Genomic DNA, 114,404 nt, shown 5'->3' with positions numbered 1-114,404 from the left:
GTGGGTCGTGACGATGGTCTGAGGATTGGGCAGTACGCAGTATCATCCACTGGACTCCCCCTGGCGCTCAGATCCATGCACAAATCTGACTGCCTATCGTGCCAATGCTCCGCGTTGGCATGCAGTTCGTGACGCTCTGCGTCACAAATCTTCAGTCTGGCGAGACCGCGCGCATAAACGAAACTCTGGCTTTAGTGGTGCCGGCATCTGGTACAGCCCGAAGCAGGCGTCAGCGCTTTAGCGTGTGACGCAGAGCGTCACGAAAGGCATTCCCACGCGGAGCGTGAGGAACGAGAGGTGTCCGGGAGAACACTCTCGTGAAGATGTGCCTGGCGTGGGAATGAACGTCAATCCGGTTTCGGGCCTGCTCTTACTTCTTCACACCCAGTTTCTTCAATTCCTCATCACGCAACTCGCGACGCAGGATCTTGCCGACGTTGGTGGTTGGCAGCACGTCGCGGAATTCGACGCTGCGCGGTACTTTGTAGCCGGTCAGGTTGGCGCGCATGTGCTCCATGACCTTGTCCTTGGTCAGGGTAACGCCCGGTTTGGCCACCACGAAAACCTTGATGGTCTCGCCCGACTTCTCGTCCGGGACGCCGATCGCCGCGCACTGAAGCACGCCGGGAAGTGTCGCCAGTACGTCTTCCAGTTCGTTGGGGTACACGTTGAAACCGGAGATCAGGATCATGTCTTTCTTGCGATCGACAATCCGGATATAGCCGTCAGGCTGGATGATCGCGATGTCGCCGGTCTTCAGCCAGCCTTCGCTGTCGATCATTTCATCGGTCGCTTCCTGGCGCTGCCAGTAGCCTTTCATGACCTGCGGCCCCTTGATGCACAGCTCGCCGGTTTCACCGAACGCCAGCTCGTTGCCCGCATCGTCGATGACCTTGCACAGGGTCGACGGTACCGGAATACCGATGCTGCCCATCTGCACGTACTGAGAAGGATTGACCGTGGCCACCGGGCTGGTCTCGGTCATGCCGTAGCCTTCGCAGACCTGACAGCCCGTCACCTGCTTCCAGCGCTCGGCAGCGGCCTGCTGCAAGGCCATGCCGCCGGACAAGGTGACCTTCAACGCCGAGAAATCGAGGTTGCGGAAGCCTTCGCTATTGCACAGGGCCACGAACAGCGTGTTAAGGCCGACAAAGCCGCTGAACTTCCATTTCGACAGCTCCTTGACCATGGCCGGCAGGTCACGCGGGTTGCTGATCAGGATGTTGTGATTACCGAGCAGCATCATCGCCATGCAATGAAAGGTGAAGGCATAGATATGGTAAAGCGGCAGCGGCGTGATGATGATTTCACAGCCTTCGCCCAGATTTGACGCCATCAGCGCCCGGCATTGCAGCATGTTGGCGATCAGGTTGCGGTGCGTGAGCATTGCCCCCTTGGCCACGCCGGTAGTGCCGCCGGTGTACTGCAGCACGGCAACATCGGCGCTGCCAGGCGACACCTCGGTCACTGGCTGCCCACGGCCCTTGCCAAGTACATCGTTGAATTTGACGGCCTTGGGCAAGTGATAGGCCGGGACCATTTTCTTCACGTACTTGATGACGCTGTTGATCAGCAAGCGCTTGAACGGTGACAGCATGTCGGCCACTTCGGTGACAATCACCTGCCTGATCTGCGTCTTGGGTACGACCTTCTCGGCCAGGTGGGCCATGTTTGCCAGGCACACCAGCGCCTTGGCACCGGAGTCGTTGAACTGGTGTTCCATTTCCCGCGCGGTGTACAGCGGGTTGGTGTTGACCACGATCAGCCCGGCGCGAATCGCGCCAAAGACGGCAATCGGGTACTGCAATACGTTGGGTAGCTGCACGGCGATACGGTCACCCGGCTGCAGGTCGGTATGTTGCTGAATCCAGGCGGCAAACGCGCCGGACAACTCATATAGTTCGCCGTAGGTGATGGTCTTGCCCAGGTTGCTGAACGCCGGCTTGTCGGCGAAGCGCTGGCAGGACTGCTTCAGGACCGCCTGGACGTTAGGGTACTCGTCGGGGTTGATATCGGCAGGGATACCGGACGGGTACTTGTCCTTCCAGAAGTTATCAATCATTCAGTCGGCTCCGTAGCGATAGCGAATTCTTCACATCGCCTGAAGCGATGATTTTCTTGTGCTTGGAATTATGCAGTAGACGCTTTTTCCGCTTTATGACTGATCAAAAAGCGCGCCGAGAGTAGCAGCTTTGCCAAAGGCCGACTAGAGGCATAAGAAGGCCCGACAGTCACCAGCAAGACCAGAAAACCATATCTGGTCACTTTTAATGCATTTAATAAAACCTCATCACTGCCTCAAAAGCACCGGACCAGAGCGGTCCCTCAGCATAATCGCCTGTTTCCGGAAAAAATCGACCCCGTTTGCAGCGATCTGCAAACGGGGTCAGGTACACAGATGGAGACGATTAAAGGGTCAGGCAATGTCCCGAAGCTCGCGGCGCAGAATCTTGCCCACCGGGGTCATCGGCAATGAATCACGCAGAACGATCTGCCTGGGCACCTTGTAGCCGGTGAAATTCTCTTTGCAGAAGGCCTTGAGCTCTTCGATGCTCAGCCCCGGGTCTCGCGCCACCACGAATAGCTTCACGGCCTCCCCTGAGCGCTCGTCCGGCACGCCGATGCAGGCGCAGTTGGCGACTTTAGGATGAGCCATGACCACGTCTTCGATTTCGTTGGGGTAGACGTTGAAACCGGACACGATGATCAGGTCTTTCTTGCGGTCGACGATACTGACGAATCCGTCAGCGCCAATCACGGCAATGTCACCGGTCTTGAACCAGCCTTCGGCATCCAGGCATTCGGCCGTGGCATCAGGCTGGTTCCAGTAGCCTTTCATGACCTGCGGCCCCTTGATGCACAGCTCGCCACGCTCGCCGAAAGGCAACTCGATGCCATTGTCATCGATGACTTTCATGGCGGTGCCGGGCACGGGAATGCCCACGGTTCCCAGGCGCGCCAGAGTGCCGTAGGGATTGGCACTGGCAACAGGCGATGTTTCGGTCAGGCCGTAACCTTCGACGATCGTGCAGCCGGTGATCTGCGCCCAGCGCTCGGCCGTGGCCTTGACCAGTGCAGTGCCACCGGAGTTGGTGCTTTTCAGCGCCGAGAAATCCAGATTCTTGAATTCCGGATGGTTCATGAGCGCCACGAACAGCGTGTTGAGTCCGATCATGGCAGTGAAACGCCACTTGCCCAGCTCTTTGATGAAGCCGCCGATATCGCGAGGGTTGGTGATCAGGATGTTGTGATTGCCGCTGATCATCATGCACATGCAGTTCGCCGTGAACGCATAGATGTGATAGAGCGGCAGCGGCGCAATCATCACCTCTTTGCCTTCTTCAAACAGCGATCCGCCTTGCGGACCTTGCTGGCGCATGCAGGCATAGACCTGTTGCATGTTGGCGACCAGATTGCCATGGGTGAGCATCGCGCCCTTGGCCAGGCCCGTGGTGCCACCGGTGTACTGCAGAACGGCAACATCCTGCAGACCTCGCGGTACGACCTGCATGCGGCTGTCGCGCCCCAGGCGCAGCGTTCGCTTGAAGCCGACGGCCTGAGGCAGATGGAATTCAGGGACCATCTTCTTGACCTTGTCGACAATGGTATTGACCAGCCAGCCCTTGGCAGCCGATTGCATGTCGCCCATTTTCACTTCGATCAGGTATTCGATGGCCGTGTCCGGCAGCACTTCCTGCACCAGCTTGCCGAACAGATTGAGATAGACCAGCGCCCGGGCGCCGGAGTCCTTGAATTGATGGCGCATCTCGCGCGCGGTGTACAACGGGTTGGTGTTGACCACCGTCAGACCGGCACGCATCGCACCGAATACGGCGATCGGGTACTGCAGGATATTGGGCATCTGTACGGCAATGCGGTCACCCGGCACCAGTTGCGTGTGCTGCTGCAAATACGCGGCGAAGGCGGCGGAGTGACGCTCAAGTTCCGCGTAGGTCAGCGTCACGCCCATGTTGCTGAACGCAGGTCGGTCGGCGAATTTCCTGCAGCAGCGCTCAAACACCTCGACGACCGATTGGTAGGTCTGCAGATCCACCTCGGCGTCGACACCCGCCGGACGCTTGTCATCCCAGAAGTCAGCTTGCATTATTTTTATCCCTTTTCCCTGCATAGGTCTGAGCGGACGTTAGCAGTTAAAGCACCTCAGGCAAATCATCATCCGGGCCTCATCAGCAGCATGAATCTTGTCTCTGTTCAGACTGAAATCTGTCGCCAGCGATACACTGCGCACGGCAATCGGGCTGGTAAGGACACCTGCCCGATAGCGCAGTAGCCGTATTCACACGACGTTTGCTTATTATTTGCCTTGAATGTGATCCGGGGAGCGCCAGCAAGCGTCTGAATGATCTTGTCCGCGCATTGGCGGCGACAGGTCATCAAGTGTTACAAATCAAGGCCAGGTCGGGTTGCACGAACCGGCGCGCTTCAATTCATTTTTATTGTCAGGACAGCCACATGACTCAAGTCACCAACACGCCTTACGAAGCCCTTGAAGTCGGTCAGACCGCCAGCTACAGCAAGACAGTGGAAGAGCGTGATATTCAGCTGTTCGCCGCGATGTCTGGCGACCACAACCCGGTCCACCTGGACGCCGAATACGCCTCCAAGACCATGTTCAAGGAGCGTATTGCCCACGGCATGTTCAGCGGCGCGCTGATCAGTGCGGCGGTTGCGTGCGAGTTGCCTGGCCCCGGCACCATCTATATCGGTCAACAGATGACCTTCCTCAAGCCGGTAAAACTGGGCGATACCCTGACGGTGCGCCTGGAAATCCTGGAAAAACTGCCGAAGTTCCGCGTGCGCATCGCCACCCGCGTTTTCAATCAGAACGATGAGCTGGTTGTAGACGGCGAAGCCGAGATTCTCGCCCCGCGCAAGCAGCAGACCGTCGACCTGACCGTATTGCCCGAGATCACTTTCGGCTGATACCGCGCACGGGCGTGCGCCACGCAGCGCGCACGACCGACCGACTCGCCAGTGGCCTGAACAAAAATTCATGATGCACCCGGAACTGCTTTCCTGCGCTTTCCACTCAGGGAACCAGTAGCACTCCCTATCCGGATCACGAATTGTTCATCCCACAGGCGGGGAAATCAGCCATGAATACGATCAACAGAAACTATTACCCCGTCTCCGGGACTTCTGCGCAGGATGCTCCGGCGCAGACCGATCAACTGCAGCTTCAAGGTCAGGGCATCAAGCCGGGCCACAATAGCAACCTGATCGACTTCGGCCTGACACAGCAGGCCAATGGCCCGCACTCTTCGCTGAATACACTAGGCTCCAGAGTCCAGCCGACTGACACGAGCACGTCTTCAAACATGCTGGGTGGCAACGGTGAGCAGGTACTGAACAAACTTGTGCAAGCGATCCGCAACATCCTCAACAACCTGCTCTCTCTGCTGGAAGGCAATCTACAGAACGGCTCTGGGCCTGCACAGACTCAACGCGAACAGACGCCGACACTCGCTCAATCGCCCTCGTCCTCGTCCTCTTCCTCGTCGCCTTCGACACCTAAGGGCAACGCAGAAAAACCCTTTGTGGTGCAGAACGATCACCCTTCAGAAAAACCTGTATCACTGCAAAAAAATACAGAGCCGACGCCCGCTGCGCCGCCACAAACAGCAGCCCGGACGGCCGAGCGAAGCAGTGTCACTCCAGACAAGACACCCGCCAGGCCCGATGCGGTAAACCCGGCAGTGGTCAATGACCCTGCCCTGCCGAAAACCTCGACGGACACCACCAAGACCGATAACACGGTTAAAGCAGCGAAAACCGTGACCCCGGCAGCGCATGGCCAGGGCGCGGACATGTCCGGCATCGTAGGTTTCGCCAAAGAGGCCAACACCACCGGCGGTAACGGTGGCGAAGTCGTTACGGTCAATACCGTGGCGGACCTCAAGAAGTACATGGAGGACGATAAAGCCCGCACCGTCAAACTGGGGGCCAATCTGTCTGCCGACAGCAAAGTGACTATCAACTTTGGCGCCAACAAGACTCTGCTCGGCACCGACAAGGGCAACAGTCTGCACAACATCTACCTGGCCAGCGGCAAGACCGCCAGCAATGACATCTTCCAGAACCTGAACTTCGACCACGACAGCCGTTATCGCGAAAACGGTGACATGCAGATGTTCATCAGCAGCGGTCAGAAATACTGGATCGACCACAACACCTATTCAGGCACCAAGGATCAGAACGCCAAAGGTCTGGACAAGCTGCTCTATGTCGGCGGGACGGCAGACAACGTCAGTCTGACCAACTCGAAATTCCAGAACAACGAATATGGCGTGATTCTCGGTCAGCCGGACGACTCCGCTCAAGCCAAGGCCGAGTACAAGGGCTACCCGCGCATGACCATCGCCAACAATGTGTTCAGCAACCTTGATGTTCGGGCACCCGGCCTGATGCGGCATGGCGATTTTGACGTTTACAACAACTCGATCGACAACTTCCATCTTGGCTTTACCGCGACAGGGGATGCGACCATCCTTTCGCAGGCCAACTATTTCAACAAAGGCGTCAATGTGTCCGATAAGCCGAGCAACGCCGGCGTGCTGGATGACTATGGCGATGCGCACTTCAAGGACATCGGCAGCAATGTCAGCTTCACCCAGAAGTCAGCGGTGACCGCCTGGACGCCGAGCTATCAGCGCGACATCAAGACCGCCGAAGCCGCCAGAGCCTATGACCTGACCCATGCCGGCGCCAACACCGTGAGCTGATAGCCCACGGCGCTCGATGCAGGGCGTGGCATGCAGACGAAAAAAAGGGCGACCGAAGTCGCCCCAAGTGCCTTGCGTGCTCATTGAATGCAGATAGGCGCGTGTCCGCCTACAGCGCATTCGATGAAGAAGACTAAGGCAGCGTGCATAAAGGCGAGTTGATCCAGATCAGCTGTTGCTGAACCAGACTGATCAGATCAAGGGTATGGCGGCTGGATCAGCGCTTTTTGGGCTTTTTGCCGGACTTTTTCTGCTTGCCCAACGGCATGGCCTGCTCGAAGGCATTGCGCACTTCATTGAGGCGCTTGTCATTCAGATCGTGGATACGCTTGGCGCGCTCGGCGCCCAGGTCGATCAGTTGTGCGTCGTCGCTCATGGCTTGCGGTTCTCGAACACGGGAAATCAGGGCCAATAATGCTCAATCGCAGCAGCCTTGGCCAGTCCCGTGACCCGTACAGACATGGGCGGTGCAGCGATCAGATCTGAATATCCACCCAAAGCCCCTGACGCGGCTCGTCGTCGATGAGCGGCACGACGGGTACGGTATTGTCGGCGTTCAGCGAATCACCCGGAACCACCAGCCCCACGTATTCCTCGGCTTCTCCGCCGCCATGAGCCTGCTGCTGTTGCTGCTGGCGCTGTTGCTCTTCACGCAACAGCAACGCGCTGCGTTCAGTATCTTCATTGCGCAGGTCGATGGAGGTCTCGCTGGAGCTCTGCTGCACCGGCGCGACAGGTGGAATGTCCGGCATGCGTTTGGCCGGATCCAGCTGTGATGTCACTGGCACCACACTTAACGGAAGCATAGGTTGCAGCATGGTTTTATCTCCTCTTACCGGGGTGTCGGCCGTGCACGAGGCAACTTGAACCGGGCTGAAATAGCCAGTGATGGTTTATAAGATCTTTTTTGACTCCTCTCAGTGAAATAAGTGTCATGGAACCAAAAATTCGATAGGTTCCGGCGCTGACCATGAGTTTTTTCACGCTGCCTTTGGCCTTCGGGGCGCGTTCCGTTAACATACTCAGCTTTTTCAAGCGGGAGACAGGCAGCATGGCGCAGCAGTATCAACCGGGGCAACGCTGGATTAGTGACAGCGAAGCCGAGCTGGGTTTGGGCACCGTTCTGGCACAGGACGGCCGCTTATTGACCGTGCTCTATCCGGCCACTGGCGAAACACGTCAGTACGCACTGCGTAACGCGCCGCTGACCCGCGTGCGCTTCTCCCCTGGCGATGTGATCACGCACTTCGAAAACTGGAAAATGACCGTTCGCGAAGTCGACGATGTCGATGGCCTGCTGGTCTACCACGGCCTGAATGCGCAGAACGAAGTGGTCACGCTGCCGGAAACCCAGTTGTCGAACTTCATCCAGTTCCGCCTGGCGACCGATCGTCTGTTTGCCGGCCAGATCGACCAGCTGTCATGGTTTTCGCTGCGCTACAACACGCTCGAGCACACCAGCCGTCAATTGCAGTCCTCGCTCTGGGGCCTGGGTGGCGTGCGCGCACAGCCTATCGCCCACCAGTTGCACATCGCTCGCGAAGTCGCGGACCGCATCGCGCCACGCGTTCTGCTGGCCGACGAAGTGGGCCTGGGTAAAACCATCGAAGCCGGTCTGGTGATCCATCGCCAACTGCTGTCGGGCCGCGCCAACCGCGTACTGATCCTGGTTCCGGAAAATCTGCAGCACCAGTGGCTGGTGGAAATGCGTCGCCGCTTCAACCTGCAGGTTGCGCTGTTCGACGCCGAGCGTTTCATGGAAAGCGATGCCGGCAACCCGTTCGAAGACACCCAGCTCGCGCTGGTTGCCCTGGAATGGCTGGTCGAAGACGAAAAAGCCCAGGACGCCCTGTTTGCGGCGGGCTGGGACTTGATGGTAGTTGACGAAGCGCACCACCTGGTCTGGCACGAAGACAAGGCCAGCCGCGAATATTCGTTGGTCGAACAGCTGGCCGAAGTCATTGCGGGCGTACTGCTGCTGACCGCGACGCCGGAACAACTGGGCCAGGACAGCCACTTTGCCCGTCTGCGCCTGCTGGACCCGAACCGTTTCCACGACCTCAAGGCCTTCCGCGCCGAGAGCGAGAACTATCGCCCGGTGGCTCAGGCCGTTCAGGAGTTGCTCGACAAAGGCAAGCTGTCCGCTGCGGCGCAAGAGACCATTCACGGCTTCCTGGGTGCCGAAGGCGATTCGCTGCTGGCCGCGGTGAATACCGGCGACGAAGAAGCCAAATCGCGTCTGATTCGCGAACTGCTCGACCGTCATGGCACCGGCCGCGTGCTGTTCCGCAACACCCGTGCCGCGGTGCAGGGCTTCCCGGAGCGCAAGCTGCATCAATACCCGCTGCCCTGCCCTGTCGAATACCTCGAATTGCCGGTCGGCGAGCACGCCGATCTTTACCCGGAAGTCAGCTTTCAGTCGCAATCGGAAGTCAGTGAAGAAGAGCGCTGGTGGCGCTTCGACCCCCGCGTCGACTGGCTGATCGATACCCTGAAAATGCTCAAGCGCGTCAAGGTGCTGGTGATCTGTGCCCACGCCGAAACCGCCATGGACCTGGAAGATGCGCTGCGTGTGCGCTCCGGTATCCCTGCAACGGTTTTCCACGAAGGCATGAACATCCTTGAGCGCGACCGTGCGGCGGCCTACTTTGCAGACGAAGAGTTCGGCGCCCAGGTGCTGATCTGTTCGGAAATCGGCAGCGAAGGCCGCAACTTCCAGTTCTCCCACCATCTGGTCCTGTTCGATCTGCCGTCGCACCCGGACTTGCTGGAGCAGCGTATCGGGCGTCTGGACCGGATCGGCCAGAAGCACACCATCGAGCTGCACGTCCCGTTCCTGGAAACCAGTCCGCAGGCCCGCCTGTTCCAGTGGTATCACGAAGCGCTCAATGCGTTCCTCAATACCTGCCCGACCGGCAACGCCCTGCAGCATCAGTTCGGCCCGCGCCTGCTGCCGCTGCTGGAAAGCGGTGACGACGACGAGTGGCAAACCCTGATCGATGAAGCCCGCAGCGAACGCGAGCGCCTGGAAAGCGAACTGCATACCGGTCGCGACCGTTTGCTGGAACTCAATTCCGGCGGCGCTGGCGAAGGCGAAGCGCTGGTCGAAGCGATCCTCGATCAGGACGATCAGTTCAGCCTGCCGATCTACATGGAAACCCTGTTCGACGCGTTTGGCATCGACAGCGAGGACCATTCGGAAAACGCCCTGATCCTCAAGCCGAGTGAAAAGATGCTCGACGCCAGCTTCCCGCTGGGCGACGACGAAGGCGTGACCATCACCTACGACCGCAATCAGGCGCTGTCCCGCGAGGACATGCAGTTCATCACCTGGGAGCACCCGATGGTGCAAGGCGGCATGGATCTGGTGCTGTCCGGTTCGATGGGCAACACCGCCGTGGCGCTGATCAAGAACAAGGCACTCAAGCCGGGCACCGTTCTGCTGGAACTGATCTACGTCAGCGAAGTGGTTGCGCCGCGCTCGCTGCAGTTGGGGCGTTATCTGCCGCCTGCCGCGCTACGCTGCCTGCTCGACCCGAATGGCAACGATCTGGCCAGCCGTGTGTCGTTCAACACGCTCAATGATCAGCTCGAAAGTGTGCCCCGTGCCAGCGCCAACAAGTTCATCCAGGCACAACGTGACCAACTGACCCCGAGGATCAACGCGGGCGAAGAGAAAATCACGCCGAAACACGCAGAGCGCGTTGCCGAAGCGCAGCGCCGTCTGGCAGCCGATACCGAAGAAGAACTGGCCCGCCTGACGGCATTGCAAGCGGTCAACCCGACCGTGCGCGACAGTGAACTGGTGGCTCTGCGCGCGCAACGTGAACAGGGTCTGGCCATGCTTGAAAAAGCGGCCCTGCGTCTGGAAGCGATCCGGGTACTGGTCGCAGGCTGAGGGCCGGTTACACACCCACCTGCCACGCGATATACGCCCCCCTATCATGCCCATGCTCCGCATGGGCATGCCTTTCCGGACGCTCTGCGTCCTCCCAAGCATAGAGTCCAGACGCGCCAGCCATCACTTTGATGCCAAATTGGCACCTCGTGTATTGGCAGGATGTAAACAGCTTCTATACTCAGCCTAGAACGCCAGGCCTTCAGCCTTGGCGCCCTTGCAGTGAGAATAGGGCAAGCTATGGATTGGCTGGGTTTGAACGTATTCGCTGACCCACCAGCGGACGTGCAATTGTTGATCGACTGTAGTCACAACCTGTTTCTGGTCGCGCTTGCTTACGGCGTGGCCTGTGCTGCGTGCTTTGCCACGCTGGACATTGCGGACCGTGTCATCCAGGTCGACGCCCTCAAAAGTCGTCGCCTCTGGAAAGCGCTGGGCGCGCTTTGCCTGGCCGGTGGCGTATGGGCGATGCATTTCATCAGCATGCTGGCCTTACAGGCCCCCCTCAAAATCGCCTATGACCTCTCCATCACGCTGATTTCCCTGCTGATCGTATTGATCACCGCATTGGTGGCCATGCGAGCACTGACCATCCCCGAGCTGACCTTGAAGCGCTGTCTGATCAGCGCGGTGGTGATGGGGATCGGCATCAGTGTCATGCACTACCTGGGCATGTCGGCCATGCGTTCCACTGCCACGCAGTACTACGAGCCGCGGATGTTTGCCCTGTCGATTCTGGTGGCGGTTCTTTCCAGCATTGCGCTCCTTACCCTGTCCCGGCACTTGCGCCAGTACAGCGGCATGTTTCATCAGATGTTCCGTTACGCGGTCAGCCTTTTGCTGGGCGCAGGCCTGCTGACCATGCACCTGATGGGCATGAAGGCGCTGCGGCTGGTAATACCGGAAGGCGTTGCGCTGCACGGCCCCACTACCGAAAACAGCCAACAGCTGGGGCTTACCATCGCGGCCATCGCCCTGCTGATCATCGCCGGCAGCATCAGCGCAGCAATGGCCGACAAGAAACTGCAAGGCAAGGAGCATGACCTGCAACGGGTCAATGTGCTGCTCAGCCAGCTTGATCAGGCACGCGTCTCGCTTCAGCAGGTTGCACATTACGACCCACTGACCAACCTGATCAACCGTCGCGGCTTCAATCAGATCTTCGCCGAGAAGCTGCAGGAGCACACCTTCAACAAAGGCATGCTTGCGGTGATGTTCCTTGACATCGACCACTTCAAGCGCATCAACGACAGCCTGGGCCACGACGCGGGTGACGAGCTGCTCAAGGTGATCGCCGAGCGCATCCGCAGCGCTACACGTGCCCAGGACGTGGTTGCGCGTTTCGGCGGCGACGAATTCTGCATTCTGCTGAGCATTCCGGACTACGAAGAGGCAAGACATCTGGCTCATCGAGTCATGCACAAAATGAAGGAGACCATCGCGCTGGCAGGCAGGCGTATGGTCATGACCACCAGTATCGGCATTGCCGTGTTCCCGCGTGATGGCTCGACCTGCGATGAGCTGCTCAAGCACGCAGACCTCGCGCTCTACCAGTCAAAGGACAAAGGGCGCAACGGCGTCAACTTCTTCAACCCGGCTCTCAAGACCAAAGCCAGTCTGGAACTGCAACTGGAAGAAGAACTGCGCAATGCCTTGCGCGAGGGGAAGGGGCTACAGGTGTATTACCAGCCTATTGTCGACATGCGCACTGGCCACGTTGCCAAGCTCGAGGCGCTGGTACGCTGGAATCACCCGCACCACGGCCTGCTGGTACCCGCACGCTTCATCAGCATTGCCGAGACTAACGGCCTGATTGCCGAGCTGGATAACTGGGTGCTGCGCCGCGCCTGTCACGACCTGCGCACTCTAGGCCAGGAAGGGCTGGAACAGCTGATCATCTCCGTCAACTGTTCAGCGCTGACGCTGGGCCGCAACGAACTGGTCGAAGAGGTTGAACGGGCGCTGGCCGATGCTGACGCGGCACCTGGACAGCTTGAACTGGAGGTGACCGAAAATGCCTTGATGGGCAACATCAGCAACACCATCCAGATGCTCAAGCACATTCGCAGCCTGGGTGTTTCACTGTCGATTGACGACTTCGGCACGGGATACTCGTCGCTCGCCTATCTCAAGCGACTGCCACTGGACACGCTGAAGATCGACCGTTCGTTCATTATCGACATTCCGCAGTCCCCGCAGGACATGGAAATCGTTCAGGCAATCCTCGTCATGGCGCATACGTTGCGCTTGAAAGTGGTGACCGAAGGCGTCGAAACCCAGGATCAACTGGAGTTTCTCAGGCAGTTTGGCAGTGATTACGTACAAGGTTATCTGTTCAGCAGGCCCCAGCCGCTGGAGCGCATCCTGCCTCTTGCCAGACAGATGAACCAGCGCGAGCCCACTACCCGCTGGTCTGCCCTGCCACAACAGCACAGCGAGGAGTCGGGCAGCGAAACACCAGCCATTCCGGATGTGTTTGCCGAACTGCGTGACAATGACGATTTCGCCAGTCCCAGACCTGTCCGTACCTGAGGGGGCGGCGCACGGCTCCATCGTCTAAAGAAACAGTGCAGCCCGCGGAACCGCTACCTCCAAGGTGGGGTTTTACGCTACGCGGGCTGCCGAAAAGTTACCTTCCAACTCACTCCGGAAAACCGCGCGGCACCTGACTGGTGCGCAAATCAATCCTGCGCCCTGTTTTGAATCAAAACCCAAGGTGCCACTACTACAGCCCAGAGCAGCGGATCTGTCTCCACCAGCTCAAGCGCCTTGGTTTCAGACACCTTGCCAACCCGACCCTCAGCCAACCATGCAGACACCCTTGCTGCATCATTTTCGGCCACCGCCTCGGCGACTTCGATCAAATCCAGAGGCAACTCGACCCACAACAGGGCACCCTTGGCAAAGAATGGTTGCAATTCAGTCCAGGTGATTGATGCCGTTTCGCCAAGCAGTTTGGCATAGAGGGTGCTAGGTTCTTGCGTCATGGGTTTCACCAAAAAGAAAATCGGCGCAATGATAACGCCGAGTTTCCCACCGGCAAGCCCAGAAGCAGGCGATTTATCGCAGGGAAGTGCAGATAACCCTATGGATCTGAAGTGATTTCAGACGCTCAAGCGGTTCGATTCTGTAACTTTCTTTCGATTAAGCGACACCCACAGGTTTGTCCTCAGACGCCCGGCTTTCCAAGCCAGCGAACCGCGCTCTAAACTGTTCCGGTACAGTTGGCGGCGTGGGACAACCGGTGATCGAATCGGTCCTGGAGCCTTGGCCATCAGGATTATAAAAACTACAACGCAAGAGTGGAGCATCATGACTAAGGGTACCAATAAGCTTTCAAGGCTGTTTGCCGCACTGGTTATGGCGGGGGTTGCCAGCCATTCGTTCGCAGCTGACACCATCAAGATCGGCATCGCCGGTCCCAAGACCGGCCCTGTCGCCGAATACGGCACCATGCAGTTCAATGGCGCCAAGATGGCCATCGAGCAGATCAACGCCAAAGGCGGCGTAGATGGCAAAAAGCTTGAAGCCGTCGAATACGATGACGCCTGCGATCCGAAACAGGCCGTTGCGGTCGCCAACAAAGTGGTCAACGACGGCGTGAAATACGTGGTCGGTCACCTTTGCTCCAGCTCCGCCCAGCCAGCCTCCGACGTTTACGAAGACGAAGGCATCATCATGGTGACCCCGGCTGCCACCAGCCCGGAAATCACCGCGCGCGGCTACAAACTGGTGTTCCGCACCATCGGTCTGGACAGCGCCCAGGGTCCGGCCGCCGGCAACTACATTGCCGACGTCGCCAAGCCGAAAATCGTTGCAGTCATCCACGACAAGCAGCAGTACGGCGAAGGTATCGCAACAGCCGTCAAGCAGACGCTGGAGAAAAAAGGCGTCAAGGTTGCACTGTTCGAAGGCATCAACGCTGGCGACAAGGACTTCTCGTCGCTGATCGCCAAGCTCAAGCAGGCCAACGTCGACTTCGTCTACTACGGCGGCTACCACCCTGAGCTGGGCCAGATTCTGCGCCAGTCCAAGGAAAAAGGTCTGAACGCCAAGTTCATGGGCCCTGAAGGTGTCGGCAACGAGTCGATCTCGCAAATCGCGGGTGATGCTTCGGAAGGCCTGCTGGTCACCCTGCCAAAATCCTTCGACCAGGACCCGGCCAACCAGGCACTGACCGAAGCCTTCAAGGCCAAGAGCCAGGACCCGAGCGGCCCGTTCGTGTACCCGTCCTACTCCGCCGTGCAGGTCATTGCTGACGGCATCGCTGCCGCCAAGTCCGAAGACACCACCAAGGTGGCCGCTGCCATCCATGCCGGTACCTTCAAGACGCCAATGGGCGAGCTGAGCTACGACGAAAAAGGTGACCTGAAGAACTTCCAGTTCGTGGTCTACGAGTGGCACTTCGGCAAACCCAAGACCGAAGCCGCCAAATAAGCTGCTTGCGTCAACCCTCAAAGCCCACTGCCAGCGCAGTGGGCTTTGTTTTACGAATCCAGGCCCGTACGCACGTTTCGGCGACCCGAACGGCATGCACGAGGCCCCCTGAAAATCTTAAAACCGTCAATAGCGGTTCCTTGATAGCGCAACAGGCTACGCATCGACAGAATGCCACCCCGGCGCAGGTCAGAGAAATGCAGATCAGGTTTTTAGGAGCGCGGTAAATGCCCGAGTTATTCCACTACATGCAGCAGCTGGTCAATGGCCTGACCATTGGCAGTACGTATGCATTGATCGCCATCGGTTACACGATGGTGTACGGCATCATCGGAATGATCAACTTCGCCCATGGCGAGGTGTACATGATCGGTTCCTATGTAGCTTTCATGGCCCTCGCCGGTCTGGCGATGCTGGGGATTCACAGCCTGCCGTTGCTGATGATTGCCGGTTTTGCCGCTGCGATCATCGTGACCAGTGCCTACGGATACAGCATCGAGCGCGTGGCCTACCGTCCGTTGCGCAACAGCAACCGTCTGATTCCACTGATTTCCGCCATCGGCATGTCGATCTTTCTGCAGAACTCGGTCCAGCTTTCCCAGGGCTCGGGCAACTTCGCCATCCCCAACCTGCTGCCCGGCAGCCTCTCGTTCGGGCCCGGTGGCGCAGAGGAAGTGCTGATTTCCTACATGCAGATCGTGGTGTTCGTCGTCACCCTGGTGGCCATGACCGGCCTGACCCTGTTCATCTCCCGCTCGCGAATGGGCCGCGCCTGCCGCGCCTGCGCCGAGGACATGAAGATGGCCAATCTGCTGGGCATCAACACCAACAACATCATCGCCCTGACCTTTGTGGTCGGTGCTGCACTGGCCGCCGTCGCCGCCATGCTGCTGAGCATGCAATACGGCGTGATCAACCCCAACGCCGGTTTCCTCGTCGGCCTGAAAGCCTTCACGGCTGCGGTACTGGGCGGTATCGGTTCGATCCCGGGTGCTGTGCTCGGTGGCCTGGTGCTGGGCGTCGCCGAAGCCTTCGGTGCCGACATTTTTGGTGATCAGTACAAGGACGTCGTGGCTTTCGGCCTGCTGGTCCTGGTGCTGCTGTTCCGACCGACCGGCATTCTGGGTCGTCCGGAGGTTGAGAAAGTATGAGCAAGTCTTTCAAACAGGCGCTGTTCAGCGCCTTACTGGTCTGGGCCGTGGCCTACCCGGTGTTCGGCCTGAAACTGGCCTTTTCCGGCGTCACCCTGCAAGTGCAGAACGCCAGCCCGCTGACCCTGACCATCATTGCCGTGTGTTCGGTCCTGCTGTTTCTGCGCGTATTGTTCGCCGAGCAGATCAGCGGCCTGCGTCGCGGCTCCGACAAACCGCTGATCCCGCAAAAAACCAGCGACTTCCTGACCCAGCCGAAAACCCAGCGCTGGGGCCTCGCGGCGCTCATCGTACTGGCCTTCATCTGGCCATTCTTCGGGTCGCGCGGTGCGGTGGACATTGCCACGCTGATCCTGATCTACGTGATGCTCGGCCTCGGCCTGAACATCGTGGTCGGCCTGGCAGGTCTGCTTGACCTGGGCTATGTGGGTTTCTATGCGGTCGGCGCCTACAGCTATGCCCTGCTGTCGCATTATTACGGGCTCGGCTTCTGGATCTGCCTGCCGATCGCGGGATTGATGGCGGCGCTGTTCGGATTCCTGCTGGGCTTTCCGGTGTTGCGTCTGCGCGGCGACTACCTGGCCATCGTGACGCTGGGGTTCGGCGAGATCATCCGTATCTTCCTGCGCAACCTGACCGATATCACTGGCGGTCCGAACGGCATCAGCAACATCGAAAAGCCGACCCTCTTCGGTCTGACCTTCGAGCGCAAGGCCGCTGAGGGCATGCAGACCTTCCACGAGTTCTTCGGTCTGCCGTACAACTCGATCAACAAGGTCATCTTCCTCTACCTGATCGCCCTGCTGCTGGCACTGGCGGCGTTGTTCGTCATCAATCGCCTGCTGCGCATGCCGATCGGACGGGCCTGGGAAGCCTTGCGCGAAGACGAAATCGCCTGCCGCGCACTGGGTCTGAACCCGACCGTGATCAAGCTCTCGGCCTTCACCCTTGGCGCTGCGTTCGCAGGTTTCGCGGGCAGCTTCTTTGCTGCACGTCAGGGTCTGATCACTCCGGAATCGTTCACCTTCATCGAGTCGGCAATCATCCTCGCCATCGTGGTGCTGGGTGGCATGGGCTCGCAACTGGGCGTGATTCTGGCGGCGATCGTAATGATCCTGTTGCCTGAGCTGATGCGTGAGTTCAGTGACTACCGCATGCTGATGTTCGGCGCGCTGATGGTGCTGATGATGATCTGGCGTCCACAAGGCTTCCTGCCGATGCAGCGCCCCGAAATGAAATTGAAAGCGGAGCTGCCGAAATGAGCCGCCCATTACTGCAAGCCACTGGCTTGAGCATGCGTTTTGGCGGCCTGCTGGCGGTCAATGGCGTTGCCCTGACGGTCAATCAGGGGCAGGTTGTGTCGATGATCGGCCCCAATGGCGCCGGCAAGACGACAGTTTTCAACTGCCTGACCGGTTTCTACCGGCCGAGCGCAGGCACGATTCTGCTGGACGGTGAGCCGATCCAGGGCCTGGCTGGCCACCAGATCGCGCGCAAGGGTGTGGTGCGTACGTTCCAGAACGTGCGCCTGTTCAAGGAAATGACCGCCGTGGAAAACCTGTTGGTTGCCCAGCACCGGCATTTGAACACCAACTTCCTGTCCGGCCTGTTCAAGACGCCCGCGTTCCGCCGCAGCGAACGTGAAGCCATGGACTACGCCGAGCACTGGCTGGAAGCGGTCAACCTCAGGGAATTCGCCAACCGCCCTGCCGGGACGCTGGCCTACGGTCAGCAACGCCGCCTGGAAATCGCCCGCTGCATGATGACGCGTCCGCGCATTCTGATGCTCGACGAACCGGCAGCGGGTCTGAACCCCAGGGAAACCGATGATCTGAAAGCACTGATCGGCGTGTTGCGCAGCGAGCACAACGCGACGGTCCTGTTGATCGAGCACGACATGAAACTGGTGATGAGCATTTCCGACCACATCGTGGTGATCAATCAGGGCACGCCTCTGGCCGATGGCACCCCGGAACAGATTCGTGACAATCCCGATGTGATCAAAGCCTACCTGGGGGAAGCGTAAATGCTGCAGTTCGAAAACGTTTCCACCTTCTACGGCAAGATCCAGGCGCTGCACAGCGTCAACGTGGAAGTACGCCAGGGTGAAATTGTCACCCTGATCGGCGCCAACGGCGCGGGCAAGTCCACCCTGCTGATGACCCTGTGCGGCTCACCGCGCGCCCAAAGCGGCAGTATTCGCTACATGGGCGAGGAACTGGTCGGGCTGGAGTCGTCGATCATCATGCGCAAGAGCATTGCCGTGGTGCCGGAAGGCCGCCGGGTGTTTGCGCGTCTGACCGTTGAAGAGAACCTGGCGATGGGCGGCTTCTTCACGGAAAAAGAGGATTATCAGGAACAGATGGACAAGGTCCTGCACCTCTTTCCCCGCCTCAAGGAACGCTTCAATCAGCGCGGCGGCACCATGTCCGGCGGCGAACAGCAGATGCTGGCCATTGGTCGTGCACTGATGAGCAAGCCCAAGTTGCTGTTGCTGGACGAGCCTTCACTGGGTCTGGCGCCGATCATCATCCAGCAGATTTTCGAGATCGTCGAACAGCTGCGCCGCGATGGGGTGACGGTATTTCTGGTCGAACAGAACGCCAACCAGGCCCTGAAAGTCGCCGACCGCGCCTACGTACTGGAAAACGGCCGCGTGGTCATGCAGGGCACAGGCGAAGAACTGCTGGTCGATCCGAAAGTGCGGGACGCGTATCTGGGCGGCTAAGCTCACATAACGGCCCGAGAGGCCGAAACGGTTTTGCAGGCGCGAATCGGGCGACGTTTCGCTTGTTCGCGAAGGCGTTCGTTTAAACGACGTATTTTCGTCGAACAAAACGGCCCTTTCGCGAACAGGTTCGCTCCTACGGTCAGCGTCAAACCTGAACGATAGTCGAAGCCACTGCTCGCGCGATAAGCATCCCGACCCTTGTGATGCACCTCCAGTCTGAGTAACGTGGCGGCACTTGTCTGGAGACCACATCATGTTCGCTGCCCGTTCCGTCCTCGTATTTGCTCTTCTACCATTGTTTGCCGGGTGTCAATTGCTCGGTAAACAGACCGAGGAACCGAAGGTTTCCACGGCGGGCATGCTCCGTATGCAGGGCGACCTGACCGGGGAAAACGGCCAGTTGCTGTTCAAGCCGTGTAACGAGCAGCGTCGCTACGTGGTCAAGGATCGCGGCAACACCGGCATTCTGCAGGAAGCGGCCTCGCTGGCGGACAGCAAAGGCACGGTGTTTGCCGATCTGCGCGGCAGCTTTGCCGCGAGCAAGGCGGCCAACAGTGACGGTCAGCTGGACCTGCATCAGCTGTACCGCGTCGAACGTCCCGGCCAGGCCTGTGAAGACCTCAATTTCAAACGTCTGACATTGCACGTCAATGGCAACAAGCCCGCCTGGAACGTCAATGTCAGCGGCAAGGGCATGGTTCTGGAGCGCGAGGGCGTTGCGCCACTGGCGCTGCCCTACGTGGAAGAGAAGCTGCCGGACGGCAGTTTCAGCGTCAGCAGCGAGGCCAACAATCAGCGCATCGAGATCTGGGTTGCGCCACAGCGCTGCGTCGACAGCGTCGACGGCTCGGTGCAACACCTCACCGCAGAACTGCGCATAAACGGCCAGGCCCAGCGTGGCTGCGGTTATTACGGCGGTTCACGCGACGACTGATCGCTCAGGCTCGCCGCCAAAGGGGTTCAGCGCTTATAATCGCCGGTTCTTGTAGTGCTGTCGGGCTGAACCTGCGGCCCGAAAACTGGACCCCTTAATGTTACGAATCACCGAACTCAAGCTGCCGATCGATCATCCGGAAGAAGACCTGCGCGTTGCGCTCTTGAAGCACCTGGGTATCGACAGCGGCGAACTGCTGGACTTTACCCTCTTCAAGCGCAGCTACGACGCGCGCAAAAAGTCTTCCGAGCTGTGTTTCATTTACACCATCGACTTCCAGGTCAAGGATGAAGAAGCACTGTTGCGCAAGCTGGCCGATGACCGCCACGTCGGCCCGGCACCTGATGTCAGCTACAAAGTCGTCGGACACGCTCCCGAGGGGCTGACAGAGCGCCCGATCGTCGTGGGTTTCGGACCCTGCGGTATTTTTGCCGGGCTGCTGCTCGCGCAGATGGGCTTCAAGCCGATCATCCTCGAGCGCGGCACCGAAGTTCGCCAGCGCACCAAGGACACCTGGGCGCTGTGGCGCAAAAACGTCCTCAGCCCCGAGTCCAACGTACAGTTCGGCGAGGGCGGTGCCGGGACCTTTTCCGACGGCAAGCTTTACAGCCAGATCAAGGACCCGAAATTCATCGGCCGCAAAGTGCTGCACGAATTCGTGAAAGCCGGCGCCCCGGAAGAAATCCTCTATGTCAGCAAGCCGCATATCGGCACGTTCCGCCTGACGGGCGTGGTCGAGAACATGCGCCATCAGATCGAAGCGCTGGGCGGCGAAGTGCGCTTTCAGCAGCGTGTGACCGACGTGATGATCGAGGACGGCCAATTGCTGGGCGTGCAGCTGGACAGCGGCGAACAGCTCGCGTCCCGGCACGTGATTCTGGCGCTGGGCCACAGTGCCCGCGACACCTTCCGCATGCTGCACGGCCGTGGCGTGTTCATGGAAGCCAAGCCGTTCTCGGTGGGCTTTCGCATCGAACACCCGCAATCGTTGATCGACCGCGCACGACTGGGCAAATACGCCGGTCACCCGAAGCTCGGCGCAGCCGATTACAAGCTGGTGCATCACGCCAGCAACGGCCGCTCGGTCTACAGCTTCTGCATGTGCCCTGGCGGCACGGTCGTGGCAGCCACGTCAGAGCCCGGCCGAGTGGTCACCAACGGTATGAGCCAATACTCACGCAACGAGCGCAATGCCAACTCGGGCATCGTGGTCGGTATCTCGCCGGAACAGGACTATCCTGGCAGCCCGCTGGCCGGTATCGAGTTGCAGGAGCGTCTGGAATCTCACGCCTATCTGCTCGGCGGCAGCAGCTACGAAGCGCCTGCGCAACTGGTTGGCGACTTCATTGCAGGCAGGGCCTCGACGGCTCTGGGCAGCGTTGAACCGTCCTACAAGCCGGGGGTGAAGCTGGTGGACCTTGCCGAGGCCCTGCCCGCCTTTGCCATCGAAGCGATTCGTGAAGCGTTGCCTGCGTTCGACAAGCAGATCAAAGGCTTCTCACTGCACGACGCTGTGCTGACTGGCATCGAAACCCGCACCTCGGCACCGCTGCGCATCACCCGCGGGCCGACTCTGCAAAGCCTGAACACCAAAGGCCTTTACCCGGCCGGTGAAGGCGCTGGCTATGCGGGCGGGATTCTCTCGGCTGGTGTGGACGGCATTCGGGTGGCCGAAGCGCTGGTGCGCGACATGCTGGGGATCGAGGGCTGAGCCCAGGCTGACTATCGTTATACATAAGCCTTGTGGGAGCATTCACGCCTGGCAATAAAAAACCCCGAGCATTGCGGCTCGGGGTTTTGCTGTGCGGTGTTGCAGATCAGTGGGTAACGCGGCTGGTGCCATTGACGCTCATGATGCGCACACGCTCGCCGACCCGGAAAATCTCGTTTTCCTGAACCTGCTGCACGTAGGCACGCATGCTGCCGTCATCCTCACGCACGGTGATTTCGACACCTTGCGTACGGGTCAGGCCTTCCTCGGTCGCCGAACCCAGCAGACCACCGGCCACTGCACCGATGACCGCTGCCACGATACTGCCGCGACCGCCACCGATAGCGCTGCCGCCCACACCACCAACAACGGCACCCGCCGCGCCGCCGATCGGGGTCTTGGTGCCCTCGATCTTGACCGGACGCAAGGATTCGATCGTCCCCATGCGAACTGTCTGTACGGTCCTGGCCTCATCACGGGAATAGGAATCACCGGTCAGATTCGAGGTACAGCCGCCCAGCGTCAGAGCCATGGCAGTGAACGAAGCAACCAGAAGAGCAGACTTGCGCATAAAAGGAATCTCCAGAGGAATCAGTGGCCATTAGACTACCCGACAAAGGTGCTGTCACGGCCCCGAGCCTGCAAATTAAATTGATTCAGGCCTCATACAGCCATAACCCGTATAACGCTCAGACGATTGGCCAAACGAATAATTCAATCAGGGTGCAAGGCGCTCGCGTGTCCATCTGTCGTCTATCAAACGATAGTTCAAACGGTCGTGAAGTCGACTGGAGCGGCCCTGCCAGAACTCGATCCGCTCGGGCAAAAGACGGTAGCCACCCCAGTGCTCGGGGCAGTGTGGCTGGGTGTCTGCGAAGCGTTGTTCCGTCTGTCTGATCAGGCCTTCCAGTTCGTCGCGATCCGCGATCACGCGACTCTGTGGCGAGGCCCATGCACCCAGACGGCTGCCCAGAGGGCGCACCTGGTAATAAGCGTCGGACTCCTGCGCAGAGACTTTCTCCACCCGACCCTCGATACGCACCTGGCGCTCCAGTGTCGGCCAGAAGAAGGTCATCGCGGCAAATGGACGTGCAGCGATCTGCTGGCCCTTGGCGCTTTCGTAGTTAGTGAAAAACGTGAACCCCTGAGTGTCCAGGCCCTTGAGCAGCAAGACGCGGCAATGTGGACGTCCTTGTTCATCAACCGTCGCCAGTGTCATGGCGTTAGCCTCGACAGGCGGCTGCTCGGTGTTCACCGCGTCGGCAAACCATGCATGAAAGAGTGCAAAGGGCTCGTCCGGCGATTGCGCTTCGGTCAACCCGTCGCGGGTGTAATCACGGCGCATGTCGGCCAGGGTCTGAGTCATGGTTTCATTCCTGCGCAGATATCATGAACGTTAGCTAACTCTCGTTACGAGGCTCGGCGCTCGCCGTTATCACACATTCGTTTTTGATTCTGGCCGAAGGCCGTGGGAGCGAACTTGTTCGCGAAGACGGTGATTCAGACGATACGTTTCGCAGACTGTACCGGCCTTTTCGCGAACAAGTTCGCTCCCACGCCCTCCGGGCAGAAGCCTGAAAGCCTTGTTTTTCAGGCTATTCAGGACTTGTGCACAACGCAAAGCGCGGAGCGTGGAGACGAAAGTCGTGAGGTAACCAGGCCTCAGTTACTGGCCTGGCTGTCATCTTTCTTGGCGGGCGCCTTGGCCTTGGTCGCTGCTGGTTTTTTAGCTGCTGCGGTGGTCTTGGCTGGCGCGGCCTTCTTGGCGGTGCTGGCTTTGGCCGGTGCAGCTTTCTTGGCGGTGTCTTTCTTCGCAGCGGCTTTCTTGGCAGGTGCGGCGGCAGGTGGCGGGGCAACCGGCTTGACGTCCTGGGTAGCGACCATCGTCGGCGCCACTGGCGGCAGTGCGTAGCGGCTCATCAGCGCCCGCATGGTGTCCTGCGGCGTCATGAGAATCTCGACCCGGCGGTTGAGCGCACGGCCCTGCAGGCTGTCGTTGGCAGCGCGCGGCATCACGGCACCCATGCCACGCTGGCTCAGACGGTTACGCTCCAGGCCACTGAGACGGAAAATCGCGGCAACCGATTGCGCACGTTCCTGGCTGATCTTCTGGTTGGCTTCGGTAGGACCCGAAGTGTCGGCATGACCGAGAATCAGCACGGCAGTTTTCTGATCGCCTTCGACCACCTTGGCCAGACGGGTGATCGGACCCAGCGTGTTCGGCAGCAGCATGGCCGGACGGTCAGGGTTGAACGAGCTGTCGACTGGCGCGGTGATTGCCAGCAGGTCTTCGCGACGCTCCAGCTGGAACGGGCTGTCCTTGATTGCAGCGCGCAGGCGCGGCTCGTACTCGTCCAGCCAGGCCTGGGTCACTTTCGGATCAGGCATCGCCAGCGCTTTCGGCTCGTCCTTGGAGGAGTCGTTGCCAAACGGCCACCACCACTTGGTGTCGGTCTCCGATTTGGCAACCAGCGCCGGCGCAGCGGGCTTGGCTGCCGGCTTGTCGGCCACGGCATCAGGTTTGGCCTGCGCGTTATCGTTCGAACCGAACGGCCAGTACCACGGCGCGCTGTTTTCAGCACCTGCCGCAGGTGCCGGCGTGGCAGCAGCCTTGGCAACCGGAGCGGGCGCCGGGCTCGATGCCGGGGCCTTGGCAGCGGTGCCTGCGTCAGCGGAGTCGCTGCCGGAACCGAACTGCCACCAATGGCCTCCGGTTGCAGCAGAGTCGGATTGTGGGGTTTGGGCACAGCCGGTCACGGCGATGCACAGGGCGAGAACGAGGCTTTTATTAGACGACATGGGTAACCCGCAACGGTTTTGATCAGACAGAAGGACGTAACTACGCCGGTATAACATGCATAAAGATGCAGTTGGAAAAAGAAACCGTCGTACGGTTCCTGTTACAGCCATTTAACTGACAGTCGGTATGAAACAAGCACTTATAGCCGATACTTACTGCAAACACTCACGCAGAACCCCGACCAGTTTCTGCGCACGTGGGTCCATCAGAATGTAGGGCCCCAAGGTGTTGGTAACGAAGCCAAAGGCAACCTCGTCATCAGGATCGGCGAACCCTACCGAGCCGCCCGCCCCCGGATGGCCAAAGGCTTTAGGCCCCAGGCCGTAGGTCGCGTTGGCAACGCCCGGCTGATCGAGCATGCAGCCCAGCCCCAGACGGGTCGAGGTCAGTAATGTCTTGTCCTGACCGAGGCTGTGTTCCCGGGTCAGCTCATTGAGCATGTCGGCTTCAAGCAGGCTGCCATCGAGCAGACCGTTATAGAAACCGGCGAGACTGCGTGCATTGCCGTGGCCGTTGGCCGCCGGTTGCTGCATGCGGCGCCACTCCGGCTTGTTGGTGCTGGTCATGATCGACGGCGGGTTGGTGAACGCCTTGGCAGTGATCGAAGCCGGCTCGCGCATCGTCGCCTGCAGCACGCGTTGGGCAGCGTCGTCACCAGCATTGCCTTTGCCGCGCGCGATGTGGGCCACGCGATGAAACTGGTCATCCTGCAGCCCGACATGAAAATCCAGCCCCAGCGGGCGGGCGATACGCGCAGCAATGGATTCCCCAGGGCCTCGACCATCGGCGCGGCGCAGCATCTCGCCCACCAGCCAGCCATAGGTGATCGCCGCATAACCATGCCCCTGACCCGGTGTCCACCAGGGTTCTTCGGCTGCCAGGGCGGCGGTCATGGTGTCCCACTGGTAAAGCGCTTCCGCAGGCAATGGCTCACGCAACGCGGGCAGCCCGGCCTGATGGCAGAGCAATTGGCGAAGCGTGATGGAGGCCTTGCCCGCCGCGGCGAATTCGGGCCAAAGCCTGGCCACGGGTTCGTCCAGCTTCAACTTGCCCTCTTCGACCAGTTGCAGAACCGCCACGCTGGTGAAGGTCTTGGTGCAGGAGAACAGGTTGAGAATAGTGTCGGTGTGCCACGCTTCGGCACCGTCCTTGTCGGCAGTGCCTGCCCACAGATCGATGACGGTCTGGCCACCAACCTGAATGCACAAGGCGGCGCCGCGCTCCTGCGGGTCGTCAAAGAGCGCCGCAAAGGCTTCACGTACTGCTTCGAATTGAAGTTCGTAATGACCCTGGATCTGCAACGGCTGACTCCTGACTGACAACATGAGCCTGGCGACAGGCTAAACGGGCCGTATTGTTTCAGCGATCGAGCGCTTTGGGAACAGATGTGAAACGCTCTTCATCTTTGGCTCACGTTATTTCCCGACGGAACGGTGGCAGCGCATTGAGAATCGCCTTGCCATAGCGCTGGGTGACCACGCGGCGGTCCAGCAGCGTGATGGTGCCGCGGTCCTCTTCGGTACGCAGCAAGCGACCACAGGCCTGCACCAGACGCAACGAGGCGTCGGGCACGGCGATCTCCATGAACGGGTTACCGCCACGCGCTTCGATCCACTCGGCCAGCGCAGCCTCGACCGGGTCATCCGGCACTGCGAACGGGATCTTGGCGATGACCACGTGTTCGCAGTAGGCGCCGGGCAAATCCACACCCTCGGCGAAGCTGGCCAGCCCGAACAGTACGCTGGACTCGCCGCTGTCGACGCGTGCCTTGTGCTTGTTGAGGGTCTCCTGTTTGGACAGGTTGCCCTGAATGAACACCTGCTTGCGCCAGTCACGATCCAGGCCGTCGAAGACATCCTGCATCTGCTTGCGCGACGAATACAGCACCAGCGTGCCTCGCGACCCCTCCACCAGACCGGGCAGGTCGCGGATGATCGCGGCGGTATGCGCAACCGAGTCACGCGGGTCGGCCTTGAGGTCCGGTACACGAAGCACACCGGCATCGGCGTGATGGAACGGGCTTGGTACCACGGCGGTCACCGCCCCTTTGGGCAGCCCGGCACGCATGCGATAGCGGTCGAATTTGCCCAGCGCGGTAAGCGTCGCCGAGGTGACCAGCGCGCCGTAGGCGATGTTCCACAAGTTGCGGCGCAGCATTTCCGCCGCCAGGATCGGGCTGGCATTGACCTCGATATCGAACATTGCACCGCTGTCGGCCAGGGTCAGCCAGCGCGCCATTGGCGGGCTGTCTTCCGGGTCTTCGGCGGTGAAGGCGGTCCACAATTCCCAGTTGCCATGCGCGCGGGCCAGCAGGCTGCCGAACAGCGGATACCATTCTTCGGCCTGATGGCTGGCGATGCCGATGTTGACCTCACCGTCCATGCCTTCCTTGAGCAGCTCGGTCAGGCGCGTGAACAGGTCGTCGAGGCGCGCGAAGCCCTTCTTGAGCTCGATGCCCATTTCGCGGATGTGCTCGGGAATCACGCCGCCGACAAAGCGGTGACGTGGACGCTCGCGGCCCTGCATGTCTTCACCGGCGCGGAAATCCGCCAGTTGCTCGCAGGCACCGAACATGAACTGCTGATGGCCCTTGATCTCGCGGGCCAGCTCCGGCACCTGCTCGATCAGCTTGCCCAGATCGCCGGGCAGCGGATGCTGGGCCAGCAGCTTGGCGAGGTTCTTGGCAGTCTGTTCCAGCCAGTCGGCGGTCGATTTCAATCGGGTGTAGTGGGCAAAGTGGCCGATGGCCTTGTCCGGCAGGTGATGACCTTCGTCAAATACATACAAGGTGTCACGCGGGTCCGGCAGCACCGCACCGCCACCCAGTGCCAGGTCGGCCAGCACCATGTCGTGGTTGGTGACGATCACATCGACCTTGCCCATGCCTTCACGCGCCTTATAGAAGGCGCACTGCTGAAAGTTGGGGCAGTGCCGGTTGGTGCACTGGCTGTGATCGGTGGTCAGACGCGCCCAGTCCTGATCGGCGAGTTCCTGCGGCCAGCTGTCGCGATCGCCGTCCCACTTGTTGCCCGCCAGCTTCTGCAACATGCTGGTGAAAAGCTTCTGACTGGCCTCATCGACTTCGATCTTGAAGCCTTCTTCCTCGAACAGCTGCGCGGTCGCGTTGGTCGCGTCACTTTCCTGCAGCAATGCGTCGAGCTTGGACAGGCACATGTAACGCCCGCGCCCCTTGGCCAGGGCGAAGGTAAAATTCAGACCGCTGTTGCGCATCAGGTCCGGCAGGTCCTTGTAGACGATCTGCTCCTGCAGGGCGACGGTCGCGGTGGCGATCACCAGCCGCTTGCCTGCCGCCTTGGCGGTGGGAATCGAGGCGATGGCATAGGCCACGGTCTTGCCGGTACCCGTTCCGGCTTCGACGGCCACTACCGCTGGATCGCCCGAACGACGGCCCTCTTCATCGGTGTCAATGTCCCCCAGCACCTTGGCGACTTCAGCGATCATCAATCGCTGGCCATAGCGTGGCTTGAGGCTCTTGGCTTCGAGGAAACGCGAGTAAGCGCCCTGGATCTGGGTTTTGAGTTCGGTACTGATCATTGGCTTCGGTTCGGGGGCACGGCTAAAAAGGCTGGATAAATTTTCAGTAGTTCTGAGTGGGCGCTATCATAGCGCGCTAAATCCATCCGCGCAGAACGGAGTGTCCGATGACCGCTTTTTCTACTGTCTATACATTGCATCTGCTGGCTGCCCTGGTGTGGGTTGGCGGCATGTTTTTCGCCTGGATGGTGTTGCGCCCAGCAGTCATTGCAGCACTTGAAGGCCCTTCTCGCCTGAAAGTGTGGGTCCAGGTGTTTCCGCGCTTCTTCGCCTGGGTCTGGGCTGCGGTGGTGCTGCTGCCGATAACCGGCATCGGCATGATTCAGCTCAACTTCACCGGCTTTGAAACCGCGCCGCGTTATGTGCAAATCATGATGGGCCTGTACGTCGTCATGGTTGCGCTGTTTTTGCGTATCCAGTCATTGCAACTGCCGGAGCTGCGTCGTGCCGTGGAAGCCGAGCAGTGGGCCGAGGGCGCGGCGGCATTGGGCAATATCCGCCGCCTGGTCGGCATCAACCTGATTATCGGTCTGGCCGTGGTCATGCTCGCCGCTGCTCGTCCGGGCCTTTGAGGCAAAACGGAACATCACGGGGCACTGGCGGTGACACCGCGCACAGCTTGCGGGCATTTTCCTGCCCGATCGGTCATCTTCTGCACATGATATCCAAGGCATTCAACATCTTGAAACAGTTTGGCATGGGCTGTGCAAACGCTTGCGATCAGCAGTACGCGCCCACGAAAAGGAGCTTCAATGCCACAGCCGCCATTCACTCGACCTGCAACGCCCTCAAGATTCCTTATGCCACTGCTGTTCGCCGCCGCCGCGGCGCTGCCCTGTACCAGCGTCCTGGCACAGCCCGCCGCGGCCGAAGACTCGGCGCAAGGCGAAGCACTCAGCCCGCCCGCCTCGCCCAAGGAAGGTAAAGGCGCGTATTTTTCAGACTGGCTCAATCAGGACCTGACGCTGATCGGCAGCAAGGACATCAGCTTCGGCCCCAAGCCCAACGATGACATCTACCTGGAGTACGAATACTTCGGCCGCAAAGGGCCGTTCGAGCTGTACGGCTATGTCGACGTACCGAAGATCCTCGGCATCGGCAATGATAATGACAAAGGTGTCTGGGACCATGGCTCGCCGCTGTTCATGGAACACGAGCCACGCGTCTCGATCGACTACCTTGCCGGACGCAGTCTGGCCATCGGCCCATTCAAAGAATGGTACGTCGCCTTCGACTGGATCTATGACCACGGCAGCAATACGGCGAACCGGGCCAACACCTTGTACAGCGGCCTGGGCACTGACATCGATACCCACTCGCGGGTCAATCTGTCGGCCAACTTCTATGGCCGCTACCAGTGGGAGAACTACGGTGCCAGCAACGAATATTCGTGGGACGGCTATCGTGCCCAGCTCAAATACATCGTACCGATCAGCACCTTCGACAACGGCGCCTCGCTGACCTACATCGGCTTCACCAACTTCGATTTCGGCTCGGACCTCAAGAACGATCCGGCACGCACCGGCAACTCCACGGTCGCCACCAATGTGCTGCTTTACGCCTTCACGCATCTGCGCTTCACCCTGGTTGGCCGCTACTTCCACAATGGCGGCAACTGGCAGGACGGCAGCGAGCTGAACTTCGGCGATGGCAACTTCCGCGCGCGCTCTGATGGCTGGGGCTACTACGCAGGCGTGGGTTACCAATTCTGAACCTTATTATGACGACAGGAGTTTTCATGAAACACACCACTCGCAACACACTGTGCGCCACGCTGGCGCTGCTCAGCCCTGCTGTCTGGGCGGCTACCGCGCCGGTGGCACCGCTCACGCCCAAGGTCATGCTGATCGCCATGTTTGCGCCCGAGGCACAGAACTGGATCGACCGGCTGCATCTGACCAAGGAAATCCAGGTGCCTGGCCTTGCCGCCGAGTACCCGGCCATCCGCTGCAATGACCAGGACGTCTGCCTGCTGGTCACAGGCATGGGCCAGACCAACGCTGCGGCATCGACCCTGGCACTGGCCCTGTCGCCGCAATTCGACCTGCGCAAGACTTACTTCATTGTCGCGGGCATTGCCGGCATCAACCCGCACCGCGGCACACTCGGCACCACTGCCTGGGCGCATTATCTGGTGGAGTTCGGCACGCAGTGGGAAATCGACTCCCGCGATGTGCCCAAGGAATGGCCGACCGGTTATCTGGGCATCAACACCAAGGGCCCGAACGAGAAGCCGCCGCTGGATTACAAGACAGAAGTCTTCGAGCTCAACCCCAAGCTGCAGGCCAAGGCGTTTGCCCTGTCGCACAAGGTGACACTCAGCGAAAGCAAGGAATCCGCGGCCTGGCGCGTCAAATACCCTTATGCGCCTGCCAACCAGCCGCCGCAGGTCACGCAGTGCGACACGCTGGCAGGTAATACCTGGTTTTCCGGGACGCGTCTGAGCGAGCGTGCGGAAGTCTGGACCAAGCTGCTGACCGACGGTAAGGGCGAGTATTGCACCACCCAGCAAGAGGATAACTCCACCTACGAGGCTCTGCTGCGAGCGAGCAAGGCAGGCAAGGTCGATGTCAATCGCTTGGCTGTCGTCCGCGCGGGCTCTGACTTCGATCGTCCGTATCCGGGTTACAGCGAGGTGGACAACTTGCTCAAGTATGCCGATCAGGGTGCCTTCGTCCCGGCGCTGGAAAACCTCTACCGCACAGGCAACCCGCTGGTGCAGGCGATTGTCGGCGACTGGAAGAATTGGGAAAAAGGCGTACCGCAATAATGTGATATGAAGCGGGTCGCGCCTGTCCGGATCATGGCCTTGCACCTGATCCGGACAGGCTCTCGCAGACTACAGACGTTGCAGGATCAACGCGCCTTCCGGTCCCGGAGCACCTGGCAGACCTGGCTCACCCTGTCTGCCAGACTTGCCGCCTTCAGCGCGGTAGACAACACAGCCTTTCGACGCACCGCCCTTCCCTGCCTTGCCGCCTTCGCCACCTTTGCCCGCCGCGCCGCCCGCGACATTCACCTTGATGCGTTCGGCCGGATAGCTCTGTGGCAGTTCAAGACGAACCTGCGCGCCCGCAGCGCCATCATGGCCATTGCCGCCGCTGTCGCCGTTATAACCACGCCCGGCCTGGCCCCAGGTACAGCCCGGGGCTTCGCCCGAGCCGCCATCCAGCCCGGCATAGCCTGGGCTGCCTGCGCCACCGCGGGCGTCAATCGACAGTTCTTCGGCATCCAGGCTCTGCAGGCGCAGGGTCAGGTTGCGCCCTGGCCGTGCCGGCTTCTCGAAAGTACCCGGCGCACCCCGTGCGGTGATCTGGCTGCCGGTGCCGAACTCACCGTGCAGCACGACCATGTTGAACGACTGCACACCAGGGACGATGGCAATTCGCGCTTCGTGCCCCAGTACCAGCTCGCCAATCTTCACATCATCGATACCGGCCGGAATCAGCAGAGTGCCGTAGTCGGACACTTCAAGGCGCTCGACCTGCAGAACGCTGCTGTTGCCAGGCAGACGCATCAGCGAGTGTGGAGCGACGATAATTGCCTGAGCCATGGCCAGAGGGCTGAACAACGCCGCCAGCAGAACGAGCTTACGCATGAGTGTGCCCCCTGACCGAACGGCCGATGGATTGAACATGAAAGATGCCAAACAGGATGATTTTGCCCCGGTCGCTCCACGGATGCCGGCGACCGCGCAGGCTGCCGTTGAACAGAATCAGCTCCAGCAAATGAGTCAACAACAGCACCGCGCCGGCCATGTCGATCATCACGCCAAACGGGCTGGGCGCCTCAATCGCCGCGTTGACCAGCACCACCAGCCAAAAGCCCAGCATCAATATCTTCCCCAGCCCCCAAAACACCTTCATTGCCCGCCCACCCCTTGTCATGATCCGTTACGAAATTGCAGTCTTCGCATGCTTTTCGTCGCCGCACAGTAGACGTGCTGTACGCCGAATATGCCAGCGGTGTATTGAGAAAGATCCGGAATGATCTCGACGCTGGACAATTATTGTGTGCGGCAATGCCGCAATCAAGGTTAGCGGACACCAGAAAGCCCTGTCACAAGGGTGCAGGACTTTTTACAGGACCTCTGGTGTGTATCCTGTCAGGCCTCGCTGGGAGTCTTGGCCTGGACGACTGGACGTACCACTGGCACCGGACGCTTGTACCACCAGACACCCACCAATACCGCAGCAACGCCAAGCCATTGAACCAACGTGAGCTGCTCATCGAAAAAGAAGAACCCGATCAGAATCGCCACCACCGGACGGGCCAGTGCCGAAACAGAGGCCAGTACGACATCGACGTGTCTGAGTGCATACGCCATCAGGCCATGGCCCAGAAGCTGGCTGATCAGCGCGAGCAACGCAATGACCACCCAGCCCTGCACGGTGTCCGGCAGAATCTTCGCACTGGTGAGCAAAGCGATGGGCAGTAACAGCACTGCACAGGTAAAGCTATTCCAGATAATGATCTTGCGAGACGTGAAGCAGTCGCGCAGCGACTTGATCAGGATCAGGTAGATCGCATAGAAAAGCGCGGAGTTCAGGGCCAGCAGGTCGCCAGTCACGCTCTGGCTGGAAAACGCCACGCTGGCACTGCCGTCAAACACCAGCAGACAAGCCCCGCCGATACTCAGGGCCAGCGCCAACACTTGATAGACGCCGATTTTTTCCTTCATGAACAGATAGGACAGCAGCGCCACAAACACCGGGGACAGGTTCATCAGGACCGACGTGTTGGCCATGCTGGTCAGCTTGACCGCCCAGTGATTGGACAGCAGATCCACACACGACACCACGCCCGACAGCACCAGCAGCCAGAGCATCGCCCGCCGGCTGCGCGCCGTACCGACAGCCCCGGTCTCAGTGTTTTTACCTGCTGGCCAGGCGGCCAGCGCAGAGGCCATACCGCCCGCCATGAACATTCGCAGCATCAGGGTAGACGTGGCATCCACTTCACTGAGCTTGACAAACGCAATGGCGGAGGCCACACCGATGGTACTTATGATCAGTGCCAGAACAGGCAAAAACGCCTTATTACCCACCTTCATGACGGTCCCTCGAAGTTATAGGAGTTGAGTCGCGCAATGAATGCCGCCGAACTGCTTTTGATGCTCTGTAAAGGCGATCAAACGAACATGACAGTCAAGCTCAGCCAACTGATCAAGCAGGCGCACGGGTGCGTTTTGATCGATCCAGACATGGTTGCCCAATGAAAATGCATTTGCGCACCATGCCGCCATCATTTCGTCGTCCAGCGGTATCAGCCCGATACCCGCTACCTGTGCTGCCTGGCGAAACGTCAGGTCCTTGTCAGTCAATTGCCAGCCCGATGACACGCGCCGATAAACGCTGACCAGGGAGCGGTCGGCTGCGTCCGCTCTTTTCGCGTCGATCAGCAGAGTGTCACGCAGCAGGCAGGCGTAGTGATCCAGGTGAAACTGTTCGGGATTACGCCATATGTCCTGCACCGCCAGCACAACCTCGCCCTTGAGCAAGCTTGAAGCCAGCAAGAACTCGAGCACCGGGGCCTCGGTGCGAAAGCCGGTGTTGATCAAGGATATGTGTTCGTTTTCCAGATAATCACCGCCCTCGAGCACCTGATCGAGTTCGACAGGAACGTGACCATGGGCAGCGACCACCTGCTTCACCACGTCAACCTCGCGCGCCCTGTCCTGACGCTTCAGCCGCCCGAAAACCGGCTGCCCGCCGACGTTCATGAAGTGGTCCCGCGGAAACAGAAGCCCGTACAGCGGTTGAATACGGTAGCTCTCGTAGGTAGCGTCCGGACTGATCCGGCCCAACTCGTCATCGTAATGCAGCCTTAGCTCGGGCTGGTTGATGATGATCTCGGCCAACTCCTGCCGACTGCAGCGGAGCACTTGCTGGTGAGCAAGCTGCTGGCGCCCGTGTTCGACATTATCGGCAAAGCGCAACGCCCGCCTTGCCAACTGCCGCATATCCTCGATGGCCACATGTGGACCGTCTTCGCTGAACAGCGCATCGGACAGGAAAACGGTCGGGAAACCCGCTGCATTGAAAGAGCTGGCCAGAGCCATGACATCGGCATCTGCCTGCCGAAGCGAATACGGGCGCTGTGATTCCATGAATATCGACATGGAAACAGGCTGCACGACAGAGGGAAGCTGCAGGAGCACTTTCATTCAGGGTTCCAGAAATCAGGTTGCGCGAATCGACGTCTGCAAAATATTCATGCACTGCACAATGGCCTGCTCTATCGCAGCCTGGCTGTCGGCGGCGAAGTGCAGTCTGGCGGGGATATCCTCGTAGCTGAACGCATTTGAATCGCCCTGGGACTGCACGCTGCTATAGGTCAGCAGCGGATGGGAGAGCTCCATCAACGGATCGAAGGTGAACCCGCCGGGGAACGGATTGGGCATCATCAGAAAACCGGTGATTCGGGTGTCTACCGGAGCGATAGCCACTTCCAGCGCGGCGCGGGTCCAGAGCTCATACAGGTCGATCCCCTCGCTGCGCAACGCGACAAACGGAATCTCACCGCCGCCGACTCGACCGCCGATCTCCAGAAATACGAGCTCGCCACGACGTTCGATGATCTCCAGGTGAATGGCCTGGTTGTGCAGGTTGAGGCGCAGGCAGACTTCTTCGGTGAACGCACGCGCTCGCGCGATGAATGCCCGGTCATCGACCGTGACCGAGCCGAGCGGCAGGCCATTGCGAAAGTCCAGGCAGGTGTTCAGGTACTTCGACACCTTGAAGTACGGCATGCTGTCAGCCGCCAGTATCGCGTCGACATGATAGATATCGCCTTCTATGTACTCTTCGACTTCGTAGCCATTGAAATCCGGCAGGTCGGGTATATCTTCCAGGCGCTCGATCTTCACCACGCCGTCCGAGGCTGCGCCAACCTGGGGCTTGAGGATGACCGGAAAGCCGTGCTCATGACAGAAGGCTTCGACGCCGCCACGCGACGCTACATTCCGATACTGAGGATAACGAACCGAAGAACCGGTCAATGCTTCCTTCATGCTCGCCTTGTTACGGCACAGCAGGTTATCGGCGACCTTGGCGCCGGGTATGTTGAATTCGGTACGCACCAGCGCAGCGGCGTCCAGATCGTATTCCGAAAAGGCGATCACGAAATCGACAGGCTGACGACGATGAATGGCCCGCGCTTCCTGAAGTATCAGATCGGCGTCCAGTGCGCTGACTTCGACCACATTGGCGCTGACCTGCGGATCAATCAGCCGCGAGTGCCCTGCCAGTGATATGTAGGAGACATCGACCTGCGAGTGATCGATGTATTTGCGGTAGTCCGAAAGCTCGTCGTCATAGCGGTTGATGATCAGGACATGCTTCATACGATTCCAACCTCTGTGTGTACCCGCCCGACTAGGCTTCTTACAAGCGCCTCGTCGGTACCGCCGAACATGACGTAGCCGATTCTTGAGGTCCAGTCCTGATCCGAGCCAAGAGCGTCGCCGGATCGGTAATAGACCTGATGCGAAAGGTAATACGGACTGTCGAAAATGTCGGAGAGCCCTTGCAGCTCGGTAAATTCGCTCTTGTCGCCTCGGGGGATGAAGGCGATGGCACTGACGCCGTTCGCACGTGGCACGGCCCGACTGTCGATGTCCAGGTACTCACACAGTGTCTCTTTGGCAAGATCAATGCCGCTGGCACGCCTGATCAACTCGACGATATTGTCGCCTGGAAGACGGGCCGCCAGTTCAACCGCTACCGGCTGACCTTGTGGCGTTACACGCAACTCCAGGTGGAACGGCCCGACGTTCAGCTTTATGGCCTCAAGCACCGCCAGCGAATAGTCGGTCAGTACCCTGCGAAATCCTTCTTCATAGCCTTGGCCCACGATGTGACCGACTTCGACAAAGTACGGCTCCGAGCCGAGCAGTTTCTCCGTGATGGACGCAAGGGTGACGCTGCCATCGCTGCGCACGATGCCTTCGACACTGTATTCAGTGCCGGGAATGTACGCTTCGACAATCAGCTGGCCACTGGCAGTAAAGCCGATGTCGTCGGGCAGTGATTGACGAAATGTCTCCACCGCTTCGATCAACTCTTGATGGTTGTAGAGCTTGCGCACACCGATACTGCCCGCCATATCGATCGGCTTGACCACCGCCGGAAAGCTGAAGCCCTCCGGCACAGCTACCGGCGCGTGGGCATCCAGAAGGAAAAAGCCGATCGTGCTCAGCCCCGCCTCAGTCAGCCGGCTGCGGAAATTGAATTTGTTGCGCACTTTCTCTACTGCACTGTCGTGCAGATGCGTTGTGCCTGACGCTGCCCCCAGGCGCGCGGCCATGGGCACGGCGTACTCCACACCGGGAAGAACGGCGCGGACGTCTCCCAACTCATTGATTTTCTTCAGCTGTGCCTCAAAATCACCGGTGTCGATTTTGATGACCTGACGTACCTTGGCCCGCAACTCAGCGTTGAGCTCCTGCTCGCCACCGTCACAGGAAAACACATAGACACCGACGCCCAGCTGCTGCGCCGCATTGATATAGTTAATACCGGATGAAACAGGATCAATGACAACGATGGACATGGCTCAGTCTCCGACTATCCAAAACTTTCAAGTTCACACAAGGGAAGGTTCTTTAACTTGCCGATCACCCCATCCGACCCGACGCCGATGGTGAGCGTGTCGTGCATCAAGTGTTCGCCAATGGCGAAGTCAGGGTGGGTCCATTCGGAAAAAGGAAAGTTGGTCACGTGAACGTCGCATTCAACCGTTTTGCGGAACATCTCTATACACCCTGCGTGATAATCGCTGAGGCCTGCACGATTGACGGCGTAAATGGCAACTTCACGAATACCGTACTTCGCTACCAGTTCCTGCGCACGACTCAATGCCGCGCCCATTCCACTTCCACCACTCACAACATTCAAACGACTCAGGGACTGTTCATAGACCGGCAAGGCAGGGCTTGCAATTGAATATTCCAGCGGTTCGCCCACTGACCACTGCAACAATAACCCCGAGAACAGGCCACCCTCACGCAATTTCACATGGCAGGTCAGGCTGTCGTAATCCTTGCCACCCAAGGTCACCACAGAATAACTGCGCACCGCTGAACCCTCGGGATATTTCAAACTGATGACCGACTTGGCGTTATAGAAAACCTTTTTGACCTCAAGCACGACTTCCATTATTTGCCCGGACAGCATCCGTTTGCTTTTCAGCCTGGCCTTATGAAAGGTGCTGATCGCAACACGGATATCAATATCCGTTTCAGCACGACTGACGCATGGCAGAAAGGCTTCATTCAAGGCAACGACTTTTCCCTGTTCCAGAACGCGCCCCGAAACAAGTGTGCACTTGCACACTCTGCACACCCCTTTGAGACACCCCCTTACCAACGCTTCATGAGGAAGGGCATCGGTAAGGGGTTGCTGACTCTCGGCGGTGTAAGTCTGGTCTCCAATACGCACACTGTAGATTGCCATTACACCGACCTTGAGTAAGGTGTATTAAAGCGTTGCTGCACGCAGGGCCTGGAAGTACTCACCGACCATCGGTATGAATGCCTTGATATGAACGACAGCCTTTTGCAGATCCTTCTCGTCCTTGATAACCGACGCCAGCATGTTGTTCATCATGCCGCTGTGGTCCTCGGCTTCGTCGAAAGCCACGTGAGAAGCCGCTCCGCTGACCGCTGGCTGGCCCATGCTGGCACTGGCCTTCTGGGTGATGAACGAGCTGTATTTGTCGCCGTAGTATTCGAGGAACCAGTCCCAGGTGATCGAGGACAAAGGACCGAACTTGCTGACGCAAAAGTTCAGGTAACCCATGAGTTTCCAGGTTTCCGGGAAGGCGAACTGCGCCTGAACGTCGGAAGGAGAATAGCCGTACGTGATGAGGTCCTGACCGAACATTTCGTCGTGGCCGAACTCATCATACAAATAGTAAGACAATTGTTTGGCGGCGGAAATGTTGTCGACTGCCGCAACCTGTACAGCACGTGCGTCCAGTTCGTTGTTCATGTGAATGCGGATCACGCACTCCAGAATATGACGCTTGTAGTAAGACTCATTGAACCAGTCGCCTTTATGGAACTCGCCCATGACGGTGTCTTTTTTGAATTCTGCTTCCAGGCAGGTATCAACAGTGCTTTCAAGCGTCTTTAGCATCTCAGCGGTGGATATCATCGGTTGCTTCTCTCCATGTTAATCATTAATGGCTTAATGATATTTAATATTCAGCGCCCTGCTGAATCGTGTTATCCGTATCACAACAAAACAAATGACCGACGGCCAGAACCGCGAGCGAAAGCTGATCGATAGGTCATACAACGATTGCGTAAAATAAAAAATGACGTCAAACAAGTGACCTTGCCTATTGCCAGAGGCGGCAGCTAAACAGCCGGTGTTTTTTAACAGCCGTCACTGACACGCACCCGAATGGCCCGGGCAATATCATCGCTTTACGTATTCAAGGCGCACAGAAAGACGGTCCATAATAATGAACGTTGTACGTCTAATAGCCCATGGCCAGAATATTCTGCGTGTCCGCTGGACACACAGCACATACCACGCCTTTATCAAGGCATCGCAGAGAATACAAGTGAGTTACATAGTAGGTGTTTATACGTCGCGTCCATGCAGCCACTCTTGGGATCCAATTTGTGTTGCGGATCCTAATGCGTCTGAAAACAGCTTGCAAGTAACTTTATAATCTAAGTATCTGCCAAATGACTTAATAACCCGGTCGCTGCACCTGAAAGCCCGTGAACGACGCTTTCCAGACCTCGCCGGGCAGGCTAGTCTTGTCAGCTAACCAGAGGACTTTCAATGACCGTCGGCTACTCGAACCGTACGCCCCAACAAGCGCTGGCTGCCCTGCTCGATCGCTATGCGCCGCAGCGCCTGCTGTTGATCGGCGCTCAGGCGTTTCCGGCGTTGCAAGCCTTTCAGGAGGCCCACCCGCAGACAGAGGTCGCGCTGGCCGAACCCGCTGCGCTGCCTGCCCATCTGGCGGCGCAACGTTTCGATCTGGCGCTGGTGGTCGATTGTCTCGAACACATCCCCAAGCGCACCGGCCTGGAATTGTTGGGTGGCATCCGCAACCTCAACGCCAGCCGCATCGCGGTGCTCGCCGACTTGCAGGCCTGCGGTTGGCAGGAGACGGATTTTTTCTCGCTGGCGCTACAGTCCAGCGAGCGCTTCGCCCGCGACGAGCAGGTGCTGAACCTGTTTACGTACGACTTGCGTGAGTACAAACAGGTGCCCGACTGGCTGAACGCGAAGTACTGGGCTAACCCGGAGAATTTTGGAAAGTATTGGTGGTGACCTATGAGTAGTGCCATTTGCCCCTGCGGCAGCGGCGATCTGTTGCTGGCCTGCTGCGGTCGCTATCACGCAGGTCAGCCTGCGCCAGGCGCGGAAAAGCTGATGCGCTCGCGTTATAGCGCTTATGTGCTGGGGCTGACTGATTATCTGGTCCAGACCACTCTGCCGGTGCAGCAAGGCGGGCTGGACCGTGAGGCTATCGCTCAGTGGAGTGCGCAGAGCACTTGGTTGGGGCTGGAGGTAGAAGGCTCGGAGGTGTTCGGCGGCAAGCCGGAGCATGCGTTCGTGACTTTTACCGCTCGCTGGCATGATGGCAATGGTGAGCACAGTCATAAGGAGCGTTCGTCGTTCGTGCAGAATCAGGGGCGCTGGTATTTTATCGATTCAACCGTGCCGTTGAAGGCTGGGCGTAATGATGCGTGTCCGTGTGGCAGTGAGCAGAAGTTCAAGAAGTGCTGCTCGGCTTATGTGGACTGAGTTGCGGCTCTTTGCTTGAACGTCGAGAACTCCGCGGTTGACTATCGTTCCCGCGTGGGAATTCAGTTCGTGACGCTCTGCGTCACACGGCGGTCTGCGTTATCAGGTGGATTGGGCTCGCCTTAAAACTCCAATTGTGCCGAGAACGCGACGGTGCGTGGGTCGCCCAGGTAGCTGCTGTTGAGCCAGTATTCCTTGTTGGTCAGGTTGCTGACGTTGACGCGCAGGGTCAGGTCGTTTTCTGCAAGGCGCAGGCGGTAGCGGGCTCCGGCGTCGAAGGTGGTGAAGGACGGCAGGTCGTTTTCGTTGCTTTGATCGGTGTATTGCTTGCCGGTGTAGAACGCCCCGCCGGTCATGGCCAGGCCTGGTATAGGGTTGATGTCGTATTCGGCATAAACCTTGGCCAGTTGCTTGGCGACGTTGGTCGGGACGTTGCCTTCATCCGCTGCGACGCCGGTTTTCTTGATTTTCGGGTCGAGCAAGGTAAAGCCGCCAACTACGGTCAGTTCCGGGATGACCTTGCCGGTGACGCTGAATTCCAGGCCGTTGTTCTCCTGACGTCCGTCCACAACGTAGATGTTGGAGGCAGTGGTGTAACCGTTGGGCTTCTCGATGTTGAACAGCGCCAGGGTCAGCAGGGTTTCACCCAGCGTCGCCTTGGCACCGATTTCGTATTGCTCACTGATTTCAGGCGCAAACGCCTGGCCGGCATTGGCGGTCCCGCTAGGCGCGACGCCGCCCGATTGCAGGCCTTCTATATACGTGGCGTAGGTGGTCAGCCACGGCAGCGGTTTATAGACCAGCGAGATGTTCGGCGAAGTCTTGCTCTCGTTGTAGGTGGTCTCGGCTTCGGCGGAACCGAACGCCTTGGCGTAGACGAACTCGTTGGCGTAGGTTTTGATCTGCGTGTTGGTCACACCCAGGATCGCCGACCACTGCTCGTTGAAGGTGATGACGTCACCGATCAGGACGTTGTTGCTTTCCGAGCTGTTGGCCAGGCGCTGGTCGCCATGCCCGATGGAGTACGCAGGCTTGCCAACCTGAGGCGTCTGGTCCAGCGGTATCGTGCCCACCGGCGAGGTGTATTGCGGGCCCGGCTGATCGGGCGTGTACGGAATGTGATCCTCGTACTGCTTCTGGCGCGAGGTATTGCCCTGATAGCCCACGGTGACCTTGTGACCGATGAAGCCGGTATCGAACGCCGCATCGAGGAACAGCGAGCCGGTCTTTTCTTCGGTTTCAATCGGAGCGAAGGCATACAGCGGCTGCGAGTAAAGGCCCGCGCTGTAGACCGTCGGCCCGGTGTAGGTGTTCTCCGAGGTGTACTGCTGGGCCGCGAAGGCCGCGCGCAAGGTGAAGGTGTCGTTCAAACGCCACTTGGCGCGCACACCGGCCTTGTCGGACTCGTAATCAGAAAACGACCACTTCTGGCTGTAGAGCTTGTCGTTGTCCAGCGATGCCGCGCTGGGGCGCAGGGACTGGTCACCGAAATACCAGTAACTGGTCAGGCCTCGAATTTCGGTCTTCTTGTGCGAGGCGTCGAACTGTACCAGCAGGTCGTCGGACACGTTCCAGTCCAGTGCCAGGGAAATCATCTCGCGACGACGCTTGTTCAGATCGACGGCCGTTTCACCATCCTGGGTCAGCACGTTAAGGCGATAGGCGAACTTGCCCTCGCTGTCGATAGGCCCGCCGAAGTCACCATGCAGGTAGTAATTCTCACCCCCGGCATTGCCCAGGGTGACGCTGTTGTAGCGTTGATAGGTCGGGCGCTTGAGCACGTAGTTGACCAGCCCGCCCGGCGAGGCTGGACCATACAAGAAGCCGGTCAGACCGGTGATGACTTCCAGTTGCTCCATCTCTTCCATGTAGTTGCTACCGTCGGCACCGTTGGTGAACCGCAGGCCATCATTGGCGATGTTCAGGCTGCCCGCGCTGCTGAAACCACGAATATTGACGGCACTGGCATAACCGGCACTGGTCGGCGAGTACATCTGGGTGAACGGGTTGTGCTTGATGACATCGTCCAGCGAGGTCGCCTGGATGTTTTTTAGCAGTGCCTGAGGCGTGACGCTGATGGAATAAGGCGTGTCCTGCAGCCGCATGCCACCCAGCGCGCCGACGCTGCTGACGTTCTCGCTGCGATAACCTGCTGCCTCCGAACCTTCGAGGGGCGTGCTGTTGGCGTTGATGTTCACGTCCGACAGGTTCAAGGCGTTCTGTTCCATGGCCATCAGCGTGTACGTCCCGGCACTGCTCTGCACCAGTTGCAGGCCGCTGCCACGCAGGGCCTCGCGCAAGGCCGTCGCCGCGTCGAAATTGCCTTTCACCGCCGAGCTGGTTTTGCCAGCGACCAGCGCCGGGTCAAGACTCAATGCCAGACCACCCTGGCTGGATATCTGATTCAGCGTGGTCGCCATCGGGCCTGCGGGTAGATCGTAGGCAACCAGGCTGGCCTGCTGCGCCGCCATCGACAGCGGGCTGGTCATAGGCGTGCACAGGGCGATCGCCACGGCCAACAGACTGGGACGCAGAAGGGTGTCTAACGAACGGGACATCGGGCAACTCCTGATGGAATACTTCTCAATGCCTGTTAGCCGGACGAGCGCTCGAAAGTAACAGGGCTGATTGAAAATAATTCCGTTTCAGGATTCAGCAGACTCGCAGCGTCACTCCGGGATGATCTTCAGGTGCGACGTATCGGGCGCCTCCTGCGACTCGGGTTTTTCGACCTGTCCCATGTCGCTGCCCACCGGGGCCAGGCTCAAACGCGAGAGATCCAGCAGCGGCGCAACAGGCTGAGGCTTGTCGGGCAGCAACTCGACGCCCGCTTCTGCGACCGAGTAATCCGGCGCATCGACGTCCACAAAAGCCGCCATATAGGCGTCGCGCGGTTTGATCTGCAAACGCCCCGGACTGACCGGGGTCTTGCGCAACCAGTTCGGTGCGTCGGGCGGCGGCGCCAGTTCGACCTCTTCCATGGGCAATGGTGTATTCATTTCCAGCACACGCACCAGAGCACCCGCGCGCTCGAGGGTGGCGCGATATTTCTCTGCCGTTGCTGCGTCGAGATTGTTTTTCAGAACCAGTCGGCGTCCCGAGAACAGGAGGTCCAGACGTTCGGCATCTGCATTGAACAGCTTGCCAAGGTTAGCCCTTACCTTCTCGGGTTGTGCTCCGGCGACCAGTTCGGCACTGAAGACAATTTCGTAGAGATTCATGGAAGAAGACACCGATATGCACGTCAGTAAAAGTATGGCGAAGCGTCAGACAGCGCAATAAGCGCGTTGCCGTTGAACGTCGAGTTGGTAGACTCAGGCGTCAAAGGGAGCACATCCATGTTTTTTCAGGCGCACATTACAAGAATCATAAGCCTTGCGTTGATCCTGTCCGGGCTCAGCGGATGCTCGCTCCTGAGTTTTGACCGCACTCAGGAACCGGAAGTGCATTTGCTGAAGGTCCAGGTGGTCAAGGCGAGGCTGACACAGCAGGATTTCAAGCTGTACTTCGAAGTCGATAACCCCAACGAAGACAGCTTGCTGGTACGTGGCCTGAAGTACAAGATCACCCTCAATGACATGGTCCTTGTCGATGACACGTTCAGCGACTGGTTTGTCGTCGACGGTAATAGCCGCAAAACCTTCGTGGTGCCGATTCGCACCAACCTCTGGCGCTACGCACGGTACATCGCTCAACTGCTGAAAAAGCCTGATGAGCTGGTTCATTATCAGTTGGACGGCAAGCTCAAGACCGGCATCGTGTTCAGGCACAACGTGCGCATCGGCACATCAGGCGATGTGCTGCCGGAAGACCTGATCCAGCGCCGATGATCATTCAGCCTATCCGCCCAGCTTGCCCTTGATCAGCTCCAGAAGAAACTTCCAGATGTCCGCGGCCCACAATGCCCGGTTGACGGCACTGATCAGCGCACCGCCGAACGATCCCAGCAGAAACCCAACCCCCGTAGTGTTGCGCGGATCTGCCACGCCAAGGTAATCACTGGCGATGCCGGTGAGGAATACTGCACAGGCCACGCCGGTCACCAGAAAAACCAGCCAGGCACGCCAGTCGAGCAGACCTGCCTTATGCCACCAGCCAGAAATGATCGCACCCACCAGACCGGCTACCAGCCATTCGCCTCGGTCTGCCAAACCATTCAAGATATCCATCGCTTCTGACTCCGTTCAAGAAATACAGCCGTTCACGAACACAGAAAAATCCAGACACTGGGGGGCCTGCCGCGGATTGCTGCGGCGCAGGCACCGTTAGAAAACCTGAAAAATTAAGCATGCTTAAAAACACAAGCAAACGTATGCCACCAACCCGCCGCGCCACCGGGCGAGCATCAGAGGCTTGAGGTCAGTTGTCGATGTAGCGCTGCCAGCCGATCCTTACCGAACCGTCTGGCTGACGGTCAATCTCGATGCCTTCGGTTTCTTCGATTTCCTCCAGCACCACGTTCCAGCTGTCCTCGGGCTCATCATCACGACGGGCGACGATGACCCACTGGGTCTTTTGAACATTCGGCGCGGAGACCAGCCGTTGAATGCGCTTGCCGATCTGTTCGTAGAAAGACCTGCCTGTCGATCCAGTATCATTGCCAGCCATGATAGCCTCCGAGGCATAACTGTATATAAATACAGTATTCCAGCTGTATGAACCTCGCAAGCATTTCGTAGGACGTTTCCTGCCGAGCATCTTTGGCGAAAAAGCCTGCAAGCCTTGTCACGCTAGGCTTACAGCTTGCCAGTCATCCTCACCGCTACGCCGATAATGCGACAGTCGGCACCGCATTCGATCATTTTGTACGCCGGGTTCAGGGGCTTCAGGTAGCGTGTGCCACCGTCCTCGACCAGCTTCTTGAACGTCGCCTCGTTGCTGGCGGGTAGCTTGGCGATCACCAGCTTGCCGGGCTGCACATCAGCCTCCGTGTCCACCAGAATCATCATTCCTTCCGGCACACTGACGCCGGTGGGCGCGGTCATCGAATCGCCCTTGACCTCCAGCCAGAACGCCGTCCCCTTGGAGTCGTAGTCGGAGATTTCATAGCGGTCGGAAAAGCCGTCGGGATAAGGCTGAACCGCCTCTTCCCAGGAGCCCGCCGACACCCAGCTGATCACCGGATAGCGGAAGGACATTTTCGGCTGATCGATCAGCGCAACGTTGGCGTCGAAGGCAGGCGCCTGTTCCGGCCCCTCGCCAATCGCCAGCCATTCGGCACGAAAGCCCGTGGCCCTGGCCAGTGCGTAAAGATTTTCCGGCCGCAGGCTTTTGCTTTCCCCACTGATCCATTGGGTAACGGCAGAGTTGGCCACGCCGCACTGGGCGGCAATCTCACCTTTCTTCAGGCCGCTGGCGGCGATTGCCCTGGCGATACGTTCCTGTCGGGTCATGAAGCGGCTCCGCACACGGTAATAAAGAATACTGAAAAATGCTCAACTTAGACTAAGCATACTTAAAAACTGGCGCTGTGCGAATCCCAATATGCCGATACTGCTTGGCCGTGATTTGCGGGATAATGCGCGCCAGATTTAATTGCGGAGTAAAACCGATGAACCAGCAAGCCCATGTGCATGGCCCCGATTGCAACCATGACCACGATCACCACGACCACCAGCACGGCCATGTACACGGTCCAGACTGCGGTCACGCTCACCAGGAACCGGTGCGCAATACCCTTAAAGATGTCGGTCGTAACGATCCTTGCCCGTGCGGCAGCGACAAGAAATTCAAGAAATGCCACGGCGCGTAAGGCGCGGAGCATTATGGACGACGGCCTGCATTGCAGGCCGTTTTCATTTGTAGGCGGCAGGTGAGCAAGGTAAAACATGGGGTTTCGGTCACCCACATGGAGCGCTCAATGATCGACCTGCATTACTGGACCACGCCCAACGGGCACAAAATCACGCTGTTTCTGGAAGAGGCAGGTCTGCCCTACACGATCTTTCCGGTGAACATCGGCAAAGACGAGCAATTCAAAGCCGAATTCCTGAAAATCGCCCCCAACAACCGCATCCCGGCCATTGTCGATCACCAGCCTGCTGACGGCGGCGCACCGCTGAGCCTGTTCGAGTCGGGCGCCATTCTGCTGTACCTCGCCGAGAAGACCGGGCAATTCATCCCGCAGGATCTACGTGGTCGCCAGGAAGTGTCGCAATGGCTGTTCTGGCAAATGGGCGGGCTCGGTCCGATGGCCGGTCAGAATCATCACTTCAATCGTTTCGCCAAGGAAAAGATCCCCTACGCGATCGAGCGCTACGTCAACGAAACCGCGCGACTGTATGGCGTACTGGACAAGCGTCTGGCCGATCGCCAGTTTGTGGCGGGTGACGAGTACAGCATCGCCGACATGGCGATCTACCCATGGATCGTGCCGCACACCTATCAACAGCAGAATCTGGACGACTTCCCGCACCTCAAGCGCTGGTTCGACAGCATCGCCGGTCGAGAAGCGACCCAACGCGCGTATGCGCTGGTCGAGAAGATCAACCCGTCGAAGCCTTGAGTCCCCTTGGACTCAAATGGCGACTCTTGTGCCTGCGCTGAGCAATGGCACAAGAGCCGTCTGGTCACTTCTGCAAAATCCTGAAATAAACTCGCCCTTCCCGCTTGCGCGCTGGCGGGCTGCTCTCTAACGTAGCGGCTCTTGTACGTTACCCCTCCAGGAGCTTGCCCATGGCCTCGCCAGCCCTTCGTCATTTTCTACCCCGATTCGGCGCTGCCGCCGCTGCGGCGAGCTTCCTGAGCCTTGCCGGCTGCCAATTGGGCGGCGGCGATCCCGAGACCGTGCTGCCTGTTTCCGGGACATTCCCGCTCAAAGGGCTGGCGCAAAATGTTTCGGTGCGCCGCAACACGATGGGCATGCCGCTGATAGAAAGCAGCAGCTACCACGATGCGCTGTTCACGCTCGGCTACGTTCATGCCGGTGATCGAATCGGTCAGATGCTCGGCATGCGTCTGCTAGCACAGGGCCGCTTGTCGGAAATGGCCGGCGCGGATGCGCTGGACGTCGACCGCCTGATGCGCTCGGTCAACCTCAAGCAGAACGCCAGCGACCTGTACAACGCCGCGTCGCCACGCTTGAAACGTTTCTTCGATGTCTATGCACGCGGTGTGAACGCCTACCTGTTCCGTTATCGCGACAAGCTGCCTGCCGAGATCGCCAGTTCGGGCTACAAGCCGGAATACTGGAAGCCGGAAGACTCGGCGCTGATCTTCAGCCTGCTCAATTTCAGCCTGTCGGTAAACCTGCAGGAAGAGCTGTCGGCGCTGGTTCTGGCGCAGAAAGTCAGCGCGGACAAACTCGCCTGGCTGTTGCCGACCTACCCTGACGAAGAATTACCATTTGCCGAAGCCGACAAGCTCAAGGGCCTGAACCTGAACAATCAGGTCACCGGCCTGAGCGATCTGAACAGGATCGCCCTGCAGCTCTCGGACCTGAACATGCTCGGCGTTGCGGCCTCCAGCAACTGGGCCATCGCGCCACAACGCAGTCGCAACGGCAAAAGTCTGCTGGCCAGTGACATGCAGCTGCCTGCCGGGCTCAATTCTGCCTGGAGCTTCGTGCAGATCCGCGCACCGAAATATCAAGTGTCCGGCGTCACCATCGCTGGCATGCCGCTGGTGCTCAGCGGTTTCAACGGCAAGCTGGCGTGGAGCATGAGCAGCGTCAAGGGTGACAACCAGGACCTGTTTCTGGAGAAGATCAAGCGCGAAGGCAACCGCGTCTCCTACATGGCTGACGGCAAATGGCTGCCAGCAGCGGCGCATCAGGAAACCTTTCTGGTCAAGGGCGGCAGCCCGCTGCGTGAAACCGTGTACGAAACCCGCCACGGCGCGCTGCTAAACGCCTCTGCAACCCCGCCCGGCAACGGTTTGAGCCTGGCGCTGCAAGTCCCGAACTTCAAGGACGACAAGAGCCTGGATGCGTTCTTCGATCTGTCCCGTGCGCCCAACGTCGAGAAAGCCTTCGATACCAGCCGCGAGATTCGGGCGATCACCCTGAATATGATCTTTGCCGACGCCTCGAACATTGGCTGGCAGGTCACCGGCCGCTTCCCGAACCGGCGTGAAGGCCAGGGTCTGCTGCCTTCGCCGGGTTGGGATGGCAAGTACGACTGGGACGGTTTCGCCGACTCGATGCTCCACCCCTATGATCAGGACCCGCGCCAGGGCTGGCTCGCCGCAGCCAATCAGCGCACGATCCCGAAAGGCTACGGCATGCAGCTCTCCAACTCGTGGGGCTACCCGGAGCGCGCCGAGCGGATTGCCGAGCTGGCCAACGGTGGCAAGCAGGACCTGCGCAGCACCATCGCCATGCAATACGACCAGACCACGACGTTCGCCGCCAAGCTCAAGACCATGTTCCAGGCGCCGGGCATGAGCAAGCCGCTCAAGCAGGCCATCGATGCCCTGCCCGAAGCCGATCGCAACAAGGCCCGCGAAGCGTTCACGCGCCTGATGGCGTTCGATGGCAAGCTCAGTGCTACCTCGGCCGATGCGGCGCTGTACGAGCTGTTTCTGCAGGAAAGCGCCAAGCAGATTTTCCTTGATGAATTGGGTCCGGAAACCAGCCCTGCCTGGCAGGCACTGGTGGCCAATGCCAGCTCATCCTACTCACCACAGGCCGACCACCTGTTGGGGCGCGATGACAGTCCGTATTGGGATGACGTTAAAACCCCGCAGAAGGAAGACAAACCGGCCATCCTCGCGCGCAGTCTGGCGGCTGCCATCACCAGTGGCGACAGCCTGTTGGGCAGCGATCACAAGGCCTGGCAATGGGGCAAACTGCACCGTGACAACTGGGTCTCGACCAGCCCGCTGGCCAAGCAGTTGGGTGGCGGCGAGTTCAACCGTAGCGCCACACCAGCGGGTGGTGATCACACGACGCTGAACGTGTCCGGCTTCGAGTGGGGCAAGGGCTTCGACGCCCGCATGGCCCCCGGTCTGCGCATGATTGTCGACTTCAGCCTGGTCGAGCCGATGACCGGCCTGATCAGCACCGGCCAATCCGGCAACCCGGCCAGCCCGTATTACGCCAACAGTATCGAGCCGTGGCAGAAAGGCCAGTACCAGTCGATTCCGGTGCAACAACAGAACTACGAAAAGGGCTACGGCAAGCAACGCCTGACGCTGACACCGGGCAAGTAAGCGCCGAAAACCGGACGCAGCGGTTTTTCTTTGTCAGGTAGATTGGGGTTCGGCTTGAGTCATCAATGTCCGGAAGAAACACCATCGTGCATAAAAGCGCTTTTCTGTCGCGATGGCACTGACGACGCAGAGTGCGACGTAAGTGACGGCTGAGTCCTGGCGCTGATCCGGGGGTAGCCTGGCAGGACGCCAGGCTAGCCGCACCGGGCCATGGATGGCCCGTTGCGGCGACCCCCGGATCAGTGGCAGGGCGAAGGAACCCGACGAAGTCGGGCCGGAAACGGAGCCAGGGGGTTTGGTTACTTTGGCCCCATCAAAGTAACTCGCCGAGGGGCGAAAAGGTGACTTGAGCCGAACCTCAATCCACCTGACATCGCAGAACCCCTGTGTGACGCGGAGCGTCACGAACTGCATTCCCACGCGGAGCATGGGAACGATAGTCAGAGGCGAAAAGGTGACCTTGAGTCGAGCCCTGATTCACCTGCTGTCGCGCCTCAAGCTCCGCAGCGCTCACGCAAACTCCCCGAACTTCCAGATCCTTCCCGGCTCATAGCTAACAAGCCCATCCATACGGTTGCCCCATGGATCTTGTCGTTGCTCGCCCCGAAGGTTTGTACTGCCCACCTGGTGATTTCTATATCGATCCATGGCGTCCTGTCGAACGCGCCGTCATCACACATGCGCATGGCGACCATGCCCGTACCGGCAATGAGCATTACCTGTCGGCGGCCAGTGGCGAAGGCATTCTGCGTTCGCGCCTTGGGCAGGACATCAATCTGCAGACCCTGGAATACGGCGAAACCATCACCCATCACGGCGTGAAGCTGAGCCTGCATCCGGCCGGGCATGTGCTGGGGTCGGCGCAGGTGCGACTGGAGTACCAAGGCGAGGTCTGGGTAGCTTCCGGCGACTACAAAGTCGAGCCGGACGGGACTTGTGCGGCCTTCGAGCCGGTGCGCTGCCATACTTTTATCACCGAATCGACCTTCGGTCTGCCGATCTATCGTTGGGCGCCGCAGGCGCAGATCTTCGAAGGCATCAACCAGTGGTGGCGTGCCAATGCAGCCCAGGGCAAGGCCAGCGTGTTGTTCGCCTACTCGTTCGGCAAGGCCCAGCGCATCCTGCACGGCATTGATGCGCAGATCGGGCCGATACTGGTACACGGCGCCGTAGAGCCGCTGAACCGTGTGTATCGTGAAGGCGGCATCTACATCCCGGAAACCCAGTACGCCGGCGATTTCAAAAAGACCGATCCCGCGCTGCGTCAGGCGTTGATTCTGGCACCGCCTTCGGCAGGTGGCAGCAGCTGGATGAAGCGCTTTGGCGAATACAGCGATGCGTTTGCCAGCGGCTGGATGATGCTGCGCGGCACACGACGCCGGCGCGGTGTGGATCGCGGTTTTGTGCTGTCCGATCACGCCGACTGGCCAGGCTTGCTATGGGCTGTTGAACAGACCGGCGCCGAACGCGTCATGGTGACCCACGGCTCGGTCGGCATACTGGTGCGCTACCTGCGAGAACTGGGCCTGGACGCGCAGGGCTTCAGCACCGAATACGGTGATGAAGAGGACAGCAACCCGGCAACCAGCGAACCCGAGGCGGCAGGTACGGGTGAGGCTCAATCATGAAAGCCTTCGCTGAACTCTACGCACAGCTGGACGCGACCACGTCTAGCAACGCCAAACTCGCCGCAATGCGCGACTACTTCGAAAAGGCGGCAGCAGAGGACGCAGCCTGGGCAGTGTACTTTCTGTCAGGCGGACGCCCACGACAGTTGGTGCCTACCCGTGTACTGCGCGAACAGGCAATGACCCTGGCAAGTCTGCCGGAATGGCTGTTCGAAGAGAGCTATCAGGCAGTCGGTGACCTGGCGGAAACCCTGTCGCTGTTGCTGCCCCAGGCCGACCACAGTAATGACGAAGGCCTGGCCACCTGGATGGAAGACAAGCTGTTGCCATTGCGCGGTCTGCCGCCTGAAGAACTCGCCGAGCGGCTGCCGCTGTTCTGGTCGCAGCTGGACCGCAGCAGTCTGATGGTCTGCATCAAGCTGATCACCGGCAGCTTCCGCGTCGGCGTGTCCAAGCTGCTGGTCACCCGTGCGCTGGCGGCGCTGGCAGACATCGACAGCAAACGTGTCGCACAACGACTGGTGGGCTACACCGACCTGTCGCACCGGCCCAGCGCCGAGCGCTATTTGAAGCTGATCGCGCCTGAATCCGAAGATGAGCACGCCCAACGCGGCGGCCAGCCCTACCCGTTTTTTCTCGCCCACTCGCTGCAACAGCCCGCCGATCAGTTCGAGGCGTTGCTCGGTCCGGCGCAGAACTGGCAGGTGGAATGGAAGTGGGACGGTATTCGCGCGCAACTGGTCAAACGTGACGGGCGCTTATGGATCTGGTCGCGCGGCGAGGAGCTGGTAACCGACCGTTTTCCGGAGTTGCACAGCCTGGTGCAGTGCCTGCCGGACGGCACGGTGATCGACGGCGAAATCGTGGTCTGGAAAGCCCCCGATGCGAACCCCGATGCCGATGCGGAGTTTGCCTTGAACAGCGATGCTCCTGTGGCTGCGCCTTCGGTTCAGCCGTTCGCCCTGCTGCAACAGCGCATAGGCCGAAAGACGCTGGGCAAAAAGATTCTTGCCGACGTTCCGGTCGTGGTGCTGGCCTATGACCTGCTGGAGTGGCAAGGCGATGACTGGCGCAGTCGCCCGCAACATGAACGCCGCTCGCAACTGGAAGCTCTGATCGAAACCTGCCAGAGCGAGGTGCTGATGCCCTCCCCGGTGCTCACCGGCAAGGATTGGCTCGACCTGGCCACCCAGCGCGAAGCCTCGCGCAGCCTGGGCGTCGAGGGCATGATGCTCAAGGCTCGCGACTCGCTGTACGGCGTCGGTCGCACCAAGGACATGGGGGTGTGGTGGAAATGGAAAATCGACCCGTTCAGCGTCGACGCCGTGCTGATTTACGCGCAACGCGGTCACGGACGACGCGCCAGTCTGTACAGCGACTACACCTTTGCGGTGTGGGACGGCCCGCCCGAAGCCAGTGAGCGCACGTTGGTGCCATTCGCCAAGGCCTACTCGGGGCTGACCGATGAAGAAATGCGCAAGGTCGACGCCATCGTTCGCAAGACAACGGTGGAGAAATTCGGGCCGGTCAGCAGCGTCACTCCGACGCTGGTGTTCGAGCTGGGCTTTGAAGGTATCGCCCTGTCCAAGCGTCACAAGAGCGGCATCGCGGTGCGTTTCCCGCGGATGCTGCGCTGGCGGCAGGACAAGCCGGTCGCCGAAGCCGACAGTCTGGCGACGCTGCAAGACCTGCTGAACTAGAGCACCAAAAGGGCGCATGGAAAATACCGTGCACCTTTTTGAAACACCAACAGGCAAATCATCCTGATCGTTTGTAGGAAACTTCCTGATTCGTTACCAATCTTCCGCTCTGTCTCACCTGACAAAGCTCCCTGCGTAGTACCGGGCGATGAACACCAACCCTGTAAGCGCGCATGGGCGGCCAATTGCCAGCCGTTTATACGAAATAGCGACAACGCCTTACATTTCAAACGCACGTTCGTTCCTCTGGTTCGGAAATTGCTACCCAATGCCTATCTGGCACTTGCCGGTAGCACGCTTCGCGTATTCCCAACGCCCCATTTAAGGTTTTAAGGACTGAACAATGAAAAAAGCATGGCTGACTCTTTCTGCACTGGCTCTGTGCATCGCCGCCGGTAACACCATGGCCAAGGAATACAAGGAACTGCGCTTTGGCGTCGATCCATCTTACGCACCGTTCGAATCAAAAGCGGCCGATGGCAGCCTGGTCGGCTTCGATATCGATCTGGGCAATGCGATCTGCAAAGAGCTGAAAGTCACGTGCAAATGGGTCGAAAGCGACTTCGACGGCATGATCCCCGGCCTCAAGGCACGCAAATTCGACGGCGTCATTTCCTCGATGACCGTGACCCCTGCTCGCGAAAAAGTCATCGACTTCTCCAACGAACTGTTCTCCGGCCCGACCTCGCTGGTGTTCAAGAAGGGTGCAGGCTTTACCGCCGACCCGGCCAGCCTGAAAGGCAAGACCGTGGGCTATGAGCAAGGCACCATCCAGGAAGCCTACGCCAAGGCCGTACTGGACAAGGCAGGTATTTCCACCAAGGCCTATGCCAATCAGGACCAAGTTTACTCCGACCTGACCTCCGGTCGTCTCGACGCCTCGATCCAGGACATGCTGCAGGCCGAACTGGGCTTCCTGAAATCGCCGGCCGGTGCTGACTACGAAGTCAGCAAGCCTATCGACAGCGAACTGCTGCCAGCCAAAACCGCCATCGGCATTGCCCAGGGCAACAAGGAACTCAAGGCGCTGCTGGATAAAGGCATCAAGGCGATGCACGACGACGGCACCTACGCTGAAATCCAGAAAAAACACTTTGGCGACCTGAACCTCTACAGCGGTAAATAACACCCCGACGCCCATCGATTTCGGCGATCATTCGTCGCCCGATCGGTGGGCGTTTTTGTTGGTAACAAGGCCTATCCATGCTCGATGCACTCATGCAAAACCTGGGACTCTCGGCATTCAGCCTGAAGGGCTTTGGCCCGCTGTTGCTGGAAGGCACCTGGATGACCGTCAAACTGGCTGTGCTGTCGCTTGCTCTGAGCATTCTGCTCGGACTGATCGGGGCCAGCGCCAAACTGTCGAGTTCCGCGCTGCTGCGCGTGCCGGCGCAAATTTACACGACACTGATCCGTGGTGTTCCGGACCTGGTGTTGATGCTGCTGATTTTCTACAGCCTGCAAACCTGGCTCACCATGCTGACCGACGCGATGGAATGGGAATACATCGAGATCAACCCGTTCGGCGCAGGCGTCATCACCCTGGGCTTCATCTATGGTGCGTACTTCACCGAGACCTTTCGCGGCGCGATTCTGTCCGTGCCTCGCGGTCAGGTGGAGGCAGCGACGGCCTATGGACTGAAACGCGGCCAGCGCTTTCGTTACGTCGTGTTCCCGCAGATGATGCGTTACGCGCTGCCGGGGATTGGTAACAACTGGCAGGTGCTGCTCAAGGCGACTGCGCTGGTATCGATCATCGGCCTGGCCGATCTGGTCAAGGCGTCACAGGATGCGGGCAAGAGCACCTATCAGTTGTTCTACTTTCTGGTGCTGGCAGCATTGATTTACCTGCTGATCACCAGTGCCTCGAACTTCGCCCTGCGTTGGGCTGAGCGGTATTACGCCGCAGGCAGCCGGGAGGCACAGCGATGATCGAATTGCTGCAGGAATACTGGAAACCCTTCCTTTATACGGATGGCGTCAACGTGACCGGCCTGGCGATGACCATGTGGCTGCTCAGCGCCTCCATCGTCATCGGCTTTTGCGTGTCGATCCCGCTGTCCATTGCGCGGGTGTCGAGAAACCGCTGGGTGCGCTGGCCGGTGCAGTTCTACACCTACCTGTTTCGCGGTACGCCCCTCTATATACAGCTGCTGATCTGCTACACCGGCATTTACAGCCTTGCCGCGGTGCGTGAACAGCCGATGCTCGATGCATTCTTTCGCGATGCGATGAACTGCACGATCCTGGCTTTCACCCTGAACACCTGCGCCTACACCACCGAGATCTTTGCCGGGGCGATCCGCAGCATGGCCCACGGCGAAGTCGAAGCGGCCAAGGCCTACGGCCTGACCGGCTGGAAGCTTTATGCCTACGTGATCATGCCGTCGGTGCTGCGCCGCTCTCTGCCGTATTACAGCAACGAAGTGATCCTGATGCTGCACTCGACCACCGTGGCCTTTACCGCCACGGTGCCGGACATCCTGAAAGTGGCGCGGGATGCCAACTCTGCCACTTTCATGACCTTCCAGTCCTTCGGTATCGCCGCCGTCATGTACCTGACCGTGACGTTCATTCTGGTCGGGCTGTTCCGCCTTGCCGAACGCCGCTGGCTGGCCTTTCTCGGCCCAGCCCATTAATCAGGACTGAACATGCGCCATCATACCCATGACTTGCTGTCGCCAGTGCCCGGCACTGGTCGGCAAATCCACAGCTTCCATTACGGGCCGCAAAACGGCGCCGGCAAAGTCTATATTCAGGCGTCGCTGCATGCCGACGAGCTACCGGGCATGCTGGTGGCCTGGTACCTGAAGCAGCGTCTGGCCGAACTGGAAAACGCCGGTCGTCTGTTGGGCGAAATCGTTGTGGTGCCCGTCGCCAACCCGATCGGTCTGGAACAGGTGCTGATGGACACCCCGCTGGGCCGCTACGAGCTGGAAAGCGGCCAGAACTTCAATCGCGGGTTCAGCGACCTCTGCACTCAGGTCGGTGATGACATCGAAGCCCGACTGACTAACGACGCAGAGCACAACTGCGCGCTGGTAAGGGACAGCCTGCTGTCGGCGCTGAATGCCGTACCGGCGACCACACAACTGCATTCGTTGCGCCTGACCCTGCAGCGCCTGGCCTGCGATGCCGACATGGTGCTGGACCTGCACTGTGATTTCGAGTCGGTCGAGCACCTGTACACCACGCCCGAAGCCTGGCCGAAAGTCGAACCGTTATCACGCTACCTGGGCGCGCACGCCAGCCTGCTGGCGACTGACTCAGGCGGGCAGTCGTTCGATGAGTGCTTCACGCTGGTCTGGTGGCAATTGCAGCAACGCTTTGGCGAGCGCTTTCCGATTCCCATGGGCAGCTTTTCGGTGACCCTGGAGCTGCGCGGGCAAGGCGATGTAAACCATGCGCTGGCCAGCCGCGACTGCCAGGCGATCATTCATTACCTGATCGATGCCGGCATGATTGACGGCGATCTGCAGCCGCTGCCCGAACTGCTCTACCCCGCTACGCCACTGGCAGCGGTCGAACCGGTGGCTACGCCGGTCGGCGGCCTGCTGGTGTTCTGCGCGATGCCCGGCGAACACGTCGAGGCCGGCCAACTGATTGCCGAGGTCATCGACCCGATCAGCGACACCGTGACCTGCATCCATGCCCTCAACGCAGGCCTGCTGTATGCGCGTTCCCTGCGCCGCATGGCGACTGCCGGCATGGTCATTGCGCACATCGCCGGCACCCATGCCTATCGCAGCGGCTATCTACTTTCTCCTTGAGGACCTGTCATGTACAAACTGACCATCGATGGCCTGCACAAAAGCTATGGCGACAACCACGTGCTCAAAGGCGTATCGCTCAAGGCCAGCAGCGGTGACGTCATCTGTTTGATCGGGGCAAGTGGCTCCGGCAAGAGCACCTTTTTGCGCTGCATCAACTTTCTCGAACAGCCCAGTGACGGGGCGATGAGCCTGGATGGCAAGCAAGTACGCATGGTCAGCGACAAGGACGGTATGCGCGTTGCCGACCCGGATGAGCTGCAGCGTATCCGTACGCGGCTGGCGATGGTGTTTCAGCACTTCAACCTGTGGGCGCACATGACCGTGCTGGAAAACATCACCATGGCGCCGCGCCGGGTCCTGGGCGTGCCCAAGGCCGAAGCCGAAGCTCGCGCGCGCAAATACCTGGAAAAGGTCGGCCTGCCTGAGCGTGTCGCCGATCAGTACCCCGCGTTTCTTTCCGGTGGCCAGCAACAGCGCGTGGCCATCGCCCGTGCGCTGGCGATGGAGCCGGAAATCATGCTCTTCGACGAACCGACATCCGCGCTGGACCCGGAGCTGGTCGGTGAAGTGCTGAAGGTCATTCAGGGCCTGGCTGAAGAAGGCCGGACGATGATTCTGGTCACCCACGAAATGGGTTTCGCGCGCAAGGTGGCGAGCCAGGTTGTGTTCCTGCACCAGGGCCAGATCGAAGAATCCGGCCACCCGGACGAAGTCCTCAACAACCCGAAAAGCGAGCGTTTGCAGCAGTTCTTGAGCGGCAATCTGAAGTAGCACGGATTGCTGCGTACACACGTCTCGATCCCCCTCAAATCTCGTTCCCACGCTCAAGCGTGGAAGACGCTCTACGTCATCAAGAGGACGCAGAGCGTCCAGAACGGCATGCCGACGCGGAGCATCGGCACGATAGTCATGGTGGTATCCCTGGTATCGGCACGATAGGCAATCCAGGAACGATCAGCCACATAACCATTTAAAACTATTACCCTTTCTCTGCTGTCTCTGACTTAACGCCACTCAGAGCACACTCAAACGGATGAGCAGACCCACCGATTTCGCTCGACGATGGTTTCTCGCCCGAGGCTGGAAGCCCTTTGCGTTCCAGAAAGAGGTCTGGGCGGCGGTGAAGAATGGCGAGTCCGGTTTGCTGCATGCCAGCACCGGCTCGGGCAAGACCTACGCCGTATGGTTCGCCGCGCTCAACCGCTTCGCCAAAGCCAATACGCTCACCGCTGACAACAAACCCCGCAAACGCAAACCGCCTGCCGAGCCGCTGAGTGTGCTGTGGATCACGCCCATGCGCGCCCTGGCCGCCGATACCGCCCGCGCCCTTGAGGCGCCACTGACCGAACTGGACATCCCGTGGTCGGTCGGCTTGCGCACCGGCGATACCAGCGGCAGCGAGCGCGCCCGTCAGAGTCGGCGGCTGCCCTCGGCCTTGATCACCACCCCTGAAAGCCTGACGCTGCTGCTGACCCGTGCAGATGCCCAAGTCGCCTTGTCCACGCTGAAGATGGTGGTAGTGGACGAATGGCACGAGCTGATCGGCAACAAGCGCGGCGTGCAGTTGCAACTGGCCCTTGCCCGCCTGAGGCGCTGGAATCCGCAACTGATCGTGTGGGGCATTTCCGCGACGCTGGGCAATCAGCAACACGCGCAGCAGGTACTGATCGGCGACGGCGGCGTGACCGTGCAAGGCAAGATCGTCAAGGACTTGCAGGTCGATACGCTGTTGCCGCCGTCCATCGAACGCTTTCCGTGGGCCGGGCACATGGGCTTGCGCATGTTGCCGCAGGTCGTCGCCGAGGTGGAAAGCAGCGCAAGCTGTCTGGTGTTCACCAACACTCGGGCGCAGTCGGAAATCTGGTATCAGGCGCTACTGGAAGCCCGCCCCGACTGGGCCGGGCTGATTGCCCTGCACCATGGGTCGCTGGCCCGAGAGGTCCGCGACTGGGTCGAGCGCGCGTTGAAAGAAGGCGCACTCAAGGCCGTGGTGTGTACCTCCAGCCTGGACCTGGGCGTGGACTTTCTGCCGGTCGAGCGCGTGTTACAAATCGGCTCGCCCAAAGGTGTCGCGCGCCTGATGCAGCGCGCCGGGCGCTCGGGCCACGCGCCGGGTCGTCCTTCGCGCGTGACACTGGTGCCGACCCACAGCCTGGAGCTGGTCGAAGCCGCTGCTGCCCATGACGCCGTCGAAGCACGGATGATCGAGCCTCGCGAATCCCCACACCAGCCGCTGGACGTGCTGGTCCAGCACTTGGTCAGCATCGCCTTGGGCGGTGGCTTCCTGCCCGATGAACTGCTGGACGAAGTACGCAGCGCCTGGGCTTACCACGACCTCAGCGACGAGCAATGGCAATGGGCGCTGGCGTTTGTTCGCAACGGTGGCCACTCGCTGACCGCCTACCCTGATTACCGCCGCGCCGAACCTGACGAGGACGGCGTCTGGAGGGTCCCCGATGCGCGCCTTGCCAGACGCCACCGCATGAGCGTGGGGACCATCGTCAGCGAGGCCACCGTCAACCTGAAATACTGGAAAAAAGGCGGCGGTGGTGGCTCGCTGGGCAGCGTCGAAGAAGGCTTCATCGCCAGACTCAAACCCGGTGACGGCTTTCTGTTCGGCGGACGCTTGCTGGAGCTGGTTCGAGTGGAAAACATGACAGCCTACGTCAAGCGCGCGACCGGCAAGAAAGCCGCCGTGCCACGCTGGAATGGCGGTCGAATGCCCCTGTCCAGCGAACTGGCGGATGCCGTGGTGGAGAAGTTCGATGCTGCTGCGCGGGGCGAATTCAACAGCCCGGAAATGCGCGCCATCAAACCCCTGCTGGAAGTGCAGCAGCAGTGGTCAGGGCTGCCACGACGCGAAACATTGCTGGCCGAAACACTCAAGTCCCGGGAAGGCTGGCACCTGTTCCTCTACCCGTTCGCCGGCCGCCACGTGCATCTGGGGCTGGGCAGCCTGCTGGCCTGGCGCCTGAGCCGGCATCAGCCGCTGACCTTTTCCATCGCCGTCAACGACTACGGGCTGGAGCTGCTCAGCGCCAGCGAGATTGACTGGGCGCAGACGTTGCAGGCTGACCTGTTCAGCGAAACGGATCTTTTACCCGATATTATTGCCAGCCTGAACGCTGGCGAACTGGCCCTGCGGCGCTTTAGGGAAATCGCGCGTATCTCTGGTCTGGTGTTTTCCGGCTACCCTGGCGCGGCCAAGAGCAATCGTCAGCTGCAGGCATCCAGCGGGCTGTTCTTCGAGGTGTTCAAGCAGTATGACGCTGACAACATGCTGCTGACCCAGGCCGAACAGGAAGTCCTGCGTCAGGAACTGGACCTGCAGCGTCTGGAACTGACGTTGCGCCAGATCAACAGCCGCACGCTGGACCTGCACGCAATAAAGCGCGCGACCCCGCTGGCCTTTCCGTTGCTGGTCGAGCGCTTTCGCGAAAGCCTCAGTTCGGAGAAACTTGCCGACCGCATCGCACGCATGGTCCGCGACCTGGAGAAAGCCGCTGGCCCGGAGCCTGAACAATGAACCCGTATCTGGCTGTCACGCTTGCAGGAGAGGAGCTGTGGCTGCTGGCCGACAAGGCCATCTACTACCCTGCCGAACGATCCTTGTTGATTGCCGATGCGCACTTTGGCAAGGCGGCCGCCTATCGCAAGCTCGGCCAACCGGTGCCGCACGGCACTACACAGGCGAATCTGCGCCGCCTGGACAGCCTTTTGGATGCCTATCCCTGCGATCATCTGATCTTTCTGGGCGATTTCCTGCACGCGCCAGAATCTCACGCTGTCAGCACGCTGGCGACGCTGCAACAATGGCGGGCAGAGCGTTCGACACTACGCATCACACTGATCCGCGGCAACCATGACAAACGAGCCGGCGATCCGCCCGCCTCTCTGGGCATTGATGTGGTCCCTGAGCCCTTGGCACTCGGGCCATTTGCCCTGCAGCACGAGCCCGATCCGCACCCTGACCTGCACGTACTGGCCGGGCACGTTCACCCGGTGTATCGACTACACGGGCGCGGCCGGCAAAGCTTGCGGCTGGCGTGCTTCTACTTGGGCCGGCAAGTCAGTCTGCTGCCAGCCTTCGGCGAGTTCACAGGCGGTTTTCAGATTCGCCCCGCACCGGACAGTACGATCTACGTGACCGGCGGTGATGCCGTGTGGCGAGTGGTATAGCGTCGCCGGTCGCCACATACAAAACTGCCCGCTGCTCACGAGAACAGCAGGCAGTTTTCTGATAATCAGGCCACAGGTGCAGGTGGCGGCTCGTCAGGAACAGTAGGCCCGCCTGGCTCGGTTGGCTGAAACGGAGTATCGGGGCCTGGATCACCCGGGATCCCGCCACCGACCATGTTCAGCTCCGGGCTGAGATCGGAATGAGCCATCAATGACCAGGCGAGCAGCCCGATCTCGTTAAGCGGAGATTGAACCTGTTCAGAGATTTTGAAAGTAGTCTTCATAGGGCACTCCAGATCAAAGGCTTTCGCACGTAATGAATTATGCGAAAGCATGTGAACAGATAGAGTGCGTAATAGAGTATTAATTCAATTCCACTAGTCAGCTGGAGCGCAAATCAGGTACGCGGCAGGGTGACGCCACGCTGCCCCTGGTACTTGCCACCCCGATCCTTATAGGACACTTCACACTCCTCATCGGACTCAAGGAACAGCATCTGCGCCACGCCTTCGTTGGCGTAGATCTTGGCCGGCAGTGTGGTGGTGTTGGAAAACTCCAGCGTTACATGGCCTTCCCACTCAGGCTCGAGCGGCGTGACATTGACGATGATGCCGCAGCGCGCGTAGGTGCTCTTGCCCAGGCAGATGGTCAGAACGTTACGCGGAATGCGGAAATATTCGACGGTGCGCGCCAGTGCAAACGAGTTGGGCGGGATGATGCACACGTCGCTCTTGATATCGACGAAGCTTTTTTCATCGAAGTTTTTCGGATCGACTGTGGCCGAATTGATGTTGGTGAAGACCTTGAATTCGTCGGCGCAACGCACGTCGTAGCCATAACTGGACACCCCGAAAGAGATCACCCGATCAGCGCCTTCGCCACGTACCTGGCGCTCAACGAAGGGCTCGATCATCCCGTGTTCCTGCGCCATGCGGCGAATCCACTTGTCCGATTTGATGCTCATGGCGGTGTCCTGAATAGCGAGGTGAAAAAGATATCCGGCATCTTACCGGGCTGAGGCCGAGGGTTCAAAGGCAACAGATCGCGAGTTCGCGTGACCGGCCGGGCTGTTTCGCTGCGAATGGAAATAATCATCAACAGACCATTGGCACGTTCGGAAAAAAGGGTTAAGGTGGCGTCACTGTGTTGCTTGTGTCACTGAGAATCTCTACACGATGTTGAATTTCGATCCAACCATCTCCATGAATTTTCCAGCTCTTTGCACTCAGTCTCGGCCAGGGCTCTTCCTACGCCGCAGTTAACTTTGTCCAAGGAGATATACTATGTCCAATCGCCAAACTGGTACCGTTAAGTGGTTCAACGATGAAAAAGGCTTCGGCTTCATCACTCCACAATCCGGTGACGACCTGTTCGTGCACTTCAAAGCTATCCAATCCGACGGCTTCAAAAGCCTGAAAGAAGGCCAACAGGTTTCTTTCATCGCTACCCGCGGTCAGAAAGGCATGCAAGCTGAAGAAGTTCAAGTTATCTAACTTGTACTGATTCGCTTAAAAACCCCGCCCTCAAAAGCGGGGTTTTTTATTGCCCGCCTTTTGACCTCTCGCTGGCTGAACACCCGCTGCACGCCTGACCAGAACGAGAGAAGCACAGCACCTCCCCCGCCCGATCATCACCATCCAATCAGTCGTCGCTTACCGAAATCGTCGGCATGGCTGGACTTGCAGCTTCCTGCAACACGATCCGCGCACCGACGTGACGTGCCAGCTCCTGATACACCATCGCAATCTGACTCTCCGGCTCGGCAATCGCCGTAGGCTTGCCGCCATCTGCCTGCTCGCGAATCAGCATCGACAGCGGCAGTGACGCCAGCAGCTCGACATCATACTGCGTCGCCAGCTTCGCGCCGCCACCTTCACCGAACAGATGCTCGGCATGGCCGCAGTTGGAGCAGATGTGCACCGCCATGTTTTCCACCACGCCCAGTACCGGAATGTTGACCTTGCGGAACATCTCGACACCCTTTTTCGCATCCAGCAAAGCCAGATCCTGTGGTGTGGTTACAATCACGGCCCCCGCCACGGGGACTTTCTGCGCGAGCGTCAACTGGATATCACCGGTGCCGGGCGGCATGTCGATGACCAGATAGTCCAGGTCATTCCAGGCAGTCTGCGTGACCAATTGCAGCAAAGCCCCCGATACCATCGGTCCGCGCCAGACCATCGGCGTGTTGTCGTCGGTCAGAAAGGCCATCGACATCACCTCGATACCATGCGCCTCGACCGGCACGAACCACTTCTGGTCCTTGATTTTCGGCCGCGTGCCTTCGGGAATACCGAACATCACCCCTTGGCTCGGCCCATAGATATCGGCATCGAGAATACCGACGCGAGCGCCCTCGCGAGACAGTGCCAAGGCCAGGTTGGCGGCGGTCGTGGACTTGCCGACACCGCCCTTGCCGGACGCGACGGCGACAATGTTTTTCACATTGGCAAGCCCCGGAATCTGGCTCTGGGCCTTGTGCGCGCTGATCACGCTGCTGATGGCAACGGTGGCCGAACTGACGCCGTCCAGATTCTCGATGGCGGTTTTCAGCACGTGCGCCCAGCCGTTCTTGAACAGGTCGGCGGCATAGCCCAATTCGAGTTGCACGCTGACCTGTGCCCCCTGAATATCGATGGACCGGACGCAACCGGCAGTGACCGGATCCTGATTCAGATAGGGGTCGGTGTACTGGCGAAGAATCGTCTCCACCGCTGCGCGATTGACTGCGCTCATGGGCTTACTCCGTAAAAAGACTGACTGGAACAGCCGACTATCGTACCTGTTCTGCCAGCAGCCCACATGATTTCACTAAACCGCGCCCAACCATTCAGGAGCATTCCCACAACCGCACGGGTGAAAAAAATCGTTCAGACCTTTATAGTGGCCGGTCTCCGTTTCACTTCAAGTAGCCGAGCCCCATGTCCGAGCCACGCAAGATTCTCGTTACCAGCGCCCTGCCCTATGCCAATGGTTCCATTCACCTTGGCCACATGCTTGAGTACATCCAGACCGACATGTGGGTGCGTTTTCAGAAGCACCGCGGCAATCAATGCATCTATGTCTGCGCGGACGACGCCCATGGCTCGGCAATCATGCTGCGCGCCGAAAAGGAAGGCATTACGCCAGAGCAACTGATCGCCAACGTCAAGGCCGAACACAGCGCCGACTTTGCCGACTTCCTGGTGGACTTCGATAATTTCCACTCGACGCACTCTGACGAGAACCGCGAACTGTCGAGCATGATCTACAAGCGTCTGCGCGATGCGGGTCATATCGCGACGCGCTCGGTTACCCAGTACTTCGACCCGGAAAAGAAAATGTTCCTGGCCGACCGCTTCATCAAGGGCACCTGCCCGAAATGCGCGGCCGAGGATCAGTACGGCGACAACTGTGAAAAGTGCGGTGCCACCTATGCCCCGACGGATCTGAAAGACCCCAAGTCGGCGATTTCCGGTGCCACGCCGGTGCTCAAGGACTCGAAGCACTTCTTCTTCGACCTTCCCGCATTCGACGCCATGCTCAAGAGCTGGACGCGCAGCGGCACCCTGCAGGACGCCGTTGCCAACAAGATCGCCGAATGGCTGGACAGTGGCCTGCAGCAGTGGGACATCTCCCGCGATGCGCCCTATTTCGGCTTTGAAATTCCCGACGAGCCAGGCAAATACTTCTACGTGTGGCTTGATGCGCCGATCGGCTACATGGCCAGCTTCAAGAACCTGTGTGCGCGTCGTCCAGACCTGGACTTCGATGCGTACTGGGGAAAGGGCGCGACCACCGAGCTCTATCACTTCATCGGCAAGGACATCGTCAACTTCCACGCGCTGTTCTGGCCTGCCATGCTGGAAGGCGCTGACTTGCGCACGCCGACCGGCATCAACGTCCACGGCTACCTGACCGTCAATGGCCAGAAAATGTCGAAATCGCGTGGCACCTTTATCAAGGCGCGCACCTACCTCGACCACCTGCCGCCCGAGTACCTGCGCTATTACTACGCATCCAAGCTGGGCCGTGGCGTCGACGACCTCGATCTGAACCTCGAAGACTTCGTGCAAAAGGTCAACTCCGACCTGATCGGCAAGGTTGTCAACATTGCCAGCCGTTGCGCCGGGTTCATTCACAAGGGCAACGCCGGTGTGATGGTCGAAGCCAATGCCGCGCCCGAGCTGACCGACGCGTTTCTGGCGGCTGCACCCAGCATTGCCGATGCCTACGAAGCCCGCGACTTCGCCCGCGCCATGCGCGAGACCATGGCCCTGGCGGACCGCGCCAATGCCTACATCGCGGAAAAAGCGCCATGGGCGCTGGCCAAACAGGAAGGCAGGCAGGATGAAGTCCAGGCCGTCTGTGCGCTGGGCATCAACCTGTTCCGCCAACTGGTGATTTTCCTCAAGCCGGTCCTGCCCAATCTGGCCGCCGATGCAGAAAAATTCCTCAACGTCGAACCACTGACCTGGGAAGACCACAAGATCTTGCTGACCAATCATCAGCTCAACCCTTTCTCGGCGCTGATGACCCGTATCGACCCGGTCAAGGTCGAGGCCATGGCCACTGCCTCCAAGGAAGACCTGACCGCTACCGACTCGTCGGCGGACACCGCGCCTGCCGGTAATGGCGAACTCGCCAAAGACCCGCTGTCGGCGGAAATCGACTTTGACGCCTTTGCCGCCATCGACCTGCGCGTCGCGCTGATTCTCAAGGCCGAACACGTGGAGGGTGCCGACAAGCTGCTGCGCCTGACTCTGGACATCGGCGACGAGCAGCGCAATGTCTTTTCCGGCATCAAGAGCGCATACCCGAACCCGTCCGAACTCGAAGGCCGTCTGACCATGATGATCGCCAACCTCAAGCCGCGAAAAATGCGTTTCGGCATTTCGCAGGGCATGGTGATGGCAGCAGGCCCCGGCGGTGAGGAGATCTATCTGCTCAGCCCCGACAGCGGTGCCAAGCCAGGCCAGCGCATCAAGTAAAAAAAGCAAGGCCCGGTATCCTGCCATCAGGCAGATACCGGGCCTTTACGCATTCGCAAGCTCCCTGATCTGTCCGATAATGCTGCTCTCCGGATAGACAGAACACCTGTTGGTCACCTGGCAAGACCATGACTGAATTGACTCGCCTGCTTCCCGACGTGGACCTCATCCGCAGTATCGACGCCCTTCTGCCGCAGACTCAGTGCGGCAAGTGCGGCCATCCCGGCTGCAAGCCCTACGCCGAAGGCATCGCTGGCGGCGAAGCCATCAACAAGTGCCCCCCGGGCGGCGAAGAAACGATAGTCCAGCTGGCCGAACTGCTGTCTGTTCCGGCCCTGACACTGGATATGCAACGCGGCACTGCACCTGCACAGGTTGCCTTCATTCGCGAAGCAGAGTGCATCGGGTGTACCAAATGTATTCAGGCCTGCCCCGTGGATGCCATTCTCGGCGCATCCAAGCTGATGCACACCGTGATCATCGATGAATGCACAGGCTGTGATCTGTGCGTTGCGCCGTGCCCGGTGGATTGTATTGAAATGCATCCGCTGCCACTGGCAACGGTCACGCCCATCGTCGGCGGTCTGGCCCCTACACCCGAGCTGCAGGAGGCGCGGCAGCGCAAGCGTAGTCATGCTCGAATGCGTTTCGAGGCACGAAATGCACGCCTGCACCGGGAGCAGCAAAAGCGGCTGGCAGAGCGCCTTGCGCGGTCGCAGCGCGTTGAATCCGCTCGGGACGTGTTGCCTCGATCCGCCGTGGCACTCGCCCGGGACGACAAGCCTGCCGGACCGGATGAGGCCTTGAAAAAAGCCCGAATTGCGCTGGCCATGAGCCGCGCGCAACTCAACAAGTCGCTCAAGGCGTTTGGTCACCCCCCCATTGCGGAGCAGGCCGCCAGGCTTGTGGAATTGCAGCGCGAATACGAAGCTGCCGAGCAGACACTTGCAGCACTTCTGCCACAACCCGCACAGGCTAATTCCGAGGAAAAGCTCCGCCCATGAATGCCGCAAAACGCCAGGAAATCTTTCGCAGGCTGCATGAGGACAATCCGGACCCAAAAACCGAATTGGCCTACACCACGCCTTTTGAACTGCTGATAGCCGTCATCCTTTCCGCCCAGGCCACCGACGTAAGCGTCAACAAGGCGACTGCCAGGCTTTACCCGGTAGCCAATACACCGCAGGCCATCTACGAACTGGGTGTAGAGGGGCTTTCCGAGTACATCAAGACAATCGGCCTCTACAACAGCAAAGCCAAAAACGTGATTGAAACCTGCCGCCTGCTGATGGAGCTGCACAACGGTGAAGTACCGCAAACCCGGGAAGCACTCGAGGCGCTGCCGGGCGTCGGGCGCAAAACCGCTAACGTGGTGCTCAACACCGCTTTCCGCCAGATCGCGATGGCGGTAGACACGCATATCTTCCGCGTCAGCAACCGCACAGGCATCGCGCCAGGCAAAAATGTAGTGGAGGTGGAAAGGCAACTGATGAAATTTGTGCCGAAAAACTACCTGCTCGACGCTCATCACTGGCTGATTCTGCACGGGCGCTACGTTTGCCAGGCCCGTAAACCGCGGTGCGGCAGTTGCCGTATAGAGGATCTGTGCGATTACAAGGCAAAAACATCCGACGATTGAGCCATACAGATCATTGCTGCCTTGCCGATTGAAAAAATCTTTTTTACCCACCTTTGGATTGTCGATATAAGAAGCGCCAGAGAGCACAAGCCCTGGAGTCGACTTCATGAGCACTGACAACGAACAACTGGACGTAGACGACGACCTCGTCTCCGTCGACACGGACGACACAGAACCAGTGACTGTCGAGCCGGCGAAGACCAACCTGAGCAAGCGACGCACCATCGACAACCTGCTTGAAGAGCGGCGTTTGCAGAAGCAGTTGGCTGATTACGACTTCGATTTCTAGACAGCCCTGAAATCGCACTGACTTGCTCGATCAGGGCATTTGAAGCCTCTCCAGAAGAGGCTTCAATACGTGATCAATACGGAAAATGAATGTTCGATAGCCGACCTGCACGACCGGGTATCAGCCACGCCCCCTTTTAAACAGTGCCTTATTCACACCAGCCCGTTACGCTGCGCGAGCTCGATCAGATCGACCAGAGAATGTGCGTTGAGCTTGAGCAACAAACGCGTTTTATAGGTGCTGACGGTCTTGTTGCTCAAAAACATGCCGTCTGCAATTTCCTTGTTGGTCTTGCCTCGGGCCAACTGCTGCAAAACCATCATCTCCCTGCCGGAAAGTCGGTCAACCATGTCCGACTCACTCGCGTTGCCCATACTGGAGCGAACAGTGTGCAACGCCTGGTTGGGAAAGTAGCTGTACCCTGACAGTACCGCCTTGATGGCACTTAGAAGCTCGGTCAGATCCTGCTGCTTGCAGACATAGCCGGCGGCCCCGGCCTGCATGCAGCGCATGGAGAAGTGGCCCGGCGCCTGAGAGGTGAGGATCAGAACCTTGAATGGCAACGTCATGGCTGACAGACGGGCGATTACCTCCAGCCCGTCGAGCTTGGGGATACCGATATCAAGAATGACGATATCCGGGAGGTGCTCACGCGCCAGTTGCAGCGCATCCACACCGTTGTCAGTCTCCGCGATGACCTCATAGCCATGACGCTCCATCAGCATGCGTACAGCAAGGCGAATGACGGGATGATCATCCACGATCAGCACTTTATTCATGGGCAGTCCATTTTTCGCTATTCGAATTTTCAGAGCCAGCACAATAACTTAGTCGTTTACTGCTTTGCATGGCGCTCACCCTTGTGGACTGACAGCCAAAGACCATTCCTACAATTACAGCAGAAACTTCCTACAATACTTGGCAGGAACGTACATTTTTTATTAATTCTCACAGAGCCTTCCTTTTCGGAACCTGGTGAATATTGTTGCTGATCGCCGCAGCACAAGCATCGCAGCATCAGTAGATAAATGCGTACAACAGGCGGCCGCCGAACGCTTACATTCAAAAATGTGACCCTGTTGCACCTGTTAACTGTATTGCCAAAGCATTCCTGCATCAGTGTCACGAACCGACTCGATACATGGCTTATCGCCAGCTACTTAAACCAATTCCCTTTAGCTGAGTCATTTAAAAAACAGGTCGATCCCCGCCCCCGGTAGCGCCCGACTGCTGTCACAGCCCATGGCTATCAGTCTGCCGCCCGGAAAGCGACACCTGCACATAACGCCCCTCTAGCAGGGCGACTGAAAGTCTCTGCATGCGGATGCCCTGCCCTGTACACACAGGTCCAAAGACCGCTGGATACATCCCACACGCTACATACGTAAACAAGGTTTAAAAATTACACATTATTTACAGAATTTCGTACAAATATTTATTTAAGGAAAACCCTCACAGAATGGCAAGAAAAATCCTACAAACAAACACACAACCTCAAAGTGCCACACCTCTACAAACCTATCATTGACATGGCTATATCTAACAAGGCCCATCCTTTCAGTGTCGCAAAATCTTACATACACCATAGCATAACCCTACATCATTCAAGACCATAATTAGCTCTTTCGACAAGTAGCAAATACCATTTTTTATTTCAAAGCCAGACACGTTCTTTCGAATAGGAAATGGACTACACGATTAGCAGACGCAACTTTACAACTCGTAAGACATTATAAAATTCACTCAATCAATTCATGCACCCCACCATTTTCCTCTTGCAAAATTTATTACCAGTCGTTACTTTTTTAACAGCAACTTTTATTAATTACTGCCTTTGAATACGCGCAGCTATATGACTTCCTGCTGCTGCGTACTGCACTTGCGCACTCCCTCAACGGTGCGTTCAAGCAGGCTTCATATAGTGCGCGGCCGGATGAAATAGCGCACTGGGTATCTAGCCGATCCGGCATCGCTGCTCTCTGGAAACGCTCAGGGCTCCTGGCAACTCTTTCGAGTAGGCCCTGTGTATAACCATGTTCAAAAGGGATGTACCATGAACACTAAATACGCTCGTACGCGGTCATCAATGCCCACCGCGTCTGATCTCACTACCGCAGTGGAAGCCTTTATTGCCCGTGGTGGTGTTATTGCAGTCATTCCAGAAGGAGAGACCGCTGAATTAGCCGCCCCGTCATCACCGCGTACAAAACGTGCGGCAGAACAGAGGCTTGAAGTCGCTGGTAAAGTGCAGCAACTGAGGTATCTGGCGGGCAAGGGGGCCGGTTTTACCGCGCTACAGTATTCATTGCGGATGAATAAAAGGGATGTTCGCCGACTGGCCACAGAACATGGCGTGACCATCAACCTCAGCCAGCCCTTGATTGTCCCACGCAGCGAGGCCCTTGATGACGTTACGGACATCGATGACGTCGTTGCAGGTCACGCCATGCACTACTCGGCATTGGGCTATACCGCGTCCGAGATTGCCCGGATACTCGATCTTAGCCTTCGCCAGGTACTCAGCATCGGCAAGGCATACCGGTTTGAATTCCGGTCACGACAGGAGAGCGACTGACCCTGAATAATTACGCAAAAAAACAAACAGCGTGCGATACGTTTCAGCTGGCCGATGGAAAACGCTGTTATTCCCTGCCCTGAACTTCTACAGCTACTGTAGGAAAACACCAAAACAAATACGCACTTTACCAGTGATCACTGTAAGAAGATTTTCAAAGACTAAATACTTGATGCTTCTGGCGAAGGCTGCACGCTGAAATGCATGGTAAAACAGGCATTGCTCTCCAGGTGTACGGCTACCTTGCATAGCACATATACCCTGCCTATCAACCACGATGACTTCACTGCCTCGACGTCTTTTTACATGACGCCTGGAAAGAATGACCCTGTCGATAGTATTTGAAGTGCAGCCCTGAACGGGCTGCACTTGTCTAACAACTTGCTGTATCAGAACAGCTTGCGGCCCTTGTTGGCTGCAATCCGCATGCGCAATGCGTTGAGCTTGATGAAGCCCGCTGCATCGGCCTGATCGTAGGCACCTGCGTCATCTTCGAACGTCGCAATGTTGGCGTCGAACAGCGAATCATCCGACTTGCGGCCGGTGACGATCACATTGCCCTTGTACAACTTCAGACGCACAACGCCATTCACGTGAGCCTGGGACGCGTCGATCATCTGTTGCAGCATCAGACGCTCCGGGCTCCACCAGTAACCTGTGTAAATCAGGCTGGCATATTTGGCCATGAGTTCGTCCTTGAGGTGGGCGACTTCGCGGTCCAGAGTGATCGATTCGATGGCGCGGTGAGCACGCAGCATGATGGTGCCACCCGGCGTCTCGTAGCAGCCACGGGACTTCATGCCCACATAACGGTTTTCAACGATATCCAGACGGCCGATACCGTTTTCGCCACCGATGCGGTTGAGGGTCGCGAGCACAGTGGCCGGAGTCATTTCGACGCCGTCCAGCGCAATGATATCGCCATTGCGATAGGTAAGCTCAAGGTAGGTCGCAACGTTTGGCGCGTCCTCGGGGGACTTGGTCCAGCGCCACATGTCTTCTTCGTGCTCGGTCCAGGTGTCTTCCAGCACGCCGCCTTCATAAGAGATGTGCAGCAGGTTGGCGTCCATGGAGTACGGAGATTTCTTCTTGCCGTGACGCTCGATGGGAATGTTGTGCTTTTCGGCGTAGTCCATCAGCTTCTCGCGCGACAGCAGATCCCATTCGCGCCACGGAGCGATGACCTTGACGCCTGGCTTGAGCGCATAGGCACCCAGCTCGAAACGTACCTGGTCGTTACCTTTGCCGGTTGCACCGTGGGAAATGGCGTCAGCGCCGGTTTCGTTGGCGATCTCGATCAGACGCTTGGCGATCAACGGACGGGCGATGGAGGTACCCAGCAGGTACTCGCCTTCATAGACGGTGTTGGCACGGAACATCGGGAAGACGAAATCGCGCACGAACTCTTCGCGCAGGTCATCGATGTAGATTTCTTTCACGCCCATGGCCTGCGCCTTGGCGCGTGCCGGCTCGACTTCTTCACCCTGACCCAGGTCAGCGGTAAAGGTCACCACTTCGCAGTTGTACGTATCTTGCAGCCACTTGAGGATTACCGAAGTATCCAGACCACCGGAATACGCGAGAACTACCTTGTTTACGTCCGCCATGCCATCACTCCACCGGGTTGTACGGAAAACCGCTGATTCTACCGTTCAAACCGGCAAATTTACAGGGGCGCGACAGCTTGTGACGACAAGGCGACGTCTGACAGATGTTTTTTACAGGCTTTAAGAAGTGTGCGCTGCGCTGGCAGACGCAACCGGCACCGGGCGCTCATCGGGCGCAACACGCTCAAGGTGCACGTTCACACGACGGTTGCGCGCACGGTTGGCTTCATTGGTGTTGGGCGCCAGCGGGTAGCGCTCGCCATGAAAGCGCAGGGTGATTTGCTGCTCGGGTATGCCTTGAGCCTTGAAATAATCCATGACCGCCAGCGCGCGACGGCGGGACAGGTCACGGTTGGTCAGGCGATTGCCGCTGTTATCCGAATGACCGTCCAGCTCGATACGGTTCACGGTCGGGTCGGCCTTCAAATAGGCGACCATATTGTCCAGACGCGCCTTGGCACGCGCATCCAGCTCGATACCGCCGCCAGGGAAACCCACTTCAGCCTGTTTGATCTGATCGAAGTTCATCGGCAGCAGCTTGGCAGTGCATGCCTGGTAATCGCTGAATGCCTTGCTGAACTTGACCGGCAGCAGACGCACTTCCATCTGGCCGCCGTCGCGGGTGTAGTGGCGAATGAGCGGACTGCGCCCGTCCATCAGACCACTGATCAGACGTCCGGCCTGAGCCTGAGAGGTATTGAAGGGAATATCGCCATTGCTGACGCGCACCGATCCCAGGTTGATATCGCCACGTCCCGGCTGCCAGGGCGCCGCAGCGGCCAGCAGCGTCGCAGAGCCATTACCGAGCATGTTGTATGAAGCCTTTAGGCGAAACGTCGCCTGCTCGCCCGCGCGGCGCACGAACTCACCGGCACCGAAGTCGGTGATCGGCTGAGTCAGGCGGCACTCGAACTGATCGCCTTCGACCTTCCACTCAATGCTCTCCAGACGCGTCTGGAAACTGATAGCCATCGCCGGGAGGCTGGCAAACATGCTGAGCAGGGCTAAATATCGCTGGCGCACGGGAGGCTCCACTGGAAATGAACGCGAAACAGAAAATTACCGACTGACAAGGGAGCTATCGGTAACTTCATGCAAAACTTGATAGCGGATGCCTGAGAGAGTCTTTTCCGGTAGCATTCCCAGCGAGTTTGACCCGCCTGGAATCCCCAATGTCTGACCGCCTGACCCTCCTGCGTCCCGACGACTGGCATATTCACCTCCGTGACGGAGCTGTCTTGCCTCATACCGTTGCTGACGTAGCGCGAACTTTTGGCCGCGCAATCATCATGCCCAACCTCGTGCCTCCGGTACGCAACGCGCAGCAAGCCGATGCCTATCGCCAGCGCATTCTGGCTGCACGCCCGGCCAGCAGCCGCTTCGAGCCGTTGATGGTGCTGTACCTCACCGACCAGACCACGCCCGACGACATCCGCACCGCCAAGGCCAGTGGCTTCGTGTACGCGGCCAAGCTGTATCCGGCCGGCGCGACCACCAACTCCGATTCCGGTGTCACCAGCATCGACAAGATCTTCCCTGCCCTCGAAGCCATGGCCGAAGTCGGCATGCTGCTGCTGGTGCACGGGGAAGTGACACGTGGCGAAATCGACGTATTCGATCGCGAGAAGGTCTTCATCGATGAGCACCTGCGTCGTGTAGTCGAGCGCTTCCCGACCCTGAAAGTGGTGTTCGAACACATCACCACCGGTGAAGCGGTGCAGTTCGTCAATGAAGCTTCAGCCAATGTCGCGGCGACCATCACCGCGCATCACCTGCTCTACAACCGTAATCACATGCTGGTCGGCGGGATTCGTCCGCACTTCTATTGCCTGCCGATCCTCAAGCGCAATACGCATCAGACGGCCCTGCTCGACGCGGCCACCAGCGGCAGCGGCAAGTTCTTCCTGGGCACCGACTCTGCGCCGCATGCCCAGCATGCCAAGGAAAACGCGTGCGGTTGCGCCGGGTGCTACACCGCCTACGCAGCCATCGAACTGTATGCAGAAGCTTTCGAGCAGCGTAACGCTCTGGACAAGCTGGAAGGCTTCGCCAGCCTTCACGGTCCGGCGTTCTACGGCTTGCCCGCCAATCAGGACACCATCACGCTGGTGCGTGACGAGTGGACCGCCCCTGCCAGCCTGCCGTTCGGCGAGTTGACTGTTATCCCGCTGCGCGCTGGTGAAACACTGCGCTGGCGTCTGGAGGAACACGCGTGAGTGAAGATAATTTTGACGACGAACACGAAGGCCACGGCGGTGGCGGCGGTTCCCGTCACCCGATGGCGGCGCGCTTTCGCGGCTACCTGCCAGTGGTCGTCGACGTAGAAACCGGCGGATTTAATTCAGCCACCGATGCCTTGCTGGAAATCGCTGCGGTGACTATCGGCATGGATGAAAGAGGCTTCGTGTTCCCGGAACACACCTATTTCTTCCGCGTAGAACCGTTCGAAGGTGCCAACATCGAAGCGGCGGCGCTGGAGTTCACCGGCATCAAGCTCGATCACCCGCTGCGCATGGCAGTTAGCGAAGAAACCGCGATGAACGACATCTTTCGCGGCGTGCGCAAGGCCCTCAAGGCCAATGGCTGCAAACGCGCGGTGCTGGTCGGGCACAACGCCAGCTTCGACCTCGGCTTCGTCAATGCCGCCGTCGCGCGGATGGACATGAAGCGCAACCCGTTTCACCCGTTCTCCAGCTTCGACACCGCCACCCTCGCCGGCCTGGCTTATGGTCAGACGGTGCTGGCAAAGGCCTGTCAGGCTGCCGGCATCGACTTCGACGGGCGCGAGGCACACTCGGCCCGTTACGACACCGAGAAGACGGCAGAGCTGTTCTGCGGCATCGTCAATCGCTGGAAAGAAATGGGCGGTTGGGAAGATTTCGACGACTGAGGACGTTACGTCTGTGAATGGACCGGCCTTGTGCCGGTTTTTTCATGCCTGCAGCGGGACGATTCAGAGGGCATACCCAAGAAGCGTTTCCTGCGAAAGCAACCGCTCATCGCTCGATCTGAATACAACCCAAAACAGTTTTGACAAGCATTCTCATTAACATTAAGCTCCTCGGCACCAAGCAATAAACCAGCGACGGTCCATAGCTTATGTATGTTTGCCTCTGCCAAGGTGTCACCGACGGTCAAATCCGGGATGCAATTCTGGAAGGCTGCTGCAGTTATCGTGAAGTCCGTGAAACACTCGGCGTTGCGAGTAAATGTGGGAAATGCGCCTGCCTGGCAAAGGAAGTGGTGCGTGATACGCTGACCGAGCTGCAAACCAGCCATGCATTGCTGGCCTATCCGGCAAAATTTTCAGCTGCCTGAACCCCCTCTTTTAAAGAACCGGACACCACGTCCGGTTTTTTTATGCCTGTAATTCAAGCGCTTAGCGTCAAGATGCGGAACTCAAACATTCTTATTCCTATTTAATTTCACTTATTATTCAACAACTTAGGTTTGACAGGCGTTTAAGCGCAGCTCACACTCGGCACTTATATACACAAGCCACCGGCAGGACCTCGAACATGAAAGGCGACATTACCGTCATCCAGCATCTCAACAAGATCCTCGGGAACGAGCTGGTCGCTATCAATCAGTATTTCCTGCATGCGCGCATGTACGAAGACTGGGGTCTGAAAAAGCTGGGTGGCCACGAATATAAAGAGTCCATCCATGCGATGAAGTACGCTGACAAGCTGATCAAGCGCACATTGTTTCTGGAAGGGCTGCCCAACCTGCAGGACTTGGGCAAGATTCTCATCGGTGAGCACACCAAGGAAATGCTGGAGTGCGACCTGAAGATCGAGCAAAAAGGTCTGGCCGATCTGAAAGCCGCGATCGCTCACTTTGAGACAGTCGGTGACTTCGGCAGCCGTGAGTTGCTGGAAGACATCCTTGAGCCCAAGGAAGAGCAAATCGACTGGCTGGAGACTCAGTTGGGTCTGATCGTCAAGGTCGGTATCGAGAACTACCTGCAGTCGCAGATGGGTGACTGATTCCCCCATCGCGCCACAATGAAAAAGCCCGCCTCAATCGAGAGCGGGCTTTTTCTTGTGCGTAAAACCTTGCTGGAGCGTAGGAGGCGATAATCGCGACTATCGTGCGACGCTCTGCGCGAGGCTTTACTCGGCCTTGGCGGCGGATGCTTCCTTGACCAACGTCTGCAGCGAACCGTCAGCCATCATCTCGGTGATGATGTCGCTACCACCGACCAGCTCACCGGCAACCCACAGTTGCGGGAAAGTCGGCCAGTTGGCGTACTTTGGCAGGTTGGCGCGGATTTCAGGGTTTTGCAGAATGTCGACGTAGGCAAACTTTTCGCCACACGCCATCAATGCCTGGGAAGCCTTGGCCGAAAAGCCGCATTGCGGAGCGTTCGGAGCGCCTTTCATGTAAAGCAGAATGGTGTTGTTGGCAATCTGCTCTTTGATCGTTTCGATGATATCCATGGAGCACCTCGGCTGAAATATCCGACTCAGTTGTCGGCACGGTGGCGCATTGTAACGAAATCCCGAGCATGACGCTCTGTCTTGAGGCTTAACACGCCACGACCTGCACCGGTACGCCGTTCAACGCCGCGTTGCCGGACAGCGCGTCGAGTTGCCGTTCGTCGGTCAGGTCATTGGCACTGACGCCGGGCAGGCTCTGCGCGATCGCCATTTTTACTCCTGCACGTGAATGCCCCCAACCGTGCGGCAGGCTGACCACCCCCGGCATCATGTCCAGACTGCCCAGCACCTGAACCTCGATCATCCCGACCCGGGAGCTGACCCGGACCTGCTGGCCGTCACTCAGACCACGGCACGCGAGATCGTCAGGATGCATCAACAGTTGATGCCGGGGTTTGCCCTTCACCAGCCGATGGTAGTTGTGCATCCATGAGTTGTTACTGCGCACATGCCTGCGGCCAATCAGCAGCAACTCACCGGCCTGGGGAGCAGGCTCGGCTGCAAAGCGCGCCAGGTCAGCCATGATCACCTCAGGTGCGGCCTGAATGCGCCCATTGGCGGTCTTCAGACGCTGTGCAAGATTAGCCTTCAAAGCCCCCAGATCAAGACCGTGCGGATGACTGTCCAGTGTCTCCAGTGACAGCTTATGGGGTGATGCGTCGCCATAGAGACCTGCACGCAGCCCGCGATCGATCATCTGCGCAGGCGGCAACGTGGGTTTCAGCGCCCGCTCGGCCTTGGCGACAAAGGCGCTGGCCAGCCCGACGAAAATCTCCCAGTCGTGCAGCGCACCTTCGGGCTTGTCGAAAATGGCCCGATTGAAGCGCGTAACGTTACGCACTGCCAGGGTGTTGAAGGTGGTGTCGTAGTGATCATTTTCCAGTGCCGAGGTGGACGGCAGGATCAAGTCGGCGTGGCGAGTGGTCTCGTTGATGTAAAGATCGATGCTGAGCATGAACTCAAGCCCTTCGAGCGCCTGCTCCAGCTGACGGCCGTTCGGCGTCGACAGAACCGGGTTACCGGCAACGGTCACCAACGCGCGAACCTGCCCTTCCCCGTCCACAAGCATTTCCTCGGCGAGCGCCGAAACCGGCAACTCGCCGCCATACTCCGGCAGGCCGGACACCCTGCTTTGCCACAGATTGAAATGACCGCCGGATGTCGAGCTGACGAGGTCGACGGCGGGCTCTGTACACAGCGCGCCACCTACACGGTCCAGGTTGCCAGTCACCAGATTGATCAGTTGTGCCAGCCAATGGCACAGCGTGCCGAAGGTCTGAGTCGACACGCCCATTCGCCCATAGCACACCGCCTTGTCAGCGGCCGCGAAGTCCCGCGCCAGTTGCCGGATCTGCTCGGCAGCAATACCGCAGCGCGGGCTCATGGCCTCTGCAGTGAAGCCGGCAATGGCATGGCGTACCTGCTCCAGACCGTCGACGGGCAAATGGCTCTCGCGGGTCAGCCCCTCCTCGAACAGCGTATTGAGCAGCCCGAACAGCAACGCCGCATCACCGCCCGGGCGTACGAACAGATGCTGGTCAGCGATGGCAGCCGTCTCACTGCGGCGCGGGTCGATGACCACCAGTTTGCCGCCGCGCTGCTGGATTGCTTTCAGACGCTTTTCGACATCCGGTACCGTCATGATGCTGCCATTGGAGGCCAACGGATTACCGCCGAGAATCAGCATGAAGTCGGTGTGATCAATATCCGGAATCGGCAACAGCATGCCGTGGCCATACATCAGGAAACTGGTGAGGTGATGCGGCAACTGATCGACCGACGTCGCCGAAAAACGATTGCGGGTCTTGAGCAGGCCGAGAAAGTAATTGCTGTGCGTCATCAACCCGTAGTTATGCACGCTGGGGTTGCCCTGATAGACCGCCACCGCGTTTTGCCCATGGCGCTGCTGAATGGCGTAAAGCCGCTCCGCCACCAGATCGAACGCCTGCTGCCAGGCAATCGGCTGCCATTGATCACCGCTGCGCAGCATCGGCTGTCGCAAGCGATCAGGGTCGTTCTGGATGTCCTGCAGCGCAACCGCCTTGGGGCAGATATGACCGCGGCTGAACGTGTCCAGCGGGTCGCCCTTGATCGAGGTAATACGCGGCGCAGAATCCGCCTCCACGACGGTCTCGATCACAAGACCGCAAATGGCCTCGCACAGGTGGCAGGCTCGGTAGTGTTCAGTCCGGGTCATCACAGCCTCAGATCTTGTCATGGCAATCCGGTTGATTGCCGAACACTCACTATGCTGCCTTGCCATGCCCCGCGCCACTGATGTTCGGCCCGTGAATCGAGGGGCATCAGGCGCGCGGATGAGTTGGCCGAATCAACCGCCGATAGGCGTCACGACCTTGCGCTGTTGCTGGATTTCAGCCACGGTTTCGACCTGTTCCTGCGCCAGGTGGACGCCGGTCAGATCGCCGATCAAGCGCCAGTGCTCGTCGAGGCCTGAGCTGATGGTGGCCATGCGATCAATCATGCGCCGCCCCGCGGTACGCGTGACTTCGTCCTCGCTTCGCAGCAGTTCGAAAGACATCGAGGTCATCGAGGCTGTCAGATGGGTAAGCGTGCGGGCGGTGAGCCCGAGCAACTCCGTTAATTGATGCTCTTTTGAGTCCATTCCCCCACCCCTTGATTAGTAATGTATCGGCAACGATTTATAACCCACGCCCGAGATTAAAGAAACGGTCCCTGTTTCAAGCCCGTGAGGCGCATCCCATCAGGCGACGGCCGCGCAAACGTGGACTGTTACAGGATTGGTACTAATTGCCAAGCGCTATTTGGGCAGTGTACAAATGCTGCCTTCGGAAAACGTGCAGATGGCTGTCAACCTTCACAGCGTAGCCAGTTTTTGCCCCGTCAACACAGAATAACGGCGCCCCTTCTATACGGGACGCCAGTAGTAACCATGTTTCAGAAAAACGCATGCTATTGGTAAGACGCGACATTTTTTTATACTATCGCGCCTTTCTTATTCGTCGCCCCGTGCGGCTTCCGCCGCAGGTCTCGCCCGTTTTATCGATAAAAACCGGCTTTGATAACCTGCGGTCTGTTGCAGAAAAGGTAGTTAATCATGAACGCCAGGCACTTTCTCTCGATGATGGATTACACCCCGGATGAACTCTTGGGCTTGATCCGTCGTGGCGTAGAGCTTAAAGACCTGCGAAATCGCGGTGTACTTTTTGAACCGCTGAAGAACCGGGTATTGGGGATGATTTTCGAGAAATCCTCGACACGTACCCGTCTTTCTTTTGAAGCAGGGATGATTCAGCTCGGTGGCCAGGCCATCTTTTTGTCGCATCGAGACACCCAGTTGGGCCGCGGCGAGCCGATTGCCGACAGCGCGAAAGTGATGTCGCGCATGCTGGATGCAGTCATGATCCGTACTTATGCGCACAGCAATCTGACCGAATTCGCGGCCAATTCACGCGTGCCGGTCATCAACGGTCTGTCCGATGATCTGCACCCGTGCCAGTTGCTCGCCGACATGCAGACTTTCCTGGAGCATCGCGGCTCGATCCAGGGCAAGACCGTTGCCTGGATAGGCGATGGCAACAACATGTGCAACAGCTATATAGAAGCGGCGATTCAATTCGACTTCCAGTTGCGTGTGGCCTGCCCTGCCGGCTACGAGCCAAACGCCGAGTTCCTGGCATTGGCTGGCGAGCGTGTCACCGTGGTCCGCGATCCGAAAGCCGCAGTTGAGGGCGCCCATCTGGTCAGCACCGACGTGTGGACCTCCATGGGTCAGGAAGAGGAAACCGCTCGGCGCAAGAAATTGTTCGCGCCGTTTCAGGTCACGCGCGCCCTGCTCGACCTGGCAGACAAGGACGTGCTGTTCATGCACTGCCTGCCAGCTCATCGCGGCGAAGAAATCAGTGTCGACCTGCTGGATGATGCACGTTCGGTCGCCTGGGATCAGGCCGAAAATCGCTTGCACGCGCAGAAAGCGCTGCTGGAGTTTCTCGTCGCGCCGTCCTGCCAGCCCGCATGAACCCGTTGCTGCTGAACCTGCGCAACCTCGCTTGCGGCTACCAGAACCAACGCGTGGTGCAGGACTTGAACCTGCACCTCAACGCGGGTGATATCGGCTGCCTGCTGGGCTCGTCGGGCTGCGGCAAAACCACCACACTGCGCGCCATTGCCGGTTTCGAACCGATCCATGCAGGCGAGATCACCCTGGCGGGCGAAGTGATCTCCCGTCCGGGCTGGACCCTGCCGCCGGAGAAACGCCGCATCGGCATGGTGTTTCAGGATTACGCGCTGTTCCCGCACTTAAGCGTCGCCGAAAACATCGCATTCGGCATTCGCAACCAGCCGCGCCTGGATCAGGTGATCGCCGAGCTGCTTGAACTGGTCAACCTCGGCGCGCTGGGCAAGCGCTATCCTCACGAGCTGTCCGGTGGGCAGCAACAGCGAGTGGCGCTGGCCAGAGCACTGGCGCCCGAGCCGCAACTGCTGCTGCTCGACGAGCCCTTCTCCAACCTGGACGGCGAGCTGCGTCGGCGCCTGAGCCATGAGGTGCGCGATATTCTCAAGGCGCGTGGCACCAGCGCGATTCTGGTGACTCATGATCAGGAAGAGGCTTTTGCCGTCAGCGATCACGTAGGCGTATTCAAGGAGGGACGCCTGGAACAGTGGGACACGCCTTACAATCTCTATCACGAGCCGCGCACGCCATTCGTTGCCAGCTTCATCGGTCAAGGCTATTTCATTCGCGGGCAGATGATGGACCCGCAATCGGTGCATACCGAACTCGGCGTATTGCGCGGCAACCGGGCATACCCGGGCGTCAGTGGCGCCGCCGTGGATGTCTTGTTACGCCCTGACGACATCGTCTACGCGCCGCACAGCGACCTGAAAGCACGGGTCATCGGCCGAACCTTTCAGGGCGCCTCGACGCTGTACCGCCTGCAACTGTCGACCGGCAGTCAACTGGAAGCCATTTTCCCCAGCCATGCCGACCACGGCCAGGGTGAGGAAGTCGGTATTCGTGTGGCAGCAGAGCATCTGGTGCTGTTCCCGGCGCCCGGTAGCGTGGCCGTGCATACGCTCAATAGCTGAGGCGCGAATCATTCCCTGCCGATCTGGGCAAACCTGGCCTGGGTATGTTCAGCCAGCACCGCTGGCGAAAGCTCGACCTCAAGCCCCCTCCTCCCGGCACTGACGTAAATGCTGTCAAAGCGCTGCGCAGTTTCGTCGATAAAGGTGCGCAGGCGCTTCTTCTGGCCCAGCGGACTGATGCCCCCCAACAGGTAACCGGTCGAACGTTGCGCCGCCGCAGGGTCGGCCATTTCGGTTTTTTTTGCCCCGGCAGCCTGCGCCAGCGCCTTTAGATCAAGTGTTCCGACGACTGGCACTACGGCGACCAGTAACTCGCCTTTTTCGGTACTGGCGAGCAGCGTCTTGAAAACCTGTGCAGGCTCCAGACCCAGCTTTTCCGCTGCCTCCAGCCCATATGACGGCGCTTTCGGATCATGTTCATAACTGTGAATGCGATGTTCGGCGCGGTTTTTTTTCAGCAAATCCAATGCGGGTGTCATGCAACGCTCCAAAAGGTTCCGAATGCCCGTCACTTTAAGCGAAGTAAAGTGAACATGCCTTGATTCACGCCACCTGCGACACTGATGGCCTTTTGGCAACAGCCTGAATTCCCCGGTATAAAGCGGTCTTGCGGGGTCCTTGCAGGGTGCTGGCGATTTACTGACCGTTCGGTTCCGACCTTTGACAGCGGTGTTTCTTGCCTATATTTTTTCGTTTACGAATATTATCGAAAGCGATTTTTCGGTATAACTCGCAACGGCGATCAGAAATGGGGTTTTTTCTGAGACGCACGAATAACGAGCACCCACGCCTGTCTCAGGGTGCCGAGACAAAAACAAAAAATGAGGTATCCATGTCCATCGCACTAAAACAACCGACGCTCACCGGGCAATGTGTGGCTGAATTTCTTGGCACCGCCCTGATGATTTTTTTCGGCACAGGATGCGTTGCAGCGCTCAAGGTCGCGGGCGCCACTTTCGGCCTTTGGGAAATCAGCATCATCTGGGGCATTGCCGTCAGCATGGGGATCTACCTCAGCGCCGGCATTTCGGGTGCCCATCTGAACCCGGCCGTCAGCATCGCGCTGAGTCTGTTCGCCGGTTTTGAAAAACGTAAATTGCCCTTTTATATCTCCGCGCAAATCGCAGGCGCGTTCTGCGGAGCGGGTTTGGTGTACCTGCTGTACATCAGCCTTTTTTTCGACTTCGAACATGCTCACCACATCATTCGCGGCAGCGAGCAGAGTCTTGAACTGGCATCGGTGTTCTCGACGTACCCGAACCCGGCCATTTCAGTCGGTCAGGCCTTTCTGGTCGAAGTGGTCATCACTACCATTCTGATGGGTGTGATCATGGCCTTGGGCGATGACAGCAATGGTTTGCCGCGCGGCCCGCTGGCACCCTTGCTGATCGGCCTGCTGGTAGCCGTGATCGGTAGTTCGATGGGGCCTCTGACCGGTTTCGCCATGAACCCGGCGCGCGACTTCGGTCCGAAGCTGATGACGTTCTTCGCTGGCTGGGGTGAAATGGCCTTCACCGGCGGTCGCGACATTCCTTATTTCCTGGTTCCGATTTTTGCGCCCATTCTGGGTGCCTGCCTTGGTGCTGCTGGCTACCGCGCGCTGATCGCGCGTCATCTGCCAAGTGCCGCTCCTGTTGAACATGAAAAAGAGGCTCCTGTGGTTCGCGGCAAAGTTCAGGTTTCATCTTGAATGTCACTCAATTTGAATCTCACACAACTGAATCCCACCCAATAATGCAAGGCAATCGAAATGACTGACACACAGAACAAGAACTACATCATTGCTCTTGACCAGGGCACCACCAGCTCGCGCGCCATCATCTTCGATCGCGACGCCAACGTGGTGAGCACTGCCCAAAGCGAATTCGTCCAGCATTACCCGCAGGCAGGCTGGGTCGAACACGACCCTATGGAAATCTTCGCCACCCAGACTGCCTGCATGACCAAGGCACTGGCGCAGGCCGATCTGCACCACAACCAGATTGCCGCCATCGGTATCACCAACCAGCGTGAAACCACGGTCATCTGGGAGCGCGACACCGGCCGCCCTATCTACAACGCAATCGTCTGGCAGTGCCGCCGCAGCACCGAGATCTGCCAGCAGCTCAAGCGTGACGGCCTTGAGGAGTACATCAAGGACACCACGGGTCTGGTGATTGACCCGTACTTCTCCGGCTCCAAGGTCAAGTGGATCCTGGACAACGTCGAAGGCAGCCGCGAGCGCGCCCGTAAAGGCGAGCTGATGTTCGGCACCATCGATACCTGGCTGATCTGGAAATTCACCGGCGGCAAGGTTCACGTCACCGACTACACCAACGCCTCGCGGACCATGCTGTTCAACATCCATACGCTGGAATGGGATCAGCGCATGCTCGACGTGCTGGACATCCCGCGCGAGATGCTCCCTGAGGTCAAAGCTTCCTCCGAAGTTTACGGCCACAGCAAGAGCGGCATCCCGATCGCCGGTATCGCAGGCGACCAGCAGGCAGCGTTGTTCGGCCAGATGTGCGTCGAACCCGGCCAGGCCAAGAACACCTATGGCACTGGCTGCTTCCTGCTGATGAACACCGGCAAGAAAGCCGTGAAATCGGCGCACGGCATGCTCACCACTATCGGCTGTGGCCCGCGTGGTGAAGTGGCCTATGCGCTGGAAGGTGCGGTCTTCAACGGTGGTTCGACCGTGCAATGGCTGCGCGACGAACTCAAGCTCATCAACGACGCGCTGGACACCGAATACTTCGCCGGCAAGGTCAAGGACAGCAACGGTGTATACCTCGTGCCGGCGTTCACGGGTCTGGGCGCACCTTATTGGGACCCCTACGCACGAGGCGCATTGTTCGGTCTGACCCGTGGCGTGAAAGTCGATCACATCATTCGTGCAGCGCTGGAATCCATCGCCTATCAAACCCGCGACGTGCTCGATGCCATGCAGCAGGACTCCGGCGAACGCCTCAAGTCGCTGCGTGTGGACGGTGGTGCAGTGGCCAACAACTTCCTGATGCAGTTCCAGGCAGACATCCTCGGCACCCACGTCGAGCGTCCGCAGATGCGTGAAACCACGGCACTGGGTGCAGCCTTCCTGGCCGGTCTGGCGATTGGTTTCTGGAGCAGCCTGGACGAGTTGCGTAACAAGGCCGTGATCGAGCGTGTGTTCGAGCCATCGTGTGAAGAAGCGCATCGCGAAAAACTTTACGCAGGCTGGCAGAAAGCAGTCGCGCGTACTCGTGACTGGGAACCGCACGAAAACGAAGAGTGACAGTGCTGTTGTAAGGAGGGGAGCAGGATTCCGGCTGACAGGTTGCACTTTCCTGCGGCATGATGGGCGCCATTTGTAGAGGGCGCCCAAGGAAAAACAATGAACCTGCCTCCCCGCCAACAACAGATCCTCGAACTGGTCCGTGACCGTGGTTATGTCAGCATCGAGGAGATGGCGACGCTGTTCGTCGTGACCCCACAAACCATTCGCCGTGATATCAATCAATTGGCGGAAATGAACCTGTTGCGCCGCTACCACGGCGGCGCAGCCTATGACTCCAGCATCGAAAATACCGCCTACGCCATGCGTGCGGACCAGATGCGCGACGAAAAACAACGGATCGCCGAGGCCATCGCCGCGCAGATCCCGGACAACGCCTCGTTGTTCATCAATATCGGTACCACCACCGAATCCATCGCACGTGCTTTGCTCAACCACAACAACCTGAAGATCATCACCAATAACCTGCATGTGGCGTCGATCCTCAGCACCAAGGATGATTTTGAGGTGCTGATAGCTGGCGGAAATGTGCGGCGTGACGGCGGCGTTGTGGGCCAGGGCAGCATCGACTTCATCACCCAGTTCAAAGTGGACTTTGCCTTGGTGGGCATCAGTGGTATCGACGAAGACGGCAGCCTGCTGGATTTCGATTACCAGGAAGTGAGGGTGTCCCAGGCAATCATCGCCAACGCTCGCAAAGTGCTGCTGGCGGCTGATTCCAGCAAGTTCGGACGCAACGCCATGGTCCGCCTGGGGCCGATCACCCTCATCGATTGCCTGGTCACCGATCAGCCACCGGTACCCGCGCTGCAGCAGTTGCTGAATCAGCACAAGATTCGTCTGGAAGTGGTGTGATTGTCAGGCGCGAGCGGTGTTCGCGCGGCGGTCCGCAGTGCTCATGAAGACGGTGCATCGAGCGCCCTATTTTCTGGAGTCTGTACCGGCCTCTTCGCGAGCAAGCTCGCTCCCACAAGACTTGTGTATGTATGGCGCAGCACGCATCTGTGACGCGGAGCGGCACCCAAGGCATTTCCACGCTGGAGCGTGAGGAACGATAGATGTCCTGAAGAACACTATCGTGCCCATGCTCCGCGTGGGTATGCCGTTCTGGACGCTTCGCGTCCTCTCCTGCTTCAGCGATGTGGCGCAAATCTGTGCGTCAGAGCAATTCAGTGCAGGCTGTGCATCCATCCTCCCGGCAAAAAATCCCGCCCTACAATGTTCATATTTGTTCTTTTACTGACTCCATCATCAGTATTTTCAATCGATACGTGCTAGCAAGGGTCATTTTATTGAGCTATGATTTTCGAAAATGAACATTAATGTTCAGATTCGCCTTTCGAGCACTGCTCACGAATTGTCCAGGAGGCCACCAATGCCCCACACCAATGTGCCAACCCCGCCCCTCTCAGAGGTCTACGACATTGCCGTTATTGGCGGTGGCATTAACGGTGTCGGTATCGCAGCGGATGCCTCCGGTCGCGGCCTTTCGGTTTTTCTGTGCGAAAAGGACGACCTGGCCAGCCACACGTCCTCGGCCAGCAGCAAGCTGATTCATGGCGGCCTGCGCTATCTGGAGCACTACGAGTTCCGCCTGGTGCGTGAAGCCTTGGCAGAACGTGAAGTGCTGCTTGCCAAAGCACCGCACATCGTCAAGCCAATGCGCTTTGTGCTGCCTCATCGCCCGCACCTGCGTCCGGCCTGGATGATTCGTGCCGGGATGTTCCTTTATGACAACCTCGGCAAGCGCGAAAAGCTGCCAGCATCGCGAACCATTCATTTCGGTGCGGACAGCCCGCTCAACTCGAGCATCACCCGCGGTTTCGAATATTCCGACTGCTGGGTCGACGACGCGCGCCTGGTCGTGCTCAACGCCATGTCCGCTCGTGAAAACGGTGCGCACATTCATACTCAGACCCGTTGTGTCAGCGCCCGTCGTATCAAGGGCCTGTGGCATCTGCATCTGGAGCGCAGCGACGGCAGCCTGTTTTCGATCCATGCCAAGGCATTGGTCAATGCGGCAGGCCCATGGGTGGCCAAGTTCATACGTGAAGACCTGAAACTCGACTCGGCTTACGGCATCCGCCTGATTCAAGGCAGCCACCTGATCGTGCCGAAACTGTACGAAGGTGAGCACGCGTTCATTCTGCAGAACGAAGACAAGCGCATCGTGTTCACGATTCCGTACCTGGAGCACTTCACCATCGTCGGCACCACCGACCGTGAGTATCAGGGCGATCCGAACAAGGTGGATATCACTGAAGGCGAGATGGATTACGTGCTGAAAGTGGCCAATGACCACTTCAAGAAACAGTTGAGTCGCGCAGACGTGCTCCACACGTTTTCTGGCGTACGCCCGCTGTGCAACGACGAGTCCGATAATCCGTCCGCCATTACCCGTGATTACACACTTTCCTTGTCAGGCGGCGCTGACGAAGCGCCCATTCTGTCGGTGTTTGGCGGCAAGCTGACCACCTACCGCAAACTGGCCGAGTCGGCGATGGCGCAGTTGGCACCGTTCTTCAAACAGATGAAACCGAGCTGGACGGCCAAGGCTGCCCTGCCGGGTGGCGAGGACATGACCACCGCCGAAGCGCTGGCAACAGAAATGACTCGTCGCTGCAGCTGGCTGCCAGACCCTATTGCCAAGCGCTGGTCGATTACCTACGGCAGCCGCAGCTGGCGCTTGCTGGAGGGCGCGCAAAGCCTGGAAGATCTTGGTCAGCATTTGGGTGCAGGCCTGTATACCCGCGAGGTCGATTACCTGTGCGACCAGGAATGGGCCACCAGCATCGAAGATATCCTGTGGCGCCGCACCAAGCTCGGCTTGTTCACGACGCCTGAGGAGCAGACCGCCGTGAGCAGCTACCTGGAAACAGTGGTGCGCAACAAAGCCTCTTTCGAAGCGGCCTGATAATCCGCCCGCAACCTGTTCACCCATTGCGCGGTGAACAGGCTTCTCTCCTTGCTCCCCTCCTCCCGCGTACCCCATTCCATTCGGTTTCCCGAACAGTCTACCCCGCCTTATTCGGTTTCCCGGACGCCTCGGTCCGCGGCACCACAGCCAACTTTAAAAAACCTTTTAAATTCAGTTGCTTGAATTACTAAAACTGCTTGGCACGACTCATGCTCTACATTTTGAACCGAGCGTTTCGACGAGGGCGTGTGTCTGGATGTGGACGCCGTTGAAGCATTCGCCAAGAAGCGGGCCGACTCTGATTACGGCCCCATCAATAAAAAATGAAATCAAGGACTCAACCATGCGCATCGTTCCCCACCTGTTGGGCGCAGCCATCGCTGCCGCTCTGATCAGCACGCCGGTTTTCGCCGCCGAACTCACTGGCACGCTGAAGAAGATCAAGGAATCCGGCACCATCACGCTGGGCCATCGTGACGCCTCTATCCCGTTTTCCTACATCGCTGATGCCTCTGGTGTGCCGATGGGTTACTCCCACGATATCCAGCTGAAAATTGTCGAAGCCATCAAGAAAGACCTGGACATGCCTGACCTCAAGGTCAAGTACAACCTGGTGACTTCGCAGACCCGTATCCCGCTGGTTCAGAACGGCACCGTCGATGTGGAATGTGGCTCGACCACCAACAACGCCGAGCGCCAGCAGCAGGTCGATTTCTCCATCGGCATCTTTGAAGTCGGCACGCGCCTGCTGTCGAAAAAGGATTCCAGCTACAAGGATTTCGACGACCTGAAAGGCAAAAACGTCGTGACCACGGCTGGCACCACTTCCGAGCGCATCCTCAAGGCGATGAACGCTGACAAGCAGATGGGCATGAACGTGATCTCCGCCAAAGACCACGGTGAATCCTTCCAGATGCTCGAGTCCGGCCGTGCAGTCGCCTTCATGATGGACGACGCGCTGCTGGCAGGCGAAATGGCCAAGGCCAAGAAGCCGGACGACTGGGCAGTGACCGGCACTGCACAATCCTACGAGATCTACGGCTGCATGGTTCGCAAGGGCGATGCCCCGTTCAAGAAGGCTGTCGATGACGCCATTGTCGCTACCTACAAGTCGGGCGACATCAACGCTATCTACAGCAAGTGGTTCATGTCCCCTGTTCCTCCGAAAGGTCTGAATCTGAATTTCCCGATGAGCGACAAGCTCAAGGAGCTGATTCAGAACCCGACCGACAAAGCGGCTGACGACAAGAAAGCCTGAGATACCGGTTCAGCCAGTCCGAACTGACGGTATCCCGGGCGGGCACTGCCTGCCCGGGATCGCCTCGTCACTCCTGACTGACGACAGTGCGTGCATTTCGATAGCAATAAAAAGAGGGGGAGACCCTGATGAATTACAACTGGGACTGGGGCGTATTCTTCAAGTCCACCGGCGTCGGCAGCGAGACCTATCTGGACTGGTTCATCTCCGGTCTGGGCTGGACCATCGCCATTGCTGTCATTGCCTGGATCATTGCCCTGATACTGGGTTCGGTGCTGGGCGTCATGCGCACCGTGCCAAACCGTCTGGTGTCGGGCATCGCCACGGTATACGTGGAAATCTTCCGTAACGTGCCACTGCTGGTGCAGCTGTTCATCTGGTACTTCCTGGTGCCCGACCTGCTGCCGGAAAACCTGCAGGAGTGGTACAAGCAAGACCTGAACCCGACCACCTCCGCGTTCCTCAGCGTCGTGGTCTGCCTTGGCCTGTTCACCGCTGCACGGGTCTGCGAACAGGTGCGTACCGGCATTGAAGCACTGCCGAAGGGCCAGGAATCGGCCGCCCGCGCCATGGGATTCAAGCTGCCACAGATCTACTGGAACGTGCTGTTGCCGCAGGCTTACCGGATCATTATTCCGCCGCTCACCTCCGAATTCCTGAACGTGTTCAAGAACTCATCGGTAGCGTCACTGATCGGCCTGATGGAGTTGCTCGCACAGACCAAACAAACCGCCGAGTTCTCCGCCAACCTGTTCGAGGCCTTCACCCTCGCGACGCTCATCTACTTCACGCTGAACATGAGCCTGATGCTGCTGATGCGTGCGATCGAGAAGAAAGTCGCCGTACCGGGACTCATCTCACTGGGGGGCAAATAAATGGACTTCACAGGAATCGTTCCGGCCATTCCCGGCCTGTGGAACGGCATGGTCATGACCCTCAAGCTGATGGCGATGGGTGTCGTCGGCGGCCTGGTGCTTGGCACGCTGCTGGCGCTGATGCGCCTGTCATCGAACAAGCTGCTGGCCAATGTGGCCGGTGCCTACGTGAACTACTTTCGTTCGATCCCGCTGCTACTGGTGATCACCTGGTTCTATCTGGCCGTGCCGTTCGTGCTGCGCTGGATTACCGGTGAAGACACTCCCATCGGCGCGTTCGCCTCCTGCGTCGTGGCCTTCATGATGTTCGAAGCCGCGTACTTCTGCGAAATCGTCCGTGCTGGTGTGCAGTCGATCTCCAAGGGGCAAATGGGCGCTGCTCAGGCGCTGGGCATGAACTACTCGCAGATGATGCGACTGATCATCCTGCCCCAGGCGTTTCGCAAGATGACCCCGTTGCTGCTGCAACAGAGCATCATTCTGTTTCAGGACACCTCTCTGGTGTACACCGTCGGCCTCGTCGATTTTCTTAACGCATCGCGCTCCAGTGGCGACATCATCGGGCGCGCCAACGAGTTCCTGATCATTGCCGGTCTGGTGTATTTCACGATCAGCTTTGCCGCCTCGCTGCTGGTGAAGCGTCTGCAAAAAAGGTTTGCCGTATGATTTCCATCAAAAACGTCAACAAGTGGTATGGGGACTTCCAGGTACTGACCGATTGCAGCACCGAGGTCAGCAAGGGCGAAGTAGTTGTGGTGTGCGGCCCGTCCGGCTCCGGCAAATCGACCCTGATCAAATGCGTGAACGCACTGGAACCGTTTCAGAAAGGCGATATCGTTGTCGACGGCACATCAATCTCCGATTCGAAGACCAACCTGCCCAAGCTGCGCTCGCGGGTCGGCATGGTGTTTCAGCACTTCGAACTGTTCCCGCACCTGAGCATTGTCGAAAACCTGACCATCGCGCAGATCAAGGTGCTGGGCCGCAGCAAGGCCGAAGCCACCGAGAAGGGTCTGAAGCTGCTTGAGCGCGTCGGTCTTTCCGAGCATGCGCACAAGCATCCCGGGCAGCTTTCCGGTGGGCAGCAACAGCGTGTCGCCATCGCGCGCGCGCTGGCGATGGACCCGGTGGTCATGCTGTTCGACGAGCCCACTTCCGCACTCGACCCGGAAATGGTCAATGAAGTGCTCGATGTGATGGTGCAACTGGCCCAGGAAGGCATGACCATGATGTGCGTGACCCACGAGATGGGTTTCGCCCGCAAAGTCGCCAACCGGGTGATTTTCATGGACAAGGGACAGATCGTCGAAGACTGCGCCAAGGAAGAGTTTTTCGGTGACGTCAGCGCACGCTCGGAACGCGCCCAGCAATTCCTCGCCAAGATCCTTCAGCACTAGGCAATAGCTTGACGGCTGTCCGCCTATCAGCGGGCAGCTGTTCGGTCCAGGACGACTGTGATGAAATGCGACCCCACTCTTTATCGCGCCGCGCCGCCATCACTCGCCGTGAAACCCCGCCTGATCCGTCAACTGTTTCTGCCACCGCTGATCCTCATGCTGATGATCGGGCTGGGCTATATCGCCTATCTGGTCAGTGAACATAGCGGCATCAAGAGCCTGCGCGAAACCGGCGAGCGCCAGCTCGAGCTGCACGCACGCACGGTGGAGAGCGAAATCAGCAAATACACCTACCTGCCCAGCGTGCTGGAGCTGGAATCCAGCGTGTCGCAGTTGCTGAACGAACCGGGACCCGAGCTTCAGCAGCAGGTCAACCGCTACCTCGAAGGGCTGAATCGACGCAGCCGCAGCCGTGCCATTTACGTGATGGACACCACCGGACGCGTGCTGGCCACCAGCAACTGGCGTGATCCCGACAGTTATCAGGGTGAAGACCTGTCTTTCCGTGCCTACTTTCAGGACGCCGTGCGCGGCCTGCCCGGGCGCTTTTACGGCATCGGCACCACCACAGGTGAGTCGGGCTATTACCTGGCCCATGGGCTGGAAGACAAAGGCCGCATCATCGGCGTTGCGGTGATCAAGGTACGCCTCGAAGCACTTGAAGAACGCTGGCAGCGAGCACGGCTGGAGGCGTTTGTCAGCGACGAGAATGGCATCATCATCCTCTCCAGCGATCCGGCCCGGCGTCTGAAATCAGTGCGTCCGCTCACGGCTGAGGTCAAGGAGCGTCTGGCTCGCAGCCTGCAATATTACTGGTGGCCGCTCAACGAACTGGTGCCACTGGAACGGGAAACCTTGTCTGAGGGCGTCGAAACACTGGTTTTTCCCGCCAACATCAGTGTCGACCGCGAACACAAAAAGGTCAGTTATCTGGCCCAGAGCCGCCCGCTGAGTGACACCGCCTGGCACCTGACACTGCTTACCCCGCTGGAAGATCTGCGCCGTGAAGCAGCCAATCAGGGCATGCTGGTGGCCGTGGCTTGCGCGCTGGTGACCTTTCTGCTGATCGCCTGGAACGAGCGGCGCAAGGTGATCTCGACCCGGCTTGCTGCCAGGGAAGCGCTGCAGGCTGCCAACAACGAGCTGGAACGCAAGATCGCCGAACGCACCGAACACCTGCGGGCCAGCAACGAACGCCTCAAGGCGCAGATTCGTGAGCGAAGGCAGGCTGAAGACACTTTGCGCAGAGCCCAGGACGAGCTGGTACAGGCCGGAAAGCTGGCAGCCATCGGCCAGATGTCGACCAGCATCGCGCATGAGCTGAACCAGCCCCTGGCCGCACTGCGCACCTTGTCCGGCAACACCGTGCGCTTTCTGGAACGAGGTGCGCTGGACACCGCGAGTACCAACCTGCGTACCATCAATGATCTGGTCGACCGCATGGGCCGCATCACCGCCAGCCTGCGCGCATTCGCCAGACGCGGCGACGATCAGGGCCAGGCGCAACTGAGCAAGGCTGTCGATGCTGCGGCGCAGTTGCTGGGCGTGCGTCTGGAGCAGTCCGGCCTGATAGTGCATCGCGACTTCGTCGACGCCACACTGACCATCGACCAGACCCGCCTGGAACAGATTCTGGTCAACCTGATCGGCAACGCACTGGACGCTATGTTCGACCTGCCGCAACCGGAATTATGGCTCACCGGATCGGTTGTCGACGGCCGATACCGTCTGCGGGTACGTGATAACGGGCACGGCGTCGACGCCGAGGCGCGCAAGCATCTGTTTGAACCTTTCTTCACCACCAAACCGGGCGAACAAGGCCTGGGGCTGGGCCTGACGCTGTCGGCGAGCCTTGCCGCCGCAGCCGGGGGCAGCCTGAGCGCAGAGCATCCGCAGGACGGCGGTACGACGTTTGTCCTGAGCCTGCCGTTCATCCCCGATGCCCGCCACCCGGACAGCCCGACATGAGACGACATCCATGAGCATAAACAGCGACCTGACCGTCCTGATCGTCGAAGACGATCCGCATGTATTGCTCGGCTGCCAGCAGGCCCTCGCGCTGGAAGACATCGCCAGCGAGGGCGTTTCCAATGCTGAAGAGGCCTTGAAGCGCATCGGTGACAACTTCGCCGGTATCGTCATCAGTGACATTCGCTTGCCGGGCATCGACGGGCTGGAGTTGCTGAGCCGTCTCAAAGCACGTGACAGCAGCCTGCCGGTGGTGCTGATCACTGGCCATGGCGACATCACCATGGCCGTCAACGCAATGCGCGATGGCGCCTACGACTTCATGGAGAAACCCTTTTCTCCCGAGCGCTTGGTAGACGTCACCCGGCGCGCACTGGAACAACGCGGGCTGGCCCGTGAAGTGTGGGCGTTGCGCAAGCAGCTGGCCGAGCGCGATTCGCTGGAAGGCCGGATCATCGGCCGCTCCCCGGCCATGCAAAACCTGCGTGCGTTGATTGCCAACGTCGCCGACACCTCGGCCAACGTATTGATAGAAGGCGAAACCGGCACGGGCAAGGAGCTGGTCGCGCGCTGCCTGCACGATTTCAGTCGGCGCAAGGACAGCCAGTTCGTTGCGCTCAACTGTGGCGGGCTGGCGGAAAGCCTTTTCGAGTCGGAAATCTTCGGCCACGAAGCCAACGCTTTTACCGGCGCGGGCAAGCGGCGCATCGGCAAGATCGAACACGCGCACAACGGCACGCTGTTTCTCGATGAAGTGGAAAGCATGCCGGTCAATCTGCAGATCAAGCTGTTGCGCGTCCTGCAGGAGCGAACCCTCGAACGGCTGGGTTCCAACCAGAGCGTCGCCGTGGATTGCCGGGTCATTGCGGCGACCAAGTCCGACTTGAATGCCTTGGGCAAGACCAATCAGTTCCGCAGCGACCTGTATTACCGCCTGAACGTCGTCACGCTCGAACTGCCACCCTTGCGTGAGCGCCGCGAAGACATTCTGCAGTTGTTTGAACACTTCCTGCAGTTGTCGTCGTTACGCTTCGACCGCGAACCGCCCGTGCTGGATCGGCAAACCAGCTCGAACCTGATGAGCCACGACTGGCCGGGCAATGTACGCGAACTGCGCAACGTGGCCGAACGCTTTGCCTTGGGCCTGCCAGCATTCAAGCAGTCAGGCACGGTCAGTGAAAACCAGAGTCTTGGGTTTGCGGAAGCAGTCGAAGCCTTCGAGCGCTCATTGCTCGGCGACGCCTTGCAACGCAGCGGCGGCAACCTCAGCCAGGCCAGCCAGGAACTGGGCATGGCCAAGACCACGCTGTTTGACAAGGTCAAGAAATACGGGCTTTGAGCACTGCGCCCGATCTTGAGGGTGCGGTGTAGCGCTGATCTGTGACGCAGACAACGCTGGAGCGCGAGGAACGATAGGCGTCCGCAAGACCTATCGTGCGAATGCTCCGCGTGCTATCCCGCACAGACAGTACGTTACTTCGATTCACCGACAATCTGGCGGATTGCGCTGACGAATACCTCGACCGGCTGACCGCCCGAGACGGCGTACTGGTCGTTGAAGACCATGGTCGGCACGGAGGTGATACCGCGAGACGTCCAGAGCTGCTCTGCCTCGCGAACCTCAGTGGTGTACTCGTCGCCATCCAGAATCGCCTGAGCACGCAGACGATCCAGGCCGACCTTCTGCGCCACATCTGCCAGAGTCTGGTGACTGGACGGGTCTTTCAGGTCGCTGAAATACGCCTCGAACAGCGCCTGCTTCAACGCATGCTGCTTGCCTTGCTGCTCGGCCCAGTGCAGCAGGCGATGGGCATCGAACGTGTTGTAGATACGCCGCTCGCCGCTGGCAAAGGTGAAGCCGAGTTCAGCACCGCGTTCACGAATGGTCTGGTGAATACCTTCGATCTGTTCCGGCGTGGAGCCATACTTTTCGGCGATGTGTTCTTTGATGTCCTGCCCTTCGGCAGGCATGTTCGGGTTCAGCTCGAAAGGCTGAAAGTGAATGTGCGCTTGCACCTCATCACCCAATGCCTCCAGCGCCTGATCCAGCGCGCGCAGACCAATGACGCACCAGGGGCAGGAAACATCGGAGATGAAGTCGATCTTCAGTGCAGTTTTCATGTCGGCCCTTTTCGGTAAGCAAAGGTCACACGATACACTTCTGCCGATGCCTGACAACCGGGCCGGCTTACAACTGAGCCAGGTTGCGACCGTCTTCATGCTGGGCTTTCAGGTACGGCAGCACTGCACCGAGCAACGGGGCCTTGAAGGCCTCCTGGAAACGGTGCGCCAGCCCCGGAATCAGGCGCAGCTGGCTGCCCTGAATGTGCGCGGCCACATGCACACCGTGCATGACCGGCAACAGCGGGTCAGCCGTGCCGTGAACCACCAGTACCGGCAGACGCAGACGGTTCAGCAGTTCCACGCGGCTGGGCTCGGCCAGAATCGCCATGATCTGGCGTTTCACGCCCTCAGGATTGAACGCCCGGTCATAGGAAACAGCCGCCTGATGCAGCAGCTGCTGGCGATCGTCCTTGACCTGCGGGCTGCCCAGCGCCGCAAGCAGGTCGGCCTGTTGCTCGATCGCCACTTCCCGATTGGGCGCGCCGCGACGCGCCAACAGCTGCATGAGCGCGGTACTGGGCATAGGCAACCCCTGCGCACCGGAACTGGTCATGATCAGCGTCAGGCTTTCGACCCGCGACGGCGCCAGATCAGCCAGATGCTGGGCAATCATGCCGCCCATGCTCGCGCCCAACACGTGAAACTGGCGAATCTGCAATGCATCCATCAGACCCAGCGCATCGTCGGCCATATCAGTCAACGAATACGGTGCCGAGACAGGCAGGCCAAGTTTGTAACGCAGCACTTCGAACGTCAGATTGGCATCCGCTGGCTGTTGCACCCACGAAGACAGACCCACATCGCGATTGTCGTAGCGAATCACCCGATAACCCTGCTGACATAACGCGACCACGACCTCATCCGGCCAGTGAATCAACTGCCCACCCAGCCCCATCACCAACAACAAGGCAGGGTCGGACTCGCTACCAATACTCTGGTAGGCAATCCGCACGTCCTTGAGGTCAGCCGTCTGTACAGGAACATCGGTATCACAACGATCGGCCGCAAAAGACGGCAAGCCGCACAGAAGCGCGGCCAGAAAAATTAAAACCCGCATGAAAAACACCAAAAAACAGAACCCCAGTAGGCCGCGAGTCTGATGATGTTTTTCCAAGCGCGCTGCCACACTTGCGTGACAGTTTGATGAATGGCGCTGAGCGGTCGTTAATCGGGGTTTGCGTTAGGCAGCGACCTGATCCGCCACCATCAGGTTTTCCCCAAAACGGGCGCGCGCTTCTAGCAACGATTCCTGATGCCAGTTCGAATGCGTATCGCACTCGCCCAGGGACAGAACCTTGTAAACCGGCAGACGATCAAACACCGGGGCCAGCAGCTCCGGTTCGGTCACGTTGTCCAGATGCAACCCTGCAACTGGCAGCAGGGCCGCGACACCCAGGTTGGGCCGCAGGTCACCGTGATAGAGGCCGATAAGCTTCTTCAACGGCGAATATTGAAGAATGTGATAGGCACGCTCGAAGGCGTTGCTCCATGCCAGCGGCAGGTCGAGCGCCAGAATCGGTTCGTCGATCTGAATCCACTCGACACCGCGCGCTGCCAGCCGCCCGAAAATCTCGCCATACACCGGCAGCAGATGCTCCAGCAGGTCGAGGCGATCTACCTCGTCACCCTGAACGTCACTTAGCCAGAGCAGTGTCAGAGGACCGATCAACGCGGTTTTGCGGCCTTGCTCGCCTGCTTCACCGACGCTCGCCAGCAGCGGCGCCCAATCGGGCTGAAAACGCTGGTCGCGTTTCAGGTGTGGTACCTGCTGCGGATAACGCGCCATCAACCAAGTGCGCAGTTCGGCACCCGTGGTCGTACTCCCCTGATCCTGTTTCCAGAAAGCCTGCAAAGCGTGCTGCAATTCACGGTCCGCGCCAATGGGAAAATAGTCAGGGTGTTGAGTCAGGGCCACGATGCGTCCTCCATAAAAGATGGGGCTATTGTCGACAGCGGACACAACATGAGACAAACTCATTTTTTTCGTGTTGATCACAAATACTGCTCATGGAGCACTGACCGTGCTTGAAATACGCCACCTCAAAACCCTGCATGCCCTGCGCGAGGCCGACAGCCTTGTGGAGGCAGCCGAGCGCCTGCATTTGACGCAGTCGGCACTGTCCCATCAGTTCAAGGAGCTGGAAGAGCGCATGGGTATGCCGCTGTTTGTGCGCAAGACCAAACCGGTGCGCTTTACCAGCGCAGGTTTGCGCCTGCTGCAACTGGCCGACTCCATGCTGCCGCAACTGCGCAGTGCCGAGCGCGACATCGCCCGACTGGCGGGTGGTACGGCGGGAAGGCTGCACATGGCAATTGAGTGCCACAGCTGTTTTCAGTGGCTGATGCCGACCATCGACCAGTTCCGCGATGCCTGGCCCGAGGTCGAACTCGACTTGTCTTCCGGCTTCTCGTTCGCGCCCTTGCCAGCCCTGGCGCGCGGCGATCTGGACCTGGTGGTGACCTCAGATCCGCTGGAATTGCCCGGCATCACCTATGTGCCACTGTTTACCTATGAAGCGATGCTGGCAGTGGCCAATCAACATGCGCTGGCAACCAGGCCGTATGTCGTTCCGGAAGACTTGCTGGCTGAAACGCTGATCACGTACCCGGTGGAACGCGACCGGCTGGACATCTTCACGCGCTTTCTGGAACCCGCCGACATCGAACCGGCACAGGTACGAACATCGGAACTGACGGTGATGATGATGCAACTGGTCGCCAGCGGGCGCGGGGTCTGCGGTATGCCGCACTGGGCGCTGCATGAATACAGCTCACGCGGCTATGTGAAGGCCAAGCGGCTGGGCGAGAAAGGACTGTTCGCGACGCTCTACGCCGGTATCCGCGCCGACATGCTTGACGCACCGTACATGCGCGATTTCCTGCTGACCGCCAAGGACACCTCGTTTTCGACGCTCGACGGGGTAAGTGTGGTTCGCTGACATAGGGTTTGTTGACAGTGCCGTCCTGCACCGCGATGCAGGACGACTGCGCCGTTCAGCTACGCGCTGCCTGCCGCTTCAGATACAGCGGCAGAATCAGATCGCGGGTCAACGGCGCCAGCTGCAAACCCGCATGACTGTCCGCGTCAACCCACAGCACTTCTTCAATCTCGGCGGCAGGCACTGCCTGAGCGTCGGTCCTGACCTCATACAACTGGCAGTTGACTTCGAAACCGGGCTCGTTGGCGGCGGGTGCCGTGAACTCACCGAGAAATACCGCCTGCGCCGGATCGACGATCAGCCCGAGCTCTTCTTCGAGTTCTCTGGCCAGCGCCTGCGGTGCCGGTTCACCGGGCTCGATCTTGCCGCCCGGCTGCATGAAGGCCTGAGTACCGCGCTTGCGCACCAGCAGAGTCCGGCCGTCCGCGCCGATCAGCAGCGCCGCCGCGATGCGGATGATCTTCATGCGAAGATCTCCGTTTTCAGCAGCCGCGCCTGATCAGCCCGCTCCAGCGCCAGAACGATCAGGCGATGGATCAGTTCGGCATACGACAGACCGCTGGCCTGCCAGAGCTTGGGGTACATGCTGATCGAGGTGAAACCCGGCAGTGTGTTGACTTCGTTGATGATGATGTCGCGCCCTTCGGTGACGAAGAAATCGACCCGCGAGAGCCCTGCACAGCCCAGCACCTTGTACGCTTGCAACGCGACCTCACGCACCTGATCGCTCAGGACGGCGGGCAGCTCGGCGGGGATGGCGATGCGTGCCTGATCGCCATTCAGGTACTTGGTGTCGTAGGCATAGAATTCATCGTTGGCAATCACTTCGCCGCAGACACTGACCTGCACATCGACGTTACCCAGTACGGCGCACTCCACTTCACGGCCGACGATGCCCTGCTCGATCAGCAGCTTGTGATCGAACTCGAAACCCAGCGCCAGTGCCGCCGCGAAACCAGCCTCGTCAGATACCTTGCTCACGCCCACCGATGAACCCTGATTAGCCGGTTTGACGAACATTGGCAGCCCCAATTGGTCGACAGCCTCCGTGAAAGAAAGGCTCTCTCCACGCGACAGGACCCTGAACGGCGCGACGGCAATGCCCGCATCGCGCAGCAGGCGCTTGGTCACGTCCTTGTCCATGCAAACTGCAGAGGACAGCACATCGGCGCCGACAAAGGGCACGGCCAGCATGCGCAGCACACCCTGCAACGCACCGTCTTCACCAAAAGCGCCGTGGATCAGCGGGAATACTACATCGATAGCTGCCAGAGGCTGGCCTGACTCGACGTCAACGAACTGCCCACCGATGCTGCCCGGCAGCAAAGACAATGGCTTGCCTGATGCGCTCAGTTTGATCCGTGCAGGATCAGTGGCATTGAGCAGGTAATCGGCTTCGTCGAAATGCAGCCAGCGGCCCAGCTTGTCGACGCCGATCAGGGTCAGCGCATAGCGTTCACGATCAATCGCATTGATCACGTTGCGTGCCGACTGCAACGAAACCTCATGCTCGCTGGATTGCCCACCGAAAACGATGGCGACTGACTTTTTCAAAGCGGTTACTCCTGTTTTTCAGGCCGCGAAGATAAAAGCAATGTCGGCTGTTAGTCCAGTAGATGATTAGCCGCAGGCCTGAAATTCAGACAAAAAAAACCCGGTCTTGGGCAATCCATGCGAAATGCCCACGACCGGGAGGTCAGACCGCTCATTGAGCGGCTGCGGTTTCTTTCTTGCCAGCCGAGCCAAAGGCGGCGAAACGCTTGTTGAAACCCGCGATCCGGCCTTCGGTGGTGGTTTTGCGCTGCTGCCCGGTGTACATCGGGTGCGAGGCACTGGAAACATCGAGCGCAACATAAGGATAGGTAGTCCCGTCGGTGTGCTGTTGCGTGCGGTCTGTGTCTACAGTGGAGCCGATCAGAAAGTAAGCATCGGCAGCAGTGTCGTGGAACAGCACGGTGCGGTATTGAGGATGGATATCGGGTTTCATCGTGATCTCTCCGGTGAGTTGACTGGAATAGTTATACAGTAACGTAACGGGAGATGAGAATGACTGCTGTTGATTGCCATCATTGGTGAGGTTGATCGAACACGCACACGGCGCCGCTGTCGGCGTGAAGCCACCGGAACGCCTGAGCCGGAGACATTCTGTAATAGCGCGCTTTTGCAATTGCCCTCGATTAGCGGCACCCTGCCGCGCCGCCGAACGTCACTGGTCGCTGGCCTGGAACCTGAGCCTCTGTGGCCTATCTTTACTCATTAGCACTTTCAAGAGTCCACCGTTATGAATAACGGACGCGATCATCGAATCGACTTTTTTCGCGGCCTGGCGCTGATCTTCATCTTCTGGGATCACGTGCCGGACAATCCCCTGGCGCAACTGACCATACGCAACTTCGGCTTCAGCGACGCAGCGGAAATCTTCGTTTTCCTCGCCGGTTACGCATCCATACTGGCCTACGGGCGCATCGCCCGACGTGACGGCATGCTGGTGGCTGGCGTGCGTATCCTGCGCCGGACCTGGGTGCTGTATGTGGTGCATATCTTTCTGCTGACCCTGCTGATGGGCATCGTCTTCGTCGCCAACAACCACGTCGAGACGCGCGACATGGTCCAGCAGATGGGCCTTGAATACTTCGTCGGCAACCCGCAACAGGCATTGGCCGATGAACTGCTGCTGCGCTTCAAGCCGAACCTGACCGACCCGTTGCCGCTGTATATCGTGCTGTTGCTGACCTTGCCGCTGACCTTGCCATTGATGCTGCGCAAACTCGAAGTGGCGGTGGGCCTGTCGATTGCCCTGTACCTGATGGTGCCGTTATTCGGCTGGAACCTGCGCGCCTACGAAGGCGGCGGTGTCTGGTACTTCAACCCGGTCGCCTGGCAGTTGCTGTTCGTGCTCGGCGGTGCATGCGCTTTGCGCAGCGAAACAGCCACAACAGCTGCGCGCCCTCCGTTGCGCCAACAACCCTTGTTCATGGTCGCCGCCGTCTACGTGATGGTCGCAGGCATACTGACCTTCAGCGAAAAATGGCCCGGTCTGCACGCTGCGCTGGTCTCCAGCCTGCACCTTGAAAGCCTTTACCCGATCAGCAAGACCGACCTTGCGCCCGTCCGGCTACTGCACTTCCTTGCGCTGGTCTACGTCGTCGCCCGACTGCTGCCAACCTCAAGCACCTGGCTGAAAAACTGGCCCGCGCGACAGACCTGTCGCATGGGACGCTATTCGCTGGAAGTCTTCTGCCTGGGCGTCCTGCTCGCGCCACTGGCAGACATGGCCAATGCACTGGCAGGCGATACATGGCCTATGCAAGTGACCACGGCGATTGTCGGGTTGGGGTTGATGATGCTGATGGCCAATGGGCTGGAGTTGAATAAACGCCTGGGGAAATCGCCACACCTATTGCCAACTTGAGAACAGCGTCACGTTTGCATGCCCTCTCGGAGATTTCCTACTGGTTTGTCAGGCCAAGTTTTTCAGGAACTGGCCGCTATCCGGTATGAGACCAAAGAAAGGGGAACACTTTGAACATTAATGGAATTCCAAATCCGGCAAACATCCCGCAACAGGTGGGGTTGGTAACCGGTGCTAAACATGTTGATCCGACAGAAGACGTCAGCCTTCAAGAAGCCATTGCATCTGAAGTCAAAACGACAGAAAAAAATGTATTTTACAAATATCAGAAAGAGCCGTGGTTGTTGGAACCGATCAACGAACACATCACAAACAGGCTTGACTACGTAGCTCACAAAAAGAGACTCGACGTGCTGGAGCTTGCGCTGGTAAATGTGACCTATGATAGCTTTCGAAAACAACTGCAAGAAACCCACCCCGACATTGCACGTAAAAACTTCGGCTTCACACTGACCGAAAGTGCATCCATCAAGATAATTGACTACGATAACAGCCTGACTGAAAACGACACATCAGTTCTTACCCACGCCATCAACGGGTTCAGAGAATTCAAAGAACAACTCCAACATCACGCAAAGACCATCATGACCCTGGTAGACCACGACCATGAAACATTTGGCGGCCGATATAAACTGGATATCAGCAATTTTCAGGACGTGATCGACTATGGCAAAATCATGAACACCAGCGTACAAAAAATGCAGGACGAATGGATACAGCAAGTCCAGAGTAATGCTGAGAAACGAGATTTTTCGTATATTTCGTTGGCGGTATGAAACATCAGCCTGGCGAGACAAATGATTCGCCAGGCTGAGTTAGACGTTAACCGCGAGGAGCAACAGTTCGCAGCCAGGGTTAGTATACCCACTTGGAATTCTTATCACTCCCGGTTCGTCGAGCAGTTCATAGCTTTTTAAAACAGGATAGGAACCCAATCTGACAGTGTAGGGAAGCCTGCCACCTACCAGTGAGTTTCTTGGCTTGACCCTGATGATCACCTCAGCCCCAAGGGCCAGATCTTTAAAAACCTTGGCCTCAAGTGTCTGAGCAACCCACTCACCATTTTCGTAATACTCGGTCTTCCACTCGTTAGTGACCGGATCACCGACAGGGGTATATGGACACGATCATTTACCAGATCGAGCGCAATGCGCCGAAGCGTGAAGAGGAGCGCAAACCGTTGGTTGATCTTCACGTCTGATCAAGCCAGCGCCACTGCAGTTCATGTGTGACTGCAGTGGGATTAGTGCATGACGCTAATCCCCACTACGCGCCATCCTCCCTCGAAAACCTCCAGACAATTCCCTCCCACAATCCCATCCAGCGTCTAAGCTTGGGTCAGGTGCTTTGACAGGATGACCGGACAATCGACTATGGGCGCATTTCGGCATTCCGATAGCAAGCAAGAGACGCTATCCGCTGATCGTGAGGATGATCCTCGTACGCCCAAATATCCTCGTCGCAAGCGATACGGATGGCGGGTGTTCTGGGTAGTGGTGGTGTTGGCTGGGGTTGCATTGGGCGCGGCGGTGGCTGTGGAGAGCAGAACCTCCAGGCTTCAGGCGCGGGAATTCAGCCGCTTTGCCGCGAGCCTGGGTTATTCAATGCAGCCTGGGCCGAGTCATGACGTGGTATATCCCGGTGACGGGCCGTTCGACAGACGCCTGGGCTATTCATCCATGGATGAATTCCTGTCGCGCCTGCTCAAACGCGACTACGTGATCACGCGCCAGACCCGGTTTTCCCCGGAACTGCTGCGTTACGTCCGGCATGGTTTTTTCGTGCCTTACGAGGAAAAGACCCAGGCCGGGCTGTCGATTACCGATTGCCGGAACGAGCCGCTGTACGAGTTCAGATACCCACAGCAGTTTTACCCGACCTTTGCTGCCATTCCGCCGATGCTGGTGGACAGCCTGCTGTTCATCGAAAACCGCGACCTGCTCGATCCACAGCAGCCCATGGCCAACCCTGCGGTGGACTGGCCACGATTTGTCAAAGCCGCCTGGTCGCAACTGGCGAAGATGTTTGCCCTCCCCGGCCAGTCGGCTGGGGGCAGCACGCTGGCTACTCAGCTGGAAAAATACCGTCATTCCCCAGACGGGCTGACGCTGTCGGGTTCGGAAAAGCTGCGGCAGATGATTTCCGCCAGCGTTCGCGCCTATCAGCCGGGGACCGAGACACTCGCCGTGCGCCAGCGAGTGGTGCGTGACTACCTGAACAGCGTGCCGCTGTCTGCGGTGCCGGGGCATGGCGAGGTGCATGGTCTGGCTGAAGGACTGAGGGTATGGTTCGGCGCAGACTTCGCCAAAACCAACGAGATACTGGCGTCGAATCCAGGCAATAAACAGGCGCTGGCCGACAAGGCGCTGGCGCTGCGTGAAGTGCTCTCACTGGTGATCGCCCAGCGTCGTCCGTCGCACTATCTTGCCAAGGGCCGCTCTGAACTCGCCGAGTTGACCGACAGCCACATTCGCTTGCTGGCCCAGGCCAACGTCATCGACCGACCGCTGGCCGAGGCCGCGCTGGCAGCCCAGGTCACCTACCGCGACTGGGCGCAGCAACCGACCCTGCAGCCCATCGAAACCAACAAGGGCATCAGTGTCGCGCGCACTCGCCTGTCGAATCTGCTCAATCGCCCGCTTTACGACCTGGACCGTCTTGACCTGTCCGCCACCAGCACCCTGCATGGCGAATTGCAGCGCAGCGTCAGCCAGTACCTGCGTGACCTGGCCAACCCTGAATTTGCGGCAAAGACCGGTTTGATGGGCGAGCGCCTGTTGACCCCGGCCAGCACAACGCAGGTGCGCTACAGCTTCACGCTGTTTGAACGCGGCGTGGATGGCTCGCGGGTCAGGGTCCAGACCGACAGCACCGATCAGCCTTTCGACATCAACGAAGGCAGCAAGCTGGAGCTGGGCTCGACGGCGAAGATGCGCGTGCTGACGACGTATCTGGAGATCATCGCCGAGCTGCATGGGCGCTATGCGGGCTTGAGCCCTGCGCAATTGCGCAAAGTCCCGGTCGAGGAACCGGATCGGCTGACCCGCTGGGCGGTGGATTATCTGCTGATCAACAAGGACCGTGACCTGGCGAAGATGCTTTCGGCCGCACTCGACCGCACCTATTCGGCCAGCCCCGCAGAAGCGTTCTTCACCGGTGGCGGCATGCACCGTTTCAATAATTTCCGGCGCGAAGACAACGCGCGGATTCCGACCCTGCGCGAGTCGCTGCGTGAGTCGATCAACCTGCCGTTCATTCGCCTGATGCGCGATGTCGTGCGCTACAGCACCTATCAGGCGCCCAACAACAGCGCCGAGCTGCTCAAGGATGATGACAACCCGCGCCGTCAGGAATACCTGGCGCAGTTTGCCGACCGCGAAGGCACGGTATTCCTGCTGCGCTTCTGGAAGCGCTACAAGGAAAAGACCACCCAAGAGCGACTCGACACCTTTCTGGACGGCATTCACCCGACGGCTATTCGCCTCGCTGCGGTACACCGTTATCTGCTGCCGGGCGCTGATCAGGGCACCTTCAATGCGTTCATCCGCGCCCACCTCGACGAGCCCAGGGCAAGCGCGAAACTCACCGACAAACGTCTTGCCGATCTGTACCAGAGTTACGGTCCGGGCAGTTATGACCTGCCCGATCAAGGCTACATCGCCCGCGTCCATCCGCTGGAACTTTGGCTGGTGGGCTACCTGCTCAAGCACCCGGAAGCACAGTTCAAGGACGCGGTGGCCGCCAGTCGTTTCGAGCGTCAGGAAGTCTATGGCTGGCTGTTCAAGAGTCGCCACAAAGGCGCTCGCGACAGCCGGGTGCGGACCATGATGGAGGTCGAAGCGTTTCTGGACATCGAGCAACGCTGGCAGCGTGTGGGTTATCCGTTCGACCACCTGGTGCCTTCGCTGGCGACGGCTATCGGCAGTTCGGGAGATCGTCCCGCGGCGCTTGCCGAGCTGATCGGCATCATCCAGAACGATGGGATCCGCCTGCCTGCGGTGCGCATCGACAGTCTGCATTTTGCCGCCGATACGCCTTATGACACCCAACTGAGCATCAACCCGGAGCTGGGCAAGCGTGTGTTGCCATCGGAAGTCGCCGCGGCAATGCGCGAGGCCTTGTCGCAAGTGGTGGACGGCGGCACGGCGAAACGCGTGCAAGGCACATTCAAGATGCAGGACGGCAGTGTGCTGGCGATGGGTGGCAAGACCGGCACCGGGGATAACAGGATCGAAAGCGTCGGTGCGGGCGGGCGCATTCTCAGCTCAAGGGCGATAAACCGCACGGCGACTTTTGTGTTTTATATCGGCGACAACCACTTTGGCGCACTGACGGCGTTCGTGCCGGGACGCGCTGCCGAAGGCTTTCGTTTCACCTCGGCGTTGCCGGTGCAGGTGCTCAAAGGCATGGCGCCGATTCTGACGCCGTACCTGGAAAACCACGGACAAGCGATGTGCAACGCCCCGATTGCCGATGCGCCCAAGGGTGTCTGACCGGCAATGACCGCTCGTCTGCCAGCTCTGTGATTACAATAAGATATATCTTAAGGTATATCTAACTTGTAACCAGAGAGCAAAAACATGCGTGAAGATAAACACCCACCCCACCACCGTCCGCCGCATCTTCGTGAAGCAGGTGAAGATCGCGACGGTTTTGAAAAACGCCCAGGCCGCGAGCGCGGTGGACGTGGCCCTCGGGTTTTCGCCCCTGGCGATCTGAAATTGCTGTTGCTGGCGTTGATCGCCGAACAGCCCGCCCACGGTTATGACCTGATCCGCAAGATCGAAGGCCTGTTCGAGGGGGCGTACTGCCCCAGCCCCGGCGTTATCTACCCCACCCTGACGTTCCTTGAAGAAAGCGAAATGGTGGTCGGCGATGCACAGGCCGGCAAGAAGCTCTACACCGTCACCGATGCGGGTCGCCAATCCCTGGAAGATCAGGCCGTGGCACTGGAAGGTGTGCGCATGCGCATTGATGTCAGCAAGCGCTCACTGCGTGGCCATGATCGTCCGCCGGAAATCCATGAAGCGGTGCATAACCTGCGCCACGCGCTGCAGATGCACCATGGCCGCTGGAGTCCGGAAGAGATTCTGCGCGTCAGCGAACTGCTCAACAGCACAGCCAAGGCTGTCGTCGATGGGCCTCAACCTGCCTCGGAGGAGTCGGCATGAATTCGCCACAGTCAATCCATCGCGTCATGCATGAAATCAAGCGACGCAAGCTGCAGGTGGTGCGGGTCACGGAACTGACCCCCCTGATGCGCCGCATTACCTTGCAGGGCCCGGAGCTGGCGGGTTTCATCAGCCTGGGCACCGACGACCACGTCAAACTGTTCTTCCCGCAAACGGCAGAAGAACAGGCAGCCTTGGAAAACCTCAACCCTGCCGGCGACAAGGACACGCCGCGCCCGCCGATGCGCGATTACACGCCGCGTCGCTACGACGAAAAAGCCGGGGAACTGGATATCGATTTCGTTCTGCACGGCGAAGGCCCGGCGGCCACCTGGGCCGCTCAGGCAGCGCCCGGGCAATTTCTGCACATCGCAGGGCCGAAGGGTTCGATGGTGGTGCCGGACATGTTCGACAGCTACCTGCTGATCGGCGACGAAACAGCCATTCCCGCCATCGCCCGACGCCTCGAATCGCTGCCCGCCAACCGTGCTGCGCTGGTGATGGTCGAAGTGGCCAACCCGCAGGAACAGCAGGTGTTCGACAGCGCTGCGCAGGTCGACGTGATCTGGATCGTACGCGGCGAACAGAATCTGCTGGACGTCACGCGTCGCCTGGAGATGCCCGAGGGCAAGCTGTACGCCTGGGTCGCGACTGAATCCGCGCTGTCACGCAAGCTACGTCGTGTGCTGCTCGACGAGTTCGGCCTGGAAGAAGACTTCGTCAAGGCCGCCGGTTACTGGAAGCTGGACAGCACTGCAGAATGAGCAGGACCGGGCGACTCACCGCGAACGACGAGACGCCCGTTTATCGACTCCCAGCAGCACCAATGCGATCAGCACGAAACCCAGCAGCACGCCCAGCGCGTTGATGAATGCCTTCGGAAAACCGAGCGTGCCGACATCGATGAACGGGTACAGGTAATCACCGAACATGTGGCCACGCAGCAGGACATAGGCGAAGTAGACAAGCGGATAGATCGCCCAGAGCGGTATATGGCTCAGACGCAGCGTGCCCCTGGGCACGTACAACCACCAATAAAGCACGAACGCCAGCGGCATTATGTCGTGCAGCAGTTCATCGGCCACCCACTGCCAGCCTTCCGGGTGCCACAAGTGGCGCAACAGGATGTTGTAGGCGATGCCCACCAGCGCAATGCTCACCGCAATGCCGCCACACACGACTGGATGGCGGAAGAATCGGTGGCCTGCCGACTGCTGTGTCGTCAGGGCGCAACTCAGCGCGACCGCTACAAGCATGTTGGTCAGTACGGTGAAGAAACTTGAAAACCGTACCAGCCCGCCCAGCAGACTGGCGTGATCGGCATAACGGCCAATCAGGATCAGGTAAAGCTGAATCACCAGTCCAGACCAGCCAAGGCAAGCGGCAACAAGGGCGTAATAGCGCTTTCCCTGCGCAGGTGGTGGTTGTTCGCTGAGCATCAATCGGTATCCTTGCGTGCCGGCCTCCATGCCGAGCTATTCTGGCGAGCCTGTTACCAGCCCTTGCTGCGATGCAATTTCACATACAGCGCTTCGACCTTTTCCCGCGCCCAAGGGGTCTTGCGCAGGAAGGTCAGACTGGACTTGATGCTCGGATCGCTTTTGAAGCAGCGAATATCGACGCGCTCGGCAAGGCCGGACCATTCGTAATGTTCGACCAGCGCCCTGAGGATCTGCTCCAGCGTGACGCCGTGCAATGGGTCGGAGTTGGGTGTTGTCATGATGAGCCTTGCAACGGATGAAGAGGAGACGAACCTGAACGGATCTCTGGAGTAAGCAGGTACTTCCCGAAAGTCTGCCATTGTAAGCCCCACGCCTTGATAAAACACCGTCGACCTGCAGCACTGTTGCCGGCCTCGCAATGATCCATGTCAGGTTTTTCGCTTTTAGAAAAATTGTTAGGGCCCTATCATTGCCGGGTTAAGGATTGAAGATTCCCCCTTCTGCAGATGTTTCTTCGGACAAAAGCCTATGCACGAATTCGGGCGGTGATGGTCTACGACTCAATGACCGCGCCGACCAAACGTGCAGCCGCGCTCTGCCCGACGGTTTAATTCCACCGTCGGCGATTCGTCTCAACAAGCAGCTTCAAGGAATGGCGCCAAGGCAGGCGATGCTTAAAACAAGATGTCAATTACTTACTTCTCGCGGAGATTCGCATTATGAGCACTGACGGTGCTTCAAATAGAAATCGCCTGTTACCGACCCTGCTCGGGCTGGTGATCCTGTTGATGGGGCTGGCCTTGCTGGTCGGTGGTGCCCGACTGCTGCAACTGGATGGCTCGCTGTATTACCTGCTGGCCGGTATCGGCTTCGCCGTGACTGGCGTGCTGCTGATCACGGGTCGTGCGGCTGCGCTGGGCCTTTATGCACTGCTGCTGTTCGCGAGCACCGTGTGGTCGTTGTGGGAAGTCGGCCTTGATTGGTGGCAATTGGTGCCACGCCTGGCGCTGTGGTTCGCACTGGGTATCGTGTTGCTGCTGCCATGGTTCCGCAAGCCGCTGCTGCGCAACGGTCCGGCACGCATGGGCACCGGTGCACTGAGCATCGCTGTGGTGCTGGCCGGCCTGACCGCACTGGCCAGCCAGTTCACGAACCCGGGCCGTATCGAAGGCCAGCTGGACCGCGAGACGGCTGGCACGACCAACACCGCACCGGCCATGCCTGACGGCGACTGGCAGTCCTACGGCCGCACCGCCTTCGGTGACCGCTACTCGCCACTGGCGCAGATCACGCCGGAAAACGTCAACAAGCTGGAGCCGGCCTGGACCTATCGCACCGGTGACATTCCGGGGCCGAATGACCCGGGTGAAACCACTGCCGAGAACACCCCGCTCAAGGTCAACGGCATGCTCTACGTGTGCACGCCGCACAGTCAGGTGATCGCGCTTGACCCGGATTCGGGCAAGGAAATCTGGCGCTTCGATCCGAAGCTCAGCACTCAGAACGCTGCCAACTTCAAGGGTTGGGCGCACATGACCTGCCGTGGCGTCACCTATCATGACGACGCTGCCTACGCCGCCAGTGCCCCGGCGCAAAGCCCGACGGTCCCGGCTGCTGACGGCACGGCCACTGCCAGTGCTGCCTGCCCGCGCAGAATCTTCCTGCCGACTGCCGACACTCGTCTGATCGCGCTGAACGCCGACACCGGCAAGATGTGCGAAGACTTCGGCAACAAGGGTTCGGTCGACCTGACCGCCAACATGGGCACCTTCGCTCCGGGCGGCTACTACTCCACGTCGCCACCCGCGGTCACCAAGGACCTGGTGATTATCGGTGGTCACGTTACTGACAACGTCTCCATGGACGAGCCGTCCGGCGTGATACGTGCCTATGACGTGCACACCGGCCGTCTGGTGTGGAACTGGGACAGCGGCAATCCGGAAGAGACTGCGCCGATTGCCGAAGGCAAGATCTACACGCGCAATTCGCCGAACATGTGGTCCATGTTCAGCGTCGATGAAAAGCTCGGCTTGATCTACCTGCCGATGGGTAACCAGACCCCTGACCAGTGGGGCGGCGACCGTACGCCAGAGTCCGAGAAGTACAGCGCGGGCCTGGTTGCACTGGACATCGCGACCGGTCGTGTACGCTGGGACTTCCAGTTCACTCACCATGACCTGTGGGACATGGACGTCGGTGGTCAGCCGACGCTGCTGGACATGAAAACAGCCGATGGCGTCAAGCCTGCAGTGCTGGCATCGACCAAGCAGGGCAGCATCTACGTGCTGGATCGCAGCACCGGCAAACCGATCGTGCCGATCAAGGAAGTACCGGTTCCGCAAGGTGCTGTCGCTGGCGATCACACCTCGCCAACCCAGCCCAAGTCCGACCTGAACTTCATGCCGCCGCCGCTCAAGGAGCGCGACATGTGGGGCGTGACGCCGTTTGACCAGATGATGTGCCGGATCGACTTCAAGTCGCTGCGCTACGATGGTCCGTTCACGCCACCTTCGCTGCAAGGTTCGATCGTTTATCCGGGTAACTTCGGTGTGTTCGACTGGGGCGGTATTGCCGTCGACCCGGTGCGTCAGATCGCCTTCGTCAATCCTAACTACATGGCTTTCCGTTCGAAGCTGGTACCGTCTGCCGAAGTTGAAGGCGGCCCGGGTCGCAAGAGCGAAACCGAAGGCGTACAGCCGAACAAGGGCGCGCCTTATGGTGTGATCCTGGAAGCACTGCTGTCGCCGATGGGCCTGCCTTGCCAGGCGCCAGCATGGGGTTACGTGGCGGCGGTCGACCTGACCACGCAAAAAACCATCTGGATGCACAAGAACGGTACCGTGCGCGACAGCTCGCCGATCCCGCTCCCGCTGACCATGGGTGTTCCAAGCCTGGGTGGTACGTTCACCACCGCCAGCGGCCTGGCGTTCATGAGCGCTACGCTTGACCAGTACCTGCGTGCTTATGACGTGCGTAACGGCAAGCAGTTGTGGGAAGCCCGCCTGCCAGCAGGTGCGCAAACCACCCCGATGACCTACACCGGCAAGGACGGTCAGCAATACGTGCTGGTCGTTGCGGGCGGTCACGGCTCACTGGGCACCAAACAGGGTGACTACGTGATGGCGTTCAAACTGCCGAAGTAAGGCGTTGCTGAGGTCAATGAAAAGCGGCTACCGAGAGGTAGCCGCTTTTTTTTGTCGCCACTGAAGCCGGATCCCGGTTGATCTAGCTACCAGGCAGGGCTGCGGATCTGTGAGCGCTGCCAGACGATTATCGTTCCTTACGCTCCAGCGTGGGAATGCCGTTCTGGACGCTCTGCGTCCTCTCTTGAGGGCTTCTATCAGTGCGAATGACTAGCGCGCTTTGGCGCTGCTTTTGTCACTGGCGCGCAGGATGTCGTTCCAGCGGCGGACCAGGTAGTTGTGCTCGTTCATGACCGAGTTCCACACGGCAATATGGCCCATGCGTTCTTCGTAAGCGCCGCCGTCACGGACTTCCCCGGCGTCGATCAGCGGCAAGCCGTCGCTGCCGAGCAGTTGCTCGCGGGCAGGCAGGCCGGCGTACCAGTAATCCCATTCGGCAGCGCTGAGGTGATCACGGCTGCGTGCCGGATTACCGATGTAATAGCCCTGCCGCGCCATCACTGCGCCGGGCCAGCCCGACAGCCACCAGTTCAGGTACGCATAGGCCGCATCCAGAACCGGCCCCTTAGCGTGGCGTGACAGGGAAAGCCCGCCAAACCAGCCGCGATAGCCCTCTTTGGGCACCGCGACGCGATACTTCACACCGGCACGGTGCAGCCTGACCAGGGTCGGTGACCAGAGGCTCTGAATGTCGATGTCAGGGCTGAGCATCAGTTCGGCGGCTTCTTCGTCGCCTGACCAGAACGCACCAAAATGCCCTTGCTGCTGTTTGCGCACCAGCACATCAGCGAGCCGATCGATCTCTTCGATGCTCATGTTGCCGATGTCCTTGAAGCTCGCCAGCCCTGCCCCCTGCACCGCCAGCGCGGCATCCAGTGCGCCGATGGCCGCGTCGCTCTGCAAGGCGATGCGCCCGCCCCAGACAGGGTCGAGTAACCATCCCCAGCTTTCGTCCGCAGAGCTCAAGCCCTCCGGCAAGCGCTCGGGGCGATAGGCGAAGCTGTCGGCGTTATGGGTCAGCGGCAGCATGCTGATGCGCTCGGTCACCGCGCTGCCTAGGCTGCCATCGTGCTGCACGAACAAACGCTCGCTCGGCACACTGCCGCTGCCTGGCTGGTCGGTAGGCCGCAGCCGGCCCTGCTTGGGCAAGTCGTTGATTTCGTGCCACAGCGCAATGCGCCGCGTGTCGATGGGTTGAATCGCCCGGGCTGGCCAGACGAAATCGACGTTATGAAACCACTGGTCGTAGAGGTCGTAGCTGTCTGGTTGCATGACCGCGATACGTTGCGCGGTTTGCACGTCATGAATCTGGTAGACCAGTTTGATCCCCAGTTCCTGCTCGGCCCGCTCACGCAAAGACTCCAGCAGGGTCACGGAGGTGCCCAGTACGCGCAAGGTGATGGTCATGCTGCGGACTCGTTGAGCGGCGGCGCGAAACTGCTGGAGAAGACTTCGAACGAACGACGCAGCAGATCGGAATCGAGACCGCGCAGGATGAACACCAGCCGCGAGGTGCGATCCTCGCCCGGCCAGGCGGCAAGGTGCACCGGCGCATGCAGGCAATGCTGCACACCATGAATCACGATGGGAGCCTGATTGTCGTTCACATTGAGCAGCCCTTTGACGCGGAGGATTCGTTCGCCGTGGCATCTTAACAGCATCGACAGCCACACCCCGAAGCCGACCCAGTCCAGAGGCCGCTCGAACGTCAGGCAACAGACCTGCGCATCACCATGCCGTGCGGAGGTCGACAGCACCCGATGCAGTTGCCAGCGGGTCACTTCAGCGGCCGGTTCTTCGCTGCGCATACCCTCGCCCAGCAGCAACTGATCGCCGCTGTGGACATCCGCCGTATCCAGCAGTGGCGCAGAAAAATTCAGCACTTGCAGATGCTCGCGCAGGCCATCCAGCACCGACTCGTCGACCAGATCGGTCTTGCTCAACAGCAGCCGGTCCGCCGCCGCGACCTGCGCCAGCCACTCCGGATGCAGACGCTCCTGCAGCGTCGCGTGACAGGCATCCACCAGCGTGACGATCAGACCGATATGAAAACGCCCGCGCAACTGCGGGTCATTGCTCAGCGTGGTGAGAATCGGTGCCGGATCGGCCAGGCCGGTGGTCTCCAGAATGACCCGGCGAAACGCAGGAATTTCACCTCGATTACGCCGCTCCAGAAGGCCGAGCAGCGCGTCTTTCAATTCACCGCGGACGGTGCAGCAGACACAACCGCTGGGCAGCAGCACGGTATCCGGTGCGACCTCTTCAACCAGCAGATGATCGATACCCACGTCGCCGAATTCGTTGATCAGCAGCGCGGTGTCGCCCATGTGTTCATCGGCCAGCAGGCGTTTGAGCAGCGTGGTCTTGCCGCTGCCGAGGAAGCCGGTAATTACGTTCAGGGCAATACTCATGATGACCTCTGCAGATGATCGAGCAGACCTGAATCAAGCGGGTCCAGCGGCCGGCCGATCAGCAACTCGGCTTTCTGCCAGAGCTGCTCCAGCCCGGTCGCAAGCTCCTGCTTGCCGGTGGCCCCGAGCAGGAGATAGGAAACGCCTTGAAAATCTTCGACCTTCAGACGAAACGGCGCGACCACCTTGTTGATTGCAGCAATACGACGCAAGCGCTCACGCCGCCGGGGCAGTTCTGCAGCCAGCGGATCGCTCCAGTGCACGTCTTCACCCAACAGCCCGCACAATCCACACATCAGGCGTTCTCCAGCTGTTTGCTCATGGCATGACGTCGCCGGAATTGGGGCCCAGTGTCTGACCGACGAACAGGTTGCCACCCGGCTCGCTGGCCAGTAGCACCGCCACCGGGGCAACCTCCTCGGCCAGACCGAAGCGGCCCAGTGGCAACTCGGCAGCCTTGGCGGTTTTCCAGGCGCTGCTGATCCCGGCGACCAATGGGGTTTCAATAGGACCGGGCGCGATGGCGTTGACCAGCACGTTGTCCTTGGCGACTTCCAGCGCCAGGGATTTGCTGAAACCGATCACCCCGGCCTTGGCGGCGGCGTAATGGGTCAGTTCGGCACCGCCCTTGATGCCCAGTTGCGAAGCGACATTGATGATGCGCCCCCAGCGCTGGGCAATCATGTGCGGCAATGCCCGCTGACTGGCCACGAACACGCTGGTCAGGTCAATGCGCAGCATGTCGTTCCACATGTCGAGGGTCAGGTCGACGCAACGCGCCTGGGTCAGCATGCCCGCGTTGTTGACCAGAATGTCGATGCCACCGAACTGCTCGACACAGGCATCGACGCTGGCTTGCGCGCCGTCGACGCTGCCGACATCGGCCACGCACTCCTGAACCTGGGCGCCCAGCTGGCGGCACTCTGCAGCGATCTTCGCCAGGCTGTCGGCGTCTCGGTCGCCCAGCACCAGACGCGCGCCTTCAGCCGCATAGGCGCGGGCGATGGCTGCGCCAATGCCACTGCCTGCTCCGGTGATTACTGCCCGCTTTTGTTTGAGTTGCTGCATGGGTCGGATTCCTTGGTTGATTTGGGGATCACGGCGTATGGCTCGCGAACACTCAGGCACTGGCACGCGCCTGCACTGAACGCTTCGCGAGCAGGCTCGCTGCCGATCCGAATCGATCTACTCGGGCCAGCGCACGGTCAGGCCGCCGTCGATCACGATGCTTTGCCCGGTCAGGTAACTGGCATCATCGCTGCACAGAAAACGCACCAGCGCAGCGACTTCATCCGCTCGGCCGACCCGGCCCAGGGGGATCGCTTTGGCCGCCTGCGC

The 114,404-nt window shown here is 59.1% G+C and carries 104 protein-coding genes and 2 pseudogenes (1 of these 106 cut by a window edge); 59 read left to right on the top strand and 47 right to left on the bottom strand.

Annotated features, from left to right (window positions below):
* Positions 1-370: 370 nt before the first annotated feature.
* Positions 371-2,062 carry a long-chain-fatty-acid--CoA ligase FadD1 gene (fadD1, locus tag JOE29_RS05775; RefSeq protein ID WP_024649270.1) on the bottom strand — a complete coding sequence of 564 codons (1,692 nt, stop codon included), beginning with the start codon at positions 2,060-2,062 and terminating at the stop codon, positions 371-373.
* A 354-nt stretch (positions 2,063-2,416) separates the two neighbouring features.
* Complete coding sequence (gene fadD2 / locus JOE29_RS05770) at positions 2,417-4,105, bottom strand: long-chain-fatty-acid--CoA ligase FadD2 (RefSeq protein ID WP_210078990.1); 1,689 nt, start codon at positions 4,103-4,105, stop codon at positions 2,417-2,419.
* Between the two features lie 368 nt (positions 4,106-4,473).
* Here fadD2 and JOE29_RS05765 point away from each other — a divergent pair, with 368 nt between their 5' ends.
* Complete coding sequence (locus tag JOE29_RS05765) at positions 4,474-4,944, top strand: MaoC family dehydratase (RefSeq protein ID WP_003314447.1); 471 nt, start codon at positions 4,474-4,476, stop codon at positions 4,942-4,944.
* A 173-nt stretch (positions 4,945-5,117) separates the two neighbouring features.
* Positions 5,118-6,743 carry a type III helper protein HopAK1 gene (locus tag JOE29_RS05760; RefSeq protein ID WP_099315112.1) on the top strand — a complete coding sequence of 542 codons (1,626 nt, stop codon included), beginning with the start codon at positions 5,118-5,120 and terminating at the stop codon, positions 6,741-6,743.
* Between the two features lie 217 nt (positions 6,744-6,960).
* Here the strand turns inward: JOE29_RS05760 and JOE29_RS05755 are convergent, their stop codons facing one another.
* Both JOE29_RS05755 and JOE29_RS05750 read right to left on the bottom strand, forming a co-directional pair.
* Positions 6,961-7,119: a hypothetical protein gene (locus tag JOE29_RS05755; protein WP_011268687.1), complete on the bottom strand. Its 159-nt coding sequence runs from the start codon at positions 7,117-7,119 to the stop codon at positions 6,961-6,963.
* Between the two features lie 100 nt (positions 7,120-7,219).
* Complete coding sequence (locus JOE29_RS05750; RefSeq protein ID WP_003348204.1) at positions 7,220-7,561, bottom strand: hypothetical protein; 342 nt, start codon at positions 7,559-7,561, stop codon at positions 7,220-7,222.
* A 233-nt stretch (positions 7,562-7,794) separates the two neighbouring features.
* Here JOE29_RS05750 and rapA point away from each other — a divergent pair, with 233 nt between their 5' ends.
* Positions 7,795-10,641: an RNA polymerase-associated protein RapA gene (gene rapA, locus JOE29_RS05745; RefSeq protein WP_046271181.1), complete on the top strand. Its 2,847-nt coding sequence runs from the start codon at positions 7,795-7,797 to the stop codon at positions 10,639-10,641.
* 240 nt (positions 10,642-10,881) lie between these two features.
* Positions 10,882-13,173, top strand: a complete 2,292-nt coding sequence (locus JOE29_RS05740) for an EAL domain-containing protein (RefSeq protein ID WP_210078978.1) — start codon at positions 10,882-10,884, stop codon at positions 13,171-13,173.
* 149 nt (positions 13,174-13,322) lie between these two features.
* On the opposite strand, the gene JOE29_RS05735 is transcribed toward JOE29_RS05740, so the two are convergent.
* Complete coding sequence (locus tag JOE29_RS05735) at positions 13,323-13,628, bottom strand: DUF2288 domain-containing protein (protein ID WP_003393364.1); 306 nt, start codon at positions 13,626-13,628, stop codon at positions 13,323-13,325.
* Here JOE29_RS05735 and JOE29_RS25380 point away from each other — a divergent pair.
* The 8 genes and pseudogenes from JOE29_RS25380 to JOE29_RS05700 all read left to right on the top strand — a co-directional run.
* Positions 13,627-13,878: pseudogene (locus JOE29_RS25380) on the top strand (hypothetical protein); the annotation flags it as partial. The gene JOE29_RS05735 and the pseudogene JOE29_RS25380 overlap by 2 nt on opposite strands.
* A gap of 75 nt (positions 13,879-13,953) precedes the next feature.
* Entirely contained in the window at positions 13,954-15,078 is a 1,125-nt protein-coding gene (locus tag JOE29_RS05730; protein ID WP_003425596.1) for a branched-chain amino acid ABC transporter substrate-binding protein, read from the top strand.
* Between the two features lie 227 nt (positions 15,079-15,305).
* Positions 15,306-16,229 (top strand): high-affinity branched-chain amino acid ABC transporter permease LivH, encoded by a 924-nt coding sequence (gene livH, locus JOE29_RS05725; protein WP_003314436.1) that lies wholly within the window; start codon positions 15,306-15,308, stop codon positions 16,227-16,229.
* Positions 16,226-17,491 (top strand): high-affinity branched-chain amino acid ABC transporter permease LivM, encoded by a 1,266-nt coding sequence (locus tag JOE29_RS05720; RefSeq protein ID WP_003314435.1) that lies wholly within the window; start codon positions 16,226-16,228, stop codon positions 17,489-17,491. Before livH ends, JOE29_RS05720 begins: the two co-directional genes overlap by 4 nt.
* On the top strand, positions 17,488-18,255 hold the full coding sequence (livG, locus tag JOE29_RS05715) for a high-affinity branched-chain amino acid ABC transporter ATP-binding protein LivG (RefSeq protein WP_003314434.1): 768 nt from the start codon (positions 17,488-17,490) through the stop codon (positions 18,253-18,255). Before JOE29_RS05720 ends, livG begins: the two co-directional genes overlap by 4 nt.
* Positions 18,256-18,957 (top strand): ABC transporter ATP-binding protein, encoded by a 702-nt coding sequence (locus tag JOE29_RS05710; RefSeq protein WP_003314433.1) that lies wholly within the window; start codon positions 18,256-18,258, stop codon positions 18,955-18,957. It abuts the gene before it with no gap.
* A gap of 256 nt (positions 18,958-19,213) precedes the next feature.
* Complete coding sequence (locus JOE29_RS05705; RefSeq protein ID WP_003314432.1) at positions 19,214-19,894, top strand: membrane protein; 681 nt, start codon at positions 19,214-19,216, stop codon at positions 19,892-19,894.
* Between the two features lie 97 nt (positions 19,895-19,991).
* Positions 19,992-21,605: an NAD(P)/FAD-dependent oxidoreductase gene (locus tag JOE29_RS05700; protein WP_024684620.1), complete on the top strand. Its 1,614-nt coding sequence runs from the start codon at positions 19,992-19,994 to the stop codon at positions 21,603-21,605.
* A gap of 106 nt (positions 21,606-21,711) precedes the next feature.
* On the opposite strand, the gene JOE29_RS05695 is transcribed toward JOE29_RS05700, so the two are convergent.
* The 5 genes from JOE29_RS05695 to dinG form a co-directional block, all read right to left on the bottom strand.
* On the bottom strand, positions 21,712-22,176 hold the full coding sequence (locus JOE29_RS05695) for a glycine zipper 2TM domain-containing protein (RefSeq protein ID WP_003314430.1): 465 nt from the start codon (positions 22,174-22,176) through the stop codon (positions 21,712-21,714).
* A 147-nt stretch (positions 22,177-22,323) separates the two neighbouring features.
* Positions 22,324-22,971 (bottom strand): pyridoxamine 5'-phosphate oxidase, encoded by a 648-nt coding sequence (gene pdxH / locus JOE29_RS05690; RefSeq protein ID WP_003363512.1) that lies wholly within the window; start codon positions 22,969-22,971, stop codon positions 22,324-22,326.
* 296 nt (positions 22,972-23,267) lie between these two features.
* Positions 23,268-24,404 (bottom strand): OmpA family protein, encoded by a 1,137-nt coding sequence (locus JOE29_RS05685; RefSeq protein WP_210078968.1) that lies wholly within the window; start codon positions 24,402-24,404, stop codon positions 23,268-23,270.
* A gap of 153 nt (positions 24,405-24,557) precedes the next feature.
* On the bottom strand, positions 24,558-25,706 hold the full coding sequence (locus tag JOE29_RS05680) for an EstA family serine hydrolase (RefSeq protein WP_032659788.1): 1,149 nt from the start codon (positions 25,704-25,706) through the stop codon (positions 24,558-24,560).
* Between the two features lie 109 nt (positions 25,707-25,815).
* A complete protein-coding gene (gene dinG, locus JOE29_RS05675; RefSeq protein ID WP_003402334.1) occupies positions 25,816-27,960 on the bottom strand; it encodes an ATP-dependent DNA helicase DinG in 2,145 nt (714 codons plus the stop codon).
* 107 nt (positions 27,961-28,067) lie between these two features.
* On the opposite strand from dinG, the gene JOE29_RS05670 reads away from it, so the two are divergent.
* The 3 genes from JOE29_RS05670 to JOE29_RS05660 all read left to right on the top strand — a co-directional run bounded on the left by JOE29_RS05670 (position 28,068) and on the right by JOE29_RS05660 (position 30,730).
* Positions 28,068-28,532: a CopD family protein gene (locus tag JOE29_RS05670; RefSeq protein ID WP_003314423.1), complete on the top strand. Its 465-nt coding sequence runs from the start codon at positions 28,068-28,070 to the stop codon at positions 28,530-28,532.
* 180 nt (positions 28,533-28,712) lie between these two features.
* The gene (locus JOE29_RS05665; protein WP_024665270.1) at positions 28,713-29,672 is read left to right on the top strand and encodes a nucleoside-specific channel-forming protein Tsx; all 960 of its coding nucleotides are present in this window, start codon (positions 28,713-28,715) and stop codon (positions 29,670-29,672) included.
* 26 nt (positions 29,673-29,698) lie between these two features.
* Positions 29,699-30,730, top strand: a complete 1,032-nt coding sequence (locus JOE29_RS05660; protein WP_024683174.1) for a purine nucleoside permease — start codon at positions 29,699-29,701, stop codon at positions 30,728-30,730.
* Between the two features lie 69 nt (positions 30,731-30,799).
* Here JOE29_RS05660 and JOE29_RS05655 read toward each other — a convergent pair whose 3' ends face one another.
* From JOE29_RS05655 to JOE29_RS05620, 8 genes are all read right to left on the bottom strand, one after another.
* A complete protein-coding gene (locus JOE29_RS05655) occupies positions 30,800-31,558 on the bottom strand; it encodes a hypothetical protein (RefSeq protein ID WP_017279540.1) in 759 nt (252 codons plus the stop codon).
* Complete coding sequence (locus JOE29_RS05650; protein ID WP_058444425.1) at positions 31,551-31,826, bottom strand: DUF1145 domain-containing protein; 276 nt, start codon at positions 31,824-31,826, stop codon at positions 31,551-31,553. The genes JOE29_RS05655 and JOE29_RS05650 overlap by 8 nt, the downstream gene beginning before the upstream one ends.
* 239 nt (positions 31,827-32,065) lie before the next feature.
* Positions 32,066-33,013: an EamA family transporter gene (locus JOE29_RS05645; RefSeq protein ID WP_004416475.1), complete on the bottom strand. Its 948-nt coding sequence runs from the start codon at positions 33,011-33,013 to the stop codon at positions 32,066-32,068.
* Positions 33,014-33,028: 15 nt separating this feature from the next.
* Positions 33,029-34,126, bottom strand: a complete 1,098-nt coding sequence (locus JOE29_RS05640) for an arginine deiminase family protein (protein WP_210078966.1) — start codon at positions 34,124-34,126, stop codon at positions 33,029-33,031.
* A 15-nt stretch (positions 34,127-34,141) separates the two neighbouring features.
* Positions 34,142-35,305 carry a biotin carboxylase gene (locus tag JOE29_RS05635; protein WP_210078964.1) on the bottom strand — a complete coding sequence of 388 codons (1,164 nt, stop codon included), beginning with the start codon at positions 35,303-35,305 and terminating at the stop codon, positions 34,142-34,144.
* Positions 35,302-36,513: an ATP-grasp domain-containing protein gene (locus JOE29_RS05630; protein WP_024665273.1), complete on the bottom strand. Its 1,212-nt coding sequence runs from the start codon at positions 36,511-36,513 to the stop codon at positions 35,302-35,304. Before JOE29_RS05630 ends, JOE29_RS05635 begins: the two co-directional genes overlap by 4 nt.
* Positions 36,514-36,527: 14 nt before the next feature.
* Entirely contained in the window at positions 36,528-37,415 is an 888-nt protein-coding gene (locus tag JOE29_RS05625; protein ID WP_210078962.1) for a 2Fe-2S iron-sulfur cluster-binding protein, read from the bottom strand.
* 24 nt (positions 37,416-37,439) lie between these two features.
* Complete coding sequence (locus JOE29_RS05620) at positions 37,440-38,117, bottom strand: hypothetical protein (RefSeq protein WP_003314413.1); 678 nt, start codon at positions 38,115-38,117, stop codon at positions 37,440-37,442.
* 642 nt (positions 38,118-38,759) lie between these two features.
* On the opposite strand from JOE29_RS05620, the gene JOE29_RS05615 reads away from it, so the two are divergent.
* Together JOE29_RS05615 and JOE29_RS05610 are read left to right on the top strand one after the other, a co-directional pair.
* The gene (locus tag JOE29_RS05615) at positions 38,760-39,257 is read left to right on the top strand and encodes a DUF6231 family protein (protein WP_137983100.1); all 498 of its coding nucleotides are present in this window, start codon (positions 38,760-38,762) and stop codon (positions 39,255-39,257) included.
* A gap of 3 nt (positions 39,258-39,260) precedes the next feature.
* Positions 39,261-39,734: a YchJ family protein gene (locus tag JOE29_RS05610; RefSeq protein WP_004393709.1), complete on the top strand. Its 474-nt coding sequence runs from the start codon at positions 39,261-39,263 to the stop codon at positions 39,732-39,734.
* Positions 39,735-39,856: 122 nt separating this feature from the next.
* Here the strand turns inward: JOE29_RS05610 and JOE29_RS05605 are convergent, their stop codons facing one another.
* Positions 39,857-42,292 (bottom strand): TonB-dependent receptor, encoded by a 2,436-nt coding sequence (locus JOE29_RS05605; RefSeq protein WP_210078960.1) that lies wholly within the window; start codon positions 42,290-42,292, stop codon positions 39,857-39,859.
* A gap of 111 nt (positions 42,293-42,403) precedes the next feature.
* Complete coding sequence (locus JOE29_RS05600; protein WP_003395993.1) at positions 42,404-42,955, bottom strand: hypothetical protein; 552 nt, start codon at positions 42,953-42,955, stop codon at positions 42,404-42,406.
* Between the two features lie 117 nt (positions 42,956-43,072).
* Here JOE29_RS05600 and JOE29_RS05595 point away from each other — a divergent pair, with 117 nt between their 5' ends.
* Positions 43,073-43,564 (top strand): LEA type 2 family protein, encoded by a 492-nt coding sequence (locus JOE29_RS05595; RefSeq protein ID WP_044312060.1) that lies wholly within the window; start codon positions 43,073-43,075, stop codon positions 43,562-43,564.
* Positions 43,565-43,573: 9 nt separating this feature from the next.
* Here the strand turns inward: JOE29_RS05595 and JOE29_RS05590 are convergent, their stop codons facing one another.
* From JOE29_RS05590 to JOE29_RS05580, 3 genes are all read right to left on the bottom strand, one after another.
* Positions 43,574-43,903: a hypothetical protein gene (locus tag JOE29_RS05590; protein WP_003314406.1), complete on the bottom strand. Its 330-nt coding sequence runs from the start codon at positions 43,901-43,903 to the stop codon at positions 43,574-43,576.
* 190 nt (positions 43,904-44,093) lie between these two features.
* Positions 44,094-44,342 carry a DUF1654 domain-containing protein gene (locus JOE29_RS05585; protein WP_137983102.1) on the bottom strand — a complete coding sequence of 83 codons (249 nt, stop codon included), beginning with the start codon at positions 44,340-44,342 and terminating at the stop codon, positions 44,094-44,096.
* Positions 44,343-44,470: 128 nt separating this feature from the next.
* Positions 44,471-45,127, bottom strand: coding sequence for an XRE family transcriptional regulator (locus tag JOE29_RS05580; RefSeq protein ID WP_024683093.1), 657 nt, complete (start codon positions 45,125-45,127; stop codon positions 44,471-44,473).
* A 158-nt stretch (positions 45,128-45,285) separates the two neighbouring features.
* Between JOE29_RS05580 and JOE29_RS05575 the strand changes: the two genes are divergently transcribed.
* From JOE29_RS05575 to pdeM, 12 genes are all read left to right on the top strand, one after another.
* A complete protein-coding gene (locus tag JOE29_RS05575; RefSeq protein WP_003314401.1) occupies positions 45,286-45,486 on the top strand; it encodes an SEC-C metal-binding domain-containing protein in 201 nt (66 codons plus the stop codon).
* Between the two features lie 108 nt (positions 45,487-45,594).
* Positions 45,595-46,239 (top strand): glutathione binding-like protein, encoded by a 645-nt coding sequence (locus tag JOE29_RS05570; RefSeq protein WP_010421176.1) that lies wholly within the window; start codon positions 45,595-45,597, stop codon positions 46,237-46,239.
* Positions 46,240-46,409: 170 nt separating this feature from the next.
* Positions 46,410-48,884, top strand: coding sequence for a penicillin acylase family protein (locus tag JOE29_RS05565; RefSeq protein WP_210078958.1), 2,475 nt, complete (start codon positions 46,410-46,412; stop codon positions 48,882-48,884).
* 581 nt (positions 48,885-49,465) lie between these two features.
* Positions 49,466-50,512 (top strand): ligase-associated DNA damage response exonuclease, encoded by a 1,047-nt coding sequence (locus JOE29_RS05560; protein WP_010436866.1) that lies wholly within the window; start codon positions 49,466-49,468, stop codon positions 50,510-50,512.
* Positions 50,509-52,212, top strand: a complete 1,704-nt coding sequence (locus JOE29_RS05555; protein WP_004416460.1) for an ATP-dependent DNA ligase — start codon at positions 50,509-50,511, stop codon at positions 52,210-52,212. The genes JOE29_RS05560 and JOE29_RS05555 overlap by 4 nt, the downstream gene beginning before the upstream one ends.
* A 343-nt stretch (positions 52,213-52,555) precedes the next feature.
* A complete protein-coding gene (locus JOE29_RS05550) occupies positions 52,556-53,338 on the top strand; it encodes a transporter substrate-binding domain-containing protein (RefSeq protein WP_004404158.1) in 783 nt (260 codons plus the stop codon).
* A gap of 77 nt (positions 53,339-53,415) precedes the next feature.
* Complete coding sequence (locus JOE29_RS05545; protein ID WP_003363567.1) at positions 53,416-54,144, top strand: ABC transporter permease; 729 nt, start codon at positions 53,416-53,418, stop codon at positions 54,142-54,144.
* On the top strand, positions 54,141-54,851 hold the full coding sequence (locus JOE29_RS05540; RefSeq protein WP_003412886.1) for an ABC transporter permease: 711 nt from the start codon (positions 54,141-54,143) through the stop codon (positions 54,849-54,851). Before JOE29_RS05545 ends, JOE29_RS05540 begins: the two co-directional genes overlap by 4 nt.
* 12 nt (positions 54,852-54,863) lie before the next feature.
* Positions 54,864-55,982: a succinylglutamate desuccinylase/aspartoacylase family protein gene (locus JOE29_RS05535; protein WP_044312062.1), complete on the top strand. Its 1,119-nt coding sequence runs from the start codon at positions 54,864-54,866 to the stop codon at positions 55,980-55,982.
* 9 nt (positions 55,983-55,991) lie between these two features.
* Entirely contained in the window at positions 55,992-56,756 is a 765-nt protein-coding gene (locus JOE29_RS05530; RefSeq protein ID WP_003412889.1) for an ATP-binding cassette domain-containing protein, read from the top strand.
* A 262-nt stretch (positions 56,757-57,018) separates the two neighbouring features.
* Positions 57,019-59,511 (top strand): ligase-associated DNA damage response DEXH box helicase, encoded by a 2,493-nt coding sequence (locus JOE29_RS05525; RefSeq protein WP_210078956.1) that lies wholly within the window; start codon positions 57,019-57,021, stop codon positions 59,509-59,511.
* On the top strand, positions 59,508-60,164 hold the full coding sequence (pdeM, locus tag JOE29_RS05520) for a ligase-associated DNA damage response endonuclease PdeM (protein WP_074997092.1): 657 nt from the start codon (positions 59,508-59,510) through the stop codon (positions 60,162-60,164). Before JOE29_RS05525 ends, pdeM begins: the two co-directional genes overlap by 4 nt.
* A gap of 65 nt (positions 60,165-60,229) precedes the next feature.
* Here the strand turns inward: pdeM and JOE29_RS05515 are convergent, their stop codons facing one another.
* On the bottom strand, positions 60,230-60,448 hold the full coding sequence (locus JOE29_RS05515) for a hypothetical protein (RefSeq protein ID WP_003363577.1): 219 nt from the start codon (positions 60,446-60,448) through the stop codon (positions 60,230-60,232).
* Positions 60,449-60,561: 113 nt separating this feature from the next.
* Positions 60,562-61,128, bottom strand: coding sequence for a dCTP deaminase (gene dcd / locus JOE29_RS05510; protein ID WP_002554836.1), 567 nt, complete (start codon positions 61,126-61,128; stop codon positions 60,562-60,564).
* Between the two features lie 319 nt (positions 61,129-61,447).
* On the opposite strand from dcd, the gene JOE29_RS05505 reads away from it, so the two are divergent.
* Positions 61,448-61,657, top strand: coding sequence for a cold-shock protein (locus tag JOE29_RS05505; protein ID WP_002554837.1), 210 nt, complete (start codon positions 61,448-61,450; stop codon positions 61,655-61,657).
* A gap of 148 nt (positions 61,658-61,805) precedes the next feature.
* Here JOE29_RS05505 and apbC read toward each other — a convergent pair whose 3' ends face one another.
* Positions 61,806-62,900, bottom strand: a complete 1,095-nt coding sequence (apbC, locus tag JOE29_RS05500) for an iron-sulfur cluster carrier protein ApbC (protein WP_003428798.1) — start codon at positions 62,898-62,900, stop codon at positions 61,806-61,808.
* A 185-nt stretch (positions 62,901-63,085) separates the two neighbouring features.
* On the opposite strand from apbC, the gene metG reads away from it, so the two are divergent.
* The 4 genes from metG to JOE29_RS05480 all read left to right on the top strand — a co-directional run bounded on the left by metG (position 63,086) and on the right by JOE29_RS05480 (position 67,062).
* Positions 63,086-65,134: a methionine--tRNA ligase gene (gene metG, locus JOE29_RS05495; RefSeq protein ID WP_198703587.1), complete on the top strand. Its 2,049-nt coding sequence runs from the start codon at positions 63,086-63,088 to the stop codon at positions 65,132-65,134.
* A 128-nt stretch (positions 65,135-65,262) separates the two neighbouring features.
* Complete coding sequence (gene rsxB / locus JOE29_RS05490; RefSeq protein ID WP_210078954.1) at positions 65,263-66,138, top strand: electron transport complex subunit RsxB; 876 nt, start codon at positions 65,263-65,265, stop codon at positions 66,136-66,138.
* Positions 66,135-66,773, top strand: a complete 639-nt coding sequence (gene nth, locus JOE29_RS05485; protein WP_044312066.1) for an endonuclease III — start codon at positions 66,135-66,137, stop codon at positions 66,771-66,773. Before rsxB ends, nth begins: the two co-directional genes overlap by 4 nt.
* Positions 66,774-66,879: 106 nt before the next feature.
* Positions 66,880-67,062: a hypothetical protein gene (locus JOE29_RS05480; RefSeq protein ID WP_003363588.1), complete on the top strand. Its 183-nt coding sequence runs from the start codon at positions 66,880-66,882 to the stop codon at positions 67,060-67,062.
* 152 nt (positions 67,063-67,214) lie between these two features.
* Here the strand turns inward: JOE29_RS05480 and JOE29_RS05475 are convergent, their stop codons facing one another.
* On the bottom strand, positions 67,215-67,841 hold the full coding sequence (locus JOE29_RS05475) for a response regulator transcription factor (RefSeq protein WP_002554843.1): 627 nt from the start codon (positions 67,839-67,841) through the stop codon (positions 67,215-67,217).
* Positions 67,842-69,115: 1,274 nt separating this feature from the next.
* On the opposite strand from JOE29_RS05475, the gene JOE29_RS05470 reads away from it, so the two are divergent.
* Complete coding sequence (locus JOE29_RS05470; RefSeq protein WP_210078953.1) at positions 69,116-69,637, top strand: hypothetical protein; 522 nt, start codon at positions 69,116-69,118, stop codon at positions 69,635-69,637.
* Positions 69,638-70,026: 389 nt separating this feature from the next.
* Here the strand turns inward: JOE29_RS05470 and JOE29_RS05465 are convergent, their stop codons facing one another.
* Both JOE29_RS05465 and JOE29_RS05460 read right to left on the bottom strand, forming a co-directional pair.
* Positions 70,027-71,244, bottom strand: coding sequence for an argininosuccinate synthase (locus JOE29_RS05465; RefSeq protein ID WP_044312067.1), 1,218 nt, complete (start codon positions 71,242-71,244; stop codon positions 70,027-70,029).
* Between the two features lie 120 nt (positions 71,245-71,364).
* Positions 71,365-72,267: an OmpA family protein gene (locus JOE29_RS05460; protein ID WP_003412907.1), complete on the bottom strand. Its 903-nt coding sequence runs from the start codon at positions 72,265-72,267 to the stop codon at positions 71,365-71,367.
* 149 nt (positions 72,268-72,416) lie between these two features.
* On the opposite strand from JOE29_RS05460, the gene pyrC reads away from it, so the two are divergent.
* From pyrC to bfr, 4 genes are all read left to right on the top strand, one after another.
* Positions 72,417-73,460 (top strand): dihydroorotase, encoded by a 1,044-nt coding sequence (gene pyrC, locus JOE29_RS05455; RefSeq protein ID WP_003428805.1) that lies wholly within the window; start codon positions 72,417-72,419, stop codon positions 73,458-73,460.
* Positions 73,457-74,134, top strand: a complete 678-nt coding sequence (gene rnt, locus JOE29_RS05450) for a ribonuclease T (protein ID WP_044312068.1) — start codon at positions 73,457-73,459, stop codon at positions 74,132-74,134. The genes pyrC and rnt overlap by 4 nt, the downstream gene beginning before the upstream one ends.
* Positions 74,135-74,343: 209 nt before the next feature.
* Positions 74,344-74,562, top strand: a complete 219-nt coding sequence (locus JOE29_RS05445) for a bacterioferritin-associated ferredoxin (protein WP_003350768.1) — start codon at positions 74,344-74,346, stop codon at positions 74,560-74,562.
* 200 nt (positions 74,563-74,762) lie between these two features.
* Entirely contained in the window at positions 74,763-75,233 is a 471-nt protein-coding gene (gene bfr / locus JOE29_RS05440) for a bacterioferritin (RefSeq protein ID WP_002554851.1), read from the top strand.
* Between the two features lie 126 nt (positions 75,234-75,359).
* Here the strand turns inward: bfr and grxD are convergent, their stop codons facing one another.
* The 3 genes from grxD to JOE29_RS05425 all read right to left on the bottom strand — a co-directional run bounded on the left by grxD (position 75,360) and on the right by JOE29_RS05425 (position 78,309).
* The gene (grxD, locus tag JOE29_RS05435) at positions 75,360-75,686 is read right to left on the bottom strand and encodes a Grx4 family monothiol glutaredoxin (RefSeq protein ID WP_002554852.1); all 327 of its coding nucleotides are present in this window, start codon (positions 75,684-75,686) and stop codon (positions 75,360-75,362) included.
* Positions 75,687-75,774: 88 nt separating this feature from the next.
* On the bottom strand, positions 75,775-77,883 hold the full coding sequence (locus JOE29_RS05430; RefSeq protein WP_210078951.1) for a molybdopterin oxidoreductase family protein: 2,109 nt from the start codon (positions 77,881-77,883) through the stop codon (positions 75,775-75,777).
* Between the two features lie 132 nt (positions 77,884-78,015).
* A complete protein-coding gene (locus JOE29_RS05425) occupies positions 78,016-78,309 on the bottom strand; it encodes a hypothetical protein (RefSeq protein WP_003428809.1) in 294 nt (97 codons plus the stop codon).
* A 453-nt stretch (positions 78,310-78,762) separates the two neighbouring features.
* Between JOE29_RS05425 and argF the strand changes: the two genes are divergently transcribed.
* Positions 78,763-79,683, top strand: coding sequence for an ornithine carbamoyltransferase (gene argF / locus JOE29_RS05420; RefSeq protein ID WP_003428811.1), 921 nt, complete (start codon positions 78,763-78,765; stop codon positions 79,681-79,683).
* On the top strand, positions 79,680-80,753 hold the full coding sequence (locus JOE29_RS05415; RefSeq protein ID WP_210078949.1) for an ABC transporter ATP-binding protein: 1,074 nt from the start codon (positions 79,680-79,682) through the stop codon (positions 80,751-80,753). Before argF ends, JOE29_RS05415 begins: the two co-directional genes overlap by 4 nt.
* An 8-nt stretch (positions 80,754-80,761) precedes the next feature.
* Here JOE29_RS05415 and ybaK read toward each other — a convergent pair whose 3' ends face one another.
* Positions 80,762-81,232, bottom strand: coding sequence for a Cys-tRNA(Pro) deacylase (gene ybaK, locus JOE29_RS05410; RefSeq protein ID WP_004389877.1), 471 nt, complete (start codon positions 81,230-81,232; stop codon positions 80,762-80,764).
* 353 nt (positions 81,233-81,585) lie between these two features.
* On the opposite strand from ybaK, the gene JOE29_RS05405 reads away from it, so the two are divergent.
* The 10 genes from JOE29_RS05405 (at position 81,586) to JOE29_RS05360 (ending at position 93,763) form a co-directional block, all read left to right on the top strand.
* On the top strand, positions 81,586-82,443 hold the full coding sequence (locus JOE29_RS05405) for an MIP/aquaporin family protein (protein WP_024683992.1): 858 nt from the start codon (positions 81,586-81,588) through the stop codon (positions 82,441-82,443).
* A gap of 60 nt (positions 82,444-82,503) precedes the next feature.
* Positions 82,504-84,009, top strand: a complete 1,506-nt coding sequence (gene glpK, locus JOE29_RS05400) for a glycerol kinase GlpK (protein WP_003405430.1) — start codon at positions 82,504-82,506, stop codon at positions 84,007-84,009.
* Between the two features lie 99 nt (positions 84,010-84,108).
* Positions 84,109-84,864 (top strand): DeoR/GlpR family transcriptional regulator, encoded by a 756-nt coding sequence (locus JOE29_RS05395; protein WP_003363617.1) that lies wholly within the window; start codon positions 84,109-84,111, stop codon positions 84,862-84,864.
* A 520-nt stretch (positions 84,865-85,384) separates the two neighbouring features.
* Positions 85,385-86,923, top strand: a complete 1,539-nt coding sequence (gene glpD, locus JOE29_RS05390) for a glycerol-3-phosphate dehydrogenase (RefSeq protein WP_017279635.1) — start codon at positions 85,385-85,387, stop codon at positions 86,921-86,923.
* Positions 86,924-87,269: 346 nt separating this feature from the next.
* Positions 87,270-88,184, top strand: coding sequence for a glutamate/aspartate ABC transporter substrate-binding protein (locus JOE29_RS05385; protein ID WP_003428827.1), 915 nt, complete (start codon positions 87,270-87,272; stop codon positions 88,182-88,184).
* A gap of 128 nt (positions 88,185-88,312) precedes the next feature.
* On the top strand, positions 88,313-89,059 hold the full coding sequence (locus JOE29_RS05380; RefSeq protein ID WP_003418523.1) for an amino acid ABC transporter permease: 747 nt from the start codon (positions 88,313-88,315) through the stop codon (positions 89,057-89,059).
* Positions 89,060-89,725, top strand: a complete 666-nt coding sequence (locus JOE29_RS05375; protein WP_002554865.1) for an ABC transporter permease subunit — start codon at positions 89,060-89,062, stop codon at positions 89,723-89,725. It begins immediately after the preceding gene.
* Complete coding sequence (locus JOE29_RS05370) at positions 89,722-90,456, top strand: amino acid ABC transporter ATP-binding protein (RefSeq protein WP_003363626.1); 735 nt, start codon at positions 89,722-89,724, stop codon at positions 90,454-90,456. The genes JOE29_RS05375 and JOE29_RS05370 overlap by 4 nt, the downstream gene beginning before the upstream one ends.
* Positions 90,457-90,516: 60 nt before the next feature.
* Entirely contained in the window at positions 90,517-92,424 is a 1,908-nt protein-coding gene (locus tag JOE29_RS05365; RefSeq protein WP_024649156.1) for an ATP-binding protein, read from the top strand.
* A 10-nt stretch (positions 92,425-92,434) separates the two neighbouring features.
* Entirely contained in the window at positions 92,435-93,763 is a 1,329-nt protein-coding gene (locus JOE29_RS05360; protein ID WP_003428833.1) for a sigma-54 dependent transcriptional regulator, read from the top strand.
* Between the two features lie 134 nt (positions 93,764-93,897).
* Here the strand turns inward: JOE29_RS05360 and JOE29_RS05355 are convergent, their stop codons facing one another.
* From JOE29_RS05355 to JOE29_RS05345, 3 genes are all read right to left on the bottom strand, one after another.
* Positions 93,898-94,545 (bottom strand): DsbA family oxidoreductase, encoded by a 648-nt coding sequence (locus JOE29_RS05355; RefSeq protein ID WP_003428835.1) that lies wholly within the window; start codon positions 94,543-94,545, stop codon positions 93,898-93,900.
* A 67-nt stretch (positions 94,546-94,612) separates the two neighbouring features.
* Positions 94,613-95,605, bottom strand: coding sequence for an alpha/beta hydrolase (locus JOE29_RS05350; RefSeq protein WP_210078947.1), 993 nt, complete (start codon positions 95,603-95,605; stop codon positions 94,613-94,615).
* 123 nt (positions 95,606-95,728) lie between these two features.
* Entirely contained in the window at positions 95,729-96,463 is a 735-nt protein-coding gene (locus tag JOE29_RS05345; RefSeq protein WP_044312072.1) for a 5-methyltetrahydropteroyltriglutamate--homocysteine methyltransferase, read from the bottom strand.
* 106 nt (positions 96,464-96,569) lie between these two features.
* On the opposite strand from JOE29_RS05345, the gene metR reads away from it, so the two are divergent.
* On the top strand, positions 96,570-97,487 hold the full coding sequence (metR, locus tag JOE29_RS05340; RefSeq protein ID WP_003425350.1) for a transcriptional regulator MetR: 918 nt from the start codon (positions 96,570-96,572) through the stop codon (positions 97,485-97,487).
* Positions 97,488-97,542: 55 nt separating this feature from the next.
* Here metR and JOE29_RS05335 read toward each other — a convergent pair whose 3' ends face one another.
* From JOE29_RS05335 to JOE29_RS05325, 3 genes are all read right to left on the bottom strand, one after another.
* Positions 97,543-97,953 (bottom strand): NUDIX domain-containing protein, encoded by a 411-nt coding sequence (locus JOE29_RS05335; RefSeq protein ID WP_003425349.1) that lies wholly within the window; start codon positions 97,951-97,953, stop codon positions 97,543-97,545.
* On the bottom strand, positions 97,950-99,041 hold the full coding sequence (gene ddlA / locus JOE29_RS05330) for a D-alanine--D-alanine ligase (protein ID WP_210078945.1): 1,092 nt from the start codon (positions 99,039-99,041) through the stop codon (positions 97,950-97,952). The genes JOE29_RS05335 and ddlA overlap by 4 nt, the downstream gene beginning before the upstream one ends.
* A 151-nt stretch (positions 99,042-99,192) precedes the next feature.
* Complete coding sequence (locus tag JOE29_RS05325; protein WP_003383662.1) at positions 99,193-99,474, bottom strand: type B 50S ribosomal protein L31; 282 nt, start codon at positions 99,472-99,474, stop codon at positions 99,193-99,195.
* A gap of 294 nt (positions 99,475-99,768) precedes the next feature.
* Here JOE29_RS05325 and JOE29_RS05320 point away from each other — a divergent pair, with 294 nt between their 5' ends.
* Both JOE29_RS05320 and JOE29_RS05315 read left to right on the top strand, forming a co-directional pair.
* Positions 99,769-100,899 carry an OpgC domain-containing protein gene (locus tag JOE29_RS05320; RefSeq protein WP_122336059.1) on the top strand — a complete coding sequence of 377 codons (1,131 nt, stop codon included), beginning with the start codon at positions 99,769-99,771 and terminating at the stop codon, positions 100,897-100,899.
* 110 nt (positions 100,900-101,009) lie between these two features.
* On the top strand, positions 101,010-101,675 hold the full coding sequence (locus JOE29_RS05315; protein ID WP_074951854.1) for a hypothetical protein: 666 nt from the start codon (positions 101,010-101,012) through the stop codon (positions 101,673-101,675).
* A 75-nt stretch (positions 101,676-101,750) separates the two neighbouring features.
* Here JOE29_RS05315 and JOE29_RS05310 read toward each other — a convergent pair.
* A pseudogene (locus JOE29_RS05310) lies at positions 101,751-102,017 on the bottom strand (hypothetical protein); the annotation flags it as partial.
* 255 nt (positions 102,018-102,272) lie between these two features.
* Between JOE29_RS05310 and JOE29_RS05305 the strand changes: the two are divergent.
* The 3 genes from JOE29_RS05305 to JOE29_RS05295 all read left to right on the top strand — a co-directional run bounded on the left by JOE29_RS05305 (position 102,273) and on the right by JOE29_RS05295 (position 106,834).
* The gene (locus JOE29_RS05305) at positions 102,273-105,392 is read left to right on the top strand and encodes a transglycosylase domain-containing protein (RefSeq protein WP_210079999.1); all 3,120 of its coding nucleotides are present in this window, start codon (positions 102,273-102,275) and stop codon (positions 105,390-105,392) included.
* Positions 105,393-105,479: 87 nt separating this feature from the next.
* Complete coding sequence (locus JOE29_RS05300) at positions 105,480-106,070, top strand: PadR family transcriptional regulator (protein ID WP_003418550.1); 591 nt, start codon at positions 105,480-105,482, stop codon at positions 106,068-106,070.
* Entirely contained in the window at positions 106,067-106,834 is a 768-nt protein-coding gene (locus JOE29_RS05295; RefSeq protein ID WP_210078943.1) for a siderophore-interacting protein, read from the top strand. Before JOE29_RS05300 ends, JOE29_RS05295 begins: the two co-directional genes overlap by 4 nt.
* Before the next feature lie 15 nt (positions 106,835-106,849).
* Here JOE29_RS05295 and JOE29_RS05290 read toward each other — a convergent pair whose 3' ends face one another.
* Entirely contained in the window at positions 106,850-107,509 is a 660-nt protein-coding gene (locus JOE29_RS05290) for a Pr6Pr family membrane protein (RefSeq protein WP_122233267.1), read from the bottom strand.
* Positions 107,510-107,562: 53 nt separating this feature from the next.
* Positions 107,563-107,790, bottom strand: a complete 228-nt coding sequence (locus tag JOE29_RS05285; RefSeq protein ID WP_003384624.1) for a VF530 family protein — start codon at positions 107,788-107,790, stop codon at positions 107,563-107,565.
* 441 nt (positions 107,791-108,231) lie between these two features.
* Between JOE29_RS05285 and JOE29_RS05280 the strand changes: the two genes are divergently transcribed.
* Positions 108,232-110,655, top strand: a complete 2,424-nt coding sequence (locus JOE29_RS05280; protein WP_099315092.1) for a glucose/quinate/shikimate family membrane-bound PQQ-dependent dehydrogenase — start codon at positions 108,232-108,234, stop codon at positions 110,653-110,655.
* A 210-nt stretch (positions 110,656-110,865) separates the two neighbouring features.
* Here JOE29_RS05280 and JOE29_RS05275 read toward each other — a convergent pair whose 3' ends face one another.
* From JOE29_RS05275 to JOE29_RS05255, 5 genes are all read right to left on the bottom strand, one after another.
* On the bottom strand, positions 110,866-112,062 hold the full coding sequence (locus JOE29_RS05275) for an extracellular solute-binding protein (protein ID WP_003425334.1): 1,197 nt from the start codon (positions 112,060-112,062) through the stop codon (positions 110,866-110,868).
* The gene (locus tag JOE29_RS05270; RefSeq protein ID WP_032660268.1) at positions 112,059-113,066 is read right to left on the bottom strand and encodes a GTP-binding protein; all 1,008 of its coding nucleotides are present in this window, start codon (positions 113,064-113,066) and stop codon (positions 112,059-112,061) included. Before JOE29_RS05270 ends, JOE29_RS05275 begins: the two co-directional genes overlap by 4 nt.
* A complete protein-coding gene (locus tag JOE29_RS05265) occupies positions 113,063-113,362 on the bottom strand; it encodes a hypothetical protein (RefSeq protein ID WP_003405362.1) in 300 nt (99 codons plus the stop codon). The genes JOE29_RS05270 and JOE29_RS05265 overlap by 4 nt, the downstream gene beginning before the upstream one ends.
* A gap of 22 nt (positions 113,363-113,384) precedes the next feature.
* The gene (locus tag JOE29_RS05260) at positions 113,385-114,134 is read right to left on the bottom strand and encodes an SDR family NAD(P)-dependent oxidoreductase (protein ID WP_003412971.1); all 750 of its coding nucleotides are present in this window, start codon (positions 114,132-114,134) and stop codon (positions 113,385-113,387) included.
* A 117-nt stretch (positions 114,135-114,251) separates the two neighbouring features.
* On the bottom strand, positions 114,252-114,404 hold the 3' end of the coding sequence (locus tag JOE29_RS05255) for an SDR family NAD(P)-dependent oxidoreductase (RefSeq protein WP_004393769.1). Its footprint extends 609 nt past the window's final position; 153 of the gene's 762 nt are visible here — the last part of the coding sequence; the start codon falls outside the window, past its right edge — the gene reads right to left on this strand; its stop codon occupies positions 114,252-114,254.

The sequence above is a fragment of the Pseudomonas sp. PvP009 genome (assembly GCF_017832995.1).
Taxonomy (GTDB): Bacteria; Pseudomonadota; Gammaproteobacteria; order Pseudomonadales; family Pseudomonadaceae; genus Aquipseudomonas; species Aquipseudomonas syringae.
Note: the sequence above shows the minus strand (reverse complement) of the source record. Positions and strands in the feature narration are given on the sequence as shown.

What these genes read in the sequence shown, in the direction of transcription:
- fadD1 (WP_024649270.1), bottom strand. Translation starts at nt 2,062, where the DNA reads ATGATTGATAACTTCTGGAAGGACAAGTACCCGTCCGGTATCCCTGCC.
- fadD2 (WP_210078990.1), bottom strand. Translation starts at nt 4,105, where the DNA reads ATGCAAGCTGACTTCTGGGATGACAAGCGTCCGGCGGGTGTCGACGCC.
- JOE29_RS05765 (WP_003314447.1), top strand. Translation starts at nt 4,474, where the DNA reads ATGACTCAAGTCACCAACACGCCTTACGAAGCCCTTGAAGTCGGTCAG.
- JOE29_RS05760 (WP_099315112.1), top strand. Translation starts at nt 5,118, where the DNA reads ATGAATACGATCAACAGAAACTATTACCCCGTCTCCGGGACTTCTGCG.
- JOE29_RS05755 (WP_011268687.1), bottom strand. Translation starts at nt 7,119, where the DNA reads ATGAGCGACGACGCACAACTGATCGACCTGGGCGCCGAGCGCGCCAAG.
- JOE29_RS05750 (WP_003348204.1), bottom strand. Translation starts at nt 7,561, where the DNA reads ATGCTGCAACCTATGCTTCCGTTAAGTGTGGTGCCAGTGACATCACAG.
- rapA (WP_046271181.1), top strand. Translation starts at nt 7,795, where the DNA reads ATGGCGCAGCAGTATCAACCGGGGCAACGCTGGATTAGTGACAGCGAA.
- JOE29_RS05740 (WP_210078978.1), top strand. Translation starts at nt 10,882, where the DNA reads ATGGATTGGCTGGGTTTGAACGTATTCGCTGACCCACCAGCGGACGTG.
- JOE29_RS05735 (WP_003393364.1), bottom strand. Translation starts at nt 13,628, where the DNA reads ATGACGCAAGAACCTAGCACCCTCTATGCCAAACTGCTTGGCGAAACG.
- JOE29_RS05730 (WP_003425596.1), top strand. Translation starts at nt 13,954, where the DNA reads ATGACTAAGGGTACCAATAAGCTTTCAAGGCTGTTTGCCGCACTGGTT.
- livH (WP_003314436.1), top strand. Translation starts at nt 15,306, where the DNA reads ATGCCCGAGTTATTCCACTACATGCAGCAGCTGGTCAATGGCCTGACC.
- JOE29_RS05720 (WP_003314435.1), top strand. Translation starts at nt 16,226, where the DNA reads ATGAGCAAGTCTTTCAAACAGGCGCTGTTCAGCGCCTTACTGGTCTGG.
- livG (WP_003314434.1), top strand. Translation starts at nt 17,488, where the DNA reads ATGAGCCGCCCATTACTGCAAGCCACTGGCTTGAGCATGCGTTTTGGC.
- JOE29_RS05710 (WP_003314433.1), top strand. Translation starts at nt 18,256, where the DNA reads ATGCTGCAGTTCGAAAACGTTTCCACCTTCTACGGCAAGATCCAGGCG.
- JOE29_RS05705 (WP_003314432.1), top strand. Translation starts at nt 19,214, where the DNA reads ATGTTCGCTGCCCGTTCCGTCCTCGTATTTGCTCTTCTACCATTGTTT.
- JOE29_RS05700 (WP_024684620.1), top strand. Translation starts at nt 19,992, where the DNA reads ATGTTACGAATCACCGAACTCAAGCTGCCGATCGATCATCCGGAAGAA.
- JOE29_RS05695 (WP_003314430.1), bottom strand. Translation starts at nt 22,176, where the DNA reads ATGCGCAAGTCTGCTCTTCTGGTTGCTTCGTTCACTGCCATGGCTCTG.
- pdxH (WP_003363512.1), bottom strand. Translation starts at nt 22,971, where the DNA reads ATGACTCAGACCCTGGCCGACATGCGCCGTGATTACACCCGCGACGGG.
- JOE29_RS05685 (WP_210078968.1), bottom strand. Translation starts at nt 24,404, where the DNA reads ATGTCGTCTAATAAAAGCCTCGTTCTCGCCCTGTGCATCGCCGTGACC.
- dinG (WP_003402334.1), bottom strand. Translation starts at nt 27,960, where the DNA reads ATGATCAGTACCGAACTCAAAACCCAGATCCAGGGCGCTTACTCGCGT.
- JOE29_RS05670 (WP_003314423.1), top strand. Translation starts at nt 28,068, where the DNA reads ATGACCGCTTTTTCTACTGTCTATACATTGCATCTGCTGGCTGCCCTG.
- JOE29_RS05665 (WP_024665270.1), top strand. Translation starts at nt 28,713, where the DNA reads ATGCCACAGCCGCCATTCACTCGACCTGCAACGCCCTCAAGATTCCTT.
- JOE29_RS05660 (WP_024683174.1), top strand. Translation starts at nt 29,699, where the DNA reads ATGAAACACACCACTCGCAACACACTGTGCGCCACGCTGGCGCTGCTC.
- JOE29_RS05655 (WP_017279540.1), bottom strand. Translation starts at nt 31,558, where the DNA reads ATGCGTAAGCTCGTTCTGCTGGCGGCGTTGTTCAGCCCTCTGGCCATG.
- JOE29_RS05650 (WP_058444425.1), bottom strand. Translation starts at nt 31,826, where the DNA reads ATGAAGGTGTTTTGGGGGCTGGGGAAGATATTGATGCTGGGCTTTTGG.
- JOE29_RS05645 (WP_004416475.1), bottom strand. Translation starts at nt 33,013, where the DNA reads ATGAAGGTGGGTAATAAGGCGTTTTTGCCTGTTCTGGCACTGATCATA.
- JOE29_RS05640 (WP_210078966.1), bottom strand. Translation starts at nt 34,126, where the DNA reads ATGAAAGTGCTCCTGCAGCTTCCCTCTGTCGTGCAGCCTGTTTCCATG.
- JOE29_RS05635 (WP_210078964.1), bottom strand. Translation starts at nt 35,305, where the DNA reads ATGAAGCATGTCCTGATCATCAACCGCTATGACGACGAGCTTTCGGAC.
- JOE29_RS05630 (WP_024665273.1), bottom strand. Translation starts at nt 36,513, where the DNA reads ATGTCCATCGTTGTCATTGATCCTGTTTCATCCGGTATTAACTATATC.
- JOE29_RS05625 (WP_210078962.1), bottom strand. Translation starts at nt 37,415, where the DNA reads ATGGCAATCTACAGTGTGCGTATTGGAGACCAGACTTACACCGCCGAG.
- JOE29_RS05620 (WP_003314413.1), bottom strand. Translation starts at nt 38,117, where the DNA reads ATGATATCCACCGCTGAGATGCTAAAGACGCTTGAAAGCACTGTTGAT.
- JOE29_RS05615 (WP_137983100.1), top strand. Translation starts at nt 38,760, where the DNA reads ATGACCGTCGGCTACTCGAACCGTACGCCCCAACAAGCGCTGGCTGCC.
- JOE29_RS05610 (WP_004393709.1), top strand. Translation starts at nt 39,261, where the DNA reads ATGAGTAGTGCCATTTGCCCCTGCGGCAGCGGCGATCTGTTGCTGGCC.
- JOE29_RS05605 (WP_210078960.1), bottom strand. Translation starts at nt 42,292, where the DNA reads ATGTCCCGTTCGTTAGACACCCTTCTGCGTCCCAGTCTGTTGGCCGTG.
- JOE29_RS05600 (WP_003395993.1), bottom strand. Translation starts at nt 42,955, where the DNA reads ATGAATCTCTACGAAATTGTCTTCAGTGCCGAACTGGTCGCCGGAGCA.
- JOE29_RS05595 (WP_044312060.1), top strand. Translation starts at nt 43,073, where the DNA reads ATGTTTTTTCAGGCGCACATTACAAGAATCATAAGCCTTGCGTTGATC.
- JOE29_RS05590 (WP_003314406.1), bottom strand. Translation starts at nt 43,903, where the DNA reads ATGGATATCTTGAATGGTTTGGCAGACCGAGGCGAATGGCTGGTAGCC.
- JOE29_RS05585 (WP_137983102.1), bottom strand. Translation starts at nt 44,342, where the DNA reads ATGGCTGGCAATGATACTGGATCGACAGGCAGGTCTTTCTACGAACAG.
- JOE29_RS05580 (WP_024683093.1), bottom strand. Translation starts at nt 45,127, where the DNA reads ATGACCCGACAGGAACGTATCGCCAGGGCAATCGCCGCCAGCGGCCTG.
- JOE29_RS05575 (WP_003314401.1), top strand. Translation starts at nt 45,286, where the DNA reads ATGAACCAGCAAGCCCATGTGCATGGCCCCGATTGCAACCATGACCAC.
- JOE29_RS05570 (WP_010421176.1), top strand. Translation starts at nt 45,595, where the DNA reads ATGATCGACCTGCATTACTGGACCACGCCCAACGGGCACAAAATCACG.
- JOE29_RS05565 (WP_210078958.1), top strand. Translation starts at nt 46,410, where the DNA reads ATGGCCTCGCCAGCCCTTCGTCATTTTCTACCCCGATTCGGCGCTGCC.
- JOE29_RS05560 (WP_010436866.1), top strand. Translation starts at nt 49,466, where the DNA reads ATGGATCTTGTCGTTGCTCGCCCCGAAGGTTTGTACTGCCCACCTGGT.
- JOE29_RS05555 (WP_004416460.1), top strand. Translation starts at nt 50,509, where the DNA reads ATGAAAGCCTTCGCTGAACTCTACGCACAGCTGGACGCGACCACGTCT.
- JOE29_RS05550 (WP_004404158.1), top strand. Translation starts at nt 52,556, where the DNA reads ATGAAAAAAGCATGGCTGACTCTTTCTGCACTGGCTCTGTGCATCGCC.
- JOE29_RS05545 (WP_003363567.1), top strand. Translation starts at nt 53,416, where the DNA reads ATGCTCGATGCACTCATGCAAAACCTGGGACTCTCGGCATTCAGCCTG.
- JOE29_RS05540 (WP_003412886.1), top strand. Translation starts at nt 54,141, where the DNA reads ATGATCGAATTGCTGCAGGAATACTGGAAACCCTTCCTTTATACGGAT.
- JOE29_RS05535 (WP_044312062.1), top strand. Translation starts at nt 54,864, where the DNA reads ATGCGCCATCATACCCATGACTTGCTGTCGCCAGTGCCCGGCACTGGT.
- JOE29_RS05530 (WP_003412889.1), top strand. Translation starts at nt 55,992, where the DNA reads ATGTACAAACTGACCATCGATGGCCTGCACAAAAGCTATGGCGACAAC.
- JOE29_RS05525 (WP_210078956.1), top strand. Translation starts at nt 57,019, where the DNA reads ATGAGCAGACCCACCGATTTCGCTCGACGATGGTTTCTCGCCCGAGGC.
- pdeM (WP_074997092.1), top strand. Translation starts at nt 59,508, where the DNA reads ATGAACCCGTATCTGGCTGTCACGCTTGCAGGAGAGGAGCTGTGGCTG.
- JOE29_RS05515 (WP_003363577.1), bottom strand. Translation starts at nt 60,448, where the DNA reads ATGAAGACTACTTTCAAAATCTCTGAACAGGTTCAATCTCCGCTTAAC.
- dcd (WP_002554836.1), bottom strand. Translation starts at nt 61,128, where the DNA reads ATGAGCATCAAATCGGACAAGTGGATTCGCCGCATGGCGCAGGAACAC.
- JOE29_RS05505 (WP_002554837.1), top strand. Translation starts at nt 61,448, where the DNA reads ATGTCCAATCGCCAAACTGGTACCGTTAAGTGGTTCAACGATGAAAAA.
- apbC (WP_003428798.1), bottom strand. Translation starts at nt 62,900, where the DNA reads ATGAGCGCAGTCAATCGCGCAGCGGTGGAGACGATTCTTCGCCAGTAC.
- metG (WP_198703587.1), top strand. Translation starts at nt 63,086, where the DNA reads ATGTCCGAGCCACGCAAGATTCTCGTTACCAGCGCCCTGCCCTATGCC.
- rsxB (WP_210078954.1), top strand. Translation starts at nt 65,263, where the DNA reads ATGACTGAATTGACTCGCCTGCTTCCCGACGTGGACCTCATCCGCAGT.
- nth (WP_044312066.1), top strand. Translation starts at nt 66,135, where the DNA reads ATGAATGCCGCAAAACGCCAGGAAATCTTTCGCAGGCTGCATGAGGAC.
- JOE29_RS05480 (WP_003363588.1), top strand. Translation starts at nt 66,880, where the DNA reads ATGAGCACTGACAACGAACAACTGGACGTAGACGACGACCTCGTCTCC.
- JOE29_RS05475 (WP_002554843.1), bottom strand. Translation starts at nt 67,841, where the DNA reads ATGAATAAAGTGCTGATCGTGGATGATCATCCCGTCATTCGCCTTGCT.
- JOE29_RS05470 (WP_210078953.1), top strand. Translation starts at nt 69,116, where the DNA reads ATGAACACTAAATACGCTCGTACGCGGTCATCAATGCCCACCGCGTCT.
- JOE29_RS05465 (WP_044312067.1), bottom strand. Translation starts at nt 71,244, where the DNA reads ATGGCGGACGTAAACAAGGTAGTTCTCGCGTATTCCGGTGGTCTGGAT.
- pyrC (WP_003428805.1), top strand. Translation starts at nt 72,417, where the DNA reads ATGTCTGACCGCCTGACCCTCCTGCGTCCCGACGACTGGCATATTCAC.
- JOE29_RS05445 (WP_003350768.1), top strand. Translation starts at nt 74,344, where the DNA reads ATGTATGTTTGCCTCTGCCAAGGTGTCACCGACGGTCAAATCCGGGAT.
- bfr (WP_002554851.1), top strand. Translation starts at nt 74,763, where the DNA reads ATGAAAGGCGACATTACCGTCATCCAGCATCTCAACAAGATCCTCGGG.
- grxD (WP_002554852.1), bottom strand. Translation starts at nt 75,686, where the DNA reads ATGGATATCATCGAAACGATCAAAGAGCAGATTGCCAACAACACCATT.
- JOE29_RS05430 (WP_210078951.1), bottom strand. Translation starts at nt 77,883, where the DNA reads ATGACCCGGACTGAACACTACCGAGCCTGCCACCTGTGCGAGGCCATT.
- JOE29_RS05425 (WP_003428809.1), bottom strand. Translation starts at nt 78,309, where the DNA reads ATGGACTCAAAAGAGCATCAATTAACGGAGTTGCTCGGGCTCACCGCC.
- argF (WP_003428811.1), top strand. Translation starts at nt 78,763, where the DNA reads ATGAACGCCAGGCACTTTCTCTCGATGATGGATTACACCCCGGATGAA.
- JOE29_RS05415 (WP_210078949.1), top strand. Translation starts at nt 79,680, where the DNA reads ATGAACCCGTTGCTGCTGAACCTGCGCAACCTCGCTTGCGGCTACCAG.
- ybaK (WP_004389877.1), bottom strand. Translation starts at nt 81,232, where the DNA reads ATGACACCCGCATTGGATTTGCTGAAAAAAAACCGCGCCGAACATCGC.
- JOE29_RS05405 (WP_024683992.1), top strand. Translation starts at nt 81,586, where the DNA reads ATGTCCATCGCACTAAAACAACCGACGCTCACCGGGCAATGTGTGGCT.
- glpK (WP_003405430.1), top strand. Translation starts at nt 82,504, where the DNA reads ATGACTGACACACAGAACAAGAACTACATCATTGCTCTTGACCAGGGC.
- JOE29_RS05395 (WP_003363617.1), top strand. Translation starts at nt 84,109, where the DNA reads ATGAACCTGCCTCCCCGCCAACAACAGATCCTCGAACTGGTCCGTGAC.
- glpD (WP_017279635.1), top strand. Translation starts at nt 85,385, where the DNA reads ATGCCCCACACCAATGTGCCAACCCCGCCCCTCTCAGAGGTCTACGAC.
- JOE29_RS05385 (WP_003428827.1), top strand. Translation starts at nt 87,270, where the DNA reads ATGCGCATCGTTCCCCACCTGTTGGGCGCAGCCATCGCTGCCGCTCTG.
- JOE29_RS05380 (WP_003418523.1), top strand. Translation starts at nt 88,313, where the DNA reads ATGAATTACAACTGGGACTGGGGCGTATTCTTCAAGTCCACCGGCGTC.
- JOE29_RS05375 (WP_002554865.1), top strand. Translation starts at nt 89,060, where the DNA reads ATGGACTTCACAGGAATCGTTCCGGCCATTCCCGGCCTGTGGAACGGC.
- JOE29_RS05370 (WP_003363626.1), top strand. Translation starts at nt 89,722, where the DNA reads ATGATTTCCATCAAAAACGTCAACAAGTGGTATGGGGACTTCCAGGTA.
- JOE29_RS05365 (WP_024649156.1), top strand. Translation starts at nt 90,517, where the DNA reads ATGAAATGCGACCCCACTCTTTATCGCGCCGCGCCGCCATCACTCGCC.
- JOE29_RS05360 (WP_003428833.1), top strand. Translation starts at nt 92,435, where the DNA reads ATGAGCATAAACAGCGACCTGACCGTCCTGATCGTCGAAGACGATCCG.
- JOE29_RS05355 (WP_003428835.1), bottom strand. Translation starts at nt 94,545, where the DNA reads ATGAAAACTGCACTGAAGATCGACTTCATCTCCGATGTTTCCTGCCCC.
- JOE29_RS05350 (WP_210078947.1), bottom strand. Translation starts at nt 95,605, where the DNA reads ATGCGGGTTTTAATTTTTCTGGCCGCGCTTCTGTGCGGCTTGCCGTCT.
- JOE29_RS05335 (WP_003425349.1), bottom strand. Translation starts at nt 97,953, where the DNA reads ATGAAGATCATCCGCATCGCGGCGGCGCTGCTGATCGGCGCGGACGGC.
- JOE29_RS05325 (WP_003383662.1), bottom strand. Translation starts at nt 99,474, where the DNA reads ATGAAACCCGATATCCATCCTCAATACCGCACCGTGCTGTTCCACGAC.
- JOE29_RS05320 (WP_122336059.1), top strand. Translation starts at nt 99,769, where the DNA reads ATGAATAACGGACGCGATCATCGAATCGACTTTTTTCGCGGCCTGGCG.
- JOE29_RS05305 (WP_210079999.1), top strand. Translation starts at nt 102,273, where the DNA reads ATGGGCGCATTTCGGCATTCCGATAGCAAGCAAGAGACGCTATCCGCT.
- JOE29_RS05300 (WP_003418550.1), top strand. Translation starts at nt 105,480, where the DNA reads ATGCGTGAAGATAAACACCCACCCCACCACCGTCCGCCGCATCTTCGT.
- JOE29_RS05295 (WP_210078943.1), top strand. Translation starts at nt 106,067, where the DNA reads ATGAATTCGCCACAGTCAATCCATCGCGTCATGCATGAAATCAAGCGA.
- JOE29_RS05290 (WP_122233267.1), bottom strand. Translation starts at nt 107,509, where the DNA reads ATGCTCAGCGAACAACCACCACCTGCGCAGGGAAAGCGCTATTACGCC.
- JOE29_RS05285 (WP_003384624.1), bottom strand. Translation starts at nt 107,790, where the DNA reads ATGACAACACCCAACTCCGACCCATTGCACGGCGTCACGCTGGAGCAG.
- JOE29_RS05280 (WP_099315092.1), top strand. Translation starts at nt 108,232, where the DNA reads ATGAGCACTGACGGTGCTTCAAATAGAAATCGCCTGTTACCGACCCTG.
- JOE29_RS05275 (WP_003425334.1), bottom strand. Translation starts at nt 112,062, where the DNA reads ATGACCATCACCTTGCGCGTACTGGGCACCTCCGTGACCCTGCTGGAG.
- JOE29_RS05270 (WP_032660268.1), bottom strand. Translation starts at nt 113,066, where the DNA reads ATGAGTATTGCCCTGAACGTAATTACCGGCTTCCTCGGCAGCGGCAAG.
- JOE29_RS05265 (WP_003405362.1), bottom strand. Translation starts at nt 113,362, where the DNA reads ATGTGTGGATTGTGCGGGCTGTTGGGTGAAGACGTGCACTGGAGCGAT.
- JOE29_RS05260 (WP_003412971.1), bottom strand. Translation starts at nt 114,134, where the DNA reads ATGCAGCAACTCAAACAAAAGCGGGCAGTAATCACCGGAGCAGGCAGT.